This is a genomic window from Enterobacter cloacae complex sp. SHL012 (assembly GCF_049237505.1).
In the GTDB taxonomy this organism is placed as follows: domain Bacteria; phylum Pseudomonadota; class Gammaproteobacteria; order Enterobacterales; family Enterobacteriaceae; genus Enterobacter; species Enterobacter kobei.
Map to the genome: position 1 here is coordinate 1 of NZ_JBMKIZ010000003.1, position 112763 is coordinate 112763.

The 112763-nt window shown below is 54.1% G+C and carries 119 protein-coding genes, 1 other RNA gene, 1 pseudogene and 1 other annotated feature; of the genes and pseudogenes, 45 read left to right on the forward strand and 76 right to left on the reverse strand.

From position 1 onward, the window contains the following. Positions 1 to 390: 390 nt before the first annotated feature. From clpB to rluD, 3 genes are all read right to left on the reverse strand, one after another. Positions 391 to 2964 (reverse strand): ATP-dependent chaperone ClpB, encoded by a 2574-nt coding sequence (clpB, locus tag ACOTY9_RS11070; protein ID WP_014884862.1) that lies wholly within the window; start codon positions 2962 to 2964, stop codon positions 391 to 393. Between the two features lie 130 nt (positions 2965 to 3094). Further along, positions 3095 to 3826, reverse strand: coding sequence for a purine nucleoside phosphorylase YfiH (yfiH, locus tag ACOTY9_RS11075; protein ID WP_348565839.1), 732 nt, complete (start codon positions 3824 to 3826; stop codon positions 3095 to 3097). Next, entirely contained in the window at positions 3823 to 4803 is a 981-nt protein-coding gene (gene rluD, locus ACOTY9_RS11080) for a 23S rRNA pseudouridine(1911/1915/1917) synthase RluD (RefSeq protein ID WP_014884864.1), read from the reverse strand. Before rluD ends, yfiH begins: the two co-directional genes overlap by 4 nt. A 131-nt stretch (positions 4804 to 4934) precedes the next feature. Between rluD and bamD the strand changes: the two genes are divergently transcribed. From bamD to pheA, 4 genes are all read left to right on the forward strand, one after another. Further along, positions 4935 to 5672: an outer membrane protein assembly factor BamD gene (gene bamD, locus ACOTY9_RS11085; protein ID WP_014884865.1), complete on the forward strand. Its 738-nt coding sequence runs from the start codon at positions 4935 to 4937 to the stop codon at positions 5670 to 5672. A gap of 267 nt (positions 5673 to 5939) precedes the next feature. Beyond that, entirely contained in the window at positions 5940 to 6281 is a 342-nt protein-coding gene (raiA, locus tag ACOTY9_RS11090) for a ribosome-associated translation inhibitor RaiA (protein ID WP_014884866.1), read from the forward strand. Positions 6282 to 6384: 103 nt separating this feature from the next. Continuing rightward, positions 6385 to 6510, forward strand: a sequence feature (Phe leader region). Beyond that, a complete protein-coding gene (gene pheL, locus ACOTY9_RS11095) occupies positions 6386 to 6433 on the forward strand; it encodes a pheA operon leader peptide PheL (RefSeq protein WP_100249759.1) in 48 nt (15 codons plus the stop codon). Its footprint overlaps the feature before it by 48 nt. Before the next feature lie 30 nt (positions 6511 to 6540). Further along, positions 6541 to 7701 carry a bifunctional chorismate mutase/prephenate dehydratase gene (gene pheA, locus ACOTY9_RS11100; RefSeq protein WP_348565840.1) on the forward strand — a complete coding sequence of 387 codons (1161 nt, stop codon included), beginning with the start codon at positions 6541 to 6543 and terminating at the stop codon, positions 7699 to 7701. On the opposite strand, the gene ACOTY9_RS11105 is transcribed toward pheA, so the two are convergent. From ACOTY9_RS11105 to aroF, 3 genes are read right to left on the reverse strand one after another with little or no spacing between them, the layout of a single operon-like run. Continuing rightward, on the reverse strand, positions 7698 to 8570 hold the full coding sequence (locus tag ACOTY9_RS11105; RefSeq protein WP_047027844.1) for an SMP-30/gluconolactonase/LRE family protein: 873 nt from the start codon (positions 8568 to 8570) through the stop codon (positions 7698 to 7700). The two genes, pheA and ACOTY9_RS11105, sit on opposite strands and share 4 nt — an antisense overlap. Positions 8571 to 8630: 60 nt before the next feature. Beyond that, entirely contained in the window at positions 8631 to 9752 is a 1122-nt protein-coding gene (gene tyrA / locus ACOTY9_RS11110) for a bifunctional chorismate mutase/prephenate dehydrogenase (protein WP_023337646.1), read from the reverse strand. A gap of 10 nt (positions 9753 to 9762) precedes the next feature. Beyond that, on the reverse strand, positions 9763 to 10833 hold the full coding sequence (gene aroF / locus ACOTY9_RS11115) for a 3-deoxy-7-phosphoheptulonate synthase AroF (RefSeq protein WP_014884870.1): 1071 nt from the start codon (positions 10831 to 10833) through the stop codon (positions 9763 to 9765). 214 nt (positions 10834 to 11047) lie between these two features. On the opposite strand from aroF, the gene ACOTY9_RS11120 reads away from it, so the two are divergent. The 4 genes from ACOTY9_RS11120 to ACOTY9_RS11135 all read left to right on the forward strand — a co-directional run bounded on the left by ACOTY9_RS11120 (position 11048) and on the right by ACOTY9_RS11135 (position 13823). Beyond that, positions 11048 to 11422 (forward strand): DUF2799 domain-containing protein, encoded by a 375-nt coding sequence (locus tag ACOTY9_RS11120; protein ID WP_348565841.1) that lies wholly within the window; start codon positions 11048 to 11050, stop codon positions 11420 to 11422. A 201-nt stretch (positions 11423 to 11623) separates the two neighbouring features. After that, positions 11624 to 12112: a YfiR family protein gene (locus tag ACOTY9_RS11125; RefSeq protein ID WP_072093817.1), complete on the forward strand. Its 489-nt coding sequence runs from the start codon at positions 11624 to 11626 to the stop codon at positions 12110 to 12112. Beyond that, positions 12105 to 13325 (forward strand): diguanylate cyclase DgcN, encoded by a 1221-nt coding sequence (gene dgcN / locus ACOTY9_RS11130; RefSeq protein WP_014884873.1) that lies wholly within the window; start codon positions 12105 to 12107, stop codon positions 13323 to 13325. The genes ACOTY9_RS11125 and dgcN overlap by 8 nt, the downstream gene beginning before the upstream one ends. A gap of 12 nt (positions 13326 to 13337) precedes the next feature. After that, entirely contained in the window at positions 13338 to 13823 is a 486-nt protein-coding gene (locus ACOTY9_RS11135) for an OmpA family protein (protein ID WP_023331110.1), read from the forward strand. Between the two features lie 2 nt (positions 13824 to 13825). On the opposite strand, the gene ACOTY9_RS11140 is transcribed toward ACOTY9_RS11135, so the two are convergent. The 7 genes from ACOTY9_RS11140 to ffh form a co-directional block, all read right to left on the reverse strand. Then, entirely contained in the window at positions 13826 to 15196 is a 1371-nt protein-coding gene (locus tag ACOTY9_RS11140; RefSeq protein ID WP_348565842.1) for a PepSY-associated TM helix domain-containing protein, read from the reverse strand. Positions 15197 to 15234: 38 nt separating this feature from the next. Beyond that, a complete protein-coding gene (locus tag ACOTY9_RS11145) occupies positions 15235 to 15639 on the reverse strand; it encodes a DUF2946 domain-containing protein (protein WP_348565843.1) in 405 nt (134 codons plus the stop codon). A gap of 132 nt (positions 15640 to 15771) precedes the next feature. After that, a complete protein-coding gene (gene rplS, locus ACOTY9_RS11150) occupies positions 15772 to 16119 on the reverse strand; it encodes a 50S ribosomal protein L19 (protein WP_002914145.1) in 348 nt (115 codons plus the stop codon). Between the two features lie 43 nt (positions 16120 to 16162). After that, positions 16163 to 16930, reverse strand: coding sequence for a tRNA (guanosine(37)-N1)-methyltransferase TrmD (gene trmD, locus ACOTY9_RS11155; RefSeq protein ID WP_014884877.1), 768 nt, complete (start codon positions 16928 to 16930; stop codon positions 16163 to 16165). A gap of 31 nt (positions 16931 to 16961) precedes the next feature. Next, positions 16962 to 17501, reverse strand: coding sequence for a ribosome maturation factor RimM (gene rimM, locus ACOTY9_RS11160; RefSeq protein WP_003863136.1), 540 nt, complete (start codon positions 17499 to 17501; stop codon positions 16962 to 16964). A gap of 15 nt (positions 17502 to 17516) precedes the next feature. Further along, on the reverse strand, positions 17517 to 17765 hold the full coding sequence (gene rpsP / locus ACOTY9_RS11165) for a 30S ribosomal protein S16 (RefSeq protein ID WP_003863133.1): 249 nt from the start codon (positions 17763 to 17765) through the stop codon (positions 17517 to 17519). A 116-nt stretch (positions 17766 to 17881) separates the two neighbouring features. Next, entirely contained in the window at positions 17882 to 19243 is a 1362-nt protein-coding gene (gene ffh, locus ACOTY9_RS11170; RefSeq protein WP_014884878.1) for a signal recognition particle protein, read from the reverse strand. Positions 19244 to 19409: 166 nt separating this feature from the next. Here ffh and ACOTY9_RS11175 point away from each other — a divergent pair, with 166 nt between their 5' ends. Beyond that, on the forward strand, positions 19410 to 20201 hold the full coding sequence (locus tag ACOTY9_RS11175) for a cytochrome C assembly family protein (RefSeq protein WP_014884879.1): 792 nt from the start codon (positions 19410 to 19412) through the stop codon (positions 20199 to 20201). Positions 20202 to 20219: 18 nt separating this feature from the next. Then, entirely contained in the window at positions 20220 to 21506 is a 1287-nt protein-coding gene (locus ACOTY9_RS11180) for an HlyC/CorC family transporter (RefSeq protein WP_032629440.1), read from the forward strand. 51 nt (positions 21507 to 21557) lie between these two features. On the opposite strand, the gene grpE is transcribed toward ACOTY9_RS11180, so the two are convergent. Further along, positions 21558 to 22151, reverse strand: a complete 594-nt coding sequence (grpE, locus tag ACOTY9_RS11185) for a nucleotide exchange factor GrpE (protein WP_014884881.1) — start codon at positions 22149 to 22151, stop codon at positions 21558 to 21560. A gap of 122 nt (positions 22152 to 22273) precedes the next feature. Between grpE and nadK the strand changes: the two genes are divergently transcribed. The 3 genes from nadK (at position 22274) to bamE (ending at position 25376) form a co-directional block, all read left to right on the forward strand. Then, on the forward strand, positions 22274 to 23152 hold the full coding sequence (gene nadK / locus ACOTY9_RS11190) for an NAD(+) kinase (RefSeq protein WP_008502500.1): 879 nt from the start codon (positions 22274 to 22276) through the stop codon (positions 23150 to 23152). Between the two features lie 85 nt (positions 23153 to 23237). Then, on the forward strand, positions 23238 to 24899 hold the full coding sequence (recN, locus tag ACOTY9_RS11195; protein ID WP_348565844.1) for a DNA repair protein RecN: 1662 nt from the start codon (positions 23238 to 23240) through the stop codon (positions 24897 to 24899). Positions 24900 to 25037: 138 nt separating this feature from the next. Beyond that, the gene (gene bamE / locus ACOTY9_RS11200; protein ID WP_014884883.1) at positions 25038 to 25376 is read left to right on the forward strand and encodes an outer membrane protein assembly factor BamE; all 339 of its coding nucleotides are present in this window, start codon (positions 25038 to 25040) and stop codon (positions 25374 to 25376) included. A 108-nt stretch (positions 25377 to 25484) separates the two neighbouring features. Here the strand turns inward: bamE and ACOTY9_RS11205 are convergent, their stop codons facing one another. Together ACOTY9_RS11205 and ACOTY9_RS11210 are read right to left on the reverse strand one after the other, a co-directional pair. Then, complete coding sequence (locus tag ACOTY9_RS11205) at positions 25485 to 25772, reverse strand: RnfH family protein (RefSeq protein WP_014884884.1); 288 nt, start codon at positions 25770 to 25772, stop codon at positions 25485 to 25487. Beyond that, positions 25762 to 26199 (reverse strand): type II toxin-antitoxin system RatA family toxin, encoded by a 438-nt coding sequence (locus ACOTY9_RS11210; RefSeq protein WP_014832955.1) that lies wholly within the window; start codon positions 26197 to 26199, stop codon positions 25762 to 25764. Before ACOTY9_RS11210 ends, ACOTY9_RS11205 begins: the two co-directional genes overlap by 11 nt. A gap of 156 nt (positions 26200 to 26355) precedes the next feature. Here ACOTY9_RS11210 and smpB point away from each other — a divergent pair, with 156 nt between their 5' ends. After that, entirely contained in the window at positions 26356 to 26838 is a 483-nt protein-coding gene (gene smpB / locus ACOTY9_RS11215; protein ID WP_008502505.1) for an SsrA-binding protein SmpB, read from the forward strand. Positions 26839 to 26927: 89 nt separating this feature from the next. Next, positions 26928 to 27291: a transfer-messenger RNA gene (ssrA, locus tag ACOTY9_RS11220) on the forward strand. Positions 27292 to 27406: 115 nt separating this feature from the next. Here the strand turns inward: ssrA and ACOTY9_RS11225 are convergent. The 9 genes from ACOTY9_RS11225 to ACOTY9_RS11265 form a co-directional block, all read right to left on the reverse strand. Beyond that, a complete protein-coding gene (locus ACOTY9_RS11225) occupies positions 27407 to 27625 on the reverse strand; it encodes an ogr/Delta-like zinc finger family protein (protein ID WP_045334934.1) in 219 nt (72 codons plus the stop codon). Between the two features lie 68 nt (positions 27626 to 27693). Further along, complete coding sequence (locus ACOTY9_RS11230) at positions 27694 to 28794, reverse strand: phage late control D family protein (protein ID WP_421637345.1); 1101 nt, start codon at positions 28792 to 28794, stop codon at positions 27694 to 27696. Continuing rightward, positions 28791 to 29276: a phage tail protein gene (locus ACOTY9_RS11235; protein WP_421637346.1), complete on the reverse strand. Its 486-nt coding sequence runs from the start codon at positions 29274 to 29276 to the stop codon at positions 28791 to 28793. The genes ACOTY9_RS11230 and ACOTY9_RS11235 overlap by 4 nt, the downstream gene beginning before the upstream one ends. Next, positions 29276 to 32719 carry a phage tail tape measure protein gene (locus tag ACOTY9_RS11240; RefSeq protein WP_421637347.1) on the reverse strand — a complete coding sequence of 1148 codons (3444 nt, stop codon included), beginning with the start codon at positions 32717 to 32719 and terminating at the stop codon, positions 29276 to 29278. The genes ACOTY9_RS11235 and ACOTY9_RS11240 overlap by 1 nt, the downstream gene beginning before the upstream one ends. Then, on the reverse strand, positions 32712 to 32831 hold the full coding sequence (locus tag ACOTY9_RS11245) for a GpE family phage tail protein (RefSeq protein WP_007848878.1): 120 nt from the start codon (positions 32829 to 32831) through the stop codon (positions 32712 to 32714). The genes ACOTY9_RS11240 and ACOTY9_RS11245 overlap by 8 nt, the downstream gene beginning before the upstream one ends. 14 nt (positions 32832 to 32845) lie before the next feature. Beyond that, the gene (locus tag ACOTY9_RS11250) at positions 32846 to 33148 is read right to left on the reverse strand and encodes a phage tail assembly protein (RefSeq protein WP_007848877.1); all 303 of its coding nucleotides are present in this window, start codon (positions 33146 to 33148) and stop codon (positions 32846 to 32848) included. A gap of 54 nt (positions 33149 to 33202) precedes the next feature. Further along, positions 33203 to 33718 carry a phage major tail tube protein gene (locus ACOTY9_RS11255; protein ID WP_007848874.1) on the reverse strand — a complete coding sequence of 172 codons (516 nt, stop codon included), beginning with the start codon at positions 33716 to 33718 and terminating at the stop codon, positions 33203 to 33205. Between the two features lie 9 nt (positions 33719 to 33727). Further along, positions 33728 to 34900, reverse strand: coding sequence for a phage tail sheath protein (locus ACOTY9_RS11260; protein ID WP_007848866.1), 1173 nt, complete (start codon positions 34898 to 34900; stop codon positions 33728 to 33730). A gap of 80 nt (positions 34901 to 34980) precedes the next feature. Beyond that, positions 34981 to 35538 (reverse strand): recombinase family protein, encoded by a 558-nt coding sequence (locus ACOTY9_RS11265; protein WP_335278383.1) that lies wholly within the window; start codon positions 35536 to 35538, stop codon positions 34981 to 34983. A gap of 143 nt (positions 35539 to 35681) precedes the next feature. Between ACOTY9_RS11265 and ACOTY9_RS11270 the strand changes: the two genes are divergently transcribed. After that, on the forward strand, positions 35682 to 36002 hold the full coding sequence (locus ACOTY9_RS11270; RefSeq protein WP_421637348.1) for a gp53-like domain-containing protein: 321 nt from the start codon (positions 35682 to 35684) through the stop codon (positions 36000 to 36002). A 95-nt stretch (positions 36003 to 36097) separates the two neighbouring features. Beyond that, positions 36098 to 36571, forward strand: coding sequence for a tail fiber assembly protein (locus ACOTY9_RS11275; RefSeq protein ID WP_421637349.1), 474 nt, complete (start codon positions 36098 to 36100; stop codon positions 36569 to 36571). A gap of 27 nt (positions 36572 to 36598) precedes the next feature. Here the strand turns inward: ACOTY9_RS11275 and ACOTY9_RS11280 are convergent, their stop codons facing one another. From ACOTY9_RS11280 to ACOTY9_RS11305, 6 genes are all read right to left on the reverse strand, one after another. After that, positions 36599 to 36898, reverse strand: a complete 300-nt coding sequence (locus ACOTY9_RS11280; RefSeq protein ID WP_421637350.1) for a gp53-like domain-containing protein — start codon at positions 36896 to 36898, stop codon at positions 36599 to 36601. Between the two features lie 62 nt (positions 36899 to 36960). Then, positions 36961 to 38379, reverse strand: coding sequence for a phage tail protein (locus tag ACOTY9_RS11285; RefSeq protein WP_421637351.1), 1419 nt, complete (start codon positions 38377 to 38379; stop codon positions 36961 to 36963). Continuing rightward, positions 38376 to 38981, reverse strand: a complete 606-nt coding sequence (locus tag ACOTY9_RS11290; RefSeq protein ID WP_014884893.1) for a phage tail protein I — start codon at positions 38979 to 38981, stop codon at positions 38376 to 38378. The genes ACOTY9_RS11285 and ACOTY9_RS11290 overlap by 4 nt, the downstream gene beginning before the upstream one ends. Beyond that, on the reverse strand, positions 38974 to 39882 hold the full coding sequence (locus ACOTY9_RS11295; RefSeq protein WP_058670697.1) for a baseplate assembly protein: 909 nt from the start codon (positions 39880 to 39882) through the stop codon (positions 38974 to 38976). Before ACOTY9_RS11295 ends, ACOTY9_RS11290 begins: the two co-directional genes overlap by 8 nt. After that, the gene (locus tag ACOTY9_RS11300; RefSeq protein WP_015386368.1) at positions 39869 to 40228 is read right to left on the reverse strand and encodes a GPW/gp25 family protein; all 360 of its coding nucleotides are present in this window, start codon (positions 40226 to 40228) and stop codon (positions 39869 to 39871) included. The genes ACOTY9_RS11295 and ACOTY9_RS11300 overlap by 14 nt, the downstream gene beginning before the upstream one ends. Continuing rightward, positions 40225 to 40803 (reverse strand): phage baseplate assembly protein V, encoded by a 579-nt coding sequence (locus tag ACOTY9_RS11305; RefSeq protein WP_014884896.1) that lies wholly within the window; start codon positions 40801 to 40803, stop codon positions 40225 to 40227. The genes ACOTY9_RS11300 and ACOTY9_RS11305 overlap by 4 nt, the downstream gene beginning before the upstream one ends. A gap of 120 nt (positions 40804 to 40923) precedes the next feature. Between ACOTY9_RS11305 and ACOTY9_RS11310 the strand changes: the two genes are divergently transcribed. Both ACOTY9_RS11310 and ACOTY9_RS11315 read left to right on the forward strand, forming a co-directional pair. Further along, positions 40924 to 42027: a GmrSD restriction endonuclease domain-containing protein gene (locus tag ACOTY9_RS11310; protein ID WP_110108661.1), complete on the forward strand. Its 1104-nt coding sequence runs from the start codon at positions 40924 to 40926 to the stop codon at positions 42025 to 42027. A 2-nt stretch (positions 42028 to 42029) separates the two neighbouring features. Further along, entirely contained in the window at positions 42030 to 42515 is a 486-nt protein-coding gene (locus ACOTY9_RS11315; protein ID WP_110108662.1) for a HEPN domain-containing protein, read from the forward strand. Between the two features lie 20 nt (positions 42516 to 42535). On the opposite strand, the gene ACOTY9_RS11320 is transcribed toward ACOTY9_RS11315, so the two are convergent. The 11 genes from ACOTY9_RS11320 to ACOTY9_RS11370 all read right to left on the reverse strand — a co-directional run bounded on the left by ACOTY9_RS11320 (position 42536) and on the right by ACOTY9_RS11370 (position 47992). Next, positions 42536 to 42985 (reverse strand): phage virion morphogenesis protein, encoded by a 450-nt coding sequence (locus ACOTY9_RS11320; protein WP_110108663.1) that lies wholly within the window; start codon positions 42983 to 42985, stop codon positions 42536 to 42538. Further along, positions 42978 to 43409: a phage tail protein gene (locus ACOTY9_RS11325; RefSeq protein WP_110108664.1), complete on the reverse strand. Its 432-nt coding sequence runs from the start codon at positions 43407 to 43409 to the stop codon at positions 42978 to 42980. The genes ACOTY9_RS11320 and ACOTY9_RS11325 overlap by 8 nt, the downstream gene beginning before the upstream one ends. Then, complete coding sequence (gene lysC / locus ACOTY9_RS11330) at positions 43372 to 43620, reverse strand: Rz1-like lysis system protein LysC (protein ID WP_243422000.1); 249 nt, start codon at positions 43618 to 43620, stop codon at positions 43372 to 43374. The genes ACOTY9_RS11325 and lysC overlap by 38 nt, the downstream gene beginning before the upstream one ends. After that, positions 43505 to 43933, reverse strand: a complete 429-nt coding sequence (lysB, locus tag ACOTY9_RS11335) for an Rz-like lysis system protein LysB (RefSeq protein ID WP_110108666.1) — start codon at positions 43931 to 43933, stop codon at positions 43505 to 43507. Before lysB ends, lysC begins: the two co-directional genes overlap by 116 nt. Then, positions 43930 to 44445: a lysozyme gene (locus ACOTY9_RS11340; protein WP_110108667.1), complete on the reverse strand. Its 516-nt coding sequence runs from the start codon at positions 44443 to 44445 to the stop codon at positions 43930 to 43932. The genes lysB and ACOTY9_RS11340 overlap by 4 nt, the downstream gene beginning before the upstream one ends. Further along, the gene (locus ACOTY9_RS11345; protein WP_110108668.1) at positions 44426 to 44641 is read right to left on the reverse strand and encodes a hypothetical protein; all 216 of its coding nucleotides are present in this window, start codon (positions 44639 to 44641) and stop codon (positions 44426 to 44428) included. Before ACOTY9_RS11345 ends, ACOTY9_RS11340 begins: the two co-directional genes overlap by 20 nt. Positions 44642 to 44644: 3 nt before the next feature. Continuing rightward, entirely contained in the window at positions 44645 to 44848 is a 204-nt protein-coding gene (locus ACOTY9_RS11350) for a tail protein X (protein WP_110108669.1), read from the reverse strand. Beyond that, positions 44848 to 45312: a head completion/stabilization protein gene (locus ACOTY9_RS11355; protein WP_110115476.1), complete on the reverse strand. Its 465-nt coding sequence runs from the start codon at positions 45310 to 45312 to the stop codon at positions 44848 to 44850. The genes ACOTY9_RS11350 and ACOTY9_RS11355 overlap by 1 nt, the downstream gene beginning before the upstream one ends. A gap of 93 nt (positions 45313 to 45405) precedes the next feature. After that, a complete protein-coding gene (gpM, locus tag ACOTY9_RS11360) occupies positions 45406 to 46056 on the reverse strand; it encodes a phage terminase small subunit (protein WP_421637352.1) in 651 nt (216 codons plus the stop codon). A 3-nt stretch (positions 46057 to 46059) separates the two neighbouring features. Further along, positions 46060 to 47142: a phage major capsid protein, P2 family gene (locus ACOTY9_RS11365; RefSeq protein WP_421637353.1), complete on the reverse strand. Its 1083-nt coding sequence runs from the start codon at positions 47140 to 47142 to the stop codon at positions 46060 to 46062. 16 nt (positions 47143 to 47158) lie between these two features. Then, on the reverse strand, positions 47159 to 47992 hold the full coding sequence (locus ACOTY9_RS11370) for a GPO family capsid scaffolding protein (RefSeq protein ID WP_110108672.1): 834 nt from the start codon (positions 47990 to 47992) through the stop codon (positions 47159 to 47161). Positions 47993 to 48134: 142 nt separating this feature from the next. Between ACOTY9_RS11370 and ACOTY9_RS11375 the strand changes: the two genes are divergently transcribed. Together ACOTY9_RS11375 and ACOTY9_RS11380 are read left to right on the forward strand one after the other, a co-directional pair. After that, positions 48135 to 49901, forward strand: a complete 1767-nt coding sequence (locus ACOTY9_RS11375; protein WP_110108673.1) for a terminase ATPase subunit family protein — start codon at positions 48135 to 48137, stop codon at positions 49899 to 49901. Next, positions 49901 to 50935, forward strand: a complete 1035-nt coding sequence (locus ACOTY9_RS11380) for a phage portal protein (RefSeq protein ID WP_110108674.1) — start codon at positions 49901 to 49903, stop codon at positions 50933 to 50935. Before ACOTY9_RS11375 ends, ACOTY9_RS11380 begins: the two co-directional genes overlap by 1 nt. A gap of 2 nt (positions 50936 to 50937) precedes the next feature. On the opposite strand, the gene ACOTY9_RS11385 is transcribed toward ACOTY9_RS11380, so the two are convergent. From ACOTY9_RS11385 to ACOTY9_RS11435, 11 genes and pseudogenes are all read right to left on the reverse strand, one after another. Then, positions 50938 to 51642, reverse strand: a complete 705-nt coding sequence (locus ACOTY9_RS11385) for a DUF4145 domain-containing protein (protein ID WP_110108675.1) — start codon at positions 51640 to 51642, stop codon at positions 50938 to 50940. Positions 51643 to 53053: 1411 nt separating this feature from the next. Beyond that, positions 53054 to 53230: pseudogene (locus tag ACOTY9_RS11390) on the reverse strand (hypothetical protein); the annotation flags it as partial. Between the two features lie 151 nt (positions 53231 to 53381). After that, positions 53382 to 55736 (reverse strand): replication endonuclease, encoded by a 2355-nt coding sequence (locus ACOTY9_RS11395; protein WP_421637354.1) that lies wholly within the window; start codon positions 55734 to 55736, stop codon positions 53382 to 53384. Further along, the gene (locus ACOTY9_RS11400; RefSeq protein ID WP_421637355.1) at positions 55733 to 56563 is read right to left on the reverse strand and encodes a hypothetical protein; all 831 of its coding nucleotides are present in this window, start codon (positions 56561 to 56563) and stop codon (positions 55733 to 55735) included. Before ACOTY9_RS11400 ends, ACOTY9_RS11395 begins: the two co-directional genes overlap by 4 nt. Then, positions 56560 to 57411, reverse strand: a complete 852-nt coding sequence (locus ACOTY9_RS11405; protein WP_421637356.1) for a DNA adenine methylase — start codon at positions 57409 to 57411, stop codon at positions 56560 to 56562. The genes ACOTY9_RS11400 and ACOTY9_RS11405 overlap by 4 nt, the downstream gene beginning before the upstream one ends. Further along, positions 57408 to 57635: a TraR/DksA family transcriptional regulator gene (locus ACOTY9_RS11410; RefSeq protein WP_048987514.1), complete on the reverse strand. Its 228-nt coding sequence runs from the start codon at positions 57633 to 57635 to the stop codon at positions 57408 to 57410. Before ACOTY9_RS11410 ends, ACOTY9_RS11405 begins: the two co-directional genes overlap by 4 nt. Further along, the gene (locus tag ACOTY9_RS11415; RefSeq protein ID WP_421637357.1) at positions 57635 to 57862 is read right to left on the reverse strand and encodes a DUF2732 family protein; all 228 of its coding nucleotides are present in this window, start codon (positions 57860 to 57862) and stop codon (positions 57635 to 57637) included. The genes ACOTY9_RS11410 and ACOTY9_RS11415 overlap by 1 nt, the downstream gene beginning before the upstream one ends. A 67-nt stretch (positions 57863 to 57929) precedes the next feature. Then, complete coding sequence (locus tag ACOTY9_RS11420; protein WP_234100023.1) at positions 57930 to 58271, reverse strand: DUF5347 domain-containing protein; 342 nt, start codon at positions 58269 to 58271, stop codon at positions 57930 to 57932. Then, on the reverse strand, positions 58235 to 58435 hold the full coding sequence (locus ACOTY9_RS11425; protein WP_142431647.1) for a phage filamentation protein Fil family protein: 201 nt from the start codon (positions 58433 to 58435) through the stop codon (positions 58235 to 58237). Before ACOTY9_RS11425 ends, ACOTY9_RS11420 begins: the two co-directional genes overlap by 37 nt. A gap of 7 nt (positions 58436 to 58442) precedes the next feature. Next, a complete protein-coding gene (locus tag ACOTY9_RS11430; RefSeq protein ID WP_421637358.1) occupies positions 58443 to 58952 on the reverse strand; it encodes a phage regulatory CII family protein in 510 nt (169 codons plus the stop codon). 32 nt (positions 58953 to 58984) lie between these two features. Beyond that, on the reverse strand, positions 58985 to 59227 hold the full coding sequence (locus ACOTY9_RS11435; RefSeq protein ID WP_014884924.1) for a hypothetical protein: 243 nt from the start codon (positions 59225 to 59227) through the stop codon (positions 58985 to 58987). Positions 59228 to 59349: 122 nt separating this feature from the next. Here ACOTY9_RS11435 and ACOTY9_RS11440 point away from each other — a divergent pair, with 122 nt between their 5' ends. The 4 genes from ACOTY9_RS11440 to ACOTY9_RS11455 all read left to right on the forward strand — a co-directional run bounded on the left by ACOTY9_RS11440 (position 59350) and on the right by ACOTY9_RS11455 (position 63027). Then, a complete protein-coding gene (locus tag ACOTY9_RS11440) occupies positions 59350 to 59979 on the forward strand; it encodes a phage repressor protein CI (protein ID WP_421637359.1) in 630 nt (209 codons plus the stop codon). Positions 59980 to 59981: 2 nt separating this feature from the next. Next, positions 59982 to 60998: a site-specific integrase gene (locus ACOTY9_RS11445; RefSeq protein ID WP_421637360.1), complete on the forward strand. Its 1017-nt coding sequence runs from the start codon at positions 59982 to 59984 to the stop codon at positions 60996 to 60998. Next, complete coding sequence (locus tag ACOTY9_RS11450; protein ID WP_421637361.1) at positions 60998 to 62071, forward strand: hypothetical protein; 1074 nt, start codon at positions 60998 to 61000, stop codon at positions 62069 to 62071. Before ACOTY9_RS11445 ends, ACOTY9_RS11450 begins: the two co-directional genes overlap by 1 nt. A 599-nt stretch (positions 62072 to 62670) precedes the next feature. Continuing rightward, entirely contained in the window at positions 62671 to 63027 is a 357-nt protein-coding gene (locus ACOTY9_RS11455) for a hypothetical protein (protein WP_014884928.1), read from the forward strand. A gap of 296 nt (positions 63028 to 63323) precedes the next feature. Here ACOTY9_RS11455 and ACOTY9_RS11460 read toward each other — a convergent pair whose 3' ends face one another. From ACOTY9_RS11460 to ACOTY9_RS11485, 6 genes are read right to left on the reverse strand one after another with little or no spacing between them, the layout of a single operon-like run. Next, positions 63324 to 64370, reverse strand: coding sequence for a porin (locus ACOTY9_RS11460; protein ID WP_052684066.1), 1047 nt, complete (start codon positions 64368 to 64370; stop codon positions 63324 to 63326). 52 nt (positions 64371 to 64422) lie between these two features. Beyond that, entirely contained in the window at positions 64423 to 65280 is an 858-nt protein-coding gene (locus tag ACOTY9_RS11465; RefSeq protein ID WP_045269206.1) for a MurR/RpiR family transcriptional regulator, read from the reverse strand. Continuing rightward, positions 65281 to 65592 carry a PTS lactose/cellobiose transporter subunit IIA gene (locus ACOTY9_RS11470; RefSeq protein ID WP_421637362.1) on the reverse strand — a complete coding sequence of 104 codons (312 nt, stop codon included), beginning with the start codon at positions 65590 to 65592 and terminating at the stop codon, positions 65281 to 65283. A 35-nt stretch (positions 65593 to 65627) separates the two neighbouring features. Next, a complete protein-coding gene (locus tag ACOTY9_RS11475) occupies positions 65628 to 65939 on the reverse strand; it encodes a PTS sugar transporter subunit IIB (RefSeq protein ID WP_078309461.1) in 312 nt (103 codons plus the stop codon). 24 nt (positions 65940 to 65963) lie between these two features. After that, positions 65964 to 67508 (reverse strand): DUF4127 family protein, encoded by a 1545-nt coding sequence (locus ACOTY9_RS11480; RefSeq protein WP_333187495.1) that lies wholly within the window; start codon positions 67506 to 67508, stop codon positions 65964 to 65966. A 16-nt stretch (positions 67509 to 67524) separates the two neighbouring features. Beyond that, positions 67525 to 68847, reverse strand: a complete 1323-nt coding sequence (locus tag ACOTY9_RS11485; RefSeq protein ID WP_045269202.1) for a PTS sugar transporter subunit IIC — start codon at positions 68845 to 68847, stop codon at positions 67525 to 67527. A gap of 389 nt (positions 68848 to 69236) precedes the next feature. Between ACOTY9_RS11485 and ACOTY9_RS11490 the strand changes: the two genes are divergently transcribed. Further along, on the forward strand, positions 69237 to 69797 hold the full coding sequence (locus tag ACOTY9_RS11490) for a YceI family protein (protein ID WP_348565859.1): 561 nt from the start codon (positions 69237 to 69239) through the stop codon (positions 69795 to 69797). On the opposite strand, the gene ACOTY9_RS11495 is transcribed toward ACOTY9_RS11490, so the two are convergent. From ACOTY9_RS11495 to ACOTY9_RS11505, 3 genes are read right to left on the reverse strand one after another with little or no spacing between them, the layout of a single operon-like run. After that, a complete protein-coding gene (locus ACOTY9_RS11495; RefSeq protein ID WP_014884930.1) occupies positions 69789 to 70580 on the reverse strand; it encodes an anti-sigma factor family protein in 792 nt (263 codons plus the stop codon). The two genes, ACOTY9_RS11490 and ACOTY9_RS11495, sit on opposite strands and share 9 nt — an antisense overlap. After that, a complete protein-coding gene (locus tag ACOTY9_RS11500; RefSeq protein ID WP_241820581.1) occupies positions 70577 to 71107 on the reverse strand; it encodes a sigma-70 family RNA polymerase sigma factor in 531 nt (176 codons plus the stop codon). The genes ACOTY9_RS11495 and ACOTY9_RS11500 overlap by 4 nt, the downstream gene beginning before the upstream one ends. 7 nt (positions 71108 to 71114) lie before the next feature. Then, complete coding sequence (locus ACOTY9_RS11505; protein WP_014884932.1) at positions 71115 to 71642, reverse strand: tetratricopeptide repeat protein; 528 nt, start codon at positions 71640 to 71642, stop codon at positions 71115 to 71117. A 764-nt stretch (positions 71643 to 72406) separates the two neighbouring features. Between ACOTY9_RS11505 and ACOTY9_RS11510 the strand changes: the two genes are divergently transcribed. The 5 genes from ACOTY9_RS11510 (at position 72407) to nudI (ending at position 88085) form a co-directional block, all read left to right on the forward strand. Continuing rightward, complete coding sequence (locus ACOTY9_RS11510) at positions 72407 to 82522, forward strand: BapA/Bap/LapF family large adhesin (protein WP_421637363.1); 10116 nt, start codon at positions 72407 to 72409, stop codon at positions 82520 to 82522. A gap of 77 nt (positions 82523 to 82599) precedes the next feature. Further along, positions 82600 to 84003, forward strand: a complete 1404-nt coding sequence (locus tag ACOTY9_RS11515) for a TolC family outer membrane protein (protein WP_110820581.1) — start codon at positions 82600 to 82602, stop codon at positions 84001 to 84003. Then, on the forward strand, positions 84000 to 86198 hold the full coding sequence (locus tag ACOTY9_RS11520) for a type I secretion system permease/ATPase (RefSeq protein ID WP_014884935.1): 2199 nt from the start codon (positions 84000 to 84002) through the stop codon (positions 86196 to 86198). Before ACOTY9_RS11515 ends, ACOTY9_RS11520 begins: the two co-directional genes overlap by 4 nt. Before the next feature lie 10 nt (positions 86199 to 86208). Further along, a complete protein-coding gene (locus tag ACOTY9_RS11525) occupies positions 86209 to 87378 on the forward strand; it encodes an HlyD family type I secretion periplasmic adaptor subunit (protein WP_086527819.1) in 1170 nt (389 codons plus the stop codon). Between the two features lie 281 nt (positions 87379 to 87659). After that, the gene (nudI, locus tag ACOTY9_RS11530) at positions 87660 to 88085 is read left to right on the forward strand and encodes a nucleoside triphosphatase NudI (RefSeq protein WP_063666944.1); all 426 of its coding nucleotides are present in this window, start codon (positions 87660 to 87662) and stop codon (positions 88083 to 88085) included. Here nudI and ACOTY9_RS11535 read toward each other — a convergent pair. From ACOTY9_RS11535 to ACOTY9_RS11550, 4 genes are all read right to left on the reverse strand, one after another. After that, positions 88048 to 88254, reverse strand: coding sequence for a helix-turn-helix domain-containing protein (locus ACOTY9_RS11535; protein ID WP_237755546.1), 207 nt, complete (start codon positions 88252 to 88254; stop codon positions 88048 to 88050). The genes nudI and ACOTY9_RS11535 overlap by 38 nt on opposite strands. Beyond that, entirely contained in the window at positions 88251 to 88769 is a 519-nt protein-coding gene (locus tag ACOTY9_RS11540; RefSeq protein WP_032629446.1) for a DUF6622 family protein, read from the reverse strand. The genes ACOTY9_RS11535 and ACOTY9_RS11540 overlap by 4 nt, the downstream gene beginning before the upstream one ends. Positions 88770 to 88854: 85 nt before the next feature. Then, positions 88855 to 90036 (reverse strand): PLP-dependent aminotransferase family protein, encoded by a 1182-nt coding sequence (locus ACOTY9_RS11545; protein ID WP_032635745.1) that lies wholly within the window; start codon positions 90034 to 90036, stop codon positions 88855 to 88857. A 20-nt stretch (positions 90037 to 90056) separates the two neighbouring features. Beyond that, positions 90057 to 90944 carry a LysR family transcriptional regulator gene (locus ACOTY9_RS11550; RefSeq protein ID WP_058690776.1) on the reverse strand — a complete coding sequence of 296 codons (888 nt, stop codon included), beginning with the start codon at positions 90942 to 90944 and terminating at the stop codon, positions 90057 to 90059. A gap of 97 nt (positions 90945 to 91041) precedes the next feature. Between ACOTY9_RS11550 and ACOTY9_RS11555 the strand changes: the two genes are divergently transcribed. Then, entirely contained in the window at positions 91042 to 91644 is a 603-nt protein-coding gene (locus ACOTY9_RS11555) for a short chain dehydrogenase (RefSeq protein WP_348565861.1), read from the forward strand. Here ACOTY9_RS11555 and ACOTY9_RS11560 read toward each other — a convergent pair. The 7 genes from ACOTY9_RS11560 to ACOTY9_RS11590 all read right to left on the reverse strand — a co-directional run bounded on the left by ACOTY9_RS11560 (position 91638) and on the right by ACOTY9_RS11590 (position 100067). Further along, complete coding sequence (locus ACOTY9_RS11560) at positions 91638 to 92372, reverse strand: class I SAM-dependent methyltransferase (protein WP_348565862.1); 735 nt, start codon at positions 92370 to 92372, stop codon at positions 91638 to 91640. The two genes, ACOTY9_RS11555 and ACOTY9_RS11560, sit on opposite strands and share 7 nt — an antisense overlap. A gap of 126 nt (positions 92373 to 92498) precedes the next feature. Then, a complete protein-coding gene (locus ACOTY9_RS11565) occupies positions 92499 to 93878 on the reverse strand; it encodes an amidohydrolase family protein (RefSeq protein ID WP_248082496.1) in 1380 nt (459 codons plus the stop codon). A 1-nt stretch (position 93879) separates the two neighbouring features. Continuing rightward, entirely contained in the window at positions 93880 to 94836 is a 957-nt protein-coding gene (locus ACOTY9_RS11570) for a carbamate kinase family protein (protein ID WP_023331135.1), read from the reverse strand. Continuing rightward, positions 94833 to 96386: a hypothetical protein gene (locus ACOTY9_RS11575; protein ID WP_014884947.1), complete on the reverse strand. Its 1554-nt coding sequence runs from the start codon at positions 96384 to 96386 to the stop codon at positions 94833 to 94835. Before ACOTY9_RS11575 ends, ACOTY9_RS11570 begins: the two co-directional genes overlap by 4 nt. Before the next feature lie 11 nt (positions 96387 to 96397). Then, positions 96398 to 97813, reverse strand: coding sequence for a DUF1116 domain-containing protein (locus tag ACOTY9_RS11580; RefSeq protein WP_047028074.1), 1416 nt, complete (start codon positions 97811 to 97813; stop codon positions 96398 to 96400). Further along, positions 97813 to 99354: an acyl-CoA synthetase FdrA gene (gene fdrA / locus ACOTY9_RS11585; RefSeq protein ID WP_348565863.1), complete on the reverse strand. Its 1542-nt coding sequence runs from the start codon at positions 99352 to 99354 to the stop codon at positions 97813 to 97815. The genes ACOTY9_RS11580 and fdrA overlap by 1 nt, the downstream gene beginning before the upstream one ends. A 107-nt stretch (positions 99355 to 99461) precedes the next feature. Further along, a complete protein-coding gene (locus tag ACOTY9_RS11590; protein ID WP_014884950.1) occupies positions 99462 to 100067 on the reverse strand; it encodes an ankyrin repeat domain-containing protein in 606 nt (201 codons plus the stop codon). Positions 100068 to 100387: 320 nt separating this feature from the next. On the opposite strand from ACOTY9_RS11590, the gene ACOTY9_RS11595 reads away from it, so the two are divergent. Beyond that, positions 100388 to 101317 carry a LysR substrate-binding domain-containing protein gene (locus ACOTY9_RS11595; RefSeq protein ID WP_014884951.1) on the forward strand — a complete coding sequence of 310 codons (930 nt, stop codon included), beginning with the start codon at positions 100388 to 100390 and terminating at the stop codon, positions 101315 to 101317. Here the strand turns inward: ACOTY9_RS11595 and ACOTY9_RS11600 are convergent. Beyond that, positions 101314 to 101472, reverse strand: coding sequence for a YqaE/Pmp3 family membrane protein (locus ACOTY9_RS11600; RefSeq protein WP_014884952.1), 159 nt, complete (start codon positions 101470 to 101472; stop codon positions 101314 to 101316). The genes ACOTY9_RS11595 and ACOTY9_RS11600 overlap by 4 nt on opposite strands. A gap of 178 nt (positions 101473 to 101650) precedes the next feature. Here ACOTY9_RS11600 and ACOTY9_RS11605 point away from each other — a divergent pair, with 178 nt between their 5' ends. The 3 genes from ACOTY9_RS11605 to ACOTY9_RS11615 all read left to right on the forward strand — a co-directional run bounded on the left by ACOTY9_RS11605 (position 101651) and on the right by ACOTY9_RS11615 (position 102740). Then, positions 101651 to 101950 (forward strand): ArsR/SmtB family transcription factor, encoded by a 300-nt coding sequence (locus tag ACOTY9_RS11605; protein ID WP_014884953.1) that lies wholly within the window; start codon positions 101651 to 101653, stop codon positions 101948 to 101950. 9 nt (positions 101951 to 101959) lie between these two features. Then, positions 101960 to 102481, forward strand: coding sequence for a rhodanese family protein (locus ACOTY9_RS11610; RefSeq protein WP_014884954.1), 522 nt, complete (start codon positions 101960 to 101962; stop codon positions 102479 to 102481). A gap of 79 nt (positions 102482 to 102560) precedes the next feature. After that, positions 102561 to 102740: a hypothetical protein gene (locus ACOTY9_RS11615; protein ID WP_014884955.1), complete on the forward strand. Its 180-nt coding sequence runs from the start codon at positions 102561 to 102563 to the stop codon at positions 102738 to 102740. Positions 102741 to 102778: 38 nt separating this feature from the next. Here ACOTY9_RS11615 and stpA read toward each other — a convergent pair whose 3' ends face one another. Then, complete coding sequence (stpA, locus tag ACOTY9_RS11620) at positions 102779 to 103183, reverse strand: DNA-binding protein StpA (RefSeq protein ID WP_023337683.1); 405 nt, start codon at positions 103181 to 103183, stop codon at positions 102779 to 102781. Between the two features lie 495 nt (positions 103184 to 103678). Here stpA and alaE point away from each other — a divergent pair, with 495 nt between their 5' ends. Next, positions 103679 to 104128: an L-alanine exporter AlaE gene (gene alaE / locus ACOTY9_RS11625; RefSeq protein WP_023331140.1), complete on the forward strand. Its 450-nt coding sequence runs from the start codon at positions 103679 to 103681 to the stop codon at positions 104126 to 104128. A 32-nt stretch (positions 104129 to 104160) separates the two neighbouring features. On the opposite strand, the gene ACOTY9_RS11630 is transcribed toward alaE, so the two are convergent. After that, entirely contained in the window at positions 104161 to 104505 is a 345-nt protein-coding gene (locus ACOTY9_RS11630) for a DUF2002 family protein (RefSeq protein ID WP_006811693.1), read from the reverse strand. A gap of 160 nt (positions 104506 to 104665) precedes the next feature. On the opposite strand from ACOTY9_RS11630, the gene ACOTY9_RS11635 reads away from it, so the two are divergent. The 8 genes from ACOTY9_RS11635 to proX all read left to right on the forward strand — a co-directional run bounded on the left by ACOTY9_RS11635 (position 104666) and on the right by proX (position 112575). Next, positions 104666 to 104992, forward strand: a complete 327-nt coding sequence (locus tag ACOTY9_RS11635) for a DUF883 domain-containing protein (protein ID WP_023308924.1) — start codon at positions 104666 to 104668, stop codon at positions 104990 to 104992. Positions 104993 to 105238: 246 nt separating this feature from the next. Beyond that, complete coding sequence (nrdH, locus tag ACOTY9_RS11640) at positions 105239 to 105478, forward strand: glutaredoxin-like protein NrdH (protein ID WP_014884959.1); 240 nt, start codon at positions 105239 to 105241, stop codon at positions 105476 to 105478. Further along, positions 105475 to 105885 carry a class Ib ribonucleoside-diphosphate reductase assembly flavoprotein NrdI gene (gene nrdI, locus ACOTY9_RS11645; protein WP_014884960.1) on the forward strand — a complete coding sequence of 137 codons (411 nt, stop codon included), beginning with the start codon at positions 105475 to 105477 and terminating at the stop codon, positions 105883 to 105885. The genes nrdH and nrdI overlap by 4 nt, the downstream gene beginning before the upstream one ends. Further along, positions 105858 to 108002, forward strand: coding sequence for a class 1b ribonucleoside-diphosphate reductase subunit alpha (nrdE, locus tag ACOTY9_RS11650; protein ID WP_348565864.1), 2145 nt, complete (start codon positions 105858 to 105860; stop codon positions 108000 to 108002). The genes nrdI and nrdE overlap by 28 nt, the downstream gene beginning before the upstream one ends. Before the next feature lie 9 nt (positions 108003 to 108011). Beyond that, entirely contained in the window at positions 108012 to 108971 is a 960-nt protein-coding gene (gene nrdF / locus ACOTY9_RS11655; protein WP_014884962.1) for a class 1b ribonucleoside-diphosphate reductase subunit beta, read from the forward strand. A 333-nt stretch (positions 108972 to 109304) separates the two neighbouring features. Beyond that, complete coding sequence (gene proV, locus ACOTY9_RS11660; protein ID WP_014884963.1) at positions 109305 to 110516, forward strand: glycine betaine/L-proline ABC transporter ATP-binding protein ProV; 1212 nt, start codon at positions 109305 to 109307, stop codon at positions 110514 to 110516. Further along, entirely contained in the window at positions 110500 to 111570 is a 1071-nt protein-coding gene (proW, locus tag ACOTY9_RS11665) for a glycine betaine/L-proline ABC transporter permease ProW (RefSeq protein WP_014884964.1), read from the forward strand. Before proV ends, proW begins: the two co-directional genes overlap by 17 nt. A 9-nt stretch (positions 111571 to 111579) precedes the next feature. Further along, entirely contained in the window at positions 111580 to 112575 is a 996-nt protein-coding gene (proX, locus tag ACOTY9_RS11670; RefSeq protein ID WP_023331143.1) for a glycine betaine/L-proline ABC transporter substrate-binding protein ProX, read from the forward strand. Positions 112576 to 112763 lie beyond the last annotated feature (188 nt).

The following is a 112763-nucleotide window of genomic DNA, read 5'->3' on the forward strand; positions in this document are numbered from 1 at the left end:
GTATGTTCACTCAGAGACTTGGTATTCATTTATTGTCCGAAGACATTAAGAATCCATGTCACTTTGAGTGCCCACACAGATTGTCTGATAAATTGTTAAAGAGCAGTGCAACGCGGCTTTCGCTCACCGTTGCGAGGTGGCGTATATTACGCTTCCCTCTTTCAGAGTCAAGCGTTTATTTTGCTTTTCTCTGCTGACCCGGCGGCGTATGTGCCGTTGTTCCGTGTCAGTGGAGGCGCATTATAGGGAGTAATTCCGAACCTGCAAGGATAAAGTGAAAATTATTTACTGACTGCTCACTTTCCAGGCAAAACACTTCCCAGACCTCAATTCTCGCCTGGTTTTTAAACAAAAACGAGCCGCAAGCGGCTCGTTTTTGCGTTTTGTGACTTACTGCACTGCCACAATGCGATCGTCGTTGGCTTCCAGACGGATAACTTTGCCCGGAATCAGCTCCCCGGACAGGATCTGCTGCGCCAGCGGGTTTTCGATCTGCTGCTGGATAGCACGTTTCAACGGACGCGCACCATACACTGGATCATAACCGTTCTCGCTCAGCAGTTTCAGCGCATCGTCAGAGATGTGAATTTCATATCCACGCTCTTCCAGACGTTTGTACAGACGCTGCAGCTGGATCTGCGCAATCGACGCAATGTGTTTCTCACCCAGAGGATGGAACACCACCACTTCATCAATACGGTTGATGAACTCTGGACGGAAGCTATGGCTGACAACCCCCATCACCAGATCCTTCATATGGCCGTAGTCCAGCTCACCGAAACGTTCCTGAATCAAATCAGAACCCAGGTTCGATGTCATAATGACGACCGTATTACGGAAGTCGACCGTTCTCCCCTGCCCGTCAGTCAGACGGCCATCATCCAGCACCTGAAGCAGAATGTTGAACACATCCGGGTGCGCTTTTTCCACCTCATCCAGCAGAATGACGGAATAAGGACGGCGACGCACCGCTTCTGTCAGATAGCCACCTTCTTCATAACCGACATATCCCGGAGGCGCCCCGACCAGACGCGAGACGGAGTGTTTTTCCATAAACTCGGACATGTCGATGCGCACCATCGCATCGTCGCTATCGAACATAAAGTTAGCCAGTGCTTTGCACAGCTCGGTCTTACCGACACCGGTCGGCCCCAGGAACAGGAACGAACCAATCGGGCGATTAGGATCGGACAGCCCCGCACGGCTACGGCGGATGGCATTGGAGACGGCCTCAACCGCCTCGTCCTGACCGATCACGCGCTGATGCAGATCCTGCTCCATACGCAGCAGTTTATCGCGTTCGCTTTCCATCATGCGCGCCACCGGAATACCGGTCCAGCGGGCCAGCACTTCCGCAATTTCTGCATCCGTCACTTTATTACGTAACAGACGCATGGTTTTGCCTTCTGACTGCGTGGCGATCTCAAGCTGTTTTTCCAGCTCAGGGATTTTGCCGTACTGCAACTCGGACATTCGCGCCAGATCGCCCACGCGGCGAGCCTGTTCGATGGCGATTTTCGCCTGCTCAAGTTCCGCTTTAATGGTCTGCGTGCCAGACAGTGAAGCTTTCTCGGCTTTCCACTCTTCTTCCAGCTCAGAATACTGACGCTCTTTGTCGTCCAGTTCTTCGTTGAGCATATCGAGGCGTTTCTTACTGGCTTCATCAGACTCTTTCTTCAGCGCCTGCTGTTCCAGCTTGAGCTGAATGATACGACGGTCGAGCCTGTCCAGCTCTTCCGGTTTCGAGTCAATCTGCATACGAATGCTCGACGCCGCTTCATCAATCAGGTCGATCGCTTTATCCGGCAACTGGCGGTCAGCAATATAACGGTGCGAAAGCGTCGCCGCCGCCACAATCGCCGGGTCGGTGATTTGCACATGGTGATGCAGCTCATAACGTTCTTTCAGACCACGCAAAATCGCGATGGTATCTTCAACGCTTGGCTCGGCAACAAACACTTTCTGGAAACGACGTTCCAGAGCAGCATCTTTCTCAATGTACTGGCGGTACTCATCCAGCGTCGTGGCGCCAACGCAATGCAGTTCACCACGTGCCAGGGCTGGTTTCAGCATGTTCCCGGCATCCATCGCGCCGTCGGCCTTACCGGCCCCCACCATGGTGTGCAGTTCGTCAATAAACAGAATGACGTTGCCTTCCTGTTTAGCCAGGTCGTTAAGCACACCTTTCAGACGCTCTTCAAACTCACCGCGGTATTTCGCCCCGGCCACCAGCGCCCCCATATCCAGTGCCAGCACGCGGCGACCTTTCAGCCCTTCCGGCACTTCACCGTTTACGATACGCTGCGCCAGCCCTTCAACAATGGCGGTTTTACCCACACCGGGCTCACCAATCAGAACCGGGTTGTTCTTGGTACGACGCTGCAATACCTGAATCGTACGGCGGATCTCTTCGTCACGGCCGATGACCGGGTCAAGTTTGCCCTGCTCAGCACGCTCGGTCAGATCGACCGTAAATTTCTTCAAAGCCTGACGTTGGTCTTCGGCTCCCTGATCGTTCACGCTTTCACCTCCGCGCATTTTCTCAATCGCCTGAGTCACATTGGCGGTGGTTGCACCGGCAGATTTCAGCAGGTCGGTTAAGGTACCGCGTGATTCAAGCGCCGCCAGAACAAACAGCTCTGACGAAATAAAGTTGTCCCCACGTTTTTGCGCCAGCTTGTCGCAAAGGTTCAGCACGCGCACCAGATCCTGAGACGGCTGAACATCACCGCCGGTACCTTCTACCTGCGGTAAACGGCTCAGTGCCTGATCGATAGCGGTGCGTAACTGGCCAGCATTAATGCCAGCAGACGTTAATAAAGGACGTACCGATCCCCCTTCCTGATTCAGCAAGGCGCTCATTAAATGAAGAGGTTCGATGAATTGGTTGTCGTGCCCCAGCGCGAGCGACTGGGCATCGGCAAGAGCAAGCTGGAATTTATTAGTAAGACGATCCAGACGCATAACTCCTCCCATAAACAGGTCAAATTTGCTACTGGAGATTAAATGAGGTCATCCCTCAATTATTCAAGGTTAATGATCTGAATTATGTGAAAAGAAAACGGCACGTTCCGGATCGTCTTGATTCTTTAGGTTATATCAGCCAAATAAAACTTGCCATACGACCCGTAGTCTTGTCGCGGCGATAAGAGAAAAAATCACCCTTTTCGGTGAAAGTACAGCGATCTCCGCCGAAGATCTGCGTGACACCGACGCTATTCAGGCGCTGACGGGCAAGCTGGTAAATATCTGCCAGATATTTTTCACCGGAAGGCTGAAAAGCCTCAGCGGCTTGCGGATCTTTTTCCATGAATGCTTCGCGAACTTCCGGCCCCACTTCAAAAGCACGAGGGCCAATCGCCGGACCCAGCCAGGCCATGATATTGGCGGAATCATCGTTAAAGCAGGCGACGGTCTCTTCCAGCACGCCCTCACACAATCCACGCCAGCCTGCATGCGCGGCAGCCACTTCAGTACCTGCCCGGTTACAGAACAAAACCGGCAGACAATCGGCGGTCATAACGGCACAAACCGTGCCCGGAGTATTGCTGTAAGAGGCGTCTGCGCGTTTAGAAGCGTAAGGTTCTCCCGTCAGCTTCAGCACCGCTTTACCATGAACCTGTTCCAGCCAGACCGGTTTCGAAGGCAGATTCCCCGCAGCAAACAGACGCCTGCGGTTCTCTTCTACATGATCCAGGTTATCGCCACAGTGTGCGCCGAGATTCAACGACTCCCACGCGCCCTGGCTGACTCCGCCAGTACGGGTTGAGCTGCAGGCGGCCACGCCTTCAGGTTGTGGCCACTCCGGGACAATCAGTTTGGTCATAACCAGTCCACATGGTCCTTATGTTCTTCGAAATCAGCACGCATGGCGTCAATCAGTTCCACCATATCCTGTGGGAGAGGCGCATGCCACTCCATCTGAATACCGGTGATGGGGTGATAGAGACGCAGCATGGTCGCGTGCAGCGCCTGACGATCGAACTTGCGCAGTACGCTGATGAACTCATCCGATGCGCCTTTTGGCGGACGCGGACGACCACCGTATACCTGATCCCCCACCAGCGGATGGGTAATGTGGGCCATATGAACACGGATCTGGTGCGTACGACCGGTTTCCAGGCGCAGGCGCAGGCGCGTATGAATACGGAAGTGCTCCATAATGCGATAGTGCGTCACCGCTGGTTTCCCCATCGGGTGCACCGACATATGAGTGCGTTTAGTCGGGTGACGGCTAATCGGTTCTTCTACCGTGCCGCCAGCGGTCATGTGGCCAATGGCTACCGCTTCGTATTCACGGGTAATTTCGCGCAGCTGCAGTGATTCCACCAGACGGGTCTGAGCAGGAACGGTCTTTGCCACGACCATCAGACCGGTGGTGTCTTTATCCAGACGGTGAACGATACCCGCGCGCGGGACATCAGCAATCGGCGGATAGTAATGGAGAAGTGCATTAAGTACCGTACCGTCAGGATTCCCCGCCCCCGGATGAACAACCAGGTCGCGCGGCTTGTTGATTACCAGAATGTCATCATCTTCATAGACGATGTCCAATGGGATATCCTGCGGCTCGAAGCGGATTTCCTCTTCGATTTCAGCATTGATGGCAACAGCTTCCCCACCAAACACTTTCTCTTTTGGTTTGTCCCAGATCTTGCCGTTTACCAGCACGCGCTGGTCAAGGATCCATTCTTTTATGCGTGAACGCGAATAATCAGGGAACAATTCGGCCAAAGCCTGATCTAAGCGTTGACCGAGCTGATTTTCGGAGACTGTTGCGGTGAGTTCTACTCGTTGTGCCATAAACTGCTTCTTTGTTTAACGTTGGGTTTTACGGCTTTGCCGTTTAATATAGTGTGCTATTGTAGCTGGTCTTAATCGGGAGCAGGAACAGAGTTTCTCCCGGACAAACATTTGAGGAAAGTCAAAACGTCATGACGCGCATGAAATATCTGGTGGCAGCGGCCACGTTGAGCCTGGCTTTGGTGGGCTGCTCCGGTTCGAATGAACAGGTCCCTGACAATCCGCCGAATGAAATCTATGCGACTGCACAACAAAAGTTGCAGGACGGTAACTGGAAACAGGCGATAACGCAACTGGAAGCGTTGGATAATCGCTATCCATTTGGTCCGTATTCGCAGCAGGTACAGTTAGATCTTATCTACGCCTACTACAAAAATGCCGACCTGCCGCTGGCTCAGGCAACTATCGATCGTTTCATGCGTCTGAATCCGACTCATCCTAACATCGATTACGTCATGTATATGCGCGGTCTTACCAACATGGCGCTGGATGACAGTGCTCTGCAGGGCTTCTTCGGCGTGGATCGTTCCGATCGTGATCCCCAGCATGCGCGTGATGCCTTCAATGACTTCTCCAAACTGGTGCGCGGCTATCCAAACAGTCAGTACGTGACCGACGCGACCAAACGTCTGGTGTTCCTGAAAGATCGCCTGGCGAAGTATGAATACTCCGTTGCGGAATACTATACCCGCCGTGGCGCATGGGTTGCCGTGGTTAACCGCGTAGAAGGTATGCTGCGTGATTACCCGGATACTCAGGCAACGCGTGACGGCCTGAAGCTGATGGAAAATGCTTACCGTCAGATGCAGATGACCACTCAGGCTGAAAAAGTGGCGAAAATTATCGCCGCGAATAGCAGCAACACCTGATAGTGCTTCAATGCAAAACGGCAGCCCTAAGGCTGCCGTTTTTGTATCTATTTCTGATATTCGCTGAAGCGCTTTATCTCAACTCATCCCGTCAACTATGACCGCAATTTTTGCCTTCCACAAGGTAAATCTCACCTCTTCCTGCCCTGCCTCACAAAAAAGATTCCCTGACAAAAACCGACAAAATAACGTGATCTAAATCACACATTTTGACATTAGGTCGGGTATGCTGGAATCACCAAGACGGAAAGACAAGAGGTAAAATTTATGACAATGAACATTACCAGTAAACAAATGGAAATTACTCCGGCAATTCGCCAGCACGTCGCAGACCGTCTCGCCAAACTGGATAAATGGCAAACTCACCTGATTAACCCGCATATCATTCTGTCTAAGGAGCCACAGGGTTTCATCGCTGACGCAACTATCAATACTCCAAACGGCCATCTGGTCGCCAGCGCAAAACATGAAGATATGTACACGGCTATTAACGATTTGATCAACAAGCTGGAACGGCAGCTCAATAAAGTGCAACACAAAGGTGAAGCCCGTCGCGCCGCATCCTCGGTGAAAGACGCCAGCTTCGCGGAAGAAGTTGAAGAAGAGTAATCCTTTAAATTGAGTGTACCGCCAACGCGCCTTCGGGCGCGTTTTTTATTGACAGGGTGAAAACAGTACAGGTACTTTAACGGTATCAATCACAGGATGATGTTATGAAACTTACGCCGTTCTTCTTCGCATTCTTTTTTACCTTCCCCTGACCGGGAGGCGTTTCGTCGTGTGATAAAGAATGCGAAGACGAACAACAAGGCCTCCCACACCGGGGGGCCTTTTTTATTGATAACGATAAAATGAGACAGGCGACACTATGACACCGGAAAACCCGTTACTGGACCTGCGCGTAAAAATCAGCGCGCTGGATGAGAAATTACTGGCACTGCTGGCCGAACGTCGCATGCTCGCCGTTGAAGTAGGGAAAGCCAAACTGGACTCCCATCGTCCGGTACGTGATATTGACCGCGAACGCGATCTGCTGGAACGTCTGATCCAGCTCGGCAAAGCGCACCACCTCGATGCCCATTACATCACCCGGTTGTTCCAGCTCATCATTGAAGACTCCGTTCTCACTCAGCAAGCGCTGCTCCAGCAGCATCTGAACAAAACTAACCCGCATTCTGCGCGTATCGCCTTCCTCGGCCCGAAAGGCTCTTACTCTCACCTGGCCGCACGTCAATATGCCGCTCGCCATTTCGAAGAATTTATTGAGAGCGGCTGCGCAAAATTTGCCGATATCTTTAACCAGGTCGAGACCGGCCAGGCGGATTACGCCGTCGTGCCCATTGAAAACACCAGTTCGGGTGCCATCAACGACGTTTACGATTTGCTGCAGCACACCAGCCTGTCGCTGGTTGGCGAGCTGACGATCCCTATCGATCACTGCGTGCTGGTCTCCGGCTCAACCGATCTGAGCAAGATAGAAACCGTCTACAGTCATCCCCAGCCGTTCCAGCAGTGCAGCCAGTTCCTGAACCGCTATCCGAGCTGGAAAATCGAGTACACCGAAAGCACCTCCGCGGCAATGGAAAAAGTGGCGCAGGCTAACTCGCCAGCCGTCGCTGCACTCGGTAGCGAGGCGGGTGGCGCGTTGTATGGCTTACAGGTGCTGGAGCGCAACCTGGCAAACCAGACGCAAAATATTACCCGTTTCGTGGTGCTGGCGCGTAAGTCCATCAATGTGTCAGACCAGGTTCCAGCGAAAACCACGCTGCTGATGGCGACCGGACAACAGGCGGGTGCACTGGTTGAAGCCCTGCTGGTGCTGCGCAACCACAACCTGATCATGACCAAACTGGAATCGCGTCCAATTCACGGTAACCCGTGGGAAGAGATGTTTTATCTCGATATCCAGGCCAACCTGGAGTCTGCCGCCATGCAGAAGGCCCTGCGTGAACTGGGTGAGATTACCCGTTCCATGAAAGTGCTTGGCTGCTATCCGAGCGAAAACGTCGTGCCTGTCGATCCAAGCTAACGTTCGATAAAGCGACTTTTCTTCATCCCTGCCACATTTACGGGCAGGGTGAAGATGGCGCCGGAGAGCGGATACTCAGCCACCTCTTCTGCATCCATATTTTCCCGCGTGGTCGTAATGAACAGCGTTTTCATATCATCGCCGCCAAAGCAGACCATCGTCGGGCAACGTACAGGCAAGCGATACTCTTCCAGCTGCTCCCCTTGCGGTGAAAAACGCGCGATACGCCAGCCGTCAAACAGTGCGCTCCAGTAGCAGCCTTCCACATCGACTGCCGCGCCGTCCGGTATCCCTTCGCCCTCTTTAAATTGACGAAAGATCTCACGTCTGCCGGGTTCACCCTGCTGATCAACCGGAGTGCGATAGATCACCCCATTGGGCGTATCGGAGGTATACATCCACCGCTTATCCGGACTAAACGCTAAGCCGTTATGCCCGTGAATATCACACTGGATTACTTTCGGTGTCAGATCGTTGTCGATACGCATCAGCAACGCGCCGTTGTAATCCCCCGGCCCCCAGAACGTCCCCGCATAGAAACGCCCCATACTATCGGTTCCCCCGTCATTAAAACGCGCCAGCTGTGGGTTAGAGGGGTTATCGCACACCTTACGCTGCAGGAGGCCATGCTTATCGGCAAGCCAGATGCCATTGCGCATGGCCACGATAAACCCGCCGCGTTCACGCAACGCAAAACAGCCCACTTCCTCATGGAAAGAGAGCACGGTGTGTTCTGCCGTTGGCAGATGATATCGGTGGATTTCGCCTTCCAGGATATCGGCCCAGTAGAGCGCATGCTCTTCAGCGCTCCATGTCGGACACTCAGGCAGGTGCCCGGTGTAATTCAACAGCAGCTGCGGTTCAGCCATGACAGTTCCCCAAAATGAAAAAAGCCAGCAATGCTGGCTTTCAGTATATACATGATCGGATCACTGGCGACTGTCATTTGCCTGGCGCAACAGCGTGCGGCTCTCGCTCTGGAAACGCGTGGCGTAATCACCGAACCAATGCTCCACTTTACGGAAACTGTCGATAAACGCCTGCTTGTCGCCATGCTCCAGCAGCGTAATGGCTTCGCCAAAGCGCTGATAGTAACGTTTGATCAGTGCCAGATTATTTTCGGACGACATAATAATGTCGGCGTAAAGCTGGGGATCCTGCGCAAACAGACGTCCAACCATCGCCAGTTCCAGACGATAGATCGGTGATGAGAGCGCCAGCAGCTGTTCAAGCTGCACGTTCTCTTCCGCCAGATGCAGACCGTAGGCAAAGGTCGCAAAGTGGCGCAGTGCCTGAATAAACGCCATGTTCTGATCGTGCTCGACCGCGCTGATGCGGTGCAGTCGTGCGCCCCATACCTGAATCTGTTCGAGGAACCACTGATAGGCTTCCGGCTGACGCCCGTCGCAGTAAACCACCACTTGCTTCGCCAGGCTGCCGCTGTCCGGGCCAAACATCGGGTGCAAACCCAGTACCGGACCCGTATGCGCGGCCAGCATTGCCTGCAGCGGACCATTTTTGACAGAAGCAAGGTCCACCAGGATGCAATCCTGCGGTAAAGGCGGAAGTTTTCCGATGATCTGCTCCGTCACGTGGATCGGCACGCTGACGATAACCATTCCCGCGTCTTTCATCAGTTCTGGCGCCTGGGCCCAGTCCTCTTTCTCCAGAATGCGCACCTGGTAGCCAGAAAGCGTCAGCATTTTTTCAAACAGACGCCCCATCTGCCCGCCGCCGCCGACAATCACCACCGGACGCAGGGACGGACAGAGGGTTTTGAAGCCTTTGTCGTTTTCGCTGGAATAGGATTCGCGCATTACGCGACGCAGCACATCTTCAATCAAATCCGGCGAAACACCCAGCGACTGGGCCTCTTTACGACGGGAAGCCAGCATTGAGGCTTCGCGCTCCGGAACGTAAATCGGCAGGCCGTATTTACTTTTTACTTCACCGACTTCAGCAACCAGTGCCATACGTCGCGCCAGCAGATCCAGCAGCGCCTTGTCCACTTCATCAATTTGATCGCGTAATGCGGTCAATTCAGCAACCATAGCTAACCTCTTAAGCCAGACGCGTCGCCAGCTGGCCATTTAAATCTTTATGGATCTCACGCAGCAGCGCATCGGTGGTTTCCCAGCTGATGCAGGCATCCGTCACGGAGACGCCGTGCTTCATCGCACTGCGCGGTTGTTCAGATGACTGATTACCTTCATGAATGTTGCTCTCAATCATCAGACCGATAATCGAACGGTTGCCGTCTTTGATCTGTGCGACCACGGATTCGGCAACCGCGGGCTGGCGACGATAATCTTTATTCGAATTACCATGACTGCAATCTACCATCAGTGCCGGGCGCAGTCCCGCCTGCTCCATCTCTTTTTCACACTGCGCCACATCTGCCGGGCTGTAGTTTGGCGCTTTACCGCCGCGCAGGATCACATGACCGTCCGGGTTACCCTGAGTTTGCAGGAGGCACACCTGGCCCGCCTGGTTGATACCCACAAAACGGTGCGGCATTGCGGCGGCGCGCATAGCGTTGATCGCCGTCGCCAGACTGCCATCGGTACCGTTTTTAAAACCAACCGGCATCGACAGACCAGACGCCATCTCGCGGTGGGTTTGCGATTCCGTCGTCCGCGCACCAATCGCAGACCAGCTGAACAGATCGCCCAGGTATTGCGGGCTATTCGGATCAAGCGCTTCGGTTGCCAGCGGCAGCCCCATGCTAACCAGCTCCACCAGCAGGCGACGCGCAATCTTCAGCCCTGCTTCCACATCAAACGAGCCATCCATGTGCGGATCGTTAATCAACCCTTTCCAGCCAACGGTCGTGCGTGGCTTCTCAAAATAGACGCGCATCACCAGATAGAGGCTATCGCTGACCTCCTCCGCTAATGCTTTAAATCGATGAGCGTACTCAATGGCGGTTTCAGGATCGTGAATAGAGCAAGGACCACAGACCACCAGCAGGCGCGGATCGCGACCCGCGATAATGTCAGAAATGGTCTGGCGAGAGTGCTCAATTTGAGCCTCCTGCGCGGCACTCAGCGGGAATGCTGCTTTCAGTTGATCCGGGGTAATTAAAACCTGTTCGTCAGTGATATGTACGTTGTTCAGCGCGTCTTTTTGCATGATGGCGATCCTGTAATGCTCGTTTGCGATAGTTGTTATCCTCGATGAGGTGAAGCAACGATACCACAACAAGTAAAGATTTCAATCCAAAATCCGTAAATATTAATTTACATAAGCTAATTACTAGCAAAAAACAGCCGTTAAATACGTAAACTTTAAATTACACCCCGCTTTTCTTCCGCCAGGCTATGCTGAAGAAAAAAGGAGAATTGCTATGCGCTCAATTGCTCTGGTGCTGTTGTTGCTGTTTTTATCGGGCTGCCAGATTAATCCTTACACTTTTCAGCCCCACTGGACGAGTCCGGACTGGTTCAGTGCAGGAAAAGAAGACGCCATGAATGGCCTGGTGGTTAAAGATAACCAGACCCTGGCCGATAGTTTTAATGACCCTGATGTTGATCGTAGCGAATATCTCCGCGGCTACGCTGATGGTCAGAAGAAAGTATGCGGAGAGGGTTTTATTCATGCCTGGGGATTAGCGGGCAAATCTTATCCAGCCAGTTGTGATAGTGTTGAAAATGCTGTGAAACTCCGTGCGTCATGGCAAAAAGGAATGGACGAAAGTATGCGTTCCAGCAGACTTAATTAAGTCTGTGTTTATCCCCTGGAAAATAAACCACTGTAGGATTTAGCTTAGGTCAGCCGAAGGCTATTTCTGACATAATGACGGCTCAGACAAACAATGGTATTCTGCCCGCATCTCTTAAGGACATCTATTTCCGGAGCGGTACGGCGGATTCTGGTGAGAAATTCATACTTGATCTCTTTGTTCCGACTCACTCTGGTGTTAATGCTGTTTCTTATGGTGGGCCCGGCGACGGCAGGCGCGCTCACGGAGACGGATAAATCGGTACGTTCGATTGTCTCGGGGATTGTGAGCTATACGCGATGGCCGTCACTTTCCGGACAGCCCAGGCTTTGCATTTATGCCACCTCTCACTACACGCACGCTCTCAGCGGCAATGAAGGGCATACCGAGTTACCCTACACTCCCGTTATTGTCCGTAACGATCGGGAAGCCCTGGACGCGACGTGCGATGCTGTTTATTTCGGGTCTGAACCGCCGGCAAAACAACTTGAATTAATAAGTCAATATCAGGGCAGAGCATTGCTATTAATCTCAGAGCAAAATCCGGAATGTGTTATTGGCAGTGCTTTTTGCCTGATAATCGAACGTGGCCAGGTGCGGTTTTCCGTCAATCTGGATGCATTGTCGCGCAGTGGTGTCAGGGTCAATCCCGATGTATTAATGCTTGCACGGAATAAGCAGCATGGATAAAGATTTCACCTCGACGCCACGCCCAACGTTTAAAAGAACGCTGAGGCGAAACAGCATGATAAGCGTCATCATCACGATGACGCTTATATGGCTGTTACTCTGTTTTGCTTCCGTCGTGACGTTAAAACAATACGCGCAAAAGAATCTCGAATTAACCGGCGCCACCATGAGCCACAGTCTTGAAGCCTCTCTGGTTTTCAACGATTCGTTGGCCGCCAACGAAACCCTCGCAGCCCTGGGTAAGCAGGGGCAGTTTGCCGTAGCAGAAGTCATTAACGTACACAAAAAGCGTTTTGCATACTGGTCCTGGAATCCGAAGGATAATAACGACACGCTGGGGGCGCTGGTCAGCCGCTGGCTTTTCCCTGTACCGATTGCACAGCCAATCATGCATAACGGTTCGATGATCGGCGAAATTCGCCTTACCGCGCGTGACAGCCTGATTAGCCACTTCATCTGGATGTCGTTTGCCGTTCTTACCGGCTGTATTCTTTTTGCCACCGTCGTCGCGATCGCCATTACCCACTCTCTGCATCACGGCATGGTCACGGCCCTGCAAAACATCACCGATGTGGTGCATGACGTCCGCACAAACCGTAATTTCTCCCGACGGGTGAAAGATGGGCGTATCGAAGAGTTCCACCAGTTTGGTGAAGACTTCAACAGCCTCCTGGATGAGATGGAGGAGTGGCAGCTTAAGCTTCAGGCGAAAAATGCCCAACTATTGCGTACCGCCATGCACGATCCGCTCACCGGCCTTGCTAACCGCGCAGCGTTTCGTAACAGCATTGCGGCACTGATGAACGACCCTTCGGCGAGAATAAATTCGGCCCTGCTCTTCCTTGATGGTGATAATTTTAAGTTTATCAATGACACCTGGGGACACGCGGCAGGAGACTGCGTGCTGATTGAAGTCGCTAGCAGGATGGTGGAATTTGGCGATAAGCGCCATCAGTCCTATCGCCTTGGCGGTGACGAATTTGCCATGGTGCTGTACGGCGTTCATTCTGAGCTTGAAGTTCAACACATTTGTGCTGCGTTATCGCAGCAGTTTATCCGTCCGTTTGATCTGCATAACGGACAAAAAGCATCGATGTCACTCAGCATTGGCTTTGCTCTGGCGTGGGAAAATGCGTCCGTTGAAGCATTACTGGAAAAAGCCGACCGCAATATGTACCAGGTCAAAAACCAGCGTACAAAAACAATAAGTTAGAAAGGATATACTATGTTAAAACGATACTTCGCGCCGTTAGTCCTGGCCTCACTGGTTCTGGCAGGCTGTCAGTCGCCGCCTGAAGGTAAATTCACGCCAGAACAAATTGCAGCGATGAAGTCCTACGGTTTTAACGAACTGAACGGCGACTGGTCCCTGGGATTATCGGATACCATTCTGTTTGATAAAAATGACGCCAGACTCCGTTCCGAAAGTGAAACACAGATCCAATCCATGGCCTCTCGTCTGGCGAAAACCGGCCTGAATCACGCTCGAATGGATGGTCATACGGATAATTACGGCGAAGAAAGTTACAACGAAGCGCTGTCGTTAAAACGTGCCAATGCCGTTGCCGACGCATGGGCGAAGGGAGCGAATATCCCGCGCGAGAATCTCACCACCCGGGGATTAGGCAAAAAATACCCGATTGCGAGCAACAGTACCGCGCAAGGGCGCGCTGAAAACCGCCGGGTATCAGTGGTTATCAGCACGCCATAGGGTTATTTAGCGGATGATTCGGCGAGCGACACGCCTGTTGCCGCTCGCCAGCGTAGCCAGTCGATCAGAATAAACAGCGCCAGACTCACCCCCATCACAGGCAAAGCCAGCCCCAATAGCACGCTGATGATGAGCGTAACACCTCTTCCCCATCCTGACAGCGCCAGCCAGCACTGACAAAGCGTTTGTACCGGATTGACTGCCGATTGTGCCGGGCGATGCATCCACCACATCCGGTACCCCCAGATGATAAGCACGCACAGGGCAAGCCCGAAGGCAACGAGCAGCAGCTGATTCACCAGCCCGAATAAAATCCCCATATGGAAATCTACGCCCCAGCGGGTCAGTTTTGCCATTAGCGGGAAATCCTCAAAACGGGTTCTGTCCAGAACCTGCATCGTACCGGGATCAACCGCAACCGCATCCACCTGAGTTGGCCAGCTGCGATCGATTTCCGTCACGGTCCAGGCACGGTCCGCCGTTTTCGCCGGGCGGATCTCAAGCTTGCTGGCATCAATCCCCGCTTTACGCGCCGCGCTTAATACGCCATCAAATTGCGTCAGATCCATCGCCATTTCAGGCATCATCATGCCGGCATGGTGACCGCGATGCTCCGCGTGTTCGTCCATCATGGCAGGCGCACCTGAAAGCGTGGTGTTCACCTGAGGCGTAAGCCAGTTCATTTGTGCCCGGAGTTTATCGACGTTTCCGCCCGCCCACTGCGACCACGTCAGGCCGGTTGCGGAGAACAACAGCATTCCGCCCAGCAGGATCCAGCCTAATACCACATGCACACGACGACGGTTCTGGAAGCGGTTGTTAATTCGCCGTTTCGGTCGGGTATAAAACCACAGGGCAATACCGCCCAATGCGGTAACCCACATCCACGACGCGGCCAGTTCGCTATAGAGACGCCCGATATCACCCAGCATCAAAGAGGTATGCAAATAATCAATGGTCTGGCGCAGCGGTAAAATCCCGCTGGTGCCGTACACCGTCATATCCCCCAGCACCGCCAGATTTACCGGATCGACAAAGATAGCCCGGTTTTCCGATGGCCCCAGCGTCGGGTCAGCAAACATCACGCGGGTGGTTTCGCCTTCAACCAGCCCCGGACGAACGGCGTGCAAACGCAAATCTGAACCCACGATTTTTTCCGCCACGGCAATTTGGTTCGCCAGCGGCTGCGGCTCGCCCGCGGAATCGGTGTGGAGCGCGTGCCGATAGAGGACATTTTCCAGCTGTGGCGTCGCCACATACAGCGTACCGGTTAACGCAGCGAAGAAGATAAACGGGCCAACAAACAGCCCGATGTAGAAATGGAGGCGACGCAGCAGGTTTCCCCATGCCGCGCGCGGTGTGCAGGTAGTCATACTTTTCCTTTTTAAGGCAAAAAGTTATCGATATTTTTTTAAAGGGAGAAAGCAGACTGCCGCGGCGGCGCGCGGGTATCGGGGTAAAGCCAGGGGAAAAAGTGCCAGTAGCTGACCGCCTGACGCGGCGGCTTAAGGCGAAGCCGTTGCAGCACCACGCAGAGCAGGACGATCAGCGCCAGCATCATGCCAGGTACATGCGCTAACAGCACGCAGTAACCGCACGCTTCCGCATGGTCGACAGGTATCGTATGCGGCGTATCGCCATGATGCGCATCCATCGACATCATGCTCATGTCATGATGCATGCCCGGCATGGCACTCATGGGATCTTTCTGCAAGGAGACGGAGATAAGCGGCGCTACCACGATCAGCAGGATCGCAAACAGCGCGGTCAAGGCCGCTGCGCGTTTCCAGGTGTGCTGATGCAGTACGTTGCCCACTTTCCCTCCATTCAAGAGGGAAGCATTGTAAATGATTTATGACAAAAGGGTTAATGCGAGAGGTGCGATGCGATAAAAAAAGGGCCGGCCTTTCGGCCAGCCCTTTCTAACAGGATGTCGCTTAAGCGAATCTTAGTTCAGACGCTCTTTAATACGAGCAGACTTACCAGTACGCTCACGCAGGTAGTACAGTTTAGCTTTACGTACAGCACCACGACGTTTAACAGCAATGCTGTCAACTACCGGAGAGTGAGTCTGGAAGACACGCTCAACGCCTTCGCCGTTGGAAATTTTACGAACAGTGAATGCAGAGTGCAGACCGCGGTTACGAATAGCGATAACCACGCCCTCGAATGCCTGCAGACGTTTTTTGGAACCTTCAACAACCCATACTTTCACTTCCACGGTGTCACCTGGACGGAAGGAAGGTACGTCCTGCTTCATCTGCTCTTGTTCAAGTTGCTTAATAATGTTGCTCATAATTTAATCTCTTATCCTGGGTAAACTGATATTCGGGAGCGTATTACGCCTTCCCATCATGTTCATGCTGCTGGTTCGCGTGTTCAGTTTTGAACTCGGCCAGCAACTTTGCTTGCTCTTCAGTCAGAGCCAGGTTTTCCAGAAGTTCAGGTCTTCTAAGCCAGGTTCGGCCCAGCGACTGCTTCAAACGCCAGCGACGTATCTCGGCATGGTTTCCAGACAGTAACACCGCCGGGACTTCCATCCCTTCTAACACTTCAGGACGAGTATAGTGTGGGCAGTCCAGCAACCCATCGGCAAAGGAATCTTCCGTTGCCGAAGCTTCATGGCCCAGTACACCCGGAATGAACCGGGCAACGGAGTCAATCAGCGTCATCGCTGGTAACTCACCACCGCTGAGAACGTAATCGCCGATAGACCATTCTTCGTCAATCTCGGTTTGAATTACGCGCTCATCTATCCCTTCGTAGCGACCACAGACCAGAATCAGCTTTTGATTCGTCGCCAGTTCGCTCACGCCCGCTTGATCAAGCTTGCGTCCCTGAGGTGACAGATAAATCACCTTTGCGCCTTCACCTGCCGCGGCTTTTGCTGTGTGAATGGCATCCCGCAAGGGTTGTACCATCATCAACATCCCCGGTCCGCCGCCGTAAGGACGATCGTCCACGGTACGGTGCCGGTCATGCGTGAAGTCACGAGGACTCCAGCTCTGGATGCTCAGCAGGCCATTCTTTACTGCCCGGCCAGTTACCCCGTAATCGGTAATCGCGCGGAACATTTCAGGAAACAGGCTAATTATGCCAATCCACATAGCGCCGTCTTTTACCGTTTATCCGGAGAATTTAAAAACCAGGATCCCAATCTACTTCAATGGTTTGAGTAGTGAGATCGACTTTCTTGATAACCTGTCCATCGAGGAACGGGACCAACCGCTCCTTGATGCCAAATGCATCTTTCAGGTTTGCCTTAATGACGAGAACGTCATTTGACCCGGTTTCCATCATATCGATGACTTTTCCCAGGCTGTAGCCTTCGGTAGTGACTACCTGGCAACCCATAAGGTCTTTCCAGTAGTAGTCGCCCTCTTCCAGCTGTGGCAACTGCGACGAATCCACGACAATTTCACAATTAGTCAGCGCATTCGCGGCATCACGATCGTCAATGCCTTTCAGCTTGATGATGATGTCCTGATTGTGGTGACGCCAGCTTTCCAGCTCGACCTCTTCCCACTTACCGGCTTTCTGGATAAACCAGGGCTGGTAATCAAAAATGCTATCAGCGTCTTCAGTGGAGGAAAACACTCTGAGCCAACCACGGATACCGTAGCAAGAACCCATTTTTCCCAATACGATCGGTTCAACAGGTGCTTTATTGCTCATCATGACCACCGTGACAGATTAAGCTGCTTTGTTTGCTGCTTTGATCAGCGTAGCAACGCGATCGGAAACAGTAGCGCCCTGGCCAACCCAGTGAGCGATACGATCCAGATCCAGACGAGTTTCTTCTTCTGCGCCAGCGGCCAGTGGGTTGAAGAAACCAACGCGCTCGATGAAGCGACCGTTGCGTGCATTACGGCTGTCAGTGACAACAACCTGGTAGAACGGACGCTTTTTAGCGCCGTGACGAGCTAAACGAATAGTTACCATAACATCCTCTTGTGTGAATAAAACAACCGGGCCCCATCGAGGAACGGAGCCCGGGTGTCATATTAAAAGCCCGAAAATTTTACTCATTTTCGGGCAAAAAGCAATCTCAAAAGCGATTATCGCCCAGGAAAGCCGGGTGGCATCATGCCTTTCATCCCGCGCATCATCTTCGCCATGCCGCCTTTCTTCATTTTCTTCATCATGCGCTGCATGTCGTCGAACTGTTTCAGAAGGCGGTTAACGTCCTGCACCTGCATGCCGCAACCGGCTGCGATACGGCGTTTACGGGAACCTTTGATGATGTCCGGGTTAGCGCGTTCTTTCAACGTCATCGAGTTGATGATCGCCTCCATACGCACCAGCACTTTGTCATCCATCTGCGCTTTCACGTTGTCTGGGATCTGCCCCATGCCCGGCAGTTTGCCCATCAGGCTGGCCATGCCGCCCATGTTTTTCATCTGGCGCAACTGCTCAAGGAAGTCGGTCAGATCGAAACCGTCGCCTTTTTTCAGCTTGCTGGCGAGTTTTTCCGCCTGCGCACGGTCAACCTTGCTCTCGATATCTTCAATCAGCGACAGCACGTCGCCCATGCCGAGGATACGGGAGGCAATACGATCCGGGTGGAACGGCTCCAGCGCTTCGGTTTTCTCGCCCACGCCAAGGAATTTAATCGGCTTACCGGTGATGTGGCGAATCGAGAGCGCCGCACCGCCGCGGGCGTCGCCGTCCACTTTGGTCAGCACCACGCCGGTTAACGGCAGCGCTTCGTTAAACGCTTTCGCGGTATTCGCCGCATCCTGACCGGTCATGGCGTCGACAACAAACAGGGTCTCTACCGGGTTGATAGAGGCATGCACCTGCTTGATCTCATCCATCATCGCTTCGTCAACGTGCAGACGACCGGCGGTATCCACCAGCAGCACGTCGTAGAATTTCAGCTTCGCCTCTTTCAGCGCGGCGTTAACGATGTCGACAGGCTTCTGGGCCACGTCTGACGGGAAGAAATCCACACCAACCTGCTCGGCCAGGGTTTCCAGCTGTTTGATCGCCGCCGGGCGATAGACGTCCGCAGAGACCACCAGCACTTTCTTCTTGTGCTTCTCACGCAGGAATTTACCCAGCTTACCGACGCTGGTCGTTTTACCCGCCCCCTGCAGGCCCGCCATCAGCACCACGGCCGGTGGCTGAGCCGCCAGGTTAAGCACCTGGTTCTCTTCGCCCATCGCCGAAACCAGTTCGTTACGAACGATTTTGACGAACTCCTGACCCGGGGTCAGGCTCTTGTTAACTTCATGACCAACCGCCTTCTCTTTAACGCGGTTGATAAAATCACGAACAACCGGCAACGCGACGTCTGCTTCCAGCAGCGCCATGCGCACTTCGCGCAGCGTTTCCTTGATGTTCTCTTCAGTAAGGCGTCCGCGGCCGCTGATGTTGCGCAGCGTGCGCGACAAACGATCGGTTAAATTATCAAACATTGTCTCTCGCCTGAGTAGAAACGTTGGGCCGCATTGAGCGACACATACACAGAATTTTGCCGGAGTATAACATGAAGGCGTCTTTGTTGTTATGCAACGGTTGGAGCAGGCGTCACGTAACGTTATACTGCTTCTCTTTCTTATTAAGACAACTGTCGATGCCTATATGCCTGTTTTCGCACTGATCGCCCTTGTTGCCTACTCTGTCAGCCTCGCGCTGATCGTTCCCGGACTGCTGCAAAAAAACAGCGGCTGGCGGCGCATGGCTATTCTTTCCGCGGTGATCGCACTGATAAGCCACGCGTTTGCGCTGGAATCACGTATCATCCCCGGCGACGGCAGCGTGCAAAACCTGAGCGTCCTCAACGTCGGCTCGCTGGTCAGTTTGATGATCTGTACGGTAATGACCATCGTGGCGTCTAAAAATCGCGGCTGGCTGCTGCTACCGATTGTCTATACCTTCGCGCTGATCAATCTGGCCTTAGCCACCTTCATGCCCAATGAATTCATTACGCATCTGGAAGCGACGCCGGGGATGCTGGTGCATATCGGCCTGTCGCTGTTTGCCTACGCGACGTTGATCATCGCGGCGCTTTACGCCATGCAGCTCGCCTGGATTGACTACCAGTTGAAAAACAAAAAGCTGGCGTTTAACCATGAAATGCCGCCGTTGATGGTCATTGAGCGTAAGATGTTCCACATCACCCAGGTCGGGGTGGTGCTGCTGACGCTCACGCTCTGCACAGGCCTGTTCTACATGAAGAACCTGTTCAGCGTGGAGAATATCGATAAAGCGGTGCTCTCCATCATCGCGTGGTTTGTCTATATTGTCCTGTTATGGGGCCATTATCATGAAGGCTGGCGCGGTCGCCGCGTGGTCTGGTTCAACGTCGCGGGGGCGGGCATTCTCACCCTTGCCTATTTTGGCAGCCGCTTCATACAGCAATTTGCTGGCTAAGAAACAAAGGAGTTCCCCCTGGAACACATCTCTACCACCACGCTGATCGTTATCCTGATCGTCATGGTGGTCATCTCCGCCTATTTCTCCGGCTCGGAAACCGGCATGATGACCTTAAACCGCTACCGGTTACGTCATCGTGCCAAGCAGGGTAACCGTGCCGCACGTCGCGTTGAAAAACTGCTCCGCAAGCCGGATCAACTGATAAGCCTGGTGCTCATCGGTAACAACCTCGTCAATATTCTTGCCTCTGCTCTGGGCACCATCGTCGGTATGCGCCTGTACGGCAACGCCGGGGTCGCTATCGCCACCGGCGTGCTGACGTTTGTGGTACTGGTGTTTGCTGAAGTGCTGCCTAAGACCATCGCTGCGCTTTACCCGGAGAAAGTCGCCTACCCGAGCAGCTTCCTGCTGGCGCCGCTGCAAATCCTGATGATGCCGCTGGTCTGGTTGCTGAATATGGTGACGCGCGTACTGATGCGGATGGTGGGCATCAAAGCCGATGTCACCATCAGCAGCGCGCTCAGCAAAGAGGAACTGCGCACCATCGTGCACGAATCCCGCACGCAGATTTCCCGGCGCAATCAGGACATGCTCCTGTCGGTGCTGGATCTGGAAAAAGTGAGCGTGAACGACATCATGGTGCCGCGGAACGAAATCGTCGGTATCGACATCAACGATGACTGGAAAGCCATCGTCCGCCAGCTGACGCACTCCCCGCACGGGCGCATCGTGCTCTATCGCGACTCGCTGGATGACGCCATCAGCATGCTGCGCGTGCGTGAAGCGTATCGTCTGATGACCGAGAAAAAAGAGTTCACCAAAGAGGTTATGCTGCGCGCCGCCGACGAAATTTACTATGTGCCGGAAGGAACGCCGCTCAGCACGCAGCTGGTTAAATTCCAGCGCAACAAGAAAAAAGTCGGTCTGGTCGTCAATGAATACGGCGACATTCAGGGACTGGTGACGGTCGAAGATATTCTGGAAGAGATAGTCGGCGACTTTACTACGTCAATGTCGCCTTCTCTCGCGGAAGAGGTCACCCCGCAAAACGACGGTTCAGTGCTGATTGACGGGAGCGCGAACATTCGCGAACTCAATAAAGCCTTTAACTGGCATTTGCCGGAAGATGAAGCGCGTACGATTAACGGGATGATTCTGGAAGCGCTGGAGGAGATCCCGGCGGCAGGCACGCGGGTGCGCATTGAGCAGTACGATATTGATATCCTGGACGTGCAGGACAATATGATTAAGCAGGTGAAGGTTCTGCCCGTCACGCCGCTTCGGGAAAGTATTGCCGAATAAAATGTAGGCCGGGTAAGGCGAACGCCGCCACCCGGCACTACAGGTAGCAAATTACGCTTTCGCTTTCGCCACGGTCACCATCGCAGCGCGAATGGTACGGCCGTTCAGGGTATACCCTTTCTGCATCACGCCCAGCACTTTACCGGCTTCAATCTCTTCAGATTCGACCATTGCAATCGCCTGGTGGACGTTTGGATCCAGCGGAACGTTGGTATCGGCAATTACTTCCACGCCAAACTTACGCACCACGTCGAGCATGGATTTCAGCGTCAGTTCGATACCTTCGATCATCGCTGCATTGTCCGGGTTCGCTTTATCAGCCACTTCCAGGGCGCGATCGAGGCTATCAATCACCGGCAGCAGTTCGTTGACGAATTTCTCCAGCGCGAATTTATGCGCCTTCTCAACGTCCTGCTCGGTACGACGACGCAGGTTTTCCATTTCCGCCTTAATGCGCAGAACACTTTCGCGTTCGCGATTCTGTGCTTCTACCAGTTGGGCTTCCAGATTCGCAATTTTTTCATCGCGCGGGTCCACCTGCTCAGCAGATGCGTCTGGCTCTACTGCCTCAACTTCATCGTGCTGTTCCGTGATAATTTCTTCAGGGGCTTGCCCCTCAGGCGTTTTCTGTTCTTTACTACTCATGAATTTCTCCGCGTTTTTCTGCATTCATCTCGCTAACTTCGCTTATTATGGGGATCAGTTTCCTGGATTCAAGGGAACAAGAGAGATTGTCATCATTCATCAGGCACAAGGACCTCCAGAAAATGAATAATCATTTCAGGTGTATTGGGATCGTCGGGCATCCGCGTCACCCTACCGCATTGACGACACATGAAATGTTGTATCGCTGGTTGTGTAGCAAAGGCTATGAAGTGATGGTCGAGCAGCAGATTGCGCAGGAGCTGCAGCTCAAGAGCGTCAAAACCGGAACCCTGGCAGAGATTGGTCAACAGGCCGATCTCGCCGTGGTGGTGGGCGGTGACGGAAACATGCTCGGTGCCGCACGCACGCTGGCGCGCTATGACATCAAGGTTATCGGCATCAACCGAGGCAATCTCGGCTTTTTAACCGATCTCGACCCGGACAACGCGCAACAGCAACTGGCTGACGTGCTGGAAGGTCACTATATCAGCGAAAAGCGCTTCTTACTGGAAGCGCAGGTGTGCCAGCAGGACTGCCAGAAGCGCATCAGCACCGCGATTAACGAAGTAGTACTTCACCCCGGTAAAGTGGCGCATATGATTGAGTTCGAAGTCTATATCGACGAAATCTTTGCCTTCTCGCAGCGCTCTGACGGACTGATTATCTCCACCCCAACCGGCTCAACCGCCTACTCACTTTCTGCGGGTGGCCCCATTCTGACGCCCTCGCTGGATGCCATTACCCTGGTGCCGATGTTCCCGCACACGCTCTCCGCCCGCCCGTTGGTCATCAACGGTGACAGCACGATACGTCTGCGCTTCTCGCACCGCCGTAACGACCTGGAGATCAGCTGCGACAGCCAGATTGCGCTGCCGATCCAGGAAGGTGAAGATGTCCTCATTCGCCGATGCGATTACCACCTGAACCTGATTCACCCGAAAGATTACAGCTATTTCAACACATTAAGCTCGAAGCTCGGCTGGTCAAAAAAATTGTTCTGATTTTACATCCAGGACTTTACTGTATAAAAAACCAGTTTATACTGTATGAAAACACAGTTATGGTTTTTCATACAGGAAAACAATTATGCTGGCACAACTGACCATCAGCAACTTTGCCATAGTTCGTGAGCTTGAGATCGATTTCCACAGCGGCATGACGGCGATCACCGGGGAAACCGGTGCGGGTAAATCCATTGCCATTGATGCCCTCGGCTTGTGCCTTGGCGGCCGCGCCGAGGGAGACATGGTGCGCAGGGGCGCAAACCGCGCCGACCTGTGCGCACGCTTCTCCCTGAAAGACACGCCTGCCGCCCAGCGCTGGCTCGAACAGAATCAGCTTGAAGATGGGCGTGAGTGTTTACTTCGCCGCGTGATCAGCAGCGACGGCCGCTCCCGTGGTTTTATCAACGGCACGGCGGTCCCCCTCTCTCAGCTTCGCGAACTCGGCCAGCTGCTTATTCAGATCCACGGTCAGCACGCGCATCAGCAGTTAGTCAAACCAGAACAGCAGAAAGCATTGCTTGATGGCTATGCGGGTGAGTACGCGCTTACTCAGCTCATGGCTGAACACTACCGTCTGTGGCATCAGAGCTGCCGGGAGCTGGCTCAGCATCAGCAGCAAAGCCAGGAGCGCGCCGCGCGTGCGGAGCTGCTGGCGTACCAGCTTAAGGAACTGAACGAATTCAATCCGCAGGCGGGTGAGTTTGAGCAAATCGACGAGGAGTACAAGCGCCTCGCCAACAGTGGCCACCTGCTCTCAACCAGCCAGAATGCGCTCAATATGCTCGCTGATGGCGAAGAAGCGAACCTGCAGAGCCAGCTCTATAGCGTTCGTCAGCTGATCACCGAGCTGGCAGGCATGGACAGCAAACTCTCTGGCGTACTGGATATGCTGGAAGAGGCCGCGATTCAAATCTCAGAAGCCAGTGACGAACTGCGCCACTACTGTGAGCGTCTGGATCTCGACCCGAACCGTCTGTTTGAGCTGGAACAGCGCATCTCCCGTCAGATCGCCCTGGCGCGTAAGCACCATGTTACGCCGGAAGAGCTGCCGGGCTACTATCAGGCTCTGCTGGAAGAGCAGCAGCAGCTTGACGATCAGGCTGACTCGCAGGAAACCCTTTCTCTGGCGGTGAACCTGCATCATGAACAGGCGCTGGCCACAGCGCAAAAGCTGCATGAAATCCGTCAGCATTACGCTCAGGAACTCAGCCAGCACATCACCGACAGCATGCATACGCTGGCAATGCCGCACGGTGTATTCACCATTGATGTTCGCTTTGAAGAGAATCACCTGACGGCGGAAGGTGCGGATCGCATTGAGTTCCGTGTCACCACCAACCCGGGCCAACCGCTTCAGGCTATCTCCAAAGTCGCCTCCGGCGGCGAGCTGTCGCGTATTGCGCTGGCGATTCAGGTTATTACCGCGCGTAAAATGGAAACCCCGGCGCTGATTTTCGATGAGGTGGATGTCGGGATCAGCGGTCCAACGGCGGCGGTTGTCGGCAAACTGCTGCGTCAGTTAGGCGAATCAACGCAGGTGATGTGCGTCACTCACCTGCCGCAGGTTGCGGGCTGTGGTCATCATCACTTTATTGTCAGCAAAGAAACCGATGGCGAAATGACGGAAACGCACATGATGCCGCTCGATAAACGTGCACGTCTGCAGGAGCTGGCACGCCTGCTCGGCGGTAGTGAAGTCACGCGTAATACGCTCGCGAACGCGAAAGAACTGCTGGCGGCATAAACTTTTTCGGGATCTCAGGGTCATAGAGAACAACAAAAACGCCGCCAGACCGGTTTCAAAGTGGGGCAAGGTCTATTATCATCGGCATATTACATATGAGCCGCGTTCTGCTCGGGCCCGAAAAGGAATCAAATCACTATGCGTTGTAAAATGCTGACCGCTGCCGCAGCGGTTCTTCTGATGTTGACCGCAGGCTGTTCCACTCTGGAGAAAGTGGTTTACCGTCCTGACATCAACCAGGGGAACTACCTTACCCCTAACGATGTGTCCAAAATCCGTGTGGGGATGACACAACAGCAGGTCGCTTATGCACTGGGAACCCCGATGATGTCCGATCCGTTCGGCACTAACACCTGGTTCTATGTATTCCGTCAGCAGCCAGGCCATGAAGATGTGACCCAGCAGACCCTGACGCTGACTTTCAGCAGCGCCGGTGTGTTGACCAACATAGACAACAAACCTGCCCTGACCAAATAATCAGGCGTCAGAAATGCAAAAAGGTGCTCAATGAGCACCTTTTTTGTATCTGAATTCTTACGCAGAGTCGTAGCCCCGGTAAGCGCAGCGCCACCGGGGGAGAAAGCGCTACTTACTCGCCTTCTCGGCACGCTGGCGACGCAGCTCTTTCGGGTCGGCAATCAGCGGACGATAAATCTCCACCCGATCGCCCTCTTTCAGCACGTCACCCAGCTTCACCGGACGGCTGTAAATACCGACCTTATTTTTCGCCAGGTCGATATCACTGCGAAGCTCGAGGATGCCGGACGCGCGGATAGCCGCTTCTACGGTCGCGCCCTCGTCCAGCGTCACGCGCTGCAAATACTGTTTCTCTGGCAGCGCGTACACCACTTCCACAGCGATCTTATGCGACACTGTAAACCTCTTTGGCGCGGGTCGTGAACGCCTGAACCATATTCGAGGCCAGCTCTTTAAAGATGCGGCCAAACGCCAGCTCAATCAGCTTATTGGTAAACTCAAAGTCCAGATGGAACTCAATACGGCAGGCGTCCGCGCTCAGTGGGGTAAACTTCCAGCCCCCCATCAGCGTTTTAAACGGACCATCGACCAGATGCATCAAAATACTCTGATTGCTGGTCAGCGTATTGCGGGTGGTGAACGTCTTGCTGATCCCCGCTTTGGAGACATCCACCGCCGCGGTCATCTGCGTCGGGCCAGACTCCAGAACGCGGCTTCCGGTACACCCCGGAATAAATTCTGGATAAGACTGAACATCGTTCACTAACTGATACATCTGTTCCGCGCTGTAAGGCACAAGCGCAGTACGGCTAATCTGAGGCATAGCATTTTCCATGGTCACACAACGGACAAATAATAACATTTATCACCTGTTAAAAAAACGCTAAGCCTCATCTCGTGCTAAGATAGCGCGTTAGACCTCACAGGACGCAATGAGGTGACTTTTTGAAATCAGATTACCGACGGCTTTACGACACTTATGACGAAGAAAAAAGCACATAAACCAGGCTCGGCGACCATTGCGCTCAACAAGCGTGCGCGCCACGAGTATTTCATTGAAGAAGAATTCGAAGCTGGCCTTGCGTTGCAGGGCTGGGAAGTAAAATCGCTGCGCGCCGGGAAAGCCAATATCGGCGACAGCTACGTGATCCTGAAAGATGGCGAAGCTTTCCTGTTCGGCGCGAACTTTACGCCGCTGACCGTCGCCTCGTCACACTACGTGTGTGACCCAACGCGCACCCGTAAGCTGCTGCTAAATAAGCGTGAGCTGGAATCTCTCTACGGACGCATCAACCGCGAAGGTTTCACCGTGGTCGCCCTGTCGCTGTACTGGAAAAACGCCTGGTGCAAGGTGAAGGTTGGCGTGGCGAAGGGTAAAAAGCAGCACGACAAACGTACTGACCTGAAAGAGCGCGAGTGGCAGCTTGATAAAGCGCGCATCATGAAAAACGCAGGACGTTGATTCTGCACACTTATTGTACTATTCAATAAGTTAGCGTTCCGGGCTGGTATCCAGGAAGTGAAATCTGGTATACTCAGTTCAACACTATTGGGGCTGATTCTGGATTCGACGGGATTTGCGAAACCCAAGGTGCATGCCGAGGGGCGGTTTGCCTCGTTAAAAGCCGCAAAAAAATAGTCGCAAACGACGAAAACTACGCTTTAGCAGCTTAATAACCTGCTCTGAGCCCTCTCTCCCTAGCTTCCGCTCTTAAGACGGGGATCAAAGAGAGGTCAAACCCAAAAGAGATCGCGTGGAAGCCCTGCCTGGGGTTGAAGCGTTAAAACTAATCAGGCTAGTTCGTTAGTGGCGTGTCTGTCCGCAGCTGGCGTGCGAATGTAAAGACAAACTAAGCATGTAGTACCGAGGATGTAGAAATTTCGGACGCGGGTTCAACTCCCGCCAGCTCCACCAAATAAAACAAGGGGTTACGTGAAAACGTAGCCCCTTTTTCTATTCCAATGGCGGCAAAATGGCGACAGGCTTTTGGACTGGCGACAAAAAAACCCGCTTTGAAAGCGGGTTCTTTTTAAAAATTCATGTGCCCTTGCCCATCTTTTCCCGGATGTGGGGGTGCAGAAGAAATCACATTAGGCTTAATGATATGCCTAACAAATGTTTCATGCGTGACAAAAGTACAACCGCAGTTGATATTTTGGCACTGGTTGTAACGTTCTTTGGTTGTTGCTGATACCTGAAAACTGCTTCTTGTATGCGCTGCCTGGCCGCACTCTGGACAATTCATCATTCCGGTTATCCCACCACTTTTGCCAAAATCACAATAATGATACATCATTATTCAATTTTGAGAACCCATTACTCCATTTCGAGATCATCGATCTTAACTTCAAGCTCCAGAGTCGTAGTAAAACCATTATCTGCACTGACACTATGCGTCAGCGTGGTAATGGTCCATTCGGCATCATCAATGGGCTGTTTAAAGCCGCTCACCTTCACCGGCATTTCGGTATACAGATCAGCCCTTCCCTCTGCGAGCTGCAGGGAGAATGTTGCAACCCCGCGCTGCAGGCGCTCCCACTGCATCTTTGCCGCTCGCTCTGCATTGCTGCGGTTTGCATAAGTTCTGTTGAGTACCAGCACGTTTTCATCCGTCCCAACCAGGTAATCTCCCTGTTTTGCTTCCGGCTCCTTTGCCGCGGTGGTTTTCTTTCGACGGCGCTTAACCTTTGCTGTCTCTTTTTTCTTTGGCTCACGGGTATGGAGCCAGCTGGCAATTACCCCCGTATAGGCATCGCGATCAGCCAGGGTAAAACGATGACCGTCACCAGCCTGGCGGGTGATGGTGATAACCGGCAGCGGCTTACCGCTTGCCGTTCTGCCCTGCCCCTGACGGATAAACAACAGATTGCCGTCCTTAACTGAGGCTATCGCCCCATACTGCCGCGCCAGCTTCGTCAAAAAGCTGGCGTCGCTTTCATTAGTCTGGTCAAGATGATCGACAGGCTTGTCCAACAGGTCCTTTCCCAGCGCCATCTTTAATTTATGCCTGCCCGCGATTTCCTTCACAACTTCGCCCACCGTTGTCTGGTGCCAGGACTTTTCACGCCGCGTATTCAGGGTTTCACGGAAATCTGCACTACGCGCGCGGATTATGAGACGATCAGGCGCGCCGCTGTGCTCAATCTCATCGACAGTAAACGCCCCTTTCGGAAAAAGCGGCTGACCTTTCCACCCCAGCGCAAACTGAATAATGGCCCCCCGACGCGGCAGAACGATTAGCCCGTCCGAGTCGTCCAGTTCCAGATCAAGCTGGTCCGCTTCAAAGCCCCGGTTATCCGTCAGCGTCAGACTCATCAGGCGCGCATCCAGCACGGTAGTCACATCTTTACCTTCAATGATGATACTGAAACCGGGAGTTTTGCTGTTCAGGTTCAGGAGATCAGAGCTGAAATTCACTGCAGTAACCCTCCAATCGTATTTTTCATATTGCCTATCGCAGAGGTGGCAGATTCCTGCAAATTACTGAGCTGGTCGCTGAGGCTGCCGAACATATCAGACAGCGACTCATCCACCCGTTTCAGGCTCAGCGAAAATTCGATGCGCCGGGGCATACCGCTCTCAAAAAATTCTGTTTTTGTCTGGCTCAGACTCTCGATCACAAACATGCCGTAAATCGTCCCGCTCCCCTCAATCAGAGGCCAGGCTTTTCCCAGCTCCGCCATCTGCTCCAGCGCCAGCAAAGACAGCCTGCCGCCGGTTATCTCCGGCAGCAGGACGCCGGACAGAGTAAGCGAATCATTATCCGGCCCAAGAAACTGCGTTGACGGGCGCCGGTTAACCCGGCTGTTTGCTGCGTGCCGCCAGCTGCGCTGATACTGCAGCTCCTGATAGGGCACGGTTCGCAGCATGAATACGTACAACCCCAGCACCATCATCATTATTCGTAACCCCCTCGATCACTGAAATTACTGCGTGTTTTTGCCCTGGCCCTGCGCTCTCGCTCATCAAGCTGCCGGGCCACCTCGCGGGCGATATCCTGTGCGCTTTGCCCTGGCTGGGCGACAATATGAATTGGCGCGCTTATCTCGTACTTAATGACCTGCGGCTGTCTCTCTGTCTTTGCCGACGGCGCCGGTTGCGTCCTGACAGGTACACTGTACGGATGAAGTGGTGCGGCTTCTGCCGGGGCAGCCGCCAGGCCCATTACCCCAGCGACGACGGAAGCGAACATCTTCTGGCGTATAGCCACCGGGTCAGTCCTCTTATCCGTGATTTCCGTAATGGCCGGTGCAGGCATGACAGCTGCAGCGATATCAGCCAGCTCCGCAGCACGATCCCGAACTGGAAGTTTTACCGGGGCGTTAACAATCTCAGGAGGCAGTATTAACCTGCTTTCAGGCCGTTGCTCCGGGCTGGCTGTTACATCACGAACGGGGCCTACTGTTGCCGCCAGTTTCACCAGTTCAGTAGTGCGATTGATTACCGGAAGATTTGCCGGACCATTCACACTATCAGGCGGCAGAACTATCCCGCGTTCAGGACGTTGTTTAGCGCTGGCCGGTTCCGTCTGGGAAGGATTGAGCGTTGCCGCTACCCTCGCCAGATCAGCAGTCCGTTTCCTGCCGGTGACATTGGCGGGTCCGTTAACAATCTCAGGGCCATTCTCGCCCACGATGCCGAACTGGCCGCGCGGAATGGTACCGCCGCTGTCGTACATGCCCGCAAAACCCATCGTCGGGAATCCGCCAGGCGGCAGCACCACTTTACCGTCTGTGTTTACCGTGGCTGGCTGCTGCCGCGTGACCTGCTCAGGAAGCTTCGCTTTGGCCGCCTCCTTGCTGACAATGCCGAGTTTTTCAAGCAGCCAGGACACGCCCGATTTAAGCGAATCCAGCGGGTGCATGACCATGTTCAGCCCTGACGCCAGCGCTTCGCCAAACTGCCGCCCCATCGACGCCGCGTTTTGCAGTTCTGCAGAGGTGGATTTAACCGGCGTAAGCAGATCAGTAAACCAGCCCCACAACGCCTGGACCTTGTCACCTATCCACTGGAAAACAGGCTGCAGTGGCTCAAACGCCGCACTGATAGGCGCAGCTGCAGCTTTGAATCCTTCAACCACTCCGCCTAAAAATGCGCTTATCGGCTGCCAGTATTTCCAGACAACCAGCGCCACGCCAGCCAGGGCCGCCACGACTAGCCCTATCGGACTAAGCAGGGCGCCCAGCAATCCAGAAATCCCGTACAGCGCGACGCGAAGGAGGGCCAGCGGGCCGGACGCCAGAAAACGCACCACGCCACCGGCTGCGGATAATCCCCCGCGCAACGCGGTCAGCGGATTCATTACCATGCCGATAATGTTGCGAATACCAGACATTCCGCCGCGAAGGACAGCAAGCGGTGCACCGGCCAGCGCTTTCAGCGCATTGCCAGCCATCCCGGCAGAACGTCGCAGGGAGTTAAGAGGAGTCGTCAGCAATCCGGTGCTGCTGCCGGATGCCGCCATGCCACGGCGCAACAGGTAAAGCGGCGCATTTGCCAGCCAGGACAGCGCACCGCCGGTGCGGGTCACTGCAGACATAACGGATGGGAGTGTTTTTACACCCAGCACGGACAGGCCTAAACGGATCACCGCCAGTGGCCCCAGCACGGCAGCCATGGCCACCGCCAGTGTGCCGAGTACAACGGTGATCGCAGCAGTGGCAGCCGCCACTTTCATCAGCGTGCCCGCCAGCTGCGGGTTAGCCTCAACCCATCGACGCAGTGCCCCGGTAACGCTTTTGACGTACCCCATGATATCCATCAGCGGCTGGCGCAGGGTTTCACCCAGGCTACTGAAAGCGTTCTGCGCGCCCGTTTTAACAAGCAACCACTGCGCGGAAAGTGAATCCTTATTGATATCGGATTCTTTCTGCATGGAACCGTTAGCCTCAGTGCCTGAGGTAAGTTTCAGCTGTCGCTGCAGCTCCGGCAGGTTGTTTGCAAGCTTCGCCGCATCGTCGCCAAACTCCTTGCCAAATATCATCGTCATGGCGGACAGGCGCTTGTCCTGCGGCAGTTTGTTGACCTTCTCCAGCACGCGCTGAATGGTCCCCATTGCGTCCTTTGTCATCTGCTTTTCAATCTCTTCTGGATTGAGTTTCAGCAGATCCATACCTTCCATGAACCGCTTGCTCTGCATTGTTGCAATCGACAGTTCGCGCACCATCGCATTTGATGCGCTGGCGGCAATTTCAGGCGCGGCGCCCAGAGACAGGAAGGTGGAACCCAGCGCGGCCGCCTTGCGGAAATCAAGCCGGTCAGCCACGCCGCCCATGCGCTGCAGCACATTGATGATATCGCCGCCCTTAGACATGGCGTTATCGTCCAGGTAGTTCAGGGCATCGCCAAGCTGTTCAATATTTCGGGTCGGCACTTTATACAGCTGCGCGATTTTCCCCAGCCCCTCCGCCAGCTCATCAGCGGGCAGCTCGAATGCCGTTGCGGCCTTTGCTGCAGTGGATGCAAAGGCCAGCAGGTCACGCTTCTGGTCTTCATAAGAATCGTTCTGGTTTGTCACGCCCATGCGGGCGCCACCTTCAACCAGCGCGGCATAGTCAATAGCGCCATTCTCCATCGGCAGCTGTTCACTGGCGGCTTTGATGGCATCCTGCATATCGTAAAACTGTTTTGTACGGTTGCCGTTGTCGTCCCTCAGCCCGTTAACTTGCTTTGCCACGCCTTTCATCGCATCTTCCATGCTGGCATAGCTTTTAACGGCAGCCATCACCGGCGCGCCCATCGCCAGCCCGGCGGCAGTAGTCGTTGCTCCGGCGCCCGCAATACGATCCCGCACCTCAAGGCGCCGCGAATACTGATCGCGGACGGCGTTCATACGGGCCTGCTGCTCGCCCAGGCGTTTAAGGGATTTCTGCTGTCGGTCCAGCGCCTGCCGGGTTTCGTCGGCATTCTGCCGAAGCTCACGCTGCGCACTGCTCAGCTTTTTGGTGTCCAGCCCGGCCTCATTGAGCGCAAGACGCTGACGCTGCACCGACTGACGCAGGCCGTTGTATTTGCTCTGCAGCTCGTTAACGCGGTTTTTTGCCTGCTCAAGCAGACGAGCCTGCGCCGCCGTCGGGCGGTTAGTTGCCGAGAACTGCGTGGCAAGCTTCGCCGCTTCTTCGCGTGCGGCTTTAAGACTGTTGCCGGTGACGGCCAGCTGCGCGCTTGCCTTGCGGAAACCGTCAATACGGCCCGCCTGGGCGTCCAGTTCTTTTAATCTTGTGCGGCTTTGCTGAATGGCGGTAGCCAGCTCTTTAGAGCTGGCCTGCGCAGATCGGAATGGGCGGGTGAGCTTATCAACCGCATTTAGAATTACCTGCAAACGCAGGTTAGTGTCACTCATCGCTGGCCCCGCTTCTCTGAATCGCTTTATGCCGCCACTCCAGCACTTCGGTCAGCGGCATAACGTCAGTGACGGACGGCGGCCAGTGAAAAATGGTGGCGATATCAGCCACCAGGTCTTCTACCGTCAGGCTGTCGGCAAACCGGCAAGCACCGATTTCTTCAACAAAAAAGTGACCACCTCAACCGACAGCGCGGTGAGATCGGCGGGGTCCATTTCAGCCATTTCCTGAGCGGTCAGCGCGGGCGTGGAGATGCGGGGAATAATCGTCATCATCGCGCCCACGTCCATATCCATGATCGCCTGCAGACGGGTGCCACGCAGCGCGCCGGACTGCGGCTTGCGCAGCACAATTTCGGCAATTTCGGTTTTACCGCGTTTGATTGGGGTGTCCAGCTGTACGGTTTTTTCAGTCAGTTGTTCGCTCATTGTCATTTCCTGTTAATAAGGTACTGGCGCGGCTGCCCGCGCCTTTAAAGTAGATCAGAGGCCCAGGGCGTTGCGGTGTTCTTCCATCAGGTCCACGCCATCAACGATTTCAATCATGTTGATCACATCAACCTCATAGAGCACCTCGCCGTTAATGGTCAGCTTCGCGTAGCTGTTGGTGCTGCTGACTTTTGTGGTGTTGCTCTCGCCGGTTTTCCATTCGCCGGAATCGACTTCTTTATGTCGACCGCGCACAACCAGCTCAACGGCCTGCACTTCGCCGGTATCGTCACGTTGAATGGAGCCGGTGAAACGCAGCTGGATGCCGTCAACGGTGGCTTTGCCCATCTGCTTGAATAACAGCAGTTCGGTGCCACCGATTGAAAATTCCGTATCCAGCGCGCCATCATCCAGCCCCAGATCAACATCAGCCGAACCGGGCATACCGCCGCCGCGATACTTTTCAAACTTGCGGCCGAATTTTGGCAGGGTCAGAGACTCAACGATCCCCTGATAGTTATTCCCGTCGTTAAATAGATTCAGGTGTTTTAACTTGCGTGGTAAAGCCATATTGTCCCCTTACGCGCTGACCTGGCTGGAGAAATCCAGCAGATACTGATCGGTGATGCGCTGGCGCAGCATCAGGTTTTCCAGAGGTGGTACCGGCGTATAGTCATAATCGATAGTGAGCTTCCCGGCTTTCAGGGAATCTTTATCGTTTACGGACTCATCCAGCCAGCAATCGGCGCCGATGATGTAGCCCTGCGTTTTCAGGTTGCGCAGTTTGGCGCGAATACCTTCGATAATGTCGCGGGCCAGCGACGGGTTAAGCACACCATCCACCGCCCACATGTGCGCTTCGGCGATTGTGTCAGCCAGTACCTGCGCGGTGCGGGTGTAGTTTTCAAAGGCAAACAGAGGATCGTCACTGAGGCAGCGGGAGCCCCAGAAGCGGAAACCGTCTTTGCGGATCAGCGTGGTGACATCGTTCTGGTTCAACAGCCCCGCATCGGTTGCAGGGTCCTGCAAATCCCAGAACACATCAGCAGAAATGCCGGTGACGCCATTCACACCCACGTTGGACAGCGATTTGTGCCAGCCGGTCTGCTCGTCAATTTTGGCACGCAGGCCAAGCGCGCGGGCCGAGGCGTAAGCCGTCGCGTCTGCATTCAGCACGGTGTCAAAACTGATGAAATCAGGCCAGATCAGCATCCCCTCGCGCTGGCTGAAATTAGCGCGGTAGGCAATGGCCTCCTCTACCGTTTTGCAGCCGTAGGCTGACAGATAGGCGAACCCGCGCAGACTCTGCGCCACGCTCAGCAGCTCAGTGGCAACTGCCTGCGTGTCGTGCCCCGGCACGCCAAGAATGCGCGGCTTAACGCCGAGCTGGGACTGCGCAGATAACAGCGCTTTCATCCCCGTTTTTTTACCGTCGGCTGTCACGCCGCCGATAATGTTGGAGGTTGTTTCCGCTTCGGTTTCACCCTGTGCAACGCGCACAACGACGGTCACGGGTTTAGCCTGGTCGGCAATTGCATCCAGCGAGCGGGCCAGCGTGCCGGACTCGCCTGCCTTACCGCTGGCGGTCAGCACGTCGGTAAGCAGGACCGGTTTGTTGAGGGGGAACACGGACGCATCTGCATCATCGCCGGTACAGACCATACCGACAATTGCCGTGCTTACTGTTGAAATAGGGCGGGTGCCATCGTTGACCTCAACGACACGCACACCGTGGTGATAATCCTGAGCCATACGGCGAACCCTCCGGTGTTTAGGTTTCGCCCTATGGTGAAGTGAATCAACTTTGTAGACAGCTTCGCTACATTGTCCTGTTATCCATACAATGCCGCAGGGAATTTCCGGTAGAGTGTAGACATACCCACATCAAAAATTAATGCGACACGTTGCCGCGACTCTCCTGCTTCCAGCAGTCTCCCCGCCTGCGCCCATTGTTCCTCTGTGAGTTTTGGCCGCCTGCCACCAATGCGTCCTTGCTGCCTGGCCGCTGCCAACCCAGCCCGGGTGCGCTCAACGATTAGCTCACGCTCCATTTCAGCAAGGGCTCCCATAACATGGAAAAAGAAACGCCCCATAGGAGTTGATGTGTCAATGCTATCGGTCAGGCTGCGGAAATTTATCCCTCTCCCGCGCAGTTCTTCAATCAGAGTAACAAGATGTCGCATGCTCCTGCCTAATCTGTCCAGCTTCCAGACTACCAGCGTGTCACCTTCTGAGAGTGTGCGCAGGACCTTTTTTAGCCCTGGCCGATCTGAGGTTTTTCCGCTCATTTTGTCCTCAAATATCAGCTCACATCCTGCGCACTCAAGCTCATTTCGTTGTAAAGCTGTGTTTTGGTCATTTGTTGACACCCTCACGTAACCGATTTGCATGATTTTTCGCCCATAAAAAAGTGGTGAATGATGCCACCATTTTATGGAGCATGGTCATTTCTGACTGTACTGCAGAGAATGGCCAACACGGACAATCATGACCGTGGTGGATAAAAAACCTTCGTTTGGGAGAAGCGGCAAAAATGGAGGCGGCCACCGCACAGATCGGTGCTAATGGCTGGCTATATATTCCCGTTTCTGGCGGCAAAAAAATGCTGCTGCAGTGGGGGCTTTTAACCGGTGCGAGTAATTATTCTTTTAAATTCCCAATTGCATTTCCCGTAGGTGGTTTATGCCTGGTTGCTATGGGCCACACAACTGATTCCGCTGATGTGAGCATGGTAACTATGACTAATGGATTTATCAGGGATAAAACCAGCGCGTTTGCTTTGTGCGTCAGAACAGTGAACGGCGTGCAGCAACCTTTTGAACGTAGCGTTTACTGGTTCGCTGTTGGCTACTGACGTCAAAAAATTGTGTGATAACTCATACATGGTAGCTAGATAATTATTTTACGAAACCGCACTTAAGATCTGAGGCTCAAACTAAGGAGTGCGTTATGAACTATTGGTTTAGCCCTGCAAATAATGCTTTTTATCCCGTGGCTTTAAAGGAGTCTTATGTAAACGCAGGTAGTCTTCCGAATGATTTAATCGAAGTTGAAGATAGCGTGTTTAGCGAATTTTCCTCGACTCCGCCGAACGGGAAAATGCGTGGTATAGGGGTCAGCGGCCTGCCGATCTGGGTTGATATTCCCGCTGTGGAGGAAAGCCCGGAACAAATCAAGGCACGCGCCCGCGTTTTACGTGATGAATTCATAGTAAGCACGGATAGAATGCTTGTTTCTGATTTCACTATTAACAATATTCCATTGACAGCAGAACAGCAGGCGGAACTTTTGGACGTAAGGCAAAAGTTTAAACTTTGGCCTGAAAGCGAGGGTTGGCCTAATGTTGAATTTCCTGCGATACCCCAATGGATTCTTATTGAGGCAGTCAACAACGGTTACGTAGTCAAGAATTGGCCTGAGTGAAATAAAGCCCGCAAGGGCTTTATTTTTTTAATAACCTAAAACAATCCAGTAAATTGTATTAGTAGTGGGCGTTACGTAAGTGAAATTTATCGTCCCGCGAGAGGATCTTGCCGTATCAAAGCCAACAAAACGAGTCGAGGGGTCTTGCGTACTGAACATTGCATTCACCATCAGAAGCGAGGCTGGAAAGGCAACAGGTAAAGTAACCGACAAACTGTTTACCACGCCGTTAGTTGTAGTAACTGCAAAACTTCCCCATTGAATAATTAAACCACTAGGTAATTTTGCATAGCCGTTGCCTGCAATGCTATTAGCGAAATAAGCCATGTCAGGTAGTTGATTGGCGCCATTTCCAACCGTCCTTTTTGCCGCTTCTCCCAAACGAACGTTTAAAAACCAATAGCTGTAAACCGTGTACCGGCGTTACTCCTGGTTGAAAAATTTCGCGCCATTACCGATTTACGGGAATCAGTAACAGATTGAGCATCTATCCCGATAGAGATCGGCACGGTTGAATCTGCCGATCCCGCCGCGGTAAAAATTACGAAACACATTTGAGTTGGAAACGCTATTGGATAAAAAACCTCAATGGATGTTCCTGCAGGGATAGAAGTTATTGCCCCGGTTTGAATAATTAACCCATTCGGGAACTTCGCGTAAGAGTTTGCACCCCCTGCAAAATTTGCAGCAAAAAGCCCCATATCTGGAAGTTGCCCGCTTGATGCACCAACCCCTCTTTTTGCCGCTTCCCCCAAACGAAGGTATTCGATAACCCCATCCGCTGTCTTTCCAGACAAAGTTGTCAGCGTGCTATCAAGAGGCTGTTTACCTGCCAGCGCATTTGTCATGGTGGTTGCAAAGTTAGGATCGTTTCCTAATGCCGCCGCCAGCTCGTTCAGGGTATCAAGCGCCGCAGGTGATGATCCAACAAGCGCAGCCAAAGCTGATTTTACGAAAGCAGTAGTGGCAATTTGCGTATTGTTGACAGTCTGCGCAGCCGTGGGCGCTGTCGGCGTTCCGGTCAGGGCAGGGCTTGCCAGTGGGGCTTTGAGTGCAAGCGCATTATTAATGGTGGTGCTGAAATTAGGATCGTTGTTGATAGCCGCAGCAATTTCTTTCAGCGTGTCCAGCGTAGCCGGGGCACCATTCACCAGGGCGATCAGAGCCGCCTGCACAAACGCAGTTGTGGCAAGCTGAGTGGTATTGTTACCTGCAGCTGCAGTCGGGGCTTTTGGGGTGCCGGTAAAGGTCGGGCTGGCTTTTGGCGCATATTGCGTATGCGGATCAGCTGCAGCAAGATGCGCCGCCATCAGCTCATCTACATACACCTTTAGTTCCAGCACCTTGTCATCCACATATTTTCGGGTAGCCAGCACTACGGACGGATCAATTTTCAGCGTAATGTTATCGGTGCTGCTGGTAATCAGTACCATGCGCACTGTCTGCGTGCGGCCGCTTCCCTCTGCCAGCTGCGGCTTATAGCTCTCCGGGCAGTTCCCCACTGCGATCAGCGCGCCCGTTTCATCAAACAGCCCAACCTCACGAATCCACCAACCGCCCTCAGTTTCAGGAATCACCTGCTCAGCAATAATCTGGCTGCTGTTCTGCGGATCGATGTAAAGCATGTTCAGGTCAGCGCGCCGCTTTTCGGAAACCAGCTTCGTCTGCTGTGCGCTGGGAGTTGGAAGCACGCCGCCGCCATCCCCCACCGCCATCTGGGTAATTTTCAGCGGCACACCGAGCGCGGCAGCGCTTGCCAGTTTCGCCGCGCCAATATCCGTCAGCAGGGTATAAAATTTTGCGCTCATGGGTTCACTCTCATTGTGTCAATAACATGGACGGCGCCGCCCTCGTAGGCAGTGCCACCGGAAATGATGGTTTCGTTGATATACGGGTAAATCGTGATTTCTTCGCCGGTGTAAGTGGCAGCCCCAACAAAATATGGTCCGCTCGTCTGCAGATTTATGGACATGCCGATCAGATGCCGACTGCAGGGTTTGGCGTCACCAATCAGGCGCTCCAGCTCCAGATAAGTTTCCTCTGTTATGCCCTGGTCCTGCACCCCAATATCCAGACGAAACGTGCCCGGCGCCTCGCCGGTCTGCCACCATTCAATGATGCGGATCAGAAAGCCGAACGGCTCCACAACACGCCGCACAGCGCTGGTTGTGCCCTTGTGCTGATGGATATAGAAAGCATCCTGCACCACACGGCGCTTCACGCTCTCAGCCCATCCTTCGTCCCAGCGATCAACCGAAAAGGCCCACGCCAGATACGGCAGAAACTTGACCGGGCATGTTGCCGGGTTCCATAAATCCCGCAGCGGCACCTGCAGATCGGAAATGCCGCTGCAGGTCTGAGCAAGTCGACGCTCAAGCGGCGATGAGCCAGGAGGAAGCAAACTATTCATCCGTTCCCCCGTTGGTTACGCTCCATTCCGTACATGAAGCGGCTTGTGTCTTATCCAGCACCACATCAGCGAGCGGCGAGGCCAGCTCAACACGCTGCACACCTTCAACATGCAGCGCGGCATAAATAGCACTGCGGCGAATATCACGCCCCAGCCTCGTCTGGCTGGCGATATATTTCTGCAGGCTGGCTTTTGCCGCCTCCATCACCGGCTCAGCTTCTGGCCCTGGGTAAAGAAAAATCGTCGCATCCACGCTGTACGGAATAATTTCAGCGCTGCGCACCGTCAGACGGTCAGCAACCGGCCGCACGTTCTCACTGTTAAGCGCCTGTTCAACCACTGCCAGCAGATCCGCCGCTGCCGTTCCGTCACCCTCACGGCTCAGCACGGTAAGCACCACCTCCGCCGGTGCCGGGCTGGTTGCGCTGGCGTCAGCCACTCGCCCGTCAGCGCTTTTAGCGTGAAACTCATAGGCCGCCGTTGGCCCCGCCACGGACAGCCCCTCAAATGCAGCAGGAACACGCAGGCGCAGCGCCTCATCACTTTCCATCACCGCTGCGACCGGCGGCACCGCGTCGTTATCCGCAGGTGTAACCGTCAGCCGCTTCACGTTGTAGTTGGCCGCCATCTGATCGAGATCGCCGCCAATTGCATAAGCCACCATGACCGCCTGCGCCGCCTCGTTAATGCGCTGGCGCAGGAGGATTTCACGATACGCATTTTCTTGCAGGAGCTTGGTCACGGGTTCAGACTCCAGCTCAAGCGTGCGCCTTACCGCGTCCTGCTCGTCTGCCGGATAAAGGGCCATAAACGCGGCTTTCCTTTCGTTTAGCAGCGTTTCAAAATCCGGCACATCCACTATCTGCGGGGCGGGCAGCTGGGAAAGGTCAATGACTGCCATTGTCTGCTCCTGTTGATACCGAAAGTGAAACCGGCGCGCCGTTATCACGCTGCCCGGTAAGCTCAACCACCATCGAACCATCAAAACTGCTGTCTATGGTGATGGAATCCAGGGTAAGCCGTGGCTCCCAGCGACTCAGAGCCACATAGACCGCAGACATTACCTGCAGGCGCAGCGCCGGGTTCTGCGGCTGGTCTATCAGTTCAGACAGAAGCGAGCCGTATTCCCGGCGGGCAATGCGGCTCCCCTGCGGGGTCAGCAGAATATCCCGGACCGACTGACGCAGGTGGTCCGTGTCGGTAATGGTCCTGCCGTTGCCCTGACTCATGCCGATATAAAGCGTCATACAGGGCCTCCTGATGTATCGCCGCCGGACTTAACGCCGGTATGACCGTGTTTATCGACTACGATCCCGTTGGAACTCATGGCGCCGCCGCCCTGGGTGACGCCACCATTGATCACCACCTCGCTGTTTATGCGCGTGTTGCTTGCTTCCACCACAAATTCCCCCGTTTTCAGGGTTATGTTATCTGCAGCCTCGATCACCATGGATTTGATGCCCCGCACATGCCAGCGGCCGGTCGCGGGTTCATATTCAAACCAGCCACCGTCCGGGTATTCCGTTACGCAGCCGTCCACTGAGTCCGACGGCGGCGCGAACTGGTTGGAATAGATCGCAGGTAAGGCAAAAGCGGTTTCCAGATTGCCTCCCATACTCAACACCACAACCTGCTCATCCGGCGACGGGCACCACCACGTACGGGCGCCGCCTGCGCGCAGAGTCAGCCAGTTAATCCAGTTGGTTTCAAGCTCGCCCACTTTCACCCGGCACAGCCAGTTTTCCCGGTCCACTTCGGTTACGGTGCCGGTGCGGATCAGGTTGGTGATAAGGCGCATGATTTCTGTGAGTTGTGCGTTCATACGAATGTTTTAACTTGATCGTGTAAGTTAGAACACATTTCAAAAATGTACTGTTGACTAAACAATCAGGAGAGATAAATATTAAGATTCTTTTTACATACAGCAGAACAAGGACATAGGATGAAAGACATAGAGGAAATCAAGAAAGTTATAGAACAGGAAGAGAACTTCATCGATGACTCTGATGATGATTACGAGGAAGAGTATACTAGATACGATATTACCAGCTATGGTGTTGATTTTGATGTTGAAGGCTTAGTCAGAAGACTAAAACGAGACGAAATTTTCATTCCACCTTTCCAACGTGATTATGTATGGAAAATGCCAGAAGCCTCTAGGTTTATTGAATCTCTGTTGCTAGGCCTACCAGTCCCTGGAATTTTCCTTGCTCAAGAACCTAATACAGGAAAAATGTTAGTAATAGATGGACAGCAACGATTACTTTCGCTGTTATACTATTACCTTGGTGAGTTTAAGCCGCAAGAAAGTCAGAAAACAAAAAGAATCTTTAGACTTTCAAAAGTCAAAAAACAATTTGACGGCGTTACTTATGACGAACTTGAATCCCGCGATCGAATTAACCTCGATAACTCAGTCATACATGCAACAGTCGTAAAACAAGAGACTCCCGCTGAAGACGACACAAGTATTTATCATATATTCGAAAGGCTGAATAGCGGCGGTAGAAAATTAACACCACAAGAAATAAGGGTAGCCGTATATCATGGCGAACTTATCGAATTGGCTAAGAAGTTAAATGAACTACCTGAATGGCGTGAAATTTTCGGCCCTAAAAATGACAGAATGAAAGATGTCGAATTAATAATTAGATTCTGGGCAATGAAAGAACGTTTCAACCATTATAATAAGCCGATGATAGATTTCATCAATAAATTCTGCTATAAAAATAGAGAGTGCAAAGAAAAATGCGGTTACTATGAAGAAATATTCACATTAACCATTCAAGCATTCCATAGCGCCATTGATGAAAAATTATTTAGACCAATTAGAGCCTTAAATGTCGCCCTATATGAAGCATGTATGGTTGGGCTTGCAACGCGATTTGACAATGGTTACCCAGTCGATGACGAAATAGTGCAAAGAGGTTATGAAAACTTGCTGAGTAATCAGGAGTTTCAGGACTTAACATCACAATCCACGTCTGACGTAAAAAATGTTAAACGTAGGATGGAGTTAGCTATTGAAGAGTTTTCAAGGGTCTAACAATGAAAAACCATCAGTTAAATAAGCAATACAAGCAGATAATTGATTTAATTGATAACACCAGAGAATCCTGCGGCGACAACCTCGAACTGCAAGGCCATTGGGGTAAATATACTTGCGTTTTAGCGTCAGGTTTTTTAGAAAATGCAATTTCTGAAGTTTTCAGTGAATTTGTAACTGACGGCGCTGCCCCCGCCATATCAAGTTACACATTAAAAACATTATCAAAGATTCAAAACCCAAAAACCATCAAATTTGTAGAAACTGCCAGTCACTTTAAAAAAGAGTGGGGAGACAGTCTTACAAAGTTTTTAGAGGAAGATATATCCCGCAAAGAGGCAATTGATTCCATAATGACCAATAGACACTTAGTTGCTCATGGAAAAAACACCAACATCTCAATAGTAAAAGTCAAAGAATACCTTGAAAAATCAATCGAAGTCATCACCTTCCTTGAGAGCAAGTGCAATACAAAAGTTGTAAAATGATATTAATGCCTAGGACACTCCTAGGCATTAGGATTAACTAGAAATAACAAATTCACCAGTAAATCCTCAACATCACTATTAATACCTAGCAATTTACGCGGGCTATATTTAATTTGTTTTTTGCTATTATTTATTTTTTCACGTAACCCGTAATGATGCACCCGCGCAATCCGCTGCACCCCATTTGCAAACTGCACGCTGGCTGAATCCGCGCTGGCTACAGTTTTCAGGTATTTAGTGGTGCGCAATTTGGCAAACATCTGGCGCTTGATGCGCCCATTTTTACTTCTGGCCGTCACCCGACGCGGCTCAAAGGCGGTGCCGTCTGGATTGCGCTGCAGCCTGATGTTTTGCTGTTGCGACCGGCGCAGCTCTTGCGCCAGTTGTCGCATCATACGGTTGCGGGCTGCCGGTTCCAGATTCGCCAGCAGGGCCGACAGCCAGTCATCTACCCTCTGCAGATCATCCACGTTTCACCGTCCACATTTCTTCGGGTACGTCGGGTTCCGGCACCGCTTCAACGCTCGATACGGTGCCGTCTGTGCTTACAAACACACGCTCCGTGAGCTGCAGATTGAGGCTGAGATCACACAGATCGTTGCTCAGGATATCAACGTCAAAGGTAAAAAGTTTTTCGCGCAGCTCCGGGTTGCTGATGGCGTCCGGTTGATTGGTCATTAACCAGAGCAGCACGGGCGCCATCACTAAATTCTGGTTGCCGCTAAAATCTTCAATCACCACGTTCAGGGTGTAGCGGTATTCCCATGATATTGAACGGGCGCCGGTAGCAACCAGCGAACCGTTATCAACAAAAAGGTGCATTTTGTCCGGGTTGTCACGGACATACGCCACCGATTTATTCAGGGCGTTGCGTAAGGACTGCGGCTTGTTCACTGTCTCGCTCCTGACACGCAATGATCGTGTCCACTTTGTCGGCACATGCCGCCCAGGCGGCCTCAGTCTCATCCAGCACCTGATTCAGATCCCCATTACTGCGAGGCGCTGAACTGTCCAGGCGGCACTGTGTCACTTTTGGACAACCACTCACGGTAAGCTGCACCTCCGGCGAGGGCCGGGCGGTCCCGCAGCCGGATAATGTCAGCAGGCAAAGGAGTGTCAGCCCAGCGGCGTAAATCCTCGTTTTCACGTTTTAGCTCCTCGATCCGGCGCTGGCGACTCCGCAACAGCGCGGAAGTCTCCTCCGCTGCAGCATAAAGTTGCATCTGCGCCCGGCTGTTGGTTTCGGTAAGAATGGACAGGCTGATGAGCTGGCTGTTTTTCTTCGCCAGCTCCTGCTTGTTCGTTTTAAGCGCCTCTGCCTGCGTCCCGATGGTGTGACCGGCATTGTTAAGCCGCCATGACTGCCAGCCCAACAGTGCCAGCACCAGAGCAAGGATCACCGCCAACGCGCGCGTCATGCCCCTGCCCCTTTAAGACACCAGGCAAGCTCACGGGCGCGCCGGTTTTCCAGCCCTTTATTCCGTTGACCATTTACATAAACCCAGCGGGGGAGCTGGTTGCACGCCTGCCACCATTGTTGGCGATTGATGTAAGAAACCATTGTTGACCGGCAGATTGCCCCCGTTCCGACATTAAAGCCGATACTGATCAGGGCATCGTAAACATGCTGAGGTGGCTTAACCTGCAGGCAGGCTTCAATCCTTTTTTCCGTCAGCAACACGTTATTAATCAGCCCCTGCGCGGCCTGTCGCTCCGTTATGGTTTTGCCCGGCACTACCCCGGACGTATTGCCGATCCCGTCAGTCCAGACCCCGGCGCTGCACTGGTATGGCAGCAGGCGGCACCCTTCGAAATCAGCAATCAGTTTCAGCCCCTCGACGGAGGTATGAAGCGACTGAAAACCCGGCAGCGTGACGGCAATCGCCAGCACCGCGCCGACCAGGCAACGCTTAACGATTGAAGGACTCATATTCCCCCCTGGATATTCTGCCGTCCCGCAGCAGCTGGTAGGCTTTCCAGCGTAAATAACAGGTCACCGCTGCAGTAATAATCCCCAGCGCAAGACCGGTAATGGTCGATACATCTTTAAGAGACAAATCGCCGAGCCATGCCAGAAGCAGGGCAACGCAGTAAGTGATAAAGGCGCTGAGTCGTTCAAGCGTCATAGTTCAGTCCCATAACTGGACAGTCTGCGCAGTGGTTGACGCCGTGATATCCGGCAGCTCCACCTGCAGCCCGTGCGGTAAAAAGGGGCCATATTCAGCCAGCCCCGGATTCGCCTGCAGCACCTGTTCAGTGCCCCCCTGCGTGCGCCCGTAATGGCGCCAGCAGAGTGCGTCCACCGTGTCATACTGATGCGCACGCACTTTCATCAGATAAGCTCCACCGTGCAGTGCGGTGCATCCTGCACCCGGCTGATGGCCCAGCGGGCATCACGCCACAGATCGCCGCTGACCTCCGCCAGTTCCTCCCCTCGCTTTACCCCGGACGCCGTGGCGTCATAATCCTGGTAACGCTCATTGAGCACGGCGCGCGCCCAGAAATACACGGCGTTGAGGTAGTGCTGGATGCGCTCGCTTTTTCCGTCCAGCATTTCCGCCGGTACGTCAGCCAGATCCCGGTAGCCCAGCATCTTCTGGCGGTTGCGGAAGTCGTACAGCTCAGCGTTAACTTCGGAAATGGCTGTCAGCGCAACCTGCCGGAGACGGGGCTGCGTCACCGTGCCGTCAGTGCGCATCACACTGCGAAATTCCGACAGGTCCACATCAGGCCAGAACGGCGTATTTTTAATAACGTCCGCCTGTTCCGGTGCCTGTTCTGGCGCAATAAACTGCATGCGGCTTTCTCCTGAAATAGTGGGCGGTGGACGGGGTTTTGATGTGGCAGTGCCTTTCGCCACCCCGTGCCGCCCGTGCGCGGGGCACGTTCGTTAGCGGCTGTCACTGCGCAATCTGCGCTCCAGCTGCTGCTTTTCTTTTTTCACGCCGCAGCGGGGATCGAGCTGCAGCGCATGGGTAAGGTGATTAAGGGCAGAAGCCGGGTTGCTATCGGTCAGTACCGCGCCGATGGCTTTGTGCAGGCGTGCACGGGACTGGTCCGGCATATCCAGATCGGTAGTCAGGTCCAGCGTCTGCAGGAGCAGATCGGCATCAAAACCGGTTGCGGCCAGCAGCGCGCTTTGTGCGGCATCCGCCATTTCTTCCGCCAGAACGGTCTGCACGTTACGGTTGCCCAGCGGCATCACCCAGCCATGGCGCAGCGCATGACGCCCGATTTCCAGCGCACCGGCATAATCACCGGCGTCGATACGCCACAGCATCACGTACATCAGCACGTCATCCTGCTGCGCACCTCCGGCAGCCAGCACGCCTTCCGCCCAGGCGGCATACTTCGGCAGAAGCTCCACCTTGATTGCCGCCTTTTTCAGGGTGGACTGGATACCCTTAAGTCGGCGGCGGTCTTCTGCCAGCTGCAGCAGCATCAGGTCATAGCCGGACGCATGGCGAACACTGCCGCCCTCCCGGGCGGCCTGTTCGGCCTGAATGCGCAGGCGGTGCTGCCGTGCGGGACTCAGGCTCATGCGTTACTCCTCAGTTTCTGTTTCGGCGGGTTCTTCCACAGGCGCAGCTGGCTCGCTGAAGTCACCGATAGTGATGTTTTCGACCAGGGCCGCGCAGCGATAATCTTCAATCACATACGCTTCGTTGACGGATTCGAAGTTTTCAATCCGGTCACGTTTCGGGTTGTCGATAACAGAACGGCGGCGGGTGTCCTCCTGCCAGTAGATGGACAGGTTATCCAGACGGGTGATCAGCAGGGCATTGGCCGGGAAGAACGGCGCACGCACCGCCTGCAGGCCGCCCATGCGTTTCTGGCTGATAATCAGATCGGCGGCAATTTTCTCGCTGTTTTCCTGCTCTTTGTTAACCAGCGGGAAATACTTGTCAGACAGCAGCTCGCGGCCGCAGATAACAACCAGCTCGTCATCATCCTGGTAAACCACGTCGATCAGCTCGTTAACCGCATCCATCACCACGGCGTCCAGGTTGACATAGTCGCCGCCCTTGCCCACCTTCACCGCGCCTGCCGTGGTGGTGCCGTCCTGGGTGGTACTGCCCATAACGTGGTCCGGCGCGTCTTCGCGGATTTTCTGCAGCCAGCCCTTATTCACGTCCTGCAGCAGTGGGTTTTCAGCGCGGTTAGAGGTTTTGGCACGCTTCACACCGTTAAAGCCGATCATGATGCGGTCCAGCGCCTGACGCTTGATGATGGCGTTACGGATACGCACCTGGAAGTCCTGGAATTTCGCCCACAGGTCCAGCTTTGCGTAGGTCAGCACCGTGTCAAAGTTGGTCTGTTCGCATTTATATTCCACGTCCTCCATCAGCATCGGATCGGTAGGTTCGCGCTCTTTGGTGGTGGTGTCGGTGGTTCCGGCAATGGTGGAGCCAACGCCCAGGCCAAGCAGCTGGCCGGACTGTTCCGCAACCGGCGTGATGTTAATCAGCGTCAGGAAAGCGGCTGACTGCTGGATCTGGTCTTCCAGTATCTGCTGCACGGACGGGTCCACGGTGAACTTGCTGGAAAGCGCTTCCACTTCCACATTGTTCAGGCGCGCCAGCTGCTGCAGGTAGGCGTTAAAGGCAAAGCGGGTATTCTTTTTCATCGGGTTTTATGCTCCATCAGCAATTGGTCAGGGTGCCTGCCGGTGCTTCACCGCCCGGTGCGCGCTGGCGGTAATCTTTACGGCTGTCTTCACGGCTCAGCTGCTGCTGAAGCTCGGCAAAGGCGGCCTGCTGCTCCTGCAGCGAGGATTCAAGCTCAGAAATGCGCGCATCCTGGTCTGACAGAGATTTATCAGTGCGCTCGCTCAGGTTCTGCTGCTCGGTGGCGACCAGCTCAACGGCTTTGTGCACGTCTGAAAAACGCGCATCGTCGGTCTGCTCTTTTTTGGTAAACAGCGCGGATACGCGGGCAAAGAGGGACGGCTTTTCGTCCTGGGTTTCTTCCAGTTCAATCAGCGTTTCTTCAGCGGCGGTAAATAGGTTTTCAGGGCTTAGCTTGCGGTTAGCCAGCGGGTTCTGTTTGGCGGTGGCACTGAAAGCCAGCATCTCGGTGCCTAGGCTCGCCGGATCGTCAGTGGCAGCCAGGCCGACAAGGTAGGCCTTGCCGGTGTCAGCAAATTTCGGGCTGACTTCCATAGAGGTGAATTGCTTTTGCCACTGCTTAATCAGACTAATCAGGTCAGGCGACGGGTTAATTTCGGCGTACAGCGCCATTTTCCCTTTTAATGGCCCTTCCGTGATTTCTTCGGCGGTTAAACCGGTGACATGCCCATAACGCTTAAATGTGCCATCCGGCGAATAGCCTTTAATGTGCTCAAGGTTAATTTGCGCCGTATACACCGCTGGGTTGTAGCTGGCAGCCATTTGTACCAGCCATTCGCGCTGGATTTCGCGCCCGTCGGTGGTGGCACCTTCCACCCCGATGCGGAAACGCTTTGCTTTCACTGTCATGAGCCGTGCTCCGTTAGAAAAAACTTACTGGAGCCTTATGTTTGCGGTGATAGGGGGAGTGAAACAACGCGCGGCGCTTGTACGGTCAGCCACACAAACCGCAGCCGGGGAAAGCCGCCGGGCAAGGCCGTATGTTTGGGCCATGAACACGACAATGTCCCCCGCAGACCTCGATCCCCGTCGGCAGGCCATGCTGCTGTACTTTCAGGGATACCGCATAGCCCGCATTGCAGAAATGCTGGGCGAGAAAGTTGCAACCGTTCACAGCTGGAAGAAACGCGACAAGTGGGGCGAGTATGGGCCGCTGGATCAGATGCAGCTCACCACCGCCGCGCGCTACTGCCAGCTCATTATGAAGGAGCAGAAAGAAGGGAAAGACTTCAAGGAAATTGACCTGCTGGCGCGCCAGTCAGAGCGCCACGCCCGGATCAGTAAATTTAACGATGGCGGCAATGAGGCTGATTTAAATCCGAAGGTTGCTAACCGCAACAAAGGCCCGCGCCGCCAGCCCGAAAAGAATGTTTTCACCGACGAACAGATCGAGAAGCTGCAGGAGGTTTTCCACGGCTCGATGTTCGCCTACCAGCGCCACTGGTACGAGGCAGGCAACCGCCACCGTATCCGCAATCTGCTCAAATCGCGCCAGATCGGAGCGACCTTCTTTTTTGCCCGGGAGGCGCTGATTGACGCCATCACCACCGGCCGCAACCAGATTTTTCTCTCAGCCAGCAAGGCACAGGCGCATGTTTTCAAGCAGTACATCATCGACTTTGCAAAAGAAGTGGATGTAGAGCTGAAAGGCGATCCGATGACGCTCAGCAACGGCGCGTGCCTGTACTTCCTCGGCACCAACGCCCGCACGGCGCAGAGCTATCACGGCAATCTTTACCTGGATGAATATTTCTGGATACCGAAATTCCAGGAGCTGCGCAAGGTAGCCTCCGGTATGGCCATTCACAAAAAATGGCGGCAGACCTACTTTTCAACCCCGTCCAGCCTGACCCACAGCGCCTATCCGTTCTGGTCCGGCGCGCTGTTCAACCGGGGCCGCACCAAAGCGGACAAGGTGGATATTGACCTGACCCACGGCAATCTGGCCCCGGGCCTGCTTTGCCCGGACGGTCAGTACCGCCAGATCGTCACCGTGGAGGATGCGGTGCGCGGCGGCTGTAACCTGTTCGACCTAGACCAGCTGCGTATGGAGTACAGCCCGGACGAATACCAAAACCTTCTTATGTGCGAATTCATTGACGATCTGGCGTCAGTGTTCCCGCTGAGCGAGCTGCAGGCGTGCATGGTTGACAGCTGGGAAGTCTGGTCCGACTTTCAGGCGCTGGCGCTGCGCCCGTTTGGCTGGCGCGAAGTGTGGATCGGCTATGACCCGGCCAAAGGCACGCAGAATGGCGACAGCGCGGGCTGCGTGGTCATGGCTCCGCCTGCCGTGCCGGGCGGAAAGTTCCGCATTCTGGAGCGTCACCAGTGGCGCGGGATGGACTTCCGCGCCCAGGCTGACGCCATTAAAAAGCTGACCCAGCAGTACAACGTGACCTATATCGGCATCGACTCTACCGGCGTCGGCCACGGCGTCTATGAGAACGTGAAAGCGTTCTTCCCGGCGGTCCGGGAGTTTGTCTACAACCCCAACGTAAAAAACGCCTTGGTGCTTAAGGCATACGACATTATCAGCCACCGGCGCCTGGAGTTTGACGCCGGGCACACCGACATTGCTCAGTCCTTTATGGCAATCCGCCGCGCCACCACCGCCAGCGGGAACCGCCCCACCTACGAAGCCAGCCGCAGCGAAGAAGCCAGCCATGCAGACCTGGCCTGGGCAACGATGCACGCACTGTTTAACGAACCGCTGCAGGGCGAAGCCGCCAATACCAGCAACATTGTGGAGATTTTTTGATGGGCAAGAGGAATAAAAACCGCGCTGCAGCTAAACAGAGCGTTCAACAGAGCAGAGGCGTATCTGCAGAAGCATTCAGCTTTGGCGACCCGATCCCGGTACTGGACCGCCGGGAACTGCTGGATTATGTAGAGTGCGTGCAGATGGACCGCTGGTATGAACCGCCGGTGAGTTTTGACGGGCTGGCGCGCACCTACCGCGCCGCAGTGCATCACAGCTCACCGATTGCCGTTAAGCGTGACATTCTCAGCAGCACCTATATACCGCACCGCCTGCTCAGCCAGCAGGCTTTTTCCCGTTTCGTTCAGGACTACCTGGTATTCGGCAACGCCTACCTTGAGAAACGCACAAACCGGCTCGGCGGCGTTCTCTCGCTGGAGCCAGCCCTGGCTAAATACACCCGCCGCGGCGTGGACCTGGACACATATTGGTTTGTGCAGTACGGATTCTCCACACAGCCCTACGAATTTACGCCGGGTAGCATTTTCCATCTTCTAGAGCCTGACATTAACCAAGAAATTTACGGGCTGCCCGGCTACCTCTCAGCCATTCCGTCCGCCCTGCTCAACGAGTCGGCCACGCTGTTCCGCCGGAAATATTACATTAACGGCAGCCATGCGGGCTTTATCATGTACATGACCGATGCCGCGCAGAACCAGGAGGACGTGAACAACATCCGCCAGGCCATGAAAAGCGCCAAGGGCCCGGGCAACTTCCGCAACTTGTTCATGTACTCGCCCAACGGCAAAAAAGACGGAATTCAGATCATTCCCCTTTCAGAGGTGGCGGCGAAGGATGAATTTCTGAATATCAAGAATGTGAGCCGTGATGACATGATGGCCGCGCATCGCGTACCACCACAGATGATGGGCATCATTCCCAACAATACCGGCGGCTTTGGTGACGTGGAAAAGGCGAGCCGCGTCTTTGTCCGCAACGAGCTGATGCCACTGCAGAAGCGCCTGCAGGAGCTGAATGAATGGCTGGATGAAGAAGTAATTTCATTCTCTCCATACAGCCTAAATATAGATTAAACTTAGTTTGCTTTATTTTTTCTTGCTTCACGCCTTGCTCTAGCCTCAACAAGGCGTTGAGGCTCAGTGTATAAACGCTCAAGAAAAATGTAGGTGAAATCTTCTAAATCTTCAGCGGCATCTTTATCTAATATACCTTCGTGAGCGCCATCATTCCCATCATCTTTGACACATTCAGCCAACTCTCTCAAGGACTCAGGCAAAATACTATTTTCAAACAACCACTCCATTCTTAGCCCAAGGCTTCTTTTTATTTTTGCCGCTGGCGCGTCATCACCATTTGGAATAAGCCCTTTTGTTGCGTAATCAAGACAAAGCCTAAACATAGTGGCTGCTGCGTTATAGCAGCCAATCGCCAAACATTTAGCCCCTTCCTCATATGCAGTATTTATATGCGCAGGCAAAAATTCAGGCGGTTCACCAACCATAAGATCTGCAGGAGAAATACAACGTTTTACTCTGGCTACATCCTTCAGCCCAAAAATTGACATCCTCCAATCAAAAGAATCCAATGCTTGTTCTTTGTGTTTGTTTTCGCAAAGAAAAAGCGTCGTTTTATGGCATTCTCTGCACACACAATAAACTTCATACACAGGAATATCCTGCATTTCAAACGACTGATAAGACCCACAACAGTTTGCACCACGTACATCAAAAGCAATTTTTTGTGTACCACATCTCGGACAGTCGTCTACGTACGTTGCCATGGTCCAATTCCCCACTAATTTCCTCAAAACCGAGCCGAATCGAGGCCCGTGACTTACTCATTTTGATATCAACGCTTCTGCTTTACAACCATCAGCGCGCGCTCGTAGCCCCGCCACGCCTGCCCACTTTACGTAATGGTTTTCATGCACCTGCATGACATAAGCATAAGCCCGTCATTTCTGGCAGGCCTCAGCAACAACACTACTCAAATGATCATGCGTTCTCATGCGGCATAGCCATGCACTAATAGATATTTGCATGCAAAAGAATGTAGAAAGACTAGAAAAGCGGAATGTTCACAGTAAGTGGGTCCAGTTGAACCGAGCGTGTTTAGGCGGACTGTAAATGTGTTGAAATTTACATATCTGTGGATAACCTGTTAATAACCATTGACTAACTTTGATCGGTGAATACGCTGTGGATAAAAAAAAAGCACCATTTAACTTTCAACAGCTCAATAAATAAACATTCCATGCAATGAAAACACGCCTCAAGGCCCCGTCAGCGCTGAAGAAATCAACATTCGATCCAATTTTCTTTTTTTTTATAAGTTATTGACATACTGCTCAAGCCTTATGCCATGAGGCCTTAGCCTTTTTTATCTATTGACAACCTCAATTTAGCGTCAAAATCAACCCTTGTGCGGAAACGAAAGCGCTCTAGAATACTAATCAGAAAAGAAGATGTAGCCGTTTGGAAGGGCTCCAAACCCAAGATGTTGCGTTGGGGTCAGCAGATGCAATAAATGAAAAAGCCCGGCTGATTAGACCGGGCCTTTCAATCGGAAACGGAGTTTGCGGCTCTGTTACCGTGCCGTATGTATCTGGCGACTCAAAACTAGCTTAACCAAATGCACCGTAATCTTCAAGAGAACGGGAACGGTTAGGAACGTCTCAGAACGGTTTCGACTGATTTAAAAGTGAATTATTTGTCCGAGCTGTTGGTGATTCTTCAGTTCCACCCAAACATAAAATCGTGCCGTATGTGTCTGGCGACTCAGACACAACAACTGTAAAGGCAAGCCCAAGGGTGTTTGCAGCCAGGCGCGAGAAAACATCGTCTTAAAGGACGACGTAGGAATTAAGCATGCAAATGTTGCTGCTGTTCTTGAAACTCGCGCACCCAGTGACGGTCATCATCATGACCTTACTGAATTACTGGAAAGACCGATAACCCTGAAGCCCAAGGAGGCTAACAATGGTCAGTTTGTTGTTGAAGATAGTGCCACCAATGATCGTTATTGTTAACGCGATCATGGATTACCTGAACCGTCGCTAAAGACGTGACCGGCTAATTCAAAGGCCTGCATTTGCGGGCCTTTTTTATTCAAGTGTTATCCTTCCCTCAAGTTTGAGACGAACAACTCTCATAAGCTGAAAGAGCCAGGTCTTCAGACGTATTTTGACTAAAGTCCATTGTCCGGCTGTATCCATGGTTGCGTATTTTCGCCATCAGTTCATCAGTAAGTTCAGAAACCCATTGGATAGCCAGAAGCTTTTCTTCGTCGCTGCAATCGCTTGCTGCTACCAGCTTTAAGAAAAAATCAATGCGCTGAAGTTTCAATGACTCCAAAAGATAATCTTGCATTTTCCCTCCTTTTACGGCCACCACACAACATAACTGCATGTATATATACTGTTTATGCATACAGTATAATACCGATTTCTAAATGTAAAACGCTTTTTGATTTCAATAAGAAAACCCTGGTCTGACGCAAAAAGGAAATATTCTCGGGACGTTAAAAATACTCCCTCCATCTTTCATCCTCACGCAGCCGCTCGTTCTGATAAAAGAAGAGCAACCCGCCACCTGATGGAAGGCTGCCTCCACGTAAAAGCAAATTCACCTCGTAATCACAGGCATCAAAACCCCTGGACCTAAGCTCATACTCAAGTTGCAGGCGCTGCTGCTCAGAAACCTCCTGCTTGTAAGCCTTTTTGCGTTTCGGTTTTACCAGCCTGAGCCGGGCAATCAACTCCCGCCGCTCCCTTTTTCCCATTCCGTGCAGGTAGTCCTGCAGCGCCTTTTCATCCATGGACGTAATATCCGGTACTTCCCCCCCTGTCTGGTTCAAATTTTCAACAGGGGGACAGTTATTGCCACAAGTCCAAGGGGCGCAAGCGCCTTGGTCGGCTGTCGCCTCCTGAAGGTCAACGGCTTTACGAACCATTTTCCACTTCACTGCATGAGTGCAGATCCGGGCCTCTATGATCGGGGACCATATGCCATAAATACGAACACCGTGATCGCCGTAGGCACTCGGCTCGTCGTTCAGCTCATAGGCAGTTCTGACAAGGTGATGTTTACGGGGAACCAGGACACCGCCCTGCTTCATGATGTAGGTGGCAAAACAGCCAGCATCAGCTGCGGCCAATACAGCATCCAGACGCGGGTTTTCCAGTACCGGCCCGCCTGCCTTCTTGTCACCCTGCACCCTGGCAGCCTGACTGGCCAGCAGGCGCAGCTCACGGTACGCCTGGCGGCCAGGAATACCAAAAAAGCGGAATTGCTGGACACGGTGCAGCGAAGCCCAGGCGTTTACGTTCTCAGCGTTATCGCGCAGCGATCTGCCCGTTTCTTTACTGATTTCCTGCGCCAGTCCTCGCCCGTCAATGTTTTTACTGATGTATTTGGCGATATAGCTGGTCGGTGTCCCCTTGCGCGGGTTAATAAGCTCAGACTTGAATCGCGGCCCGGTATTGGTGCCCAGCTCCTCCCGGTCCTCACGAATGGCGAATTTACGCAGCAGCGCGGTGATGGATTTGCGGTCCTTTTTGCGCATGAAGCAAAGCAGGTGCCAGTGCACGGTGCCGTCATGGTGTGGCTCAGCAACGCGAACGCCATACCAGCGCAGCCCGGCTTTGTGCATAGCCTTACGGAAGGCGGCAAACATATTCACCAGGTAGTCGCTGCTCTGGCGGACCGTGGCACTGGTCCATTTCGGGTTTGGCCTGCCGTTATTGAGCGTTGCGTGAAAGTGTGACGGGCAGGTGATGGTATAGAACACGGCGCATTCACCACGCATTTCTGCGATCAGCTCCAGCCCCTTAACGCAGGCCATCATTTCGTTGCGCCGGTGCGCCGGATTGCTGCTGCTTGCGTTTACCACTTCTTCCATATCCAGCGTGTCACCTTCGGCGTTAACCAACTCATGCGAGCGGAAAAACTCCAGTGATTTGCGACGCTGTTCGCGTTTGTGGATCACAGCTTCATAGCTGACATACGGGGACGCTTTTTTGTTAACCAGGCAGACAGCGCGCAACTGTTCTTCCCGCCATTCACACCGCATCTGCCACAGCTTGCGATACCACCAGTCCGCGCAAAGCATACGGGCAAGCGAGCCCGGAATAAGCTCGTATGGGACCGGCTTACGGCGATGCTTTTTACGGCGTAGCTGCTCGAAAGCAGGCGGGATAACATCAAGGCGCATAGCCTCAGTGGCCACCCTTTCCCATGACCGGCGGATCTCTTCCGGCGTAACGTCTTCATCCGTAAACAGCTCACCGCAGGCAGCATCCAGACACATGCTCATGTGTGCCGCCACCAGGGCTGACAACCGCTTGACCTGCTCATGATTCATTTCGGGCAGGACCAGCAAACCCTCCAGCCCGTCGTGGCTCGCCATAAAACGGAATGACGCAGAAATCTGGCTGGTGCGCACGCGCTCGAGGCGTTCCAGGCACGGCCTGATAGTTTCACCCAGATAGCGGGAATATGCCTTCGGTTTGCCCAGACCCTCGAAATATTTAATCCGTTCAAGAAGCGGCTTACTGATATGCACCGGCTGGGCGCTCACGTCAGCAACGATGACCAGATCGGGATTGAATTGCTGCTGTTCGCGGGCCATTTCGGCGCGGCTTAGCAGCTGGTCCTGCTCCATTTCCCGTTGAACAGGATCACGGGATTCATTGAAGAAATAGCGATCCCAGACCTCATTACTCAGGGCTTCGCGGCGCAGCTGTTCCTGCTCGTTATCAGCAGCATAGAGAGTAATCAGGTTTGAAAGCACGGATGAAGTGGCACGCTTATCTGTATCCAGATAAGGGTTAACCGCTTTCTTTTCAGCATTCCAGGAATAGCGGTAATTGCTCATGCGATCTCCAGTTCAAGCTGGAAAGGCTGCAACCCTTTTGAGGACCATTCAGAGATAGAGGGCGGCCGCACTGCCTCGATAGCGCCTTTAAGAATGGCGCAACGGTTTTTCAAAATTACGGCTTTGAGCTCTTTTTCGCTAAGACCGCGTGAATACTCAGCCTCGCGGATAGCCCTGGTTAGTTCAGGATATTTAGAGTTGAATTTAGGAACATTGCAGGCCAGATTCGTGCTGTCAGCGGTGGCGAGTGGATAATTGCCCATCACACGCCCATCCAGCATACGCAGGCCATGAACTCTGGTTTGAAAAGTATATTTGCAGTAAATAGTTTCGAAAGCCTCCTGCATACGACGATGCCAGCGCTCTGTCCTGATAACCGCATATTCTCCAGATGACCCAAAACAAACCCGGGGCCATTCGCGGCAAAGCTCAACCAGACGATCTATAGATTCGTGCAGGTGCCAGACAGGAGCCGCCTTATCCCGAAACATGCGAGGAACCTGACGAATCAGTGCATCGTTATCACTTTCTCCCCCCTCCACAACGTCAGGGATCACGAAAAAAGCCACTTTAGGATGGTGGTAATAGCCAATCAGCCACTCATAGAATTCGCACCAGTTAATAACCAGGCCCCGCATCCATGCTGAAAATGCTCCGTTATCAATACCCACTGCGGCGGCAAAATTGAGAGATGCTGCAATCTGGTCCGGGCGCACATATGAAACGAAAGCACCGGCTCCGCTCACCGCAATGCGATGAACATCACCGGCACTCCCCCAAACAGGCGTCCCGTGAAAATGATGGGCCCCGAGCTGCGCTCCTTTCACGCAGGCACCTTCCATACAACAGAGCAATCAGGGCCACCTGGATCGACGCTTACGCACATCTTTGGTTTAAGCACTGCAATGAGCTCGTCAGCTTTTTTCCCTTCGCCCGCGGCAACGCCAATGCTGCGTTTTGTGCTGATGCGGTGAAGGGTGAATTTTCGATAAAACGAACGAATCAGGCGGGTGTCGTTATTGGACACGATGATCGGATGGCCTTCTGATGACCGGCGCACCAGAATAGATGCCAAATCATACTGGTCATCATCAGAGAACCCGGCAGTGTGATAACCGCTAAAAGTACCGTCATAAGGCGGATCGCAGTAGACAACATCACCCGCCTGCAGCATTGCCAGCGTTTCGTCATAACTGGCGCAGATGAACGTCGCGCGCACAGCCTTTTCAGCAAATGCACGTATTTCATCGACAGGCAGATAAGGCTTTTTGTAATTACCATATGGAACATTGAAAAGACCGCGCTGGTTATAACGGCACAAACCGCGATAACAATGACGATTAAGGAAAAGGAAATAAGCTGCCTTTTCTATTGGCTCCAGGGGTACAGTGTTAAAAAACTGGCGGCATTTATAATAATCTTCTTCCGTGGTGAACTTGGAGAAAATACGCTCTACCAAATGAATAAAGCTGTTAACGTCTTCTTTAATCACCTGATAAAGATTTATAAGGTCAGGGTTAATATCCGCGACAAGATAATGAGGATAGTCTGTTGCCATCATCACAGCGCAGGAACCCGCGAAAGGTTCAACCAGCCGCGGGCCATCTGGGAGGTGCTTTTTGAGTTCGGACATGATGGCGGTTTTGTTTCCCGCCCATTTCAGGATAGTGCTCATACAACGCCTCCGTTGTAGTGCTTGCCTTTAAGCTCTGCGATTTCCTGACAGGTCACACAGCACTGCACGCCCGGAATAGCGCGGCGGCGAGCTGGAGGGATCGGCGCATCGCATTCGATGCAAAGCACACGGGAAACGCCCGGCGCTCTGTTGCGGGCAGTGTGGATGTGGCGCTGGCGTTCTTCTTCAACGCGCTGTTGTACGAGGTCCATAGAGTCAGCCATTAGTGGAGCTCCTGAGATTCGTTTTCGTAGCGGGTTGCTTCGCAGCGCAGTAGTTCAGCTGCTTCAACACCGTTTAACCCTTTGTTGGTGATGTGGGTTGCCAGCGCCTCAAGGCGGATTGAAACTGCGAGCGCGCGGCCTTTTCGCTCCTCACGTTTGGCAATATCGATCACCGCCATAAGCGAATCGGTTTCGGCTACAAACATTTTTGGTAATTCGTTCTGCATTGTTCTTTCTCCTGAATTTGGGCAAAAGAATGCCCGGCGGGTTTACGCCATTAATTTCTGTTGTGGGTTAATTCGGCATAGTTAGCCGTTTGGGAAATAAGCTCACCACTGCACGAAAATGATTCATTGCTTTAACCAGTTCCCGCTTTTCGTCAGTAGTCAGATCACTAATATTGACGCTGTGACGTTCTGCCGGAATTTTTGCCATAAAGAATATGGCTGCCAGTGCCCGCTCATTTTGTTTATGGTTTATATCGCGACGATCACGCATATCTTTAATAAACCTTTCAAGCTCTGGCTCAATATTCAGACCAAAAACCCTCGCCCTTAATTCAGCTATACGGTTCAGTCCTTCAAGCCGTTGACCCGGGCTTAGTGGAACAGTCGCTGCAGTGCCTTCAATAGCCATGGTTTCACCTGTTTGGTAGTGGTCAGCCCTGCCAGCAGCTCTTCCTGAGAGCGAGACGGGTGCCAGCGCTTGCCATCTTTCCCGATAATCCAGCCATGGCCGCAGTGCATACCTTGGCTTTGTTTAACCAAAAGCGATGCGAATGAGGGTTCCTTACTAAGCATAAGCACCTCAGATCAGACCAAATGAAGCGCTGAGGCCCGTTACTGTATCAACAGCACTTGCCATTGCCGGGTTGTACTGCAGGCGCGCATGCATGGAAACAGCTGTAAGTGCCATTAAGCGAGTGACAGAATTGATGCTTTCGATAACCTGCCGGCGTTCCGTTGTTGTCTGGTGTTCGCCAGAAACAGCGCTTGCTGCAACACGACCGATCTCTGCTGTAGCATTCAACACGTAATGAGGCATTTTCTCGCTGGCAACTTCGTTCAGCGGCACGCATGGCAAGCAATGGATTTGCGCCAGAAACCCATCAACCAGCGTGGAGTCCTCGGTGATATCCGTCAGTAGCCAAATTTCCGGAGCCGTGAGTTGATGCGGTTGCTCCGGATTCAGCTTGTTGCGCAGCGTCTGGACATTCATTCCCGCGTGTTCTGCCAGCTTCGCCATGTTGTGACGCAGTGCGAAAGCCCGGCAGGCCTCTTCAAAGTGTGGATGTTTGGAAATCTTATAATCAAACATGTGAGACCCTTAAAAAGTTCTCATAATCGAACTTACTGACCAACAATGACGCGGAAGTTGGAATGCCCAAGAGACTCTCGAACCTGATCCGTTTTGTACATCAAGTAACGCAGGCAAACGCGGCCCTTATTTTTCTCTTTTTTAACCATGTACTTAGCTAGCTGACCATGGTGAATTTTTTGATAAACAGAACCGCGTGAAATTCCCTCCCATTCCGCGAACTCAGCTGGAGTAGCCATCTCTTTTGGTACACGAATTGAAATATCTGTGCTCATAGTGCAGTATCTCTTAGTTTTAGTGCGTTATATGATGTTAAACCCCAACTTCCAAACTCTCAATTTAGAAGTTGGACATAAATTACGATCCCGATATTGGATTGTCAAATGGAGAGTTCAACTTGAAGATTAGTAGCGGTGCAAATACGGGAGGCAAGGAAGCCATCAAAAGGCTAATGATTGCCTACGGTTTCAATACTCAAATTGCTTTAGTTGAACACCTTCAAGCTTCGAAAAGCACTATGGCAAACAGGCTCTTACGCGACAGTTTTCCTGCCGATTGGGTTATTCAGTGCGCCCTTGAAACAGGAATTTCTTTGCTCTGGCTTACGACAGGACAAGGCGAAATGTATCCTCAGATGGACGAAAAAAATAAGTCCAAAAACGAGAGTCAGCCCACAGTACGCCCTCTATCTAAGATTGTCGTCCCGCCAGTGAAACAGGTGACGATTGAGGGAGGTACCTTTAATGAGCTGGATGATATTTATCTTGATCAGGGGCTGATTTCAGGTAAAGCAGAAGACTGTTTGTTCGTAAAAACGACTGAAGGGGATTACGTTGTCGATACATCTGCAAAGCAGCTCAGCAACGGAGCTTGGCTTATTGATATTGATGGCATGAAAAATATCGTGAAGATTGCCCGTATCCCAGGGAACAAAATTATCGTCCATCAAGATGAAACCTCTTTTGAATGCTCTGTCGATGACGTTGAGGTAATTGGCCGCGCAGTAAAAATCATTAAGAGCATCTAAACATGACCATTAGAAAACAGCCGAACGGAAAATGGTTGTGCGAATGTTACCCGAACGGGCGTGACGGCAAGCGCGTGCGCAAGCAATTTGCGACGAAGGGCGAGGCTGTAGCATTCGAAAACTTCACCATGGATGAAGTGAACAAAAAGCCTTGGCTGGGTGAAAAGGAAGATCGGCGGAATTTGTCAGAATTGATTGAGCAGTGGCACTCCCTTTATGGCCAGACGCTCGCAGACCCCAAGCGCTTAATGGCGAAACTGAACATTATCTGCAATGGACTGGGCGATCCCGTCGCTTCTGAGTTAACAGCCGGTGATTTTACCAAATATCGTGAAGCACGATTAAAAGGTGAGGTATGTAACCAAGACGGTGGACTAATGTCGCCAGTAAAGCCTCGCACGGTAAACCTGGAACAGCGTAACTTATCATCCGTTTTTGGCACCCTTAAAAAGCTGGGTCACTGGTCAGCGCCTAACCCGCTCGCTGGACTGCCAACATTCAAAATCGCAGAGGGGGAACTGGCGTTCCTGGCCACGGACGAAATTAAACGCCTGCTTGATGCCTGTGCTGATTCTCAAAGCCCCAGCCTGTTGATGATTGCAAAAATATGCTTGGCTACTGGGGCGCGATGGAGTGAAGCGGAAAACTTGCAGGGCCACCAGTTATCGAAATACCGGATCACTTACACCAAAACAAAGGGGAAAAAAAACAGAACGGTGCCGATTTCATCAGCACTCTACGATGAACTACCTAAAAATAGAGGTAAGTTATTCACCCCTTGCCGAAAAGCCTTTGAACGTGCAGTTAAACGAGCTGGTATTGAACTACCTGAGGGTCAATGTACTCATGTACTACGTCATACATTCGCCAGCCACTTCATGATGAATGGCGGAAATATACTGGTATTGAAAGATATATTAGGGCACTCAGATATTAAGATGACTATGGTCTACGCACATTTCGCACCTGAGCATTTAGAGGATGCGGTAACTAAAAACCCACTACACAACCTAAGCTAATGATGATTCTTTTAACCTCAATTATTAATACTCCAGCCATCTGGCTATATTTACTGGCATTACTGATTGTAATTTCAACTATTATCTGGAAAAAATGGTACATTCTTAGTAAAGAAAACCTATTCCAACAAAAGCTTTTTTGGTTTTCTATAGGTATTCCTTTACTTTCCTTTATATATTTTGGTGTATTTGCCTGGTCAGGGAAAGCCCCCATTCTTTCTGCTCATGGATATTCCAGATTTTATGAAATAAGCAAATTCCCTTTGTTAATCCTGGCAAGTTCAGTACCACTAGCTTCAATAGTCAACAATATACACAGAACGATCCAGACAGAGTCACAAATTAATACATCGGAATCTAAAAATGCTATAGACAGGTATCTGGCACATGAAAAAAATTTCATTGAGAAAATCAAAGAAATACCTAGTTTCAATATAATTGAAACCAACGATCCCAACGGTGGTATAAAAGATAACAAAGGCAACCCGGGTTATAAAATAGCCATAAAAGACAAAATAAACATATCGAACCCTTATCATCTTTATAAGAAAATTTACCCCAAAGCAACTATGGAAGTAGAGGCCAGTTACGCTCACAACGAAGAATTCATTACAAAAATGGAAGACCACCTTAATATTATAAATAATAACCTTGAAAGAAACGAGCTTGACAATACTTTGCTAGCACCACGCTCGATAAGCAAACTAAATGAGGTATCGTATCACACTGCATTATTACTTGAACACCTATGCATTGAAAACATATCTTTAGCCACTTATAAACTACGCAGTGGAAATAAAGAAATGAAAACATTCACTGATAATGAATATTTGTTTTTAGAAGTTTTAGAAGCGGCATATCATATTTCAAGAAAAATATATTTCTTAATAAAAGGTAACGAATCACCTAACTTTGAGAATATTGCAAGCTATATTTATGACGCTGAACCTAGTTTTGATATATTTGCAAATGCAAAACTACAGGCTTCTATTTACTCCCCATCTTGGTTAGCTTATGTAACAAAGGAGCTTCATGTTGCAAAGAGTGGCGGCAATGTGGCGGCAGTAAAGTAAAAATGCATAAAAACAGTAAACATCCAAAAACACCAAACTATTGATTCAAAATACAAATCACTGTTTTTATTGTAGAAATAATAGTATGTAGAAATTTCGGACGCGGGTTCAACTCCCGCCAGCTCCACCAAAATTCTCCATCGGTGATTACCAGAGTCATCCGATGAAGTCCTGAAAGCCCGCACGGCGCAAGCCCTGCGGGCTTTTTTGTGCCTGTTTATTGTCTACACTGCTGCATGGATTGAATCCACACAGTATCCACCGGCCAGTAGTTTATGTTGTACTACCATGGCATTGACAAGCATCAACACTCTCCTCCATCTCCTGTGGAAAATAACCTACACCACCCAGCGCTACGGATTAGCCCCCCCACCCGGAAGGAAACCCACCATGTACAGACCCATAACCGTCATACTTTTCATTCTCCTGACCCTCGCCGCCCTCGCAGAAATAGGCGTTTTATCCTTTGGATAATCCTCAGGCAAAATACCCCGCGTCAGGATGCATTGATCTCATTACAGTTTTTTCCTAAAGCCATCCCGCTTCGCCTGTGCCAGGCTGAATCACGCTCATAACCGAAAACGTTAAATGAGGATATTATGAAAAAAACAATTATCGCATTATCTGCCGTTCTGCTGGCTTCCCCAGTATTTGCTGCGACCACACATGCAACTGATGATACCGTCGCGGCAGCGAACGCAAACGCCAATGAGGCGAAGCAAAAACTGCACGAAGAGCAGAACAAAGGTGAAGAGCTGAAGCTGAAACAGCAGCATGCTGCGGAAGGTAAAAGCGAGAGCCTGGGCAGTAAAGTCAGCGAAGATTCCCAGAAAGCCTGGCATAAAACCAAAGAAGGCACCGAGAAAGGGTGGGATGCCACCAAAGAAGGCGCTGAGAAAGGCTGGAATAAAACCAAAGAAGGTGCCAGCGAACTGGAAAAGAAAGTCACTGAGTAACCTTTACGTTCCCCAAAAAGGCCGCACTTGCGGCCTTTTTGGGGATCTCAATCGCATGCACAGTAAACAGCAAATCTTTTCCGACTGCAGGCGGCAGGATGACTGAAATCAGGTCAGTGCGGTTGCATAAAATATCGCTATAGAATAGATATCAGAATTCAATTATCTCATCTAATTGACAGCACGAACCCGATTCAGATCGCTATGCGCTGAAGGTATCTTATTTAAAGATAAAATAAAAACGCCCAAAAAATTTAATTAACAGAACTGATAAAATAAAAAAAACAGATAAAAAATTAGAACCAGAATTCCAGACCAGCACGATAAAAATTATCATTCGTTGATGAATTATAGGCATCAGTACGACCTACACGAACATAAGGAAGAAAACCATTTTCCATGTTCATCATCAATTGTAAGGAGATAACTTTATCGGCGGTGTCTTTTTGGGTGACATTATCAATTTTATAATCATTATTCCTGGCATACCCTAGCTTAGCACCATAGATGTCATGCCAGTATTCACCAATTAAGCTATATGCATCCTGGGTACTCTTAACGTGGGTAGTAAGATCGGTTGTTTGACCGTTTTTATAACCTGCGTAAAACCTTAGGCCAAGATCAGGAATGGGTACTTCGAGGCCCAAAACATAACCTGAGGCATCCATCAGATCGTCAACTACCACGTCATCCGTCGGTTGATCTGATTTATTGCGCGTTTCTTCATAAGCGGCATGTACTTTTATCGTGGAGTACGGCGTCCAGGTTATCCGCGAGCTGTAGGTCGTCGATCCTGAAATCGTTGAATCATCCCGGTTAACGCTAAGCACCACATCAAATGCCCCGTAGTCATTTGTGGCAAGACTCCCGTCATAGCGCACCATATTCGACATACGATTACTTTGGTGCCAGTGGACGTCCCCTCCCCAGTCAAAAACACGTCCGAGACCGGGGTTCGTATAAGGCCAGTCTATGATTTCATACAACGCCCCCTTCATGCGACCAAAGCGAAGTTTGCCATACTTACCTTCAAATCCTACGAAGGTATCGAATTTTCCCAGGCCAGAGTCTTTTGCCTCGTAACCAACATAACCACTTTCAATCTGGAAGATAACATTTATACCTTCCGTGATTTCTTTATTCCCACGAAAACCAATATACGATTCATTATCGAGAGTATAATCATAATTTCGCTCACTTGCCTGAGTCGTAAAAACGGACATAGCTAATTTGCCATAAATTTCCAGATTAAAGTCTTTTGGCCCTCCTACCAGCATTGCATTTGCTATTCCTGGCATAGCCGTAAGCAAAGAAATGCATATAATCTTTCTTGTATTATCCATAAGTTGTCCTCAGTTACTTTCATACCTGAAAAGGAAAGAATTGAAAATATATTTATTTAGCTTTATTAATAATATCCAGAGAAGATATTATCTTCTCAACATTACCGCCCTGATTGATAAACAATAACGCATTGAATAAAACATCAACCATAAAGCTTTGTGCAGCGGTAATCGTTGATGAATCTGACTGATAAGGATTTGAGGTCCCTCCCGTCAGTAAGACAACATCAGCGTACTGACTTAATGAAGAATGCTTTAGCTTACTAATAACAATTGTTACCGCCCCCTTCTCTTTCACCCTCCTTAATGCATCGACAACATCGCGTGTTTCACCTGAATGTGAAATCGCAACCACCACATCCTTGTTCCCGACATTGTTCGAGTTGAGCGTCATGGTGTGGTTGTCGATTAACGCATCGACGTTTGCCATAATTCTCATGAATCGATATTTGGCATACAGAACGGATATCGCCGACATACCAATGCCGTAGAAATAGACCTGTCGAGCGTTGCTCAGACAGTCAGCGGCACACAGCAGCGACGACTCCTCCTGCAGGGCAAGCGTTTCATTAATAACAACGTAATTATCATTAGCCAGCTGTTGTACAATTCCTCTCATAGAGTTCGTCTGCTCATCAAGAGAAGTCACTTTTGATAACAATGTATCGTCTTTATCTGTTTCCAGGCGAAGAGTCGTCTTTAATTCTGAAAGGCCCTTGTATCCCAGTTTTTTACAAAAACGAATGATAGAGGCCTCACCAACATTCATTGCATCGGCTAATTTTGCAATGCTCATATCGATAAACCGCATACGATTATTCTTGATAAACTGGTAAATACGTATTTCAGTCTGGGTCAATTCATTAATTCTGGTGTTAATTAAAGTATTAAAGCCGACTCGTGTTTTCATTCAGTACTCACTCCATTTTTTATAAACCTCTATCAATTCTGTCACAAATTCACGGCAAAGCATACCGGTCATAAGGTGATCCTGGGCATGAACCATCACCAACGTCATATGCAGTTTACCTGCCCCCTCGTCCAAACCAATTAACCGGGTCTGCACCTCGTGTGCCTGCCTGAAGGCATCGGCAGAAAGGGTTAGCGAAGCCTCTGCTTCAGAAAAATGCCCTGCTTTGGCAAAACTAAGCGCCTCCATGGCACAGCTGCGACCCTCGCCAGCGGCAATAATCAGCGACATTACATCATCTTCATAACTCATTTGAATCATCTCGTTTTAGGTTCGGTGGCCGCGACTCATTTTGCGGCAATTAAATCAACGGCCTGTTGATACACTTTTTCGCCATTCATCGATCCATACAGGAATGGGTCGATGGCGTTTGCTTTTTTACCATGCATCTCAGCCAGTTTTTGTATTTCAGCCAGCTTGAATCGAATCTGAGGGGCAACCAGTACAACATCATAATTCACAATAATATCTTTCAGAACATCAACACCATGCGCTTCAATTATCGTCTCGTGATCGAGAGAACTGGCATAATCTTTCATTCGCTTCATTAACATCGAGGTAGACATCCCCGCAGCACACACTAAAAGTATCTTATTCATAGTAATGACTCGTCACTGATTAAATTATGAAAGGGTAATATGTAAACCACTCATCCGCCGGAAAGGTGCAGAAATGGAAGAGATCACAGGACAGCATAAATTAACGCTATTCTTAACATTTTCCTTCCAGACGGTTTCGATTTCAGACTTAATTTTCTCGAAGACCATAGACTCCTTTTCTTCAAATGAGTCATAACTGAGACCAATCGACGCCAGATATTCATACTGAACAGGAAAACGGACCTCGGTCTGATAAGCCCAGTCCGAGACCAGCCTTTCTTTCAGGAAATGTTCGATTGCGTCAGCGTTATCGCCCAGGGTCGAAAAGACAAGGTTCGCTATCCCCGTCCCTAACGAGTTACACGTGGTATTCCAGCCTGCATAGCCTTTAATGGCATCAAGAGCGCCAGCTTTATCCAGCGCACGAATCAGTTCAGTTTCCCCCCCATTTGACATTGCCACATCAATAACCACCACGGGGACCTGCAAAGCCCTGCTGGCAATTTCTTTTGCATATGTTGCCAGGTTACGGTGGGTAAAATACGTAATATTTTTATACTTCGGCTTGCGCGTGCCGGTATGAAGGTTTAGCCCATAGCTGATATCAAAAGCCTCTTGCATGATCTCGCCGCAACCATTGATCGCTAAAACGGGCAGCGAGACATCATCATCAACCAATGTTATACCTGATGCGGCAGCATGCGAGCGCAATGAGTGTACAAAAGGACGATCTTCATAATTCGGGATATAGCTTTTAAACAATTCGTTTGAATAGTACGTCGTGGCGAAAAACGCCTGCCCCCTCATCGATAGATAAGCTTTGGTCAATAATGTGCATCCTGACTCATCAGTACCAGGATGGACAAACACCCGGTCCTGAACACCGAGAAGAGATATCTTTTCGTAGATACGTTCAAGATCCTGCATCGTAAAACCGAATTGCGCCGTATCATCCAGTGGGATTATCAGCTGCTCGATAACCTCTTCATCAACGAACTCTATCGCTTTTTCTATGAGCTGTAGATTTTTGCTTCTACGCAGCATCCAGTCATCAAAAGCAGCAGAATCAATAGCTGAACGGTGCGCAAACAGCTGTGCTTTTTCATCTTCACTTAGCCCAACGCGCTTCTCTTTGTCAGACAAATAGCCCACCTGAAAAATGGAATGCCCGAAGTGCGCATAGTAATCCGGTTCTTCTTCACTGGAATTATATTTTGGCGTCCGTAGCACCAGCGAAGATGCATATATTTTTAGCGCGGGATAATTCTCCTTTAGCGTTTTTAACGTATTTAGCCTTGCCGTCAACTCGGTTAATTCCATTTGATGGATACGGGCAGGGAAAAGTCCGCCGTAGAGATACATATCCAGGCTGATAATTAATGCATCAGCATCTGCACAGTGGTCTTTCAAAAATTTATCTACAGCTTGATGTTCAGCGGGTTGTTTTTTGTAACCCAAAACCGCTTTCTCCGGCATTTTTAACGAAACATTATTGTCCATCGAAACAAGGGAGACCAGGAAATCATAGTTATAAGGTCTGATATCCAGAGGTATGCCAATAATATTCATATCACTTTACCTCTGGTTATTTCTGTTTATTCATAACGATAACAAATGGCAGATAGATGATAACCGACAAGCCGATTAAGAATACGGATAATACCGCAGCTCTCCAGTCCCCTCCAGTCGCGAGGAAGGCACTAACCACTGGCGGCGTTGTCCATGGCACAAGAACATAGGTATGGTTAATGAAATCCATTGCCGTCGCGGCATAAGCAATCACGATACTGATAATCGGGGTAAATAAAAATGGCACAATCAGCACTGGGTTGAACATAACAGGCAAACCAAAAATAATGGGCTCATTTATGTTAAACAGCATTCCTGGCGTTGCAAGCCGCGTTATTGCACGATGCTCCGATTTTTTAGCGGCGATCCACAACGCAATGAGTAAGCCGATTGTCTGACCGCCACCGCCCATAAATCCAAAGGCATCCAGGAAAGGTTTCGTGACGATATGAGGGATTTCAAGGCCAGCCTTAAACGCTGCCGTATTTTCCTGAATCGCCACCAGCAATGTGGTCTCAGTAATTGGGTACATAATACTGGCGCCGTGGATCCCCGCCCACCATAAGCCGTTTTGCGTCAGCAGCAGCCCGATGACGCCGCTTAGCCCCTGTAAAATATTTTGCAGCGGGGCCTGGATCATCAACGTGACAATTTCATGTATGTTTTTGTTGAAAAGACTGGTTAACGACCATGCAAAGATACTTAGCAAGGTTAACACCAGGATCATGGGTATTAATACGTTAAAGCTTCTTGAAACTGACGGAGGAACGGAATCTGCCAGGGTTATTTTCAATTTTGGCGAGGCCGAAACCTTGCGAAAAAGTTCAGTGGAAATGAGCGCCACAAATATGCCTACAAACATACCTGCAGCACCACTCTCATTGCCACTGATAAGCCCCGAAACCTGAAAAACCTCGCCAGTTGGTACCGTCACGGGAATAGTTACCGGGAATAGTACAAATAAACACGCCAGTGAGAAAATGGCATACGTTATACCCTCTTCGCCATAGCTGTTGGCTAATCGGTATGAAATCATCATCGTTGCAAGAAAGGCGAGGATATTCAGCGTTCCGTTATATACGCGAATACCGATTTCCTGCAAATGGCCAACCCATGCGCCTTCCAGCCCCAGAAAACCGACTAAGCCCGATTCACCGTTGAGCAATACATTATTTATTAATATAAATAGCGACGCAGCAATAATTAACGGCATCAGCGCAACAAATGATTCTCTCACTGCCGAAAGATGTCGCTGCCCTGAAAAAGCACCCGCCCAATTAGAGATCTTTTCAATGAAAACAAGACCGCCCCCATGTTTAATTTTATTGATGAAATCCATATCTGAAAATCTCTCGCACTGGATAGTAATGTCAGCGTATTGTATTTATCTCCCCTTACAATACTGTTAGCTTGCTCACAAAACACCAAAAACTCCATCTTGGATGATCTAATATGGAGTTTTGATTTTATTGCTTGTTGTAATGCTATGTGGAAAAAAATAAGTGACATTCTCTGAGGGTAAAACATCAGCTTGCCCGCTGAGGGTCATACGCGATAAAGGACGCAGGAACCCGGCATCATCAGACAAAGTCCCCTCATTGCGCTCCTCAGTGCTAACCTTTATCTATCAGGAAAATTTTCGGTGAGATTGACGGAACGTCTTAATTTCTTCGAATACAATTAGCCCCTCAGGCGTTTACGCAGTGCGCGTTTATCGGAGAAACCACTATGTATCGCCTTTTAGCCATTCTGACCGCCCTGCTGTTATGCCCGTCCCTGTACGCCGCCCCAAAAAGCTATCTTATCGACAGCGATAACACCGCCATTCGGCTATCGTGGCATGCCTTCGGCGGCATTCTCTCCTGGGCGACGTTCAGCGGCGTGACGGGTGCCGTGACGCTCAACCCGGATAACGACGTCGACGACCATATTCACGTCACCATTCCCGTATCAACTCTGATGGCTTCTAACAAATTGCTCACCTGGCAGCTGAAAAGCGACATGTTTTTTGAATCCGAGCGCTACCCGACCATCGAGTTCATTAGCTCACGCGTGGTCGCTCAGAGCGCCGGGCGGTTCAGGGTATTCGGCACGCTGATCGTACGAAACATTGCCCGGCCGGTGATCCTGGAGGCCGTGTTGAAAGACCCGCATGCACAGTCCCCCCGGCTTGATGCCACCACGGCGATCTCGCGCGCATCCTATGGAATGGATAAGTTTGCGCTGGTCGTGGACGATCGTATAGCCATTGCCATTGCAATCAAGACGAACGATGTGCCGTCATCCTGAGATGAGGCGCTGTAGCTGCTCCGCGTTTGCCCGCAGGTGAGACGGCGGATTGCGGCCAATAAGGACAAACTGATAGCCCGCATCCTGCCACCACGCCAGGTTCATGCTGTGCCGCTGCTCCTGGCGGAGCGAGGCCGTCGCCTTCTCATCGACAGGCGAGATACAGAGCGCCATTGGGCCGTAGTCGGCGTTGAGCCAGGCAATCTGCGCGATTGAGGTCGTTTCATAGCGCAGCATGCGCACCATTTTAAGCTCTGCCCCTCGCAGAATAAGCTGCGACATAGTTAGCTTCATGCCGATATCCTGCGCCGCCCGTTCGAGCCCGCGCTGCAGGACCGGCGCTGCGCTGTCCATATCCAGCAGCGTCTCGACGCTGTACAGGGACATATATTGCGCTTCGAGGTCGCGAATATGGGCGTTCTCATCCGCTGGCGCGGAAGCGGGCCGCAACAGGTAGCCCAGCCCGGAGCCGACCATCAAAAAGCTGACCGACGCGGCAATCAGCGCCCGCCTGCTGACGCCAACCGGCGTGGAGGGCCGTGGGTCAGGAAGCGCCGTCAGACGCGCCTGCATCGTCCCAAGAGGCGCATCATCCAGCAGGGAGGCAAACGCCCCGGCGTAATCCTGGCTGCTTTTCATCAGTTCGGCGGTTCGCCCGGAGAGGCGTTCGTCACTGTTTAAATGCTCTTCAAATTGCTGTGCGTCGGCGCGGCACATCTCGCCATCTATCCATGCCACGATAGCGTCGTCGTTATAGGGCGGTGCAAAACGGTGCGCGTTCAAGAACGTTTCTCCTTTACCGGAGGCAGTGCGTCGACGGACCTGGCAAGCCGAGCCCGTGCCGTGGCCAGCCGGCTCATCACGGTACCGATCGGCACTGCCAGCGTGTCCGCCGCCTCCTGGTAGGTAAAGCCTTCGACATAAACCAAAAATACCGCGTTACGCTGGGCTTCGGGCAAGGCGTTAACGCGCTGCATCACCTTCAGATAATGCAGGCGCGTCTCATCCTGTTCGCGGGTATCCGGCGCGAGGAGTTCGTCGCTGGCCACAAATCCCTGCCCCTGACGCACGTATCGCGCCCGAAGTTCAGAGATCCAGATGGAGTGCAGGATCGCGAACAGCCACCTGTCGATGCGTGTGCCCGGCGTATACTGGCTGCTTTTTTCAAGCGCACGCACGCAGGTGGACTGAACCAGCTCTTCGGCGATATCCCTGTTGCGTGACAACACCAGTCCATAGCGCCAGAGACGCGACAGGTGTGCGGCTAACTGTTGACGAACCTCACTGGTTGCGATGTGTTTTCCCTCCACGAGAAAATCAGGATTCCGGATGTCCGTTGATGGCGGCCTGCAGGTCGCGATACTCCTCGCAGGACTGGCCACAAATACCGGCAATCACCTTCAGTTGTTCTTTCGCGAGATCGGGTCGTCCTTTTACCATCCACGCTTCACCGAGATACTCCCGGGCTTTGGCATAATCCGGTGCGATAGCCAGCGCGCGCTGGTAGTAACCAATGCCTTCGTCCGTACGGCCAAGTTTGCGCGTGGCGAACCCGCGATAGTTCCACGCTTCAGCCGTATTGCTATTTTTCAGTGAATCAAGCAGATTCAGCGCCGCCTGGTACTCCCCTTTCTTCGCGAGATGGTACGCATAGTTGGTTTTGTCCTGATCGCTGAGGCTGCTGCTCTTGTCCGGCACGCATTTCTGGGTGGCGCTGTCATACACCTGTCCGGAAGGACAGTCGGGCGTTTTGCTCTCGGTACTATTATCGCCCATTGCCAGCGCCAGCGGAGACAGCAGGGAAAAAATCAGCACCGGGATCAGGCGAAACGAGGTCGTGTTCATATAAAGCTCCTGGGTTAGAAGGGAGTGACGTCAGTAAACGCCCGACTGGCGGTTTTTATTCATTCTTCCGCGATTTTTTACCGTCCAGAAAATCATGCCTGCGACGTAATCACATTGAAAATAAATCAGGTTATTTTATATCTATCTTCCCATTATTATTATCCTGCAACCGCTAGCAGAGTTTTAACCCCCTACAAGAATATATTTTATTACACCGGTGATATAATATATCTTATATCAAAAACGTTACCCTAACTTAAACATACATTAAGCACGCTTAAATAATCACAATTTAAATTATATTTAAAACATCTCCCACCCATAATTACATTGCATCTTCAGGATGACTAAGTCACAACACACAGAAAATAAAAACCCATTAAAAACATAACGATAGAAAAACACATCAATAAACACCATCAATGCATTAATGCCCTCTTCATTGTTTACCCCTTTATTTACGCAAGCTTAATTTGCACATTCAGAGTTTTCTGGCTATATCATTTTTATCTCCTCAAAACGAATTCCTCTATTAATTACAGGGTTTTAAAAGACGCAAAACACAAATAAAACGTATTTCTTTCATATGTAATTAGATTCGCTCTGATGTTGCCACTCTGAATTCTGGCGGGCATCGTTCGCTCTAAAAAAGACGGTGAGGACTGTTTAATTAACAGTCACTCCGCCGGGGGCGCCCTTTACCTTCTACAGAGATGGCTCGTCTTGCTCGCCGTTCACGGTAACTCTGCTGGAGTCATAACGAAATGAGCCAAATCTCTGTTATATCAAAACTTACTGGCGTGGAAACGACGACGGAAGGCACACAGGTTACGCTGAGCCATTCCTCTATCGTTGAGCTTCATGTAGAGCGAGCTGATGTCTCCCATTTCGCGCGAAGTGGTAACGATCTGGTGGTGACACTGCACTCAGGGGAAGTAATAACCCTTAAAAATTTCTACGTCACGGACGCGCAGGGCGTAAGCCAGCTGGTACTCCAGGACAGCGACGGTGCGTTATGGTGGATAGAAGATCCTGCCGGGGCCGCCACGTATGAATCTATCGCGTCGACAGACGTGCTGCTAGCGGCATCCGGAAGTGATACCGGTGGCGCGGCCATCTGGCCATGGGCGCTGGGCGGTATTGTTGCCGCAGGCGGCATCGCGGCGGCGGCAAGCTCCGGCGGTGGTGGCGGGGGGGGTGACGATGACAATAACGGTAACCCTAATCCTAATCCTGATCCTGATCCCGGCACGCCAGGTGAACCTTCTACCCCGGATACAACGCCGCCGAATGCACCCTCGAGTCTTACGTTCTCGTCGGACGGGAAAACCGTCACCGGTACCGCTGAACCCGGCAGCACAATCACGCTGAAAGATGCAAACGGCAACGTTATCGGCACAGGGAAAACCGGCAGCGACGGCAACTTTACTGTTTCTCTCGGCACTCCGCTGATCAACGGTGAACATGTCACCGCAACTGCGACGGATGCGGCAGGGAATACCAGCCAGAGCGCAACGGTGACCGCGCCGGATCTCACCGCCCCCGATGCCCCAACGATTGGCAGCGTAACGGACGATGTCGCCCCTCAAACGGGGGCGCTGACTAACGGCAGCAGCACCAACGATCAGCGGCCCCAGCTCAGCGGCACCGCCGAGGCGGGCTCAACCGTGACGATCTATGACGGCGGGATCGCCATCGGCACGGCAGTCGTCTCCAGCAATGGCACCTGGACATTCACCCCGTCAGTTGATCTGAGCGAAAGTACCCACCAGATTACGGTGCGGGCAACTGACGCCGCCGGTAATACCGGCCCCGCTTCACCGGTCTTCACGCTGACCGTCGATCTCACCCCGCCGGCAACGCCGACGGCGATCGTACTGACTGACGACACGGGGACTATCAGAGGAACCATCACCTCTGGCACCGCCACCGATGCATCAAAACCGATCCTGGCGGGAACGGGCGAGCCGGGTGGAACCATTACTATTTACGATAATGGTGTGGTCGTGGGTACCACAACCGTACTGCCCAACGGCACCTGGAGCATCAGGCCAGACGGTCCGCTCCTGGACGGAGCACACTCGATAACCGTCGTGGAAACCGATGCCGCCGGAAACCAGAGTGCGGCATCAGCGCCTATCACCTTCACCGTTGACACTACCCCGCCGCTGGCCCCCGGAAACCTCGTCGTGTCAAATGATGGCGGTTCCATCAGCGGTACCGCAGAGCCAGGCAGCACGGTGACCATCCGGGATGGCAATGTCATCCTTGGCACGTCGGTGGCAGACAGTGAGGGTAACTTCACCCTGACGCTGACCCCGCCTAAGCTCAACGGCGAAACGCTGACCGCAAACGCCACCGATGCCGCAGGCAATACAGGCCCCGCAACCGCGGCGGCGGCACCGGATACGACCCCACCGCAGACCCCGGTTATCGTATCGGTGATTGATGACGTGCAGGCCACAACCGGCCCCGTGGGTCAGAATGGGCTGACCAATGACCGGGCACCGACCCTGAACGGCACGGGCGAACCCGGTTCAACCATCACGATATCTAACGGCAGCAATATTCTCGGTACGGTGAATGTCCCCTCATCCGGCCTGTGGAGCTTTACGCCGCCTGTACCACTGTCTAACGGTACGTATGTGCTGACGGCGACAGCAACAGATGCTGCCGGTAACCCGAGCGGCCAATCGAACGCGTGGACGATTACCGTTGACGGCACAGCACCAGATGCCCCGGTGATTACGCAGGTCGTGGACGATGCTCCCGGGGGAACGCTTGGCTCGCTCAACCTGAATGACACCACCAACGACGCCACCCCGACGCTGAGCGGCACCGCCGAGGCAAACGCCACGGTCACCATTCGTGCTGACGGGGTGGTGATAGGTACCACCGTCGCTGATGGCCTCGGTGCATGGAGCTTTACCCCTTCCACACCACTGGGTGAGGGTCCGCATGCCCTGACGGCAGTTGCAACCGACGCGGCAGGCAATACAAGCGGCGTGTCCAACAGTTGGGGGCTGATAATTGACAGCGTGGCACCCGCTACGCCGGTCATTGCTCAGGTAGTGGATGATGCCCCTGAGGGCCTCGGTGCGCTCAACCCTAACGACAGTACCAACGACACCACGCCAACGCTCAACGGCACGGCTGAACCGGGCTCAACGGTCACCATTCGTCTTGATGGTGCCGATCTTGTCACGGTCCCGGTCGGCAGCAACGGTACGTGGACCTATACCCCCACCGCACCGCTTGGCGAGGGACCTCATACTTTCACCGTTGTTGCCACCGATGCGGCAGGTAACACCAGCCTGCCGTCAACCGGCTTCAACATTATCGTCGATACCACGCCGCCAGTGGCCGCGACCATTGCCAGCGTGACGGATGATGTCGGCGGCGTTCAGGGGCCGCTCAGCAGCGGCGATACTACCGATGACACCCAGCCGCTGCTGCAGGGTACCGCACCGCCTGACGCGGTCGTCACCGTCTATGACGGCACAACGCTGCTCGGCACCGCCATCCTTGACGGAAGCGGCGGCTGGAGCTTTACGCCTGTTACCCCGCTCACCGACGGCCCGCATTCGCTGACGGTCCATACCACGGATGCCGCAGGCAATACCTCTGTCTCCAGCCCGTTTGTGCTGACGGTGGATACCGTGGCGCCTGCCACGCCGGATATCCCGGCAATTACCGTCAATCCTGACGGAACAGAAACGCCGCTGAACCCGGGAGAAACCACCCGCGACACCACGCCGACCCTGAGCGGCACCGGCAATCCGGGCGATACGGTGACGATCTACAACGGTGGCGTCAAACTTGATGATGTCGTGGTGGACGGTACCGGGAACTGGACCTGGACGCCCGCCACACCGCTGCCTAACGGCACCTATGACATTACCCTGACCGTGACCAACATGGACGGCACGGGTAACGAAAGCGCGCCGTCACAGCCGGTAACCATCACCATTGACACTGACCCGCCAGTGACACCTGCGGCACCGGTTATTACCGACAGCGTCAGTCAGGTCACCGGCCCCGTTCCCGATGGTGGAACCACCAACGATCCGCGTCCGGTCCTGAGCGGCACCGGAACGGCGAACGACGTTATCAACATCACCGACACCGTCAATGGCATACCGACCGTTGTCGGCACCGTCACGGTAGACAGCACCGGCAACTGGAGCTGGCGGCCTGACAGTGATATTGGCGAGGGCAGCCACGTCTATACCGCCACCGCTACCGATGAAGCGGGCAACGTCTCTGCCGCGTCACCGGCGATCACCATCACCGTGGATACCGTGGCACCGGATACGCCGGTAATTAGCGCTGTTGGCGGCGAGCCGAGCGGTGGCTTCATCACAGACGCCACGCCGACAGTTGGCGGTACGGGTGTTAACGGTGAGACGGTGATCGTCTACAACAACGGCGTCGAAGTGGGACGCGTCGTCGTGGCTAATGGAGAATGGAATCTTGACCTGCCAGCCCAAACGGACGGCCCGCTGAATATCACCGTTGCGGGCGTCGACGCGGCAGGTAACGTCAGCGCGCCAAGCCCGGTATTTACCGTGACACTCGATACCGTTGCGCCTGCGATCCCGCAGATCAATGCCGTCTCAGATAGCCAGCTCACCAACAATGTGCTCTATACCCGCGACGGTGTACCAACGCTCACCGGAACCGGTGAACCGGGATCGACCGTTATCGTCTCGGTGGATGGCACGCCATCCGCCGTACCGGTAACGGTTCAGCCGAACGGCTCCTGGACCTGGACAGCCGACAGTACGCTGGCGGATGGACAACATACCTTTACCGTATCGGCCAGCGATCCAGCCGGTAACACCTCAGCCAGCTCTGCGCCGCTTAACGTCACGGTTGATACTCTCGACCCAACCGCCCCTGACAATCTGAACCTGGCTGCAGAAGGGACGCCACTGACCGGTACCGCCGAAGCGGGAAGCATCATTACCGTGATGAACGGTAGCACCGTCATTGGGACTGGTGTTGTCGACAGCACCGGCAACTTCTCCATCGCGGTCAGCCCGGCACCGCAGGATGGCGCAACGCTAACCGTGAGCGCCACCGATGCTTCGGGGCGCACCAGCCCTGATGCGACTTACAACGTCATCGGTACGTTGCCTAATCTTCCTGATATTCCCGTCATTACGGCAATCAACGATGATGCAGCGCCGCTCACGGGCGATGTAAAAGGCAAAACCACCAATGACATCACGCCTACGCTGACCGGTACGGCCGAAGCGGGCAGCCTGGTAACCATCTATCAGGACGGTGGCCTGACGCCGGTGGCGACAGTGACGGCCGACGGCAGCGGCAACTGGAGCTATACACCGGCCGCGCTTGGCGAAGGTCTGCACTCCTTTGAGGTAACCGCGACACTCAACGGTGCGACCAGCGGCCGCTCTCCTGCCGCCAGCGTCACCGTTGACCTCACCGCACCAGGCACACCGACCATCGGCGCGGTGATTGACGACGTGGGTCCAGGCACCGGTCCGTTAACCAACGGCCAGACTACCAACGACAACCAGCCGACGCTGACCGGCACCGGCGCGGTGGGGGATACCATCTCCGTCTACAACAACGGGACGTTGCTGGGCAGCGTGGTGGTCGGCAATACCGGCACCTGGAGCTTCACGCCACCTTCTTCGCTGGCGGAGGGCACTCACGTTCTCACCATCCGCGAGACCGATCCGGCGGGGAATCAGAGCGCGCCTTCTGCGGGCTTCACCGTTGTAGTGGATACCGTTTCCACCACGCCGGTCATCACTAACGTAACGGATGATGTCGGCAATACCGCCACAACCGTGGTCAGCGGCACACCAACCAACGACGCCACGCCAACCCTTTCAGGCACGGCGGAAGCGAACAGCGTAGTGACGGTTTTCGACGGCGGCACGCAGATTGGCGTGGTCACGGCGGACGGCACCGGTGCATGGACGTTTACCCCGGACACCGCACTCGCCGAAGGCTCGCATAGCTTCACCGCCCAGGCAACGGATCCGCAGGGTAACGTCAGCGCAATCTCAGGCGCCTGGAGCGTGGTGGTTGACCTGACAGCACCGACGGTGCCAACGCTGGATACGGTGAATGACAACGTCCCCGGCGGCATCACGGGCAACCTCACCAGCGGGCAGGTAACCAACGACAGCACACCAACGATCGGCGGTACCGGACAGGCGGGCAGCACCATCCACATCATGAACAACGGTACGCAGATCGGTACTGCAATCGTCGACGGAAGCGGAAACTGGTCCTTCACCCCGACCACGCCGCTGGTCGACGGCAGCTACGCCCTGCGCGTGTACGCAACGGATGTCGCGGGCAACGCCTCGGCTAACTCCTCCGTCTTCACCTTTACCGTCGATACCGCAGGTCCGGTCGTGCCAGTAGTGACCAGCGTGATCGACGATATCGCACCAGTCACCGGGACGCTTACGTCAGGCAACACCACCAATGACGCGCGTCCGACCTTCAACGGCACGGGTGACGTGGGTTCTACAGTGCATGTGATCGTTGATGGTAACGAAATTGGCACCGCCGTCGTGAATGCCCAGGGTAACTGGACCTTCACCCCGGGGAGTGACCTGAGCGACGGGCCGCATGCCATCACCTTCAATGCCACCGACGCGGCAGGCAACACCGGCAGTACGACAGCGCCGTTTAACCTGACGGTAGATACTGGCGTGCCGTCTGCGCCGGTTATCTCAACCGCAGCAGACAACGTGGGCAGCGTTCAAACCCCGCTCTCTTCCGGGCAGAGTACCGACGACACCACGCCGACGCTGAACGGCACCGCGACGGCCAACGCCACGGTCACCGTGTATGAAAACGGGCAGCCGATCGGCACCGCGCAAGCGGACGGTACCGGCGCATGGAGCTTTACCCCATCAACGCCGCTGTCCAGCGGCAGCCATACCTGGACCGCCACCGTCACCGATGCTGCGGGGAACGTCAGCCCGGCTTCGCCAGGCTTTACCCTGGTTGTCGATACCACAGCCCCGAACGCGCCGGTTATCAGCCAGGCGATAGACGACGTGGGCAGCATCACCGGCCCGCTCACGTCCGGACAGACCACGGACGACACCGTACCGCGCCTTGTCGGAACCAGTGAACCGTTTGCCACGGTGAATATCTATGAGGGAACCACGCTGGTCGGGACAGGGACTGCTGACGGCACCGGGAGCTGGAGTATCGTGCTCAATACCACGCTGGCAACGGGCGCACACAGCTTCACCGCCCAGGCGACAGACGCGGCAGGCAACACCAGCGTGTCGTCGGCAAGCTTCAGTCTGACGATAGACACCACGCCGCCTGCGCTGCCAGTGCTCACCAGCATTCTGGATGACGTTGGCAATGCGCCAACGCCCGTTGCTAACGGCGGGCTGACCAACGATGCGCAGCCAACCCTCAGCGGGACGGCGGAAGCCGGATCGACGGTGAAAATCTTTGATAACGGCGTGCAGATTGGCAGCGTGACGGCCACCGGCGGGGCATGGAGCTTTACCCCTTCCCCGGCGCTGGGCAACGGTTCGCACAATTTAACCTTTACCGCCACCGATGCGGCGGGCAACGTCAGCGCGCCAACCGCCGGGTATGTGATTAACGTTGATATCCTTGCCCCGTCAGCGCCCGTCATTAGCTCGGTAGTTGATGATGTGGGCAGCGTCACCGGACCGATAACCGGCCCGACCAACGACACGCGCCCTACGCTGAACGGAACCGCGGAAGCGAATGCGACGGTACGGATCTACGATGGCATCACGCTGGTGGGTACCGTCACCGCGGATGCCAGCGGCAACTGGACCCTACCACAAACCACCACCACACTGACGCAAGGCACGCATAACTTCACGGCCACAGCCACCGATGCGGCGGGCAACACCAGCGTGGCGTCCACCGTGACGACGATTATCGTCGATACGACCGCCCCAACGGCCCCTACCGGGACCTTCAACGCCGACGGTAGCGTGCTGACCGGGAATGCGGAAGCCGACAGCACCGTCAGTATCCGCCTTGCGGACGGCTCAACGGTAACCGCCATTGCGGGCAGTAACGGCACCTACAGCTATACCTTTACGAATAAACAGACCGAAGGCCAGACGCTGCAGATCACCGCCACCGACGCGGCGGGCAACACCTCGCTGCCCGGCTCGGCGCTCGCGCCGGTGGTGCCGCTCTCCGCCAGCAATAACGTCGAAGAGTTGGATCTCAGTACCACGGCCACCGTCACCAACAGCCAGTACAGCGACTACGGCTTCCTGCTGGTCGGCGCCGTGGGCAACGTCCTGACGCTGCTCGGGAACGACACCGCGCAGGTGAACTTCACGGTGGGCAACGGCGGGAGCGCGGATATCGTGGTGAACGCCAACGCCACGGGGGCTGTGCTCTCTCTGCTTAACACCCTTGAACTGGTGGTGCAGCACTACGTCAACGGCGCCTGGACCACCGTGGTGGATACCGGACAGCCGCAGTTTGCTGACCTGCTGACCCTCGGTGCCACCGGCGTATCGCTGAACCTGACCGGGCTGGCTGACGGCAACTACCGTGTGCTCAGCTATAACACCAACCTGCTGGCGACCGGCTCCTACACCAGCCTCGACGTGGCGGTGAAAGAGACCGGTCCGGGCACGGTCACGGGCGATACCAGCCTCAACGGGAACGTGATTCTGGATACAGACCCGACCGCTGGCAGCGACAACGCCCCGGCCGGAACCACGATCTCCGCCGTTACGAATGCGCAAGGTGTTACCACCAACATCAATGCCGACGGGACGGTGGTCCAGGGACAATACGGTACGCTGACCATTAACCGCGACGGCAGCTACTCCTACACCCTGACCGACACCAGCGCGGCAGTCATTGGCCGGACAGAGAGCTTCACCTACACCATCACCCATAACGGCGTCAGCGCCTCGGCACAGCTGGTGGTGTCGCTCGGAACGGGAACCGTCAGCAACGGCATTGTCGCCGTGGACGATACCAACGCCCTGACCTTCGACACCAGCGTGCACGAAATCAATAACGGCACCTCGTCTCAGGGCGGCTTTACCCTGGTGGGTATCAATCTCGGCAACACGCTGGGGCTTAACCTGCTGGACGATATGACCAACCCCATTATCTATAACGTGGAGGAAGGCACCACTCGCACCATGACCATCCAGGCCTCCGTGGGCGGCGTGGCGCTGGCGTCGGTGTTTGATTTGTATGTCTATAAATTTAACAACGCCACCCAGACTTTCGAGCAGGTACGCGTCGAGTCGGGCTGGCTGCGTGCCCCGCTGCTGGGCGGCACGTCATCTCAGCTAACGCTGCAATTGCCTGCCGGGGAGTACCTGTTCCTGCTGAATACCGCGTCCGGGATCACCGCCCTGACGGCCTACACGCTGAGCGTTCTGCAGGATCATGTCTACAGCGTATCGAGTATCAGCGAGACGACCACGGGCGACGTGCTGGCGAATGACCCGGTTCCAGCAGGCACGCTGGTTACCGAAGTGAACGGCGTGGCGGTCAACGGCACTGGCACCACCACCATTCAGGGGGAATACGGCACGCTGACCATTAATTCATCCGGTCAGTACACCTATACCCTGAGGAGTGGTGTCGGTGTGGACCATATCAGCACGCCGGATACCTTCGTCTATACCGTCACCGCGCCAGACGGCACGAAAGACACGGCATCGCTCAACATCACTCCAACCGCCCAGCCGATGAATGCGGTGAACGATGTTAGCGCCGTGATGGATGTAACGTCAGTACACCATACGTCAGCGTACTCCGATACCACCGTGGGTACGGCAAGCTGGACGACGGCCTTGCTCTCGTCAACCCAGGGTAGCGGCAGCGGAACTTTTGTGGTGGATCCAAACACCGCGCTGCATAACGCCTCGCTGCACTTTAACGTGGCCTCGTTGCTGGCACTGGGCGGGCTGACGGTGAACTGGACAATCAGCGACGGCTCAGGCGTGATCCGCAGCGGCTCCTTCAGCGGTGGCTCGCTGCTGGGCGGCAGTATTGACGTTCCGCTGACCGGGCTGGATCTCAACGCCGGGACCTACACGCTGAGCTATACCGGTAGCGTACCGGGGCTGAGCGTCGGGAACATTACCATTACCCCAAGCGTCAACGGCACCACTTACTCGCTGACTGATTTTGACGCCACGGGCACTCACACCGTCAACGGCAATATCTTTGACGGCACCGACTCGGGCGGCGTGCTGGATCAGCTCCACTCGGTGGATACACGCGTCAGTATTACCGGCTACAACGGCGTGACCACCACGCTGGATCCGTACACCGGCAGCGCCACCGTCAATATCACCGGCCATTACGGCACCCTGGCGATTGCCGCTGACGGGCATTACACCTATACCCTCAACAGCGGGGTATCGCTCTCATCCATGACCTCGAAGGAGACCTTCAACTACACCCTGACCGATGCCACCGGGAAGACGGACAGCGCCTCGCTGACCATCAACATGGCGCCGCAGTTCATCAGCTCTGAACACAACGACGTCATTACCGGCACCGCCTACGGCGACACGCTGATTTACCAGGTGCTGAACAATACGGTAGGGAATGCCACGGGGGGGAACGTCAGCAGCACCGCGGGCGACCACTGGACCGGCTTCTCGCTGGCGCAGGGGGATAAAATCGACATTAGCGACCTGCTGGTGGGCTGGAACGGTAGCGCCTCCACGCTCGGGAACTACCTCCATGTCACTAATAGTAATGGTAATACCGTGATCTCCATCGACCGTGACGGTGCAGGGAGCACCTACACTAATACCACGCTCGTGACGCTTGATGGCGTTCAAACCACCTACGACGAGCTCGTTAACCAGCAACACATCATTACCACATAACAGCTGTAGTACTAACCCGGGCGCACAGCGCCCGGGGATTAATAATAAAGCTGCACTTATTTTATTAGGGACATGACATGGGAATGAAGATGCCTTACTGGTGGCTCTCGTGCTGCCTGATATCTGTGCCCGCTCTGTGCGCGAATCCGGCGGCGACCATCAATACCGGACAACTGCGCGAAACGCAGGAACTCCCCTCACTCAGCGGTCGCGTCGCCCCTGCGGCTGGCAACGCCGCGCCCGGCTCATTACAGCTTGGCGAGGCCGTCAACCGTGCCGTTACCTGGCATCCGGCGATCGGTGAAGCCGTGGGCAAACTCTACGAACAGAGCGAAGAAGTCGACGTCGCCAAATCGAAATACTATCCGCAAATTAACGCGGGCATGGACAACGGGTACTCCCACGACGGCGATCAGAACGGCTTTACGCCGTCGCTGGTGCTCTCTCTTTCACAAATGCTCTACGACTTCGGCAAAGTGGCCAGCCAGGTACGAGCCGAAAATGCCGGGGTTGCCCAGCAGCAGGCCAACGTGCTGGTGAGCATCGACACCATTGCCCACGATACCGCCGTCGCCATGGTGCAGGTGCAAACCTGGCAGCAGATGGTCGACACCGCCAAAGAGCAGCTCGATGCCCTCTCCTCAATAGGCACACTGACCCGTCAGCGTAACGACGAAGGGGCGACCTCGCTTTCTGACGTGGTGCAGACCGACGCACGTATTGAAGGGGCGCGCGCGCAGCTGATGCAGTATCAGGCCAGCCTCGACAGCGCCCGTGCCACGCTGATGAGCTTTCTCGGCTGGAACAGCCTGAACGCGATCAGCAATGATTTTCCGCAAAAGCTGGCCCGCAGCTGTGACATCGCCGAGCCGGACGATCGTCTGGTTCCGTCGGTCCTTGCCGCCTGGGCCCAGGCCAACGTCGCCCAGGCGAACCTCGACTACGCCGACGCGCAGATGACGCCAACCGTCTCGCTGGAGCCGGAGGTCCGTCACTATCTGAACGATCGCTACGCGGGCAGCGAAACGCGGGATCGCACGCAATATTCCGCCTGGGTGAAGGTGCAGATGCCCCTCTATCAGGGCGGCGGCCTCACCGCCCGGCGTAACGCTGCCGGACACGCGGTGGAAGCGGCGCAGTCGACCATTCAGCGTACCCGTCTTGATGTCCGCCAGAAACTGCTGGAGGCCCGCAGCCAGGTGATGAGCCTGCAAAGCACGCTGCAAATTCAGGGCCGCCAGGAGGCGCTCAGCGCCCGTACCCGCGAGCTTTACCAGCAGCAGTATCTCGATCTCGGCTCGCGCCCGCTGCTTGACGTGCTCAACGCCGAGCAGGAGGTCTATCAGGCACGCTTCACCCAGCAACAGACCCTCGGTCAGTTGCACCAGTTACAGCTCAACTGCCTCTATAACACCGGACAATTGCGTCATGCGTTCGATCTTGATAACCGCACCATCCAGACCGTGGAGATCCAGCCATGAAGCAACGCGAAATCCCGCAAGAAGAAACAATGACGGATGAGGCGCTGGCGCAGTGGGCGCAGGCGTTTGGCTTTGTTGCCACGCGCTACCGCGTCGCCTGCTCGCCCGGAGCGCTGATTGCAGGCGCTCCCTGGCTGAAAGGCAAACCGATGGTACCTGCCCTGACGCAGCTTGCCCGGGAAGCCGGGCTGACGTTCCAGCTGCTCACGGCCGATCGGCAGTCGATCAACAGCTGGCGCCTGCCGGTGGTGGTGGCGCTGAACGACGGAAAAATTGGCGTGGTCGACAGCTTCGACGGGGAAGACACGCTGGACGTCAGCTTTTTCGACGACAAGATGCATACCAACCGTCTGTCGATGAGCGCGCTGCTGCCCACCATCCGCCACGTTATTGCCCTGCGCCCGCTGGCCGCGCTGAAGGACAGCCGCGTGGATGCCTACATCTCGAAATACCGCCCGGACTGGCTCTACCGGCTGGTGATGCGCGATCTGCGCCCGTACAGCTGGGTGATGCTGGCAGCCTTGTTCATCAACCTGCTCTCCCTCTCCGGCATTGTCTTTTCCATGCAGGTGTATGACCGGGTGATCCCTGCCCAGTCCTACCCGACGCTTTACGTCCTGACCATCGGCGTGCTGATCGCCACCCTGTTTGGTTTTGTGTTGCGCGTGGCGCGCGGTCACATTATGGATCTGCTGGGCAAACGCTCGGATCTGCGGGTCTCAGACCGCGTGTTCGGCCACGCCCTGCGGCTGCGCCACAGCGCCATTCCGCGCTCCACCGGCAGCTTTATCTCCCAGCTGCGCGAGCTGGAGCAGATCCGCGAGATGGTGACCTCCTCCACCATTTCGACCATTGTCGACCTGCCCTTTTTCTTCCTGTTTGTGGTGGTACTGGCGATCATCGCGCCGCAGCTGGCGTGGATCGCCCCGGTCGCGGCGGTGATCATGGTCCTGCCCGGCCTGCTGCTGCAGAAGAAACTGGCGGAGCTGGCGAAGCAGTCGGCGCATGAATCAACCCTGCGCAACGCGGTGCTGGTGGAGAGCGTGCAGGGGCTGGAGGACATCAAGCTGATGCAGGCGGAGAACCGCTTTTTGCAGCAGTGGAATAGCTATATCCAGATCACCGCCGAATCCGGCCTGCGCACCCGCGAACTGACGCAGAACCTGATCAGCTGGGGGATGACCATCCAGAGCCTGGTCTACGCCGCGGTGATTGTGGTCGGCGCGCCAATGGTGATCGACGGCACCCTGACCACCGGTTCGGTGGTTGCCGCGTCGATGCTGGCCTCCCGGATGATCGCGCCGATGGCGACGCTGTGCGGCGTGCTGGCCCGCTGGCAGCAGGTGAAGGCCGCCAAAGAGGGGCTGGACAGCATTATGCAGTTGCCGACCGAGAACCAGCGCGAAGAGACGCCGATCCGCCAGGACGTCCTGCGCGGCCACTATCTTTTCGAACAGGCGCAATTTCGCTATCAACCGGACGATCCGCGCATGGCGCTACGCATTAACCGTCTGGAGATCAAGCCGGGCGAGAAAGTGGCGATCCTTGGACGTAACGGCGCGGGCAAATCGACACTGCTCCAGGCCATGGCGGGCGGGATGGATCTGGCGGCAGGCGAATTGCGGCTTGATAACCTCAGCCTGCCCCATCTCGACGTGGCGGACGTGCGGCGCAACGTCGGCTTTATGACCCAGAACGCGCGGCTGTTTTACGGCACCCTGCGCGAGAACATCACCCTTGGCATGCCACGCGCCACCGACGAAGAAATTTTCGCCGCGCTGGAGTTGACCGGCGCAGCGGGCTTTGTGCAGAAACTGCCCAAAGGGCTGGACTACCCGATCATGGAAAACGGCGTGGGGCTTTCCGGCGGGCAGCGGCAGTCCATTCTGCTGGCGAGGATGCTGCTGCGCGATCCGAATATCGTGCTGATGGATGAACCTACCGCGTCGCTGGATGAGCACACTGAACGGGAGTTTATCCAGCGTCTGGGCGACTGGCTCGGCAACCGTACTTTGATTGTCGCCACCCACCGCGTGCCGGTGCTGGAGCTGGTGGAGCGCGTGGTCGTACTGAAAGAAGGGATGCTGGTGATGGACGCGCCAAAAGCGCAGGCGCTTAACAACAGCCGCATTCAGCAACAGCAGCAGCAGGCAGCAACCGGACGGGAGTGGAAAAATGAAAATCAGTCAGCGTGACGTTGCCGCAATGGACGATCTGGATAACGCGCTTGAATCCGAAAGTGGCTACACCGGCGCACGTCGAATCGTCATCTTCTCGTTGCTGATGTTTGTGGCCCTGGGCGTCTGGGCATGGTTTGGCGTGCTGGATGAGGTCTCAACCGGCTCGGGGAAAGTCATCCCCAGCTCGCGCGAACAGGTATTACAGTCGCTCGACGGCGGGATCCTCACCGAGCTGAACGTTCATGAGGGCGATCAGGTGCAGGCCGGACAGGTGCTGGCGCGGCTTGATCCGACGCGTTCCGAATCGAACGTCGGTGAAAGTGCAGCGCGCTACCGCGCGTCACTGGCTTCCAGCGCACGTCTGAATGCCGAGGTGAACGATCTCCCGCTAACGTTCCCGCCTTCGCTGGCAAAATGGCCGGATCTGATTGCCGCCGAAACGCGACTCTACAACTCCCGCCGTGCGCAGCTGGATGATACCCAACGGGAGCTGCGCGCCGCGTTAGATCTCGCCAATAAAGAGCTGGCGATCACCCAAAGGCTGGTTAAAACCGGGGCCGCCAGCCATGTGGAGGTGCTGCGCCTGCAGCGACAGAAAAGTGACCTGGAGCTGAAGCTCACCGACGTGCGCTCGCAGTATTACGTTCAGGCGCGCGAGGCGTTATCCAAGGCTAACGCGGAAGTGGATATGGTTTCCGCGGTCCTTAAAGGCCGCCAGGATTCCGTCACCCGCCTGACGGTAAAATCCCCGGTGCGCGGGATCGTGAAAAACATCAAAGTCACCACCATCGGCGGCGTGATCCCGCCTAACGGTGAGCTGATGGAGATTGTGCCGGTGGACGATCACCTGCTGATTGAAACCCGCCTCTCACCGCGCGATATCGCCTTTATCCACCCGAACCAGGAGGCGCTGGTCAAAATCACCGCCTACGATTACGCCATCTACGGCGGTCTGCATGGGGTGGTAGAGACCATTTCACCCGACACCATCCAGGACGAAGCCAAGCCGGAAGTGTTCTATTACAGGGTGTTTATCCGCACCAGCCAGGATTACCTGGTCAATAAAGCGGGCAGGCACTTCTCGATTGTACCGGGCATGATTGCGACAGTGGACATCAAGACCGGCGAGAAAACGGTGCTGGATTATCTGATTAAGCCGTTTAACCGGGCGAAAGAGGCGCTGCGGGAGCGGTAGTCAATCGCCTTACCAGTCCTACACACTAAAGCTAAGGGGAATGCGGTTTTCTCCCTCTCCCTGTGGGAGAGGGTTGGGGTGAGGGCGTCAGACCGCAACACAGAAAAAATTCACCGCCGATAGGGCGTTAAAACGGGCGAAAGCATTCGATATCAGCGCTGAATTCTGGCTGAATCTGCAACAAAATGTGGAAAACCGAGGGATGAGAATCCCCCCCCCTAACATAACCTCCCCCGCCTTATCTGCTAAAGTAGCCCAAATTCATTTTTCAGGAAGAAATCATGCGCCAACGAACCATTGTCTGCCCCATCATCCAGAACGACGGTGCCTATCTGCTGTGTAAAATGGCCGACGATCGCGGCGTGTTCCCCGGTCAATGGGCCCTCTCCGGCGGCGGAATGGAACCGGGCGAAACCATGGAACAGGCGTTGCGCCGTGAGATCCGCGAAGAGCTGGGCGAAGCGCTGGAGATCGTCTCGGTCACGCCATGGGCTTTTCGCGATGACATCAGGGTAAAAACCTACGCCGATGGCACCACCGAGGAGATTTATATGATCTATCTGATCTTCGACTGCATGAGCGCCAACCGGGACGTCACGTTTAATGAGGAGTTTCAGGAGATCGCCTGGGTTAATCCGGAAACATTAAAAGAGCTGGATCTCAACGAAGCTACCCGCATGACCTTCGCGCAAAAGGGTCTTCTTTAATCGCCCACTGCCCCTGCGTTTTACCGGTCAATGTTCTGAAAACCTCAATGAATGCGCTGACGCTGCTGTAGCCGCAGGACAGCGCAATCCACCCTACCGGCTTCCCCGCCGCCAGCCACTCCATTGCCCGCATGACGCGAGCCAGCTGCCGCCAGTTAACGAAGTTCATTCCGCCCGGCGAAGTGCGGTACGATTATACACCCCAACATACCGCGCAAATTTCCCAATAAATACGCCGGCAAACACGCCCCCGGAGACGATCGCCAGCGCGCTCATGGCAGGTTGTTGCATCGTCTGAGGCGAAACCGCGCTCATCACCCCCAGCACATACTTCACGCCAAACGCCAGCATCATAAACGGCAGCGCGGTGTAGTCTGCCTGGCGGTAAAGCGTACGCGGCGCATCTGCCCGGGTGATAACCGCCCGCTTAATCAGAAGATACCCCAGCGCGGCACCGGCGAAGATCCCCGCCGTCCACAATGCGACAGTCGCAGGGGTCAACGTGCGATAGACCACCAGATCGTAAATATCCCACACCAGAAAGATCGCCGGGATAATGGCAAGCCTCTCTAGCGTAACGGTGGCGGGCCTGCGGGCTTTGATACCACGGGAGATGAGGAAGATAAACAACACCCACACCCAGGCGGGCGTGTGCGTAACAACACCGATCAGAAATTCAAACATGGAACTCACCATGAACGATCGCGGCCCGTGCCGCCCTGAACGCGTATTGCGCATAACGGCAGGAATGCCATTATGCGCAGGTCTTTTAAAGCGATTTCTTCAGGCGCTGCACCGCCTCTTTCAGCTGCTCATCTGTTGGTGTCACAAACGACATGCGCAGCGTGGTCTGGTCCGGTTCATTGCAGTAGAAAAACTCGCCCGGGACAAATACCACGCCGTTGCTTAACGTCTTTTCCAGCCAGCGGGTGGTATTCATACCATTGTTCATTTTCGCCCACAGGAACATGCCGCCTTTAGGCTTGTGGAACGACATCACATCACCCAGCTCCGCTTCCAGTTCGGTGGCGAAGGTCTGGTATTTCTGGCGATAAGCTTCGCGGATCATCTTAATCTGCCCGGCCAGGCGACCGGTTTTCAGGTACTCATACGTCATTAACTGCGACAGCGTGCTGGTGTGCAGATCGGTGGTTTGCTTAAGGTTCACCACCGCACGCTTCAGCCACTCCGGCACCAGCACCCAGCCTACGCGGGTGCCCGGCGCGAGTATTTTAGAGAAGGTTGAGGTGTAGACCACGTTCTCTTCGTTACCGATATCTTTGGCATGGGCAATTAACGGGCGGAAGACCTCATCGGTGTAGTTAATTTCGCTGTACGGGTCGTCTTCAATAATGACGAAATCATAGCGTTTCGATAATTCCACCAGATGTTTACGACGCGCTTCAGAGAGCGTCACGCCGCCCGGGTTACCAAAGGTCGGGACGATATAAACCGCTTTGATGGTTTTCTTTGCCACCAGCGCCTCAAGTTCGTCGACCTTCATGCCGTCGCCGTCGGTGCCGACGGACTCAAAATTCGCCTGCGCCAGGCCGAAAACCTGCAGCGCGGCAAGATAGGTTGGACGCTCGACGACGACGGTATCGCCTGGGTTAATTAATGCACGCGCCAGCACGTCGAGAGACTGCTGCGAACCGGACGTCACCACCACGTCATCGGCTTTACAGGCAATGCCGCGTCCTTCACAGATGCGTTGGATCTCTTCCCGCAGTCCCGGAAAACCTTCGGTCAGACCATACTGAAACGCCTCGCCAAAATGTTGCGATAAGACGGCATCCGCGGCTATTTTAAGCCCTTCGTGATCGAACAAATCGGGGTTCGGAATCCCTCCGCCCAGCGAAATTACGCCAGCCATTTTGCTATGTTTTAATAATTCACGGATGGCAGATGATTGCAGGCCCTGCGCGCTGCTGGCGAGTTTGTTTGCAGACATTCTTTGATTACCTTCTTTTTTTATATTGTGCCCAATCTTAGCAGAATATGAGCGATAAATTCCGTTAGCTTCGGAAGAGGACGTAAATCCTGGCGCCACAATAAATGCACCGGCCTCGGCGCGGGGGTGAACGGCTCCAGTACCCGAATCAGCCTGCCGCTTGCCAGCTCTTCCGCCACCAGCACTTCCGGTTGTAGCAACAGCCCCGCCCCTGCGCATGCCGCCATACGCAGGCCATAGCCGTCGTTACATCTTAAGATGGCATCACGCTTCCAGCGTACTTCCCCTTCCACGCCCGGTAGCCGCCACTCGTTACGCGCGGTCCATACCGTGTGCGAAAGACACAGATGATCCACCAGATCGGCAGGCGTTTGCGGCGTACCGTGTCGCGCTAAATAGTCCGGTGCGGCGCAGATCACCATGTTGTAGGGGCACAAATATTTCGCCACCAGATCGTCATTGCGAATATCACCAATGCGAATGGCCAGATCGACCCCCTCCTCCACCAGATCGACCATTCGGTTAGTCAGATCCAGTTCGATGCGCACCTGCGGGTAACGCTGTAAAAAGGTGGCGGTGAGCGGGGCGATCACGCAGCCGCCAAACGACGTAGGCGCCGTGACGCGCAGGGTTCCGGCCGGTGTGGCACGCAGGCGTTCAACCGCGTTTTCGGCGATTGAGACCTGCTCCAGCACCCGTCTGGCTTCTTCAAAATAGACGCGGCCCGCATCCGTCAGGCTCTGACGACGCGTGTTACGCTCAAGCAGGCGGGTGCCAAGCTGGGACTCCAGCAACGCAATATACTTTCCCACCATGACCGCCGACATCTCAAGGCGGGAGGCCGCGCCGGTAAAACTGCCGCTTTCTACCACCGCGATAAACGTCTCCATGCCGCGAAGCTTATCCATATTCCGAACCTCTGGTTAGCAATCTTCTAACTTTAGCCCAGTTTATCTGGCTTTTTATTTATTAAAGAATGAGGGCTCACAACATGAGGAGTCGGATATGAAAATCGTCATTATTGGTGCCAGCGGTACGGTCGGTCGTGCCGTAACCGAAGAGTTAAGCCGTCGTCACGAGGTGATCCGCGTAGGTCGCACGCGGGGCGACTATCAGGTGGATATCAACTCGCAGGAGAGCGTGCAGGCGCTATTCGAGAAAATTGGCCGGGTGGATGCCATTGTCTCCGCCAGCGGTGGCCTCTACTTTGGCCCGCTTGCGACCATGAAAGACAGCGACTTTAATCAGGGCCTGCAGGATAAACTTCTGGGGCAGGTGCGCCTTGCGCTAACCGGCCAGCACTATCTGAACGAAGGTGGCTCTATCACCCTGATTAGCGGCATTGTGGCGCACGAGCCGATTGCCCAGGGAGTAAACGCCACCACCGTGAATGCCGCACTGGAAGGGTTTGTTCGCGCCGCAGCCTGTGAGCTGCCGCGGGGGATCCGCATTAACCTGATTAGCCCGACGGTCCTGACGGAATCCGCTGAAGCGTACGACGGTTTCTTCCCCGGCTTTGAGAGCGTCCCCGCTGCAACCGTGGCGCAGGCCTATCGCCGCAGCGTGGAAGGGGTACAGAGCGGTCGGGTGTATAAGGTTGGTTACTGAGCCTTACGGGCGGCGATCAGCACCAGCATCGGGCGCTCTGCCTCTTCGGCCAGCGCGGGCCAGGCCGCAATTTGCCCCTGCGTTGGCCCCCATTCGTTGACTTCGCTTATCGTTAATCCGGCCTTGATCAGCGCGTTGAGCGTGGTGCCCAGCGTACGGTGATACTTGATCACCCCGTCCGCCAGCCAGTTGCTGACGCGCTGGCTCTCGTCCTGATAATGATTCACGCCCCAGAACCGCTCGCCGTTGTCGTCGGTCAGCCAGCCCTGGCGGGTGGCGCAGGTGTAAATGGGGTGCTCCATCGAGAAGACCAGGCTGCCACCGGGTTTAAGCGCGCGCTGAACGTTGGCGAATAACGTATCCAGTTCCGGCAGGTAGTGCAGTGCCAGCGAGCTGTAGACCAGGTCGAGGCTGTTATCTTTGAGCGCCAGCGACTCCAGATCGCTACGCTGATAATGAATCTGTGGGTCAGCGGTAAGCTCCGCAGCCCGGGCGAGCATCTTTTCTGAGATATCAACACCCGTCACCTCGTCTGCACCCAGTTCGCGCGCCGCGCGGCAAAACCAGCCGTAGCCGCAGCCGAGATCGATAACCGATTTGCCGGTTAAATCCGGCAGCATGCTTTTCAGCGCAGGCCACTCCGGCGCACCGTCCAGCCCCTGCACCGAGCGCGGAAGCTGAGCGTAGCCTTCGAAAAACGCCGGGTTGTCGTAGATATTTTGTGCCATGGCAGATCCCTCTTTAAGAATGTGACTCCCAGTATAAAACATTGCCGGGTGGCGCTGCGCTTACCCGGCCTACGATTTGAGGGTTTCAGTAGGCCGGGTAAGGCGAAGCCGTCACCCGGCTCGCCTCTAGCCCACAGTACCCCAGACCAGATTTCCCTTATGGAACGTCGCGGTACGCGGTGAAATCCGCGCCACGGCTTCGGCGGAGCACGAGGCATCCACCAGCACAAAGCTGGCGTCGTCCTGCGCTTTCGGCCACACCCGTTCGCCTTTGTCGTTCAGCGGCAGAACGTCACCGGTCGCGATACCGAGCGCCCGGGAGAGCGTCTGCTCGTTCGGGCGAATGTACAGCTGCGCGTAAAGATTGGCTTTTTCCAGCATATCTCCCAGGCCGTACGGCGACCAGTGGTCGATCACGCTGTCGGTGCCGGTCATGACAAACACGCCCTTATCACGCAGCTGTTTCAGCGGCATATGGAGGGTACCAATCGGCACGGTAGAGGCGATGGTCACCTGCTGCGCCGCCATACGAGTCGCAATCGCATCCACCTCCTGCTCGTTAAGCGTCGCCAGCGCGAAGGCGTGGCTGATAGTCAGCTTGCCCTTCAGCTCCGGCGTTTTCTCCACCGTTTCCACCATGTAATTCACCGCCGCCACGCCCGCCGGGCTGGTTTCATGCAGGTGAATATCCACCCCTTTGTCGTAATCCAGCGCTATCTGGAACATCAGATCGAGAGATTTCTCCATCGCGCCGTCGACGTTCGTCGGGTCCAGCCCGCCCACGTAGTGCGCACCGGCCTGCATCGCGTCGCGCATCAGTTTTTCAGAATGGGAAAGCAGCAGTCCGTGCTGTGGAAACGCGACAATTTCACAGTCAAAGCCAGGCTGGCGGCGCGATAACACCGCCTGCAGATTTTCCAGGTTTTTCAGGCCGGAAACCGGCTCAATGTTGCAGTGGCTGCGGGCGATGGTGGAACCTTTCGACTGAATCAGGTCGATAAGTGCCTCCGCGCGTTCCTGGGTGTAGGGCTGCAGCTCCGGCAGCAGCTTCTGCTCAAGGCGGATCATGTCCTGAATCGTGGTCCCCGCCGGGCGGTTCAGGGAGCGCCACGGACCGCCGTAGAAGGTTTTATCCAGATGGATGTGCATGTCGCGCATCGCCGGGAGCATCAGTTTTTTACCCGCGTCATAGTGAGGCAGAGACGCGTCGGCGTGGCTATTGTTATCGCGCAGGGCAACGATCTTGCCGTCTTTAATCTCCAGCGTTTTCAGCTCGGTGCGAGTGCTCGTCGCCACGCTGCCGTCGAAAGTAAACCCGGCTTCGAGCAGCACGTTGTCCAGATAGTAATGCTTCGCGGTGATGTTCATCGGTTTACCGGTCTCGCAGGCGGGCGCAGCGGTATCCGCAGCATACGCGACGGAGCCGGTGGCACCAAACAGCGCGCAGGCGGTGACCATTTTGCCGCTCTGGCTGATAAATTCGCGGCGGCTTTTATTATCATTCATCTTATTTTCCTTCATTCACAATATGGGTACCGGTTTCCCCGCGCAGTGCCGCGGGCAGACAGTCCGGGGAGGTGATAATCACTCGCCTGCCGCCGTGGTGTAAAAATTCCAGCGAGGCCACGATTTTGGGCAACATGCTCCCTGCCGGGAAATGGCCTTCCTCCATGTAGCGCGTCATCTGCGCCACGTTGACGGTATCCAGCGCCTGCTGGTTCGGCTTGCCGAAGTGAATGCACACCTTCTCCACACCGGTGGTGATAACCAGCACGTCGGCGCGGATCTCCCGTGCCAGCAGCGCGGTGGAGAGATCCTTATCTATTACCGCGTCGACGCTGCGGTAGTCGCCCTGCTCCGAGCGCACGACGGGAATTCCTCCACCGCCCGCGCCGATCACCACAAAACCTTTTTGCGTCAGCGCCTTGATGGCATCTGCCTCTACGATGCGCAGCGGCTGTGGCGAGGCCACGACGCGGCGATAGCCGCGGCCTGAATCCTCGACAAAATGCCAGTCCGGGTGCGCCTGCTGCAGATCATTGCGCTGCGCCTCGCTGAAGAAAGCGCCAATCGGTTTCGTCGGGTGCGTAAAGCCGGGATCGTCTTTATCCACTTCGACCTGGGTGACGACCGTGACCGCTTTTTGCTCCCCGCGCCCCGCCAGACGGTTGTTAAGCGCCTGCTGGATCAGGTAGCCGATTCCGCCCTGGGTATCCGCGACGCAGTTTGCCAGCGGCGTCAGCGGGAGCCCTTCCCGTTCGTGAGCGATTTCGGCCCGGCGCAGATCCAGCCCCACCTGGGGACCGTTGCCGTGGGTGAGCACGATGTCATAGTCGGAGGCCAGCATCTCGAGCACGGACTCTGCCACCGCTTTGACCGCCTGCGCCTGATGCTCAACCGACTGGCTGGCGTTGTCTTTGATAATGCTGTTGCCGCCGATGGCGACGACCATAAGCTCTTTCATACGTTTTCCTTCGCAACGGTACCAGTCGCAGCGCTCGCCGCTTCGCGGCTATCCAGCACATGCTTCACCACAAACATGCCGCCCATCATCAGGTAGGCCGTAACGAACATCAGCGAACTGCCTTCGGCAAAGCCCACCACCGGGGCGTGGATCACCCCAAACAGTGCCAGCAGCGCCCCACCCGCGGCCGCAACGGCCCCGCGCAGCGGCTTGTTGATGATGGCGAAGATAGCGATACAGCCCCACAGCATGCTGGCAAGCGGCGCGCCGTTGCCGAGATGCATCAGCCCTTCGTAGTAAATCCCTTTGCTGTGCAGCACGTCGGTGCCGATTTTCGCCGCGCTGGTCCCTGCCGCATTCATCACGCTGTTCATCATGGTGAGCGCCCAGTTGGCGATCCACGGGAACAGGCAGATGAAGATGACGGGCACCTCCACTTTCGGCGTTTCCCGCACCACCTGGTTAGCGGTAACGACGCCGATAAACACCAGAATGGGCACGATGGCAGTCATCGGAATGATGGCGAGCATAAATGCCCCCAGCCCGAACAGCGGCACGATGAACATGGTCACCCCGGAAGCCAGCGTGTAGCCAATGCTGGCCCCCATCGCTTTCCAGCCCGGGTGGCCGACGTAGACCGTGACCGGGAACGGGTTACCCATCAGGCAGCCCAGCATCGACGCCAGACCGTTCGCCAGCATCACCTTACGGGTCGGGTACTCATCCCCCGCCGCGTGGGCGCTTTCGATGTTCTCCAGGTCAAAGATATAGTTCGCCAGCCCCAGCGGCACGGCGGATGCCAGATACGGTAGCGCGTGCGGCAGCCCCTGCATAAAGCTGTCGACGTGCACTTCCGGCGGGTTAAAGCCGAAGGATGACATAGACGCCTTAATGGCTTCCGGGCTTTGCAGCCCCGAGATCCACGCTAATGCCGTACCGGCAATCAGTAACAGCAGACCGGTCGGGATTTTGGCGAAAATCGGCTTTTTGCCGAACCAGTTGATAAAAATCAGCAGCAGTACGATGAATGACACGGTCGGCGCTTCAAACGCCTGGAGCATCGGGTTCATCGCCAGCAGCAGCAGGCCTAAACCGGAGAGACACGACAGCAGCACGGTGCGCGGGATCATCTTGCGGATGGTCTCCCCGAGGAACGAACCGCCCGCGAGGATCATTGCTTCCACAAAGCACCACACCAGACCGATCTGAATCGCGAAATCCGCATCCCCGGTCTGCTGGTAGACGGGCATGAGGACCAGGAAGGTCACGGTAAAAATCGACGGCGCGCTCGGGCCGGACGGCAGCGCCGTCACGTCCGTGCGCCCGGTGGCACGGGCCATCTGCAGGCCAAACCAGGCATAACAGATGCTCGCCACCAGCACCGCCAGCCCGAAGGCTGGCGCGATGCGTCCATAAACAATCTCCTTCGGGATGCCGACGACAAAAATGAGCAGCCCCATCATGGTCAGCAAATTGGTCAGGTTGTTGGTCATCAACCCGAAATAAGCCGCCCAGTCACCTCTTTTCCACTCCAGTTTCATGTTTTTCATGGATGCATGCCTTATAAAACGTAGCGATCGCGGAAGGTCAACAGCGCCTTTTCAAAACAGCTGAACGGCGGGTGAACGATGCCCGCCCCAATCATGCCGATACCGGCGTCCTTGTGGGCAATGGCGGTATTAATGACCGGCAAAATGCCGCTGCCTGCCACTTTGGTGATGTCGATGGCAGTCGGGATGCCCATAAAAGAGAGCAGCGGAATGGTGACGTTCGGGTTTTCGCCGAGGGTGATTTCGCGCATCTGGCGGGAGAAGTCGATGGCTTCTTCCACCGTGCCGCCCACCAGCGCCACAATCGCCGGCGCCGTCGCCATGGCAAAACCGCCGATGCCGTAGGTTTCCGTAATTGCGCTGTCGCCGATATCCAGCCCGGAGTCTTCCGGCTTATAGCCCGCAAACATCGGGCCAATGACCTGCTGCGCCGGGCCGGTGAACCATTGCCCCGGCAGGCCGGAGACACGCAGACCGAACTCGTAGCCGTTGCGCGCCATGGTGGTGACAACGGTGCTGTACTCAATGCCGTGGGCGGCGTCCAGCGCGGCTTTGCACATTGCCATCCACGTCGGGCCGGAGAAGTAGTCGCTGCTGGCGACAAACTCGAACACCTCACGCTGCTGCTCAACAGGATAACCCGCCTGGATCAGACCCGGCGTCAGGGCCTGGATCAGCAGCGTGGTGCCCGCGTTGTTGCGGTTGTGGCACTCGTCGCCCATGTGCAGCGCCTGGGCCAGCATCAGACGAAGATCGATTTCACCGACGATCTTCATCGCGTCGCGCAGCATCGGGCCGAGCACGTCGCGCATCCAGTTCAGGCGGTCAATCACGCTCTGGTCGTTGGCGCCCATGCGCAGGATCTTCGCCATCTGCTCGCTGAGGTTGGTGAACGCGCGGTTGCCGTAGGTTTTGTTCTCAACGATGTGCATAAACATCGACGCGGAGGTGACGCCCGCCATCGAGCCCACGCAGTCGTGCTCGTGGCACGGCGAGAAGGTGATTTCCCCTGAAGCGGCGAGCCTTGCAGCCTCCTCCAGATCCGCCGCCAGCCCCTCGAACACCAGCGCGCCGGTGACCGCCCCTTTCATCGCCCCGCACATGTTTTCCCACGAGACAGGCGGACCGGCGTGCAGGATGGTGGTGCGGGTCATGCGCGGCACGACGTTAATCGCCTGGTCATAGCCCACCAGCACCGGGTGGGACTGAATAATGCGCTCAAGCGCGATGTGGTTAGCGGCGGCAATTTTCTCCGCCAGCGATTTTTCGGCCAGTTGATCGAGCGCCTCAACGATCTGCATGTTGCCCTGCCCTGGCGGCGTCCAGTCGAGCTGGGTCACGGGAACGTGCTGTTTTTTGAGGTCGTCGCTGAACATCGCGATACCGACGTTAATCACGTTCAGCGGCTGGTTAAATAAGGTGGTCATTATGCGTTCTCCCCTTTGCAGACAAATTCGCGAGCCAGTAATCCGGTATTGGTGCTGCTGCTGGCCCAGATGACGCCCGCATCGGTCAGGAGCTGGCACTGCTGAGCAAGCTTCTGCGGATCCTGGTCGGTACCGAGCACATAGCCTAAGATCGCCAGCGGACGGTTGTCGGCCTTCGCGATCGCCTGAGCCTCTTTGATCGCGTCGAGCATCACGCCAACCGGATCCTCATGCGCGCCAAACCCGAGCACAAAATCCATCACGATGACCCCCACCTGCGGATCGCGCGCCTCCTGCAGCAGGCGGCTGATGCGGTTGGTCGGGTCGATCATCGGGTGCGGTTTGCCGTTGGTGAAATCATCATCGCCAAAGTCGAGGAAGGTATGGGCCTGGCTGACGTTGATGTCGCTCAGACGCTTCGCCGGATCCGGCTGGATGTTGCTGTAGACGTCGTCGTACTTCTCCAGCGCCGCAAACATCGCTTCGTCGCACAGGGTCCCACCGCAGAAGAGCCCACGAATGTATTTTTGCTGCGGGGTCAGGCGGGCGCGCACCTCTTCAATCAGCGGCCAGTTGAGCGGGTGCAAATCCAGAGACGCTTTGTCGATGCCGGTAAGGAGTACCGCTTTCAGGGCTGCCTCTTTGGTGGCTCGGGCAAACTGCAGGCCGTCTTCATCAGCGGGCGGTACGTTGCGGCCGAGGAAACACACGACGACGGGCTTGCGGCAGGCGCGGGCGCGGGCGAGGACTTTTTCAGCCACCGCGGGTGCGGGTGGCTTGGAGATGAGGGCAATCACCTGGGTGCCTTCATCGGCCTCCAGCATGTCGATGGCGTCGAGCATCATCAGGCCACCGATTTTCTCGCTGAGATCGCGCCCGCCGGTGCCAATCAGCTGCGACACACCGCCGCCGAATTCATGAATGCGCACGCTGAGTTCCTGGCTGCCGGTCCCGGATGCGCCGACAATCCCAATCGTCCCGCGACATACCGCGTTAGCGAAGCACAGCCCCGCGCCGTTGATAATGGCGGTGCCGCAGTCCGGCCCCATCATCAGCAGCCCTTTCTGGTGGGCCAGCTGCTTCAGCGCCAGCTCGTCATCGAGCGACACGTTATCGGAAAAGAGCATGACGTTAAGATCGTTTTCCAGCGCCTGACGTGCTTCGCGGGCGGCGAAGGTGCCGTTGACGGAGATCACCGCAAGGTTGCTGTCCGGGCGATGGGTTTTGGCGCTGGCAATCGTGGCGTAGCGCGCTTCGTGGGAGCCGGCACGCTCTTTGCGCGTAAATAACGCTTCGATGGCCGCCAGCGTTTCATCATTCGCCGCATCGCCTTTAATAACGATCATCAGATCGCCGTTTTTCGCGTTTTCTAATTCTGGCGTCAGCAGTCCAAGGTTTTTTAATACGCCTTTATTCATCTCCGTCGCCATCGCCACAAAGGCCTGTTCAACTCCCGGCAATTTATTGGCTTTAGTGGAAACGGACATTAATGAGACGGAGTCAAAATAAGTGTTCTTTTTAATCACGATTTTCGTTGGCATTATTTGCACCTGTTTTCGGATAAAAGGGGGCCGCCGTCGTGCAAAATGCACGTCGGTAAAAATGCTTTTTTATTAAGCGGCCAGCCGGAACAGGCTGACCGTCGTCTTTACGCGCCGGCCGCCAGCAGCAGGTCGGCGATCGCGTGGTAGCCTTTTTCCCGCGCCAGCTCGAGCGGGGTTTTACCGTATTTATCGGTCATGTGCGGGTTCGCGCCGTTATCCAGTAACAGCTTCACAATTTCCTGCTGTTTCTCGCCGCCGTCATTCAACACGATGGCCTCCAGCAGCGGCGTCCAGCCGACAAAGTTGGTGTGGTTGACGTTAATATCGGTTTTTGCCAACAGCTCGCGCACAATTTCAACGTGGCCTTTCTCACTGGCCGGGGTAATCCCCACGCCACCGAAGCGCGTCAGGCGATCCAGGTCCGGATTTGCCGGAAGAACGATGCGCAGTAACGTTAAATCATTGGTAAGGCAGCTAATCAGGAAGGGGTTAAAACAGGTCTGGTCCTGTTTATCAATATCCGCACCGGCTGCAATTAAAAATTCCACACAGGCATAATGCTTTTTCAGGCTGGCAATAATAATGGCGGTTCTTTTCTGGCGATTGGTGGCGTTAATATCCACGCCTTTCTCCAGACAGGCTTTTAGCGCGTCGACGTTCCCCTCTTCTGCCGCCAGCAGAAATTCCGTCACCAGTGCAGTTGCAGACATATTCAGACTCCCTATGTTTCATTTCTGATGACCTGAGAATAGCAACAGCCTGGTGATAAAAGAATCCGCTTAAAATTCATTCATCGACAGGCAATTCATTGTTGAGTTAAATTCAACGGTTCAGCTAAAACGTGCGTCTGTGCAACCTTTTTCTTATGTTTTACCGCTTTTTAGCGCCTCAGGCTGCATTATCCTTATGGCTGAAAAAGCCTTGTGCCGCGCGGCCCTGAGCAAATAGTCAGAACTGTGACCGGCTTCAAATGTGATGTAACAGCGCTGTTAAAATATGTTCAAAACTGATGGCAACCAGGAGCCGTAATATGAATTCCATCTTTACCGAAGAGAACCTGCTGGCCTTCACCACTGCGGCACGTTTTGGCAGTTTCAGCAAAGCCGCCGCCGAGCTGGGCGTGACCACCTCGGCCATCAGTTACACCATTAAACGCATGGAGACCGGTCTGGACGTGGTGCTGTTTGTGCGTAACACGCGCAGCATTGAGCTGACCGAATCTGGCTTTTACTTTTACCGCAAGGCAACCGACCTGCTGAACGACTTTCACGCCATCAAGCGCGGAATTGATACCATTTCGCAGGGCATTGAGGCGCGGGTGCGTATCTGTATCAATCAGCTTTTGTATACTCCACGCCATACTGCACGCCTGCTGCAGGTGCTGAAAAAGCAGTTTCCCACCTGCCAGATCACGGTGACCACCGAGGTGTATAACGGCGTCTGGGATTCCATCATCAACAACCAGGCCAATATCGCGATTGGTGCGCCGGACACCCTGCTCGACGGCGGCGGCATTGATTACACCGAGATTGGCGCCATCCGCTGGGTATTTGCTATCGCACCGGAACATCCGCTGGCCTTTGTCCCCGAGCCGATTGCGGAGAGCCAGCTGCGGCTATATCCCAACATCATGGTGGAAGATACCGCGCACACCATTAATAAGAAGGTCGGCTGGCTGCTGCACGGGCAGGAGGCGATTCTGGTGCCGGATTTCAACACCAAGTGCCAGTGTCAGATTCTGGGAGAAGGGATTGGCTTTTTGCCGGAATACATGGCCCGCGAGGCGGTAGAAGACGGGCTACTGGTCACCCGACGCATCAACAATCCGCGTCAGGATTCCCGCATGCTGCTTGCCACACAACATGCGGCGACCGGCCAGGTCACTCGCTGGATCAAACAACAGTTTGGTCCAGCGGGCGTGCTGACGAACATCTATAGCGATTTACTCTGGCGGGCTTAGCTTTTGGTTTGTACCCAAAACGCGTGGATAAGACCGGGAATGTAACCCAGCAAGGTCAAAAGAATATTCAGGATAAACGCCCAGCCAAACCCCTTACCGAGCAGCACGCCCAGCGGAGGAAGAATAATCGTAAAGACAATACGCCAAAAACCCATAAGCACTCCGTACAAGCTAACCAGTTGAAAATAAATAAGAGTATGACTCTAAGCGTAGCCAGTTTATCGGCTTCTGCCATCCAGACCCGTCCCATTTACCCTCTTTTACGCTTTTGGCAGTGGTGTAACGCACCGGAATAGTTTAGTATTTACTTAATTAAGGAAACGCTAAACTAAAATGACTGAACTCGAACAACTCCAGGCCAGCGCTGAGCAGGCCGCCGCCCTGTTGAAAGCGATGAGTAATCCACGTCGGCTGCTGATCCTCTGCACATTATGCGGAGCTCCCGGCACCCGTGCGGGCGACCTGGCGCGTGCCACCGGGCTGAGTCCTTCCGCCACGTCGCAGCATCTTGCGCGTATGCGTGAGGAAGGACTTATCGACAGCACCCGTGAGGCGCAGCGCATTCTTTATTTCATTAAAAACGATGCGGTGCTTCAGCTCATCAGCACCCTGAAAACCCTTTATTGTCCGTAAGGAGTCGCCATGTCACTTCCGCTGATTACACCGCAACAGGCCAAAGCCCGCGTAGCCGAGGGCGCCAGACTCATAGATATTCGTGATACCGACGAATATGCCCGCGAGCATATTTCCGGGGCAGAGTCAGTACCGCTAGCCACCTTACCCGGCGGACTTAACGCACGGGCGGGTGAAATAGTGCTTTTTCACTGTCAGTCCGGTGCCAGGACGTCCGGGAATGCTGACCGCCTGGCCCAGGCGGCGTCACCCGCTCAGGCATTTGTGGTCGAGGGGGGCATTCAGGGCTGGAAGCAGGCCGGGCTGCTGACTGTTGAAGATAAATCCCAGCCTCTCCCGCTGATGCGTCAGGTGCAAATCGCGGCCGGGCTGTTGATTCTCTGCGGCGTGGTGCTGGGCTATAGCGTCTCCAGCGGCTTTTTCCTGCTCAGCGGTTTTGTGGGCGCCGGGCTGCTGTTCGCAGGTGTAACGGGATTTTGCGGTATGGCGAGACTGCTCAAGGTGATGCCATGGAACCGGCGTACCTCATAAGCAGTAATCTGTGAAAGTCACTGTACCCGGCGTCATACGTGGGCTAAGGTGAAGATCGCTTAAACGATGAGGAGGTAATATGTTTTCTGTCGGTGATTATGTGCAACCGCGTAAAGGCGGCCCGAAGCTGAAAGTGCTCGAAGTGAATGGTGAAAGCGTTGTGGCGGTTCAGGCCAGTAATGAACAAGGCGAAAAATATACCCTGAAAGCGGCCGATCTGGCGCCGTATAGTGAAGAGGGTGATTTCGGCGTCTGCTGAACAAACAACCGGGCGGCGATTACCGCCCGGCTCACGCATTAGATCAGAAAATCATCCAGCGTTTTACCCTCTGCCAGCGCGCTGGCAATAGGCTTCGGCGTGCGGCCCTGGCCGGTCCACGTTTTCTCTTCACCGTTCTGATCAATAAAGCGATATTTCGCTTCACGCGGTTTACGCTTTTTAGTCGGTTTACCCGTCTGCGCCAGCTCGGAACCCAGCAGATCGGTCGGTGAAATACCATCGGCTTTCATCAGCTCCAGCAGGGCATTAATTTTCTCCTGCTGCTCAGCACGCTGCTGCTCTAATTCCGCCAGCTCACTGCGTTTCTCTTCAGTAACGACCCTGACCTTTTCCAGCATTTCCTCAAGAACGTCCAGGGATAATTCACGCGCCATCGCGCGCAGGGTTCGGATATTATTAAGATTCTGTAACGTCAAAGACATATTATTTGAAAACCTTTTCTTTGGGGTAAATAGATAAATCACCCACAGAATAATTCATTTCGACCAGAATATCTACCCAAGGGTCCGCAGGGGCATCAGTGTAAATATATTTAAATATTAACGTTAATAATAACGCAGGATGCCGGCGAGCCTGGTGCGAATCTAATCACCACATCAATATAAATGGTCAACTTTAATTCAAATTACAGCATACTGCGCCGCCATCCAGACAAGGATGACTCACCCTGGCCGCCTCGAAAATCAAGTCTTTGTTTTTTATGAAAAAGCACCTTAACAAGACAGATTATAACGAGCAGAACAAAAAACGCTCAATTTTAGAGAATTTTGTGGACAAAAGGCGATTAAATAAAAATTAATCACTAGTTGTTAGTTCAAACGCAGAGAGATACGCTATACACGCCAAACAAAGCAACCTAAAGCACTAATCGCCGAAGGGAAATCGTTTCCACTGTGTTCTTCTCAAGGAGTTCAGACATGTTCTCGCCGCAATCTCGCCTGCGCCACGCTGTGGCGGATACTTTTGCGATGGTTGTTTACTGTTCCGTCGTGAACATGCTGATTGAAATATTCCTCTCAGGAATGACCTTTGAGCAGTCACTTTCTTCGCGTCTGGTGGCTATCCCGGTCAACATTATTATCGCATGGCCATACGGGTTATACCGCGATGCGGTCATGCGTTTCGCCCGTCGTATCAGCCCCGCAGGCTGGGTAAAAAACCTGGCGGACGTGCTGGCTTATGTGACGTTCCAGTCTCCGGTATATGTGGCTATTCTGTTAACCGTAGGCGCAGACTGGCACCAGATCGTCGCGGCGGTCAGTTCAAATATCGTTATTTCGATGTTGATGGGCGCCGTATACGGCTATTTCCTCGACTACTGTCGCCGTCTGTTCAAAGTCAGTCAGTACAGCCAGGCGAAAGCGTGATGTGAAGCGACTGGCGAATGCCAGTCGCCAGTTTACTGTACGTCGCCAAACAGTCCCTTCAGAAACCGCTCCAGCGCCATGCGCGAACTGAAGCCATGCGGAATACCATAATGCTCATGCGTTTCTCCGCCTAAATAGAGCGGGAATTGCTGATAATGATCGCAGGTTTTAATATCCGAGGCAGGCTCAGCAAATGACAGACTTCTGTCTTTCAGCGTCGGGTGAATAATGAGAGCAGTACGTCCCATTCTGGCTTCACGATTAACATACACATAATTCTCACCGCGGCGATATCCATACGCTTTTGACGTCACCTCATCCATGGTGAATCCCTCTTTTTCAAGAACGCGTGCCACCTCGTCAGGTCGTAAATACATATCTTTTCCTCGTTATCTTTTCCTGCCCGGCAACCTTACAGTATTCAGCATTAGCAGGGCTTTCAGAATAGTCCATAAACTGCCGGATAACGCGTGACGCGCTTCAGATATTAAATTTCTGAACTAAACTGATCGGGAACGCAAATTTACGGAGGATCGTATGTTTAACAGACCGAACCGAAACGATATTAACGACGACGCGCAGGATATTCGTAATGATGTCAGCCAATTAGCGGACACGCTGGAAGAGGTGCTGAAGTCCTGGGGATCTGACGCGAAGGACGAAGCGGATGCCGCAAAACGTAAGGCTCAGTCTCTGCTCCGTGAAACCCGCGCCAGAATGAACGGACGTTCACGCGCCACGCAGGCTGCCTGCGACATGGCAAGCTGTGCAACGACCTTCGTACGTGAAAAGCCACTGTGTACGCTGGGAACGGTCGCAGCGGTCGGCATCTTTGTCGGCGCCCTGCTCAGCCTGCGAAAATAAGTGCGGCTTCTCATCAGCCCCGGTGGCCTCAGGCGCCGGGGCTTTTCTTTGCCTTATCCTTTGAAAAACCCGTGCAGCCCGCCCTGCCCCGCTGAGCTCATCACCAGGGCAACATCAATCTGAATTTCCCATATCTTGTATGGTTGAAACTTAAGATAACTACATCTAGTATTCCCTTTAGCAAGACACACGCAACCTGACGCGATGACTCGCGCCGCTCTCTCATTTTAAATGGAAATGCGAATCATGAGCATTATTATTTACACTCGTAACAATTGTGTTCAGTGCCACGCCACCAAACGGGCGATGGAAAGCCGTGGAATGGTTTTTGAGATGGTGAATATCGACCAGCAGCCTGAGGCCGCTGAGACCCTTCGGGCGCAGGGATTCCGTCAGCTCCCTGTGGTCATTGCCGGTGAAACCCGGTGGTCCGGCTTTCGCCCGGACATGATTAACCGTCTGAGCGCCCAGGCCGCCAGCGCATGAGTGGGCTGGTCTACTTCTCCAGCAGCTCGGAAAACACGCTTCGCTTTATCGAGCGCGTCGGGCTGCCTGCGGTGCGTATTCCGCTTAATGAGCGGGAACGTATTCAGGTAGACGAACCTTACATTCTGGTGGTGCCCAGCTATGGCGGTGGCGGTACGGCAGGCGCCGTGCCTCGCCAGGTGATCCGCTTTCTTAACGATCCGCATAACCGCAGGCTTATCCGTGGCGTGATCGCGGCAGGCAATCGCAATTTCGGCGATGCCTTTGGCCGCGCCGGGGATGTCATCTCTCAGAAATGCGGCGTGCCGTATCTCTATCGCTTCGAACTGATGGGGACACAGCAGGACGTAGAAAATGTGCGAAAAGGAGTGAACGAATTTTGGCAACGACAACCGCAGAACGGATAATCCAGGCAACACCTGATTACCACGCATTAAACGCGATGCTTAACCTCTATGATCGGGAGGGGCGCATTCAGTTTGGCAAAGATCATGAGGCGGTGGAGGCCTTTTTTGCCGCCCACGTCCGTCCAAACAGCGTCGTTTTTGGCAACCAGCAGGAACGCCTCGACTTTCTGGTTAAAGAGGGCTATTACGAGGAGCGCGTGCTGACCCGCTACGACCGCGCCTTCGTGGTGAAGCTTTTCGAGCGCGCGCATGCGAGCGGTTTTCGTTTCCAGACCTTCCTCGGCGCGTGGAAGTATTACACCAGCTACACCCTGAAAACCTTCGACGGTAAACGTTACCTGGAGCATTTTGAAGATCGCGTCGTGATGGTGGCGCTGACCCTTGCCCAGGGCGATGAAGCGTTGGCTGAACGGCTGATGGAGGAGATCCTCGCCGGGCGCTTCCAGCCCGCCACGCCAACGTTTCTCAACTGCGGTAAGGCCCAGCGCGGCGAGCTGGTCTCCTGCTTCCTGCTGCGCATCGAAGACAATATGGAGTCGATTGGCCGTGCGGTAAACTCGGCGCTTCAGCTTTCCAAACGCGGCGGCGGCGTGGCGTTTCTGCTCTCGAACCTGCGTGAAGCGGGCGCGCCGATCAAGCGCATTGAAAACCAGTCTTCCGGCGTGATCCCGGTGATGAAGATGCTGGAAGATGCATTCTCCTACGCCAACCAGCTTGGCGCACGCCAGGGCGCCGGGGCGGTTTACCTGCACGCGCATCATCCCGATATTCTGCGTTTTCTGGATACCAAACGCGAAAATGCCGACGAAAAAATCCGTATCAAAACCCTGTCGCTGGGGGTGGTGATCCCGGATATCACCTTTAAACTGGCCAAAGAGAATGCCGAGATGGCGCTCTTTTCGCCGTATGACGTTGAGCGTATTTACGGCAAACCCTTTGGCGACGTAGCCATCAGCGAGCGCTACGAGGAGCTGGTAGCCGACGAGCGCATCCGCAAAAAAACCATCAATGCCCGCGATTTCTTCCAGACGCTGGCAGAAATCCAGTTTGAGTCTGGCTATCCGTACATCATGTACGAGGATACGGTAAACCGCGCGAACCCGATTGCCGGACGCATCAACATGAGCAACCTGTGCTCGGAGATTTTGCAGGTCAACAGCGCGTCAACATACGACGAGAACCTGGACTACGCGGCTATCGGCAAGGATATCTCCTGTAACCTCGGGTCGCTGAATATCGCCCACACCATGGATTCCCCTGACGTCGGCCGCACGGTGGAGACGGCCATTCGCGGACTGACGGCGGTATCGGACATGAGCCACATCCGCAGCGTGCCCTCCATTGAAGCGGGTAACGCCGCATCGCACGCTATCGGCCTGGGGCAGATGAACCTTCACGGCTACCTGGCACGCGAAGGCATCGCCTACGGCAGTCCGGAAGGGCTGGATTTTACTAACCTCTATTTCTATACCATCACCTGGCATGCGCTTCACACCTCAATGATGCTGGCGCGCGAGCGCAACCAGCGGTTCGCGGGATTTGAACAGTCGCGCTACGCCAGCGGGGAATATTTTAACCAGTATCTTGAAGGCGAGTGGCAGCCGAAAACTGCAAAAGTGCGCGATCTCTTTGCCCGCGCGGGGATAACCCTGCCGACGCGCGAGATGTGGCAGCAGCTGCGTGATGAGGTGATGCGCCACGGTATCTATAACCAGAACCTCCAGGCCGTGCCGCCGACCGGGTCTATCTCGTATATCAACCATGCCACGTCGAGCATTCATCCGATTGTGTCGAAAATTGAAATTCGCAAGGAAGGCAAGACCGGACGCGTTTACTACCCTGCCCCGTTTATGACCAACGACAACCTGGCGCTGTATCAGGATGCGTATGAAATCGGCCCGGAAAAAATCATCGATACCTACGCCGAAGCGACAAAACACGTGGATCAGGGGCTGTCGCTGACGCTCTTCTTCCCGGATACCGCCACCACGCGGGATATCAACAAAGCGCAGATCTACGCCTGGAAGAAAGGCATCAAAACGCTTTACTACATTCGCCTGCGCCAGCTTGCGCTGGAAGGCACCGAAATCGAAGGCTGCGTGTCCTGCGCGCTGTAAGGAGAAAGGATGAAACTGTCACGCGTGAATGCCGTTAACTGGAACAAAATCCAGGACGATAAAGATCTGGAGGTATGGAACCGCCTGACCAGCAACTTCTGGCTGCCGGAAAAAGTCCCGCTCTCCAATGATATTCCGGCCTGGCAAACCCTGAGCCATGCCGAGCAACAGCTGACGATCCGCGTCTTTACCGGCCTGACGCTCCTGGACACCATCCAGAACACCGTTGGTGCCCCGGCGTTGATGGCTGACGCGCTGACACCGCATGAAGAGGCGGTGATGTCGAACATCAGCTTTATGGAGGCGGTGCACGCCCGCTCTTACAGCTCGATTTTTTCCACGCTGTGCCAGACCAAAGACGTGGATGCGGCTTACGCCTGGAGTGAAGAGAGCGCGTCATTGCAGCGCAAGGCTGCGCTGGTGCTTGAGTATTATCGGGCCGACGAGCCGCTGAAAAAGAAGGTCGCCAGCGTGTTTCTGGAATCCTTCCTCTTCTACTCTGGCTTCTGGCTGCCAATGTACTGGTCGAGCCGGGGCAAGCTCACCAACACCGCCGACCTGATTCGGCTCATCATTCGGGATGAAGCGGTGCACGGGTATTACATCGGCTATAAATACCAGAAAGGTCTGGAGAAAATCAGTACGGAAAAACGCGATGAACTAAAAGGGTTTGCGCTCGATTTGCTGATGGATCTGTACGATAACGAGCTGAGCTATACCGAAGAGCTGTACGCCGGAACGGGCTGGGAAGAAGACGTCAAAGCGTTCCTCTGCTACAACGCCAACAAGGCGCTGATGAACCTTGGTTACGAGGCGCTGTTCCCGCCGGAGATGGCGGAAGTGAACCCGGCCATTCTGGCGGCGCTGTCGCCTAATGCCGACGAAAACCACGATTTCTTCTCCGGGTCCGGTTCATCGTATGTGATGGGCAAAGCGGTGGAGACGAAAGACGAAGACTGGGATTTTTAATGAGTGAATTAACGTTCATTAATTAAATATAAATCCCTTTATTTCTACCAGAATATTTCCCTGGGAACTACACTGTAATTCCTCCGTCATATTCGCCTGAATCACACCGATTCAGGCGAAATTCCCCGATGCAGCAGCAAAAATTTAAGAAAAACTCAAATGACGCTCAGCCCTTTACTCATGGGAAATTCAGCCGTTTCGCTTACCTGAAACTCCCCACCATAAGCAAACGCAGGGTTGTCTCAGATTCTCAGTATGTTAGGGTTATGCCCGTTAACAATTTACCATGGTAATCATATTGGCATAAACAAATAACAGGACACTCTCTATTGCATGGCAATTAAATTAGAAGTGAAAAATCTTTATAAAGTATTTGGCGAGCATCCACAGCGCGCATTCAAATATATTGAAAAAGGCCTTACGAAAGAGCAAATTCTGGAAAAAACCGGGCTATCGCTTGGCGTTAAAGACGCCAGTCTGGCCATTGAAGAAGGCGAGATTTTTGTCATCATGGGGTTATCCGGTTCGGGTAAATCCACTATGGTTCGCCTTCTCAATCGCCTGATTGAACCCACCCGCGGACAGGTGCTGATTGACGGCGTGGATATCGCCAGAATATCAGACGCAGAGCTCCGCGAGGTGCGCAGAAAGAAGATTGCAATGGTGTTCCAGTCATTCGCGCTAATGCCGCATATGACGGTGCTGGATAATGCCGCTTTCGGTATGGAATTAGCGGGCGTTGCTGCGCAAGAACGTCAGGAAAAAGCGCTTGATGCGCTGCGTCAGGTTGGGCTCGAAAATTATGCTCACGCCTACCCGGATGAACTTTCCGGCGGGATGCGTCAGCGTGTGGGCTTAGCCCGCGCATTAGCCATTAATCCAGACATATTATTAATGGATGAAGCCTTCTCCGCGCTCGACCCGTTAATTCGCACCGAGATGCAGGATGAGCTGGTAAAATTACAGGCAAAACATCAGCGAACCATTGTCTTTATTTCCCATGATTTAGATGAAGCCATGCGTATTGGCGACCGCATTGCCATTATGCAAAATGGTGAGGTGGTGCAGGTCGGCACGCCGGATGAAATACTGAATAATCCGGCAAATGATTACGTGCGTACCTTCTTCCGCGGCGTGGATATTAGCCATGTGTTTAGCGCGAAAGATATTGCCCGTCGAACGCCAAACGGCATTATCCGTAAAACGCCAGGTTTCGGCCCACGCTCCGCGCTTAAGCTTCTGCAGGACGAAGACCGTGAATACGGTTATCTGGTTGAACGCGGCAATAAATTTGTCGGCATTGTCTCCATCGACTCCCTGAAAACCGCCCTTAGCGAAAATCAGGGAATCGATGCGGCGTTAATTGACGCTCCCCTTGCCGTGGACGCCGAAACGCCGCTCAGCGAGTTGCTCTCCCACGTCGGCCAGGCGCCGTGTGCCGTTCCGGTCGTCGGGGAAGAACAACAGTACGTCGGCATCATCTCAAAACGCATGTTGCTGCAGGCTTTAGATCGCGAGGGAGCAAACAATGACCGATCAATCTAACCCGTGGGGCACCACTGAAGCAGCGGACAGCGCTGCGCAATCTGCCGATGCGTGGGGCTCCACGCCAGCACCTGCCGATGGCGGTGGCGCGGCGGACTGGCTCAACAGCGCACCTGCGCCTGCGCCAGAACACTTCAACATTATGGATCCGTTCCATAAAACGCTGATCCCACTCGATAGCTGGGTCACGGAGGGGATCGACTGGGTAGTAACGCATTTTCGTCCGCTCTTTCAGGGGATCCGCGTCCCGGTGGATTACATCCTCAACGGCTTCCAGCAGCTGATGCTCGGTATGCCAGCGCCGGTCGCGATCGTTTTGTTCTCGCTGATCGCCTGGCAGTTCGGTAGCGCAGGAATGGGGATCGCCACGCTGATTTCGCTGATTGCCATTGGCGCCATTGGCGCCTGGTCGCAGGCGATGATCACCCTGGCACTGGTGCTGACAGCCCTGCTCTTCTGTATTGTCATCGGCCTGCCGATGGGGATCTGGCTGGCACGTAGCCCGCGGGCGGCGAAGATCATTCGTCCGCTGCTGGATGCGATGCAGACCACACCGGCATTCGTCTATCTGGTGCCTATCGTAATGCTGTTCGGTATCGGTAACGTGCCGGGCGTGGTGGTAACCATTATCTTCGCCCTGCCGCCGATTATTCGTCTGACCATCCTGGGCATTAACCAGGTGCCGGCCGATCTGATCGAAGCGTCACGCTCGTTTGGTGCCAGCCCGCGTCAGATGCTGTTTAAGGTTCAGCTCCCGCTGGCGATGCCAACCATCATGGCTGGCGTTAACCAGACGCTGATGCTGGCGCTGTCGATGGTGGTCATTGCCTCAATGATCGCCGTGGGCGGTCTGGGCCAGATGGTGCTGCGCGGTATTGGCCGTCTCGACATGGGGCTGGCTACCGTCGGCGGCGTGGGCATTGTGATCCTCGCCATTATTCTTGACCGCCTGACACAGGCTGTCGGTCGTGATTCACGCAGTCGCGGCAACCGTCGCTGGTATACCACCGGCCCTGTCGGGTTATTCACCCGCCCTTTCACGAAATCAAAATAAGGAACAACGATGCGACATAACGTACTTTTTGCCACAGCGTTTGCCACCCTTGTCTCCACCAGCACGTTTGCAGCTGACCTGCCGGGTAAAGGCATCACCGTGCAGCCGGTGCAGAGCACCATTTCGGAAGAGAGCTTCCAGACGCTCATCGTCAGCCGAGCCCTGGAAAAACTGGGCTACACGGTCAACACGCCGAGCGAAGTGGATTACAACGTGGGCTATACCTCGATTGCCTCCGGTGATGCCACCTTTACCGCGGTGAACTGGCAGCCGCTGCACGACGATATGTATGCCGCCGCCGGTGGCGACAAGAAATTCTATCGTGAAGGCACCTTCGTAACCGGTGCAGCGCAGGGTTATCTGATCGACAAGAAAACCGCCGATAAGTACCACATCACCAATATTGAACAGCTGAAAGATCCGAAGATCGCCAAACTGTTCGACACCAACGGTGACGGTAAAGCCGACATGATGGGTTGCTCACCGGGCTGGGGCTGTGAAGCGGTGATTAATCACCAGAACAAAGCCTATGACCTGGCGAAGACGGTTGATGTCAGCCACGGCAACTATTCGGCGATGATGGCCGACACCATTGCCCGCTTCAAAGAGGGTAAACCGGTGATCTACTACACCTGGACGCCGTACTGGGTGAGCGACGTGCTGAAGCCGGGTAAAGACGTGGTGTGGCTGCAGGTGCCATTCTCCTCCCTGCCGGGCGAGCAGAAGGATATTGACACCAAATTGCCGAACGGCATGAACTATGGCTTCCCGGTGAATACCATGCATATTGTGGCGAACAAAGCGTGGGCCGAGAAAAACCCGGCGGCAGCAAAACTGTTCTCGGTAATGAAACTGCCGCTGGCGGATATCAATGCTCAGAACGCCATGATGCATGCGGGCAAATCGTCTGAAGCGGATGTCAAAGGTCACGTCGACGGCTGGATCAAAGCCCACCAGCAGCAGTTTGACGGCTGGGTGAAAGAGGCGCTTGCGGCGCAGAAGTAAAGCACAAAGCCTTGCCCCTCACCCTAACCCTCTCCCCAAAGGGGAGAGGGGACGTGATACACCCTCTCCCCTTTGGGGAGAGGGCCGGGGTGAGGGGGCACCAGACCGCGCACTCCCCCTAAACCGCACAATCCATCACCCAACAATCCCCCCACCTTAACAATCATTCGCTATTATGGTTTCCGGAA

Coding starts and splice junctions, on each gene's coding strand:
- ACOTY9_RS11405 (WP_421637356.1), bottom strand. CDS start 57,411: ATGAGCACTATCCTGAAATGGGCGGGAAACAAAACCGCCATCATGTCC.
- gpM (WP_421637352.1), bottom strand. CDS start 46,056: ATGAGCCTGAGTCCCGCACGGCAGCACCGCCTGCGCATTCAGGCCGAA.
- ffh (WP_014884878.1), bottom strand. CDS start 19,243: ATGTTTGATAATTTAACCGATCGTTTGTCGCGCACGCTGCGCAACATC.
- ACOTY9_RS11255 (WP_007848874.1), bottom strand. CDS start 33,718: ATGGCTTTACCACGCAAGTTAAAACACCTGAATCTATTTAACGACGGG.
- ACOTY9_RS11370 (WP_110108672.1), bottom strand. CDS start 47,992: ATGACAGTGAAAGCAAAGCGTTTCCGCATCGGGGTGGAAGGTGCCACC.
- ACOTY9_RS11340 (WP_110108667.1), bottom strand. CDS start 44,445: ATGAGTCCTTCAATCGTTAAGCGTTGCCTGGTCGGCGCGGTGCTGGCG.
- trmD (WP_014884877.1), bottom strand. CDS start 16,930: ATGTGGATTGGCATAATTAGCCTGTTTCCTGAAATGTTCCGCGCGATT.
- rimM (WP_003863136.1), bottom strand. CDS start 17,501: ATGATGAGCAATAAAGCACCTGTTGAACCGATCGTATTGGGAAAAATG.
- ACOTY9_RS11610 (WP_014884954.1), top strand. CDS start 101,960: ATGTCACTTCCGCTGATTACACCGCAACAGGCCAAAGCCCGCGTAGCC.
- ACOTY9_RS11515 (WP_110820581.1), top strand. CDS start 82,600: ATGGGAATGAAGATGCCTTACTGGTGGCTCTCGTGCTGCCTGATATCT.
- ACOTY9_RS11275 (WP_421637349.1), top strand. CDS start 36,098: ATGAACTATTGGTTTAGCCCTGCAAATAATGCTTTTTATCCCGTGGCT.
- ACOTY9_RS11540 (WP_032629446.1), bottom strand. CDS start 88,769: ATGTTTGAATTTCTGATCGGTGTTGTTACGCACACGCCCGCCTGGGTG.
- ACOTY9_RS11560 (WP_348565862.1), bottom strand. CDS start 92,372: ATGGCACAAAATATCTACGACAACCCGGCGTTTTTCGAAGGCTACGCT.
- ACOTY9_RS11615 (WP_014884955.1), top strand. CDS start 102,561: ATGTTTTCTGTCGGTGATTATGTGCAACCGCGTAAAGGCGGCCCGAAG.
- ACOTY9_RS11600 (WP_014884952.1), bottom strand. CDS start 101,472: ATGGGTTTTTGGCGTATTGTCTTTACGATTATTCTTCCTCCGCTGGGC.
- ACOTY9_RS11455 (WP_014884928.1), top strand. CDS start 62,671: ATGAAAAAAACAATTATCGCATTATCTGCCGTTCTGCTGGCTTCCCCA.
- ACOTY9_RS11545 (WP_032635745.1), bottom strand. CDS start 90,036: ATGTCTGCAAACAAACTCGCCAGCAGCGCGCAGGGCCTGCAATCATCT.
- dgcN (WP_014884873.1), top strand. CDS start 12,105: ATGGATAAAGATTTCACCTCGACGCCACGCCCAACGTTTAAAAGAACG.
- ACOTY9_RS11375 (WP_110108673.1), top strand. CDS start 48,135: ATGAACACGACAATGTCCCCCGCAGACCTCGATCCCCGTCGGCAGGCC.
- ACOTY9_RS11525 (WP_086527819.1), top strand. CDS start 86,209: ATGGACGATCTGGATAACGCGCTTGAATCCGAAAGTGGCTACACCGGC.
- bamE (WP_014884883.1), top strand. CDS start 25,038: ATGCGTTGTAAAATGCTGACCGCTGCCGCAGCGGTTCTTCTGATGTTG.
- ACOTY9_RS11470 (WP_421637362.1), bottom strand. CDS start 65,592: ATGAGTTATGAAGATGATGTAATGTCGCTGATTATTGCCGCTGGCGAG.
- ACOTY9_RS11630 (WP_006811693.1), bottom strand. CDS start 104,505: ATGTATTTACGACCTGACGAGGTGGCACGCGTTCTTGAAAAAGAGGGA.
- ACOTY9_RS11580 (WP_047028074.1), bottom strand. CDS start 97,813: ATGACCACCTTATTTAACCAGCCGCTGAACGTGATTAACGTCGGTATC.
- nrdH (WP_014884959.1), top strand. CDS start 105,239: ATGAGCATTATTATTTACACTCGTAACAATTGTGTTCAGTGCCACGCC.
- ACOTY9_RS11305 (WP_014884896.1), bottom strand. CDS start 40,803: ATGAACGCACAACTCACAGAAATCATGCGCCTTATCACCAACCTGATC.
- ACOTY9_RS11285 (WP_421637351.1), bottom strand. CDS start 38,379: ATGAGCGCAAAATTTTATACCCTGCTGACGGATATTGGCGCGGCGAAA.
- clpB (WP_014884862.1), bottom strand. CDS start 2,964: ATGCGTCTGGATCGTCTTACTAATAAATTCCAGCTTGCTCTTGCCGAT.
- ACOTY9_RS11430 (WP_421637358.1), bottom strand. CDS start 58,952: ATGTTTGATTATAAGATTTCCAAACATCCACACTTTGAAGAGGCCTGC.
- ACOTY9_RS11280 (WP_421637350.1), bottom strand. CDS start 36,898: ATGGCTTATTTCGCTAATAGCATTGCAGGCAACGGCTATGCAAAATTA.
- ACOTY9_RS11435 (WP_014884924.1), bottom strand. CDS start 59,227: ATGAGCACAGATATTTCAATTCGTGTACCAAAAGAGATGGCTACTCCA.
- ACOTY9_RS11510 (WP_421637363.1), top strand. CDS start 72,407: ATGAGCCAAATCTCTGTTATATCAAAACTTACTGGCGTGGAAACGACG.
- ACOTY9_RS11575 (WP_014884947.1), bottom strand. CDS start 96,386: ATGAAAAACATGAAACTGGAGTGGAAAAGAGGTGACTGGGCGGCTTAT.
- ACOTY9_RS11260 (WP_007848866.1), bottom strand. CDS start 34,900: ATGGCTCAGGATTATCACCACGGTGTGCGTGTCGTTGAGGTCAACGAT.
- ACOTY9_RS11490 (WP_348565859.1), top strand. CDS start 69,237: ATGTATCGCCTTTTAGCCATTCTGACCGCCCTGCTGTTATGCCCGTCC.
- ACOTY9_RS11250 (WP_007848877.1), bottom strand. CDS start 33,148: ATGAGCGAACAACTGACTGAAAAAACCGTACAGCTGGACACCCCAATC.
- ACOTY9_RS11485 (WP_045269202.1), bottom strand. CDS start 68,847: ATGGATTTCATCAATAAAATTAAACATGGGGGCGGTCTTGTTTTCATT.
- ACOTY9_RS11225 (WP_045334934.1), bottom strand. CDS start 27,625: ATGATGAATTGTCCAGAGTGCGGCCAGGCAGCGCATACAAGAAGCAGT.
- ACOTY9_RS11565 (WP_248082496.1), bottom strand. CDS start 93,878: ATGAATGATAATAAAAGCCGCCGCGAATTTATCAGCCAGAGCGGCAAA.
- ACOTY9_RS11290 (WP_014884893.1), bottom strand. CDS start 38,981: ATGAATAGTTTGCTTCCTCCTGGCTCATCGCCGCTTGAGCGTCGACTT.
- ACOTY9_RS11450 (WP_421637361.1), top strand. CDS start 60,998: ATGATGATTCTTTTAACCTCAATTATTAATACTCCAGCCATCTGGCTA.
- ACOTY9_RS11465 (WP_045269206.1), bottom strand. CDS start 65,280: ATGAAAACACGAGTCGGCTTTAATACTTTAATTAACACCAGAATTAAT.
- ACOTY9_RS11140 (WP_348565842.1), bottom strand. CDS start 15,196: ATGACTACCTGCACACCGCGCGCGGCATGGGGAAACCTGCTGCGTCGC.
- ACOTY9_RS11475 (WP_078309461.1), bottom strand. CDS start 65,939: ATGAATAAGATACTTTTAGTGTGTGCTGCGGGGATGTCTACCTCGATG.
- ACOTY9_RS11385 (WP_110108675.1), bottom strand. CDS start 51,642: ATGGCAACGTACGTAGACGACTGTCCGAGATGTGGTACACAAAAAATT.
- ACOTY9_RS11265 (WP_335278383.1), bottom strand. CDS start 35,538: ATGCAAATCGGTTACGTGAGGGTGTCAACAAATGACCAAAACACAGCT.
- pheA (WP_348565840.1), top strand. CDS start 6,541: ATGACACCGGAAAACCCGTTACTGGACCTGCGCGTAAAAATCAGCGCG.
- ACOTY9_RS11420 (WP_234100023.1), bottom strand. CDS start 58,271: ATGGCTATTGAAGGCACTGCAGCGACTGTTCCACTAAGCCCGGGTCAA.
- ACOTY9_RS11355 (WP_110115476.1), bottom strand. CDS start 45,312: ATGCAGTTTATTGCGCCAGAACAGGCACCGGAACAGGCGGACGTTATT.
- ACOTY9_RS11365 (WP_421637353.1), bottom strand. CDS start 47,142: ATGAAAAAGAATACCCGCTTTGCCTTTAACGCCTACCTGCAGCAGCTG.
- ACOTY9_RS11270 (WP_421637348.1), top strand. CDS start 35,682: ATGGAGGCGGCCACCGCACAGATCGGTGCTAATGGCTGGCTATATATT.
- ACOTY9_RS11310 (WP_110108661.1), top strand. CDS start 40,924: ATGAAAGACATAGAGGAAATCAAGAAAGTTATAGAACAGGAAGAGAAC.
- ACOTY9_RS11105 (WP_047027844.1), bottom strand. CDS start 8,570: ATGGCTGAACCGCAGCTGCTGTTGAATTACACCGGGCACCTGCCTGAG.
- rluD (WP_014884864.1), bottom strand. CDS start 4,803: ATGGCACAACGAGTAGAACTCACCGCAACAGTCTCCGAAAATCAGCTC.
- proX (WP_023331143.1), top strand. CDS start 111,580: ATGCGACATAACGTACTTTTTGCCACAGCGTTTGCCACCCTTGTCTCC.
- rplS (WP_002914145.1), bottom strand. CDS start 16,119: ATGAGCAACATTATTAAGCAACTTGAACAAGAGCAGATGAAGCAGGAC.
- stpA (WP_023337683.1), bottom strand. CDS start 103,183: ATGTCTTTGACGTTACAGAATCTTAATAATATCCGAACCCTGCGCGCG.
- aroF (WP_014884870.1), bottom strand. CDS start 10,833: ATGCAAAAAGACGCGCTGAACAACGTACATATCACTGACGAACAGGTT.
- ACOTY9_RS11240 (WP_421637347.1), bottom strand. CDS start 32,719: ATGAGTGACACTAACCTGCGTTTGCAGGTAATTCTAAATGCGGTTGAT.
- proW (WP_014884964.1), top strand. CDS start 110,500: ATGACCGATCAATCTAACCCGTGGGGCACCACTGAAGCAGCGGACAGC.
- ACOTY9_RS11505 (WP_014884932.1), bottom strand. CDS start 71,642: ATGAACACGACCTCGTTTCGCCTGATCCCGGTGCTGATTTTTTCCCTG.
- nrdI (WP_014884960.1), top strand. CDS start 105,475: ATGAGTGGGCTGGTCTACTTCTCCAGCAGCTCGGAAAACACGCTTCGC.
- ACOTY9_RS11380 (WP_110108674.1), top strand. CDS start 49,901: ATGGGCAAGAGGAATAAAAACCGCGCTGCAGCTAAACAGAGCGTTCAA.
- ACOTY9_RS11235 (WP_421637346.1), bottom strand. CDS start 29,276: ATGATGATGGTGCTGGGGTTGTACGTATTCATGCTGCGAACCGTGCCC.
- ACOTY9_RS11415 (WP_421637357.1), bottom strand. CDS start 57,862: ATGCAGAACGAATTACCAAAAATGTTTGTAGCCGAAACCGATTCGCTT.
- alaE (WP_023331140.1), top strand. CDS start 103,679: ATGTTCTCGCCGCAATCTCGCCTGCGCCACGCTGTGGCGGATACTTTT.
- ACOTY9_RS11125 (WP_072093817.1), top strand. CDS start 11,624: ATGCTGTTTCTTATGGTGGGCCCGGCGACGGCAGGCGCGCTCACGGAG.
- ACOTY9_RS11555 (WP_348565861.1), top strand. CDS start 91,042: ATGAAAATCGTCATTATTGGTGCCAGCGGTACGGTCGGTCGTGCCGTA.
- nrdF (WP_014884962.1), top strand. CDS start 108,012: ATGAAACTGTCACGCGTGAATGCCGTTAACTGGAACAAAATCCAGGAC.
- ACOTY9_RS11605 (WP_014884953.1), top strand. CDS start 101,651: ATGACTGAACTCGAACAACTCCAGGCCAGCGCTGAGCAGGCCGCCGCC.
- nadK (WP_008502500.1), top strand. CDS start 22,274: ATGAATAATCATTTCAGGTGTATTGGGATCGTCGGGCATCCGCGTCAC.
- ACOTY9_RS11350 (WP_110108669.1), bottom strand. CDS start 44,848: ATGAAAGTGCGTGCGCATCAGTATGACACGGTGGACGCACTCTGCTGG.
- tyrA (WP_023337646.1), bottom strand. CDS start 9,752: ATGGTTGCTGAATTGACCGCATTACGCGATCAAATTGATGAAGTGGAC.
- rpsP (WP_003863133.1), bottom strand. CDS start 17,765: ATGGTAACTATTCGTTTAGCTCGTCACGGCGCTAAAAAGCGTCCGTTC.
- ACOTY9_RS11535 (WP_237755546.1), bottom strand. CDS start 88,254: ATGAACTTCGTTAACTGGCGGCAGCTGGCTCGCGTCATGCGGGCAATG.
- ACOTY9_RS11210 (WP_014832955.1), bottom strand. CDS start 26,199: ATGCCTCAGATTAGCCGTACTGCGCTTGTGCCTTACAGCGCGGAACAG.
- fdrA (WP_348565863.1), bottom strand. CDS start 99,354: ATGCCAACGAAAATCGTGATTAAAAAGAACACTTATTTTGACTCCGTC.
- bamD (WP_014884865.1), top strand. CDS start 4,935: ATGACGCGCATGAAATATCTGGTGGCAGCGGCCACGTTGAGCCTGGCT.
- ACOTY9_RS11635 (WP_023308924.1), top strand. CDS start 104,666: ATGTTTAACAGACCGAACCGAAACGATATTAACGACGACGCGCAGGAT.
- smpB (WP_008502505.1), top strand. CDS start 26,356: ATGACGAAGAAAAAAGCACATAAACCAGGCTCGGCGACCATTGCGCTC.
- proV (WP_014884963.1), top strand. CDS start 109,305: ATGGCAATTAAATTAGAAGTGAAAAATCTTTATAAAGTATTTGGCGAG.
- grpE (WP_014884881.1), bottom strand. CDS start 22,151: ATGAGTAGTAAAGAACAGAAAACGCCTGAGGGGCAAGCCCCTGAAGAA.
- ACOTY9_RS11300 (WP_015386368.1), bottom strand. CDS start 40,228: ATGACGCTTTATATCGGCATGAGTCAGGGCAACGGCAGGACCATTACC.
- ACOTY9_RS11175 (WP_014884879.1), top strand. CDS start 19,410: ATGCCTGTTTTCGCACTGATCGCCCTTGTTGCCTACTCTGTCAGCCTC.
- ACOTY9_RS11570 (WP_023331135.1), bottom strand. CDS start 94,836: ATGAAAGAGCTTATGGTCGTCGCCATCGGCGGCAACAGCATTATCAAA.
- ACOTY9_RS11460 (WP_052684066.1), bottom strand. CDS start 64,370: ATGGATAATACAAGAAAGATTATATGCATTTCTTTGCTTACGGCTATG.
- yfiH (WP_348565839.1), bottom strand. CDS start 3,826: ATGACCAAACTGATTGTCCCGGAGTGGCCACAACCTGAAGGCGTGGCC.
- ACOTY9_RS11425 (WP_142431647.1), bottom strand. CDS start 58,435: ATGCTTAGTAAGGAACCCTCATTCGCATCGCTTTTGGTTAAACAAAGC.
- ACOTY9_RS11480 (WP_333187495.1), bottom strand. CDS start 67,508: ATGAATATTATTGGCATACCTCTGGATATCAGACCTTATAACTATGAT.
- ACOTY9_RS11595 (WP_014884951.1), top strand. CDS start 100,388: ATGAATTCCATCTTTACCGAAGAGAACCTGCTGGCCTTCACCACTGCG.
- ACOTY9_RS11590 (WP_014884950.1), bottom strand. CDS start 100,067: ATGTCTGCAACTGCACTGGTGACGGAATTTCTGCTGGCGGCAGAAGAG.
- ACOTY9_RS11550 (WP_058690776.1), bottom strand. CDS start 90,944: ATGGATAAGCTTCGCGGCATGGAGACGTTTATCGCGGTGGTAGAAAGC.
- ACOTY9_RS11120 (WP_348565841.1), top strand. CDS start 11,048: ATGCGCTCAATTGCTCTGGTGCTGTTGTTGCTGTTTTTATCGGGCTGC.
- recN (WP_348565844.1), top strand. CDS start 23,238: ATGCTGGCACAACTGACCATCAGCAACTTTGCCATAGTTCGTGAGCTT.
- ACOTY9_RS11395 (WP_421637354.1), bottom strand. CDS start 55,736: ATGAGCAATTACCGCTATTCCTGGAATGCTGAAAAGAAAGCGGTTAAC.
- ACOTY9_RS11520 (WP_014884935.1), top strand. CDS start 84,000: ATGAAGCAACGCGAAATCCCGCAAGAAGAAACAATGACGGATGAGGCG.
- nudI (WP_063666944.1), top strand. CDS start 87,660: ATGCGCCAACGAACCATTGTCTGCCCCATCATCCAGAACGACGGTGCC.
- ACOTY9_RS11345 (WP_110108668.1), bottom strand. CDS start 44,641: ATGACGCTTGAACGACTCAGCGCCTTTATCACTTACTGCGTTGCCCTG.
- raiA (WP_014884866.1), top strand. CDS start 5,940: ATGACAATGAACATTACCAGTAAACAAATGGAAATTACTCCGGCAATT.
- ACOTY9_RS11410 (WP_048987514.1), bottom strand. CDS start 57,635: ATGGCTGACTCTATGGACCTCGTACAACAGCGCGTTGAAGAAGAACGC.
- lysB (WP_110108666.1), bottom strand. CDS start 43,933: ATGACGCGCGCGTTGGCGGTGATCCTTGCTCTGGTGCTGGCACTGTTG.
- ACOTY9_RS11315 (WP_110108662.1), top strand. CDS start 42,030: ATGAAAAACCATCAGTTAAATAAGCAATACAAGCAGATAATTGATTTA.
- ACOTY9_RS11445 (WP_421637360.1), top strand. CDS start 59,982: ATGACCATTAGAAAACAGCCGAACGGAAAATGGTTGTGCGAATGTTAC.
- ACOTY9_RS11295 (WP_058670697.1), bottom strand. CDS start 39,882: ATGGCAGTCATTGACCTTTCCCAGCTGCCCGCCCCGCAGATAGTGGAT.
- ACOTY9_RS11135 (WP_023331110.1), top strand. CDS start 13,338: ATGTTAAAACGATACTTCGCGCCGTTAGTCCTGGCCTCACTGGTTCTG.